The sequence below is a fragment of the Aquirufa nivalisilvae genome, from assembly GCF_004307455.1.
GTDB lineage: Bacteria > Bacteroidota > Bacteroidia > Cytophagales > Spirosomataceae > Aquirufa > Aquirufa nivalisilvae.
In genome coordinates, this window is sequence record NZ_SEWX01000008.1 from 403,701 (window position 1) to 491,679 (window position 87,979).

An 87,979-nucleotide genomic window follows, 5' to 3' on the forward strand; every position below is an offset into this window, starting at 1 on the left:
TTATAAATGCTAAAAACTTCATTGATACGGGCTAACTCCGCTTTTTGACGATCCAATTCCCGATCTGCAGCTACTACATCTTTTTCAGAGGATAATTTACTTTTATATAAATCGCGAGCTACTTGAAGGTTTTTTTCTGCCACAGCTACATCGCCTAATGCATCCAAGCGATCTCTTTCATATCCGGCTACTTCCCCACTTCGAATAACCGCCAAGACTTGACCTTTCTTTACATAATCTCCTAATTCGGCATTAATCTTAATGACGTTCCCTCCTACGATGGAATAGATCTGGGCGAGTTTATTATTATCTGCCTGAATTTTACCAAACAAACGAATCTCATTTTTAACCTCTTGTAAATCAGCTGAATAAAATTCACAACGGGCCATCATGGTATCACTTAAACGAAATGCCACTGCTTTATCCGATTCTGTATTTTCCTTGTTACAAGAAAGCATCAGAAATGTGGCTGCAAAAGCCATCAATACTACATTTTTCATATCTAGAATAGTTCTTTACCTGTACTTAATTTTATTTGTTCTGCAGAAGTTGCCAATTGAATTTTTATCCTGGAAATCTCCGAAAGGGCATTATTATAGGATTCAAAAAAGTCCACAAATTCAATCAAACTAACATTGCCCTTTTGGAAGTTCTCCGTCATACCTTTTAAGGTTACCTCAAAATCTTCGTCATACAATTTATTGTTTTTCAAAAATTCAGAAACCGTTTGTTTGTATTGCAAATAAGTACTTTGAACCTCTGCAATAACTTGGCTCTTAAGACCATCTACAAACAATTGCTTCACTTTAATCTGAGTCTCTGCGGATTTGATATTTCCTTGATTCCTATTCCAAAACATCAAAGGAATAGCAACACCTACATTCACTTGACGTAGAAAAGCTCCACCTCGTTGATCATAAGAAGAAAACAACGTGATATCAGGTTTAGCCAATTTCTTTTGAAGGGAAAAATACTGTTCAGCAAAAACGGCATCCTTCTTTCCCAACAATAAATCAGGTCTATTCTCCAATGCTTGATCAATTAATAATTGAACATCAAAAGGTTGAATGAAACTTTGAATTTCTGCGTCAGAAACTTTAGGAACTACCATACTTTTGGTTTGCAACAATGTCTGCACTTTAGATAGTTGCTGAAAATAATCTCCAAAAATGGCTGCTCTCTCATTGCTCAGATTTAAATAAACCCCCTTTAAGCGAACCACATCTTTTAATGGGATATTCCCTTTATGTGCCTGAATTTCATAGGTGCTAAGAATATTGTCCACCATGGCCATTTGTTTGGTGTACTTCCCAATCAGAATTTGTTGTTGATTCAATAAATAAAGCCCTGTATGAAGTTCAAATTTTAATTGACGAATCAAATCCTGAAAAGCTAACTCTGCCATTTCCACATTGGTCTTCGCTAAATCTATTTGGGCTTTTCTTTTACCGCCCAACAAAATCAGTTGCTCCAACTGAACACTTTGCTGACCCGTATTTCCTAAATGGAAAATTTTACTATTCTCTGGATCAATGGCATTCATGTCCACAGTCAAAACTGGATTAGGATACAAAGAAGCTTGTAGCACTTGAGCCTTTTGAACATCGATGTTCAATGAGGTGGCCAACAATTGATAATTCGTACTTAAAAAGACCTTATCTGCCTGAGCTATCGTGATCGATAAAGTATCGGATTGTGCCTTACTGCCAAAAGCCAGCAAAAGCATCAAAAAAAGGCTGCAAATTTTAAAGTAGGACATAGCTAATCTTTTATGTCCACAAAACTGGGAAGATTAGACTTAAAATGAACTTAAAATAGAATTTAATTTATTATCGCACTATAAATCAACAACTTACCATTATGATTTACTAGGAAAATGAAGGGTAAAAACATTACGAATATTCGAATCCACTTGATAATCTATTTTACCTCCGTGTAGCTGAACAATTTTATTCACCAAAACGAGGCCTAATCCAAAACCCCTTTTACCTTGACTATTGGATCCTCTAAAAAAGTGCTGAAACAAGTAAGGTACTTCAGAGGCTGAGATGGAAGGTCCCTCATTGGAGAAAAATATTTTTAATTCTCCATACTGAAATTGAAACATAATTTCGGCCCTTTTCGTGGTAGAATAATGAATACAATTCAACAATAAATTTTGAACGGCCATTTGAATTAGTCGGATGTTGCCATCAATCACTAATTTATCCTCTTGTTCTATATTGGGATGAATTTTTATATCAAATTTGAATTTTGGGTACAATTTTTTGGCTTCAGAACAAGCATCAAAAACGATTTCGTCTAAACGAATCCGTTGAAAACTCAAATTAGCATGAGTTTCTACTTTGGCTATTTCAAGTAAGGCATTAATCATATCCCCTAATAACAGGGTGTCTTCCTTCTGATTTTGAATGCCTTTTACCAATTGAATAGGATCCTTTTCCTTTTCTAAATTCTCCAAATTACTTACTAATATGGCAATCGGCGTTTTCAATTCATGGGAAATATGATGTACGGCATGCTTTTGAAAGGCAAATGAATTCTGTAAACGAGTCATCAATTCATTAAATCGCTGTGCCAACAAATAGATTTCGTCTTTATTTTCAGGAATAGGTAAGAAACTGTGAGGGGTTTCCATATTAATAACTTTCAATGCCGATGCCATTTGTATAATAGGCTGGGTAATCTGCTTAGAAAGAATAAACGAGCTTAATAAGATGAGTGCTGAAATCAAAACAAAAAATACCCAAAGGATATTTTTCAAAAAGTCTAGCTTGGAATGCCCAAACTTATCATAGGCTTTAGATATGCCATAAAATTGTTTCCCTCGAATCCGAAATGTCACCGCAACGACATCTAAATCCCCTTCTTCTGTTTCAATGATTGAACGATCTTGGTTCAATTCTTTTAACAGTTCTGTTGAAAACTCTATTTTCGTATCATCAATACTGGAATAAATCAATTTTTTTTGAGAATCAAATAACAAGGTCTTTTCTCTAAATAATTTATTGACCGTCAACTCCCCCATGGATTGGATGATATCTTGATCCAGTTCTCTCACTTCCGCCAATATCCCCATGGTGGAGAAAATATGATCCTTTATTCTTTGTTGAAAATCTTCCTTTCGATAATTTTTAAATACAGTAAACAACAACAAAAATGTCACACCTACCACCGAGATAGACAAGACAGAAAAGTAAATCAATATACGTTGTCTAATGCTCATGAGAACTTAGGTAATAACCAAAACCTACTTTGGTCCTGATTAAGTTAGAGGCAAATGGTTTATCTATTTTTTTCCGAAGAAAGTTAATATACACCTCAATCGTATTGTTATTTTCATCTAAAGATCCTCCCCAAATATCCCGATTCAACTCTCTCTTAGTAACTAATTTACCTTTGGCATTGGCCAATTTAAGTAATAAATTAAATTCTCTTGGAGTTAAACTAATCGGAGTCTTTCCTCTACTGACCGATTGAGTACTTAAATCAATCAATAAATCTTCCATACGTAGTATATTCTCTGCTTCAGGGACTGGTTGGTTTTTTGAGCGCTTTAATAATGCTTTCACTCGTGCCATGACCTCCCGCATAAAAAAGGGTTTAGTCAAATAATCATCCGCTCCAACCTCAAATCCATGCATTTTATCATCCAAATCGTCAAATGCTGTTAGCATTAAAATGGGCGTATGTGTATTGTATTGCCTAAATTCTTTACATAAAGTCAAACCATCTTTGTAAGGCAAATTGATATCCAATACAATAATGTCATATTTCTTTTCTTCCATCATTTTTTGAGCAGCCAATCCTTCTCTAGCAATTTCTACTAGAAAGCCTTCCTGAAAAAAATAATCATGAATATTCTGACATATCCTAGGGTCATCTTCTACCAACAATATTCTAACTTGACTCTTCATAGGCAATGCATTGAAAATAACATGCAAATCTAATTTCCTAATTCTTCTTCATATAATCAGCAATTTGCTGTTCATGGCTCAAAGTGCTTTGCGATAAAGCTTGAGCAATTTGTTCTTGCTCTTTTTTTGATCTATTCTGACTTATTTTCTTCTTGGCTTGAATTTCAGAAATTACAACTTCAAATGCTACAATTCCTTGTATCATGTTCGATTTATATGCCTCAGATAGCCCATCCCACTGGGTTTTATACTCCTTTTCGAAAAATTCAATACTTTCTTCCAGAATACCTTGAGCTTCCTCTTGGGTTTGAACGAATCTGGCCTTTCCATAAAGATGCACGGATATATAATTCCAAGTAGGCACATTTTGCTCTTTTTCATAATGCCTTGGAGAAATATAGGCATGGGGTTCTTGAAAAATAAATAAGTTTTCTTGATCTACAATTTGCTTCCATTGTTCATTGGCTTTGGCAAAATGGGCTCTCAAAATAATTTTATTATCCACCAACTGGGAAACAAAAGGCAATTGCGTCGCCACAGGTTTACCATGAACCAAGGTGATGATGGTTCCAAAACTATATTTCTGAATGAATTGGATAATTTCAGCTAAATCTGTCAATTGGTTGATGGCGGGAATGTACATTGCTCAGCGGATTTATGTGAACAAATGTATTGAATTCATTCGGAGCCTGATTATCCAAAAACAAAAAAAAGACAAATCTAAGATAGATTTGTCTTTGGAGCAGAGGGGAAGGGATTCGAACCCTCGATAAGCTTGAGACCTATACACACTTTCCAGGCGTGCTCCTTCAACCACTCGGACACCCCTCTGTTTGGGAGGGCAAAACTAATCAATTCTTTTGAAGAATGGAAACTGCCATTCACATCCTTTTACTTTTATTAGAATTTCAAGCTAATTCCTCATTAGTCCATACCTTGATTACCTAAAAATGGCCTATACAAATATAAGTTGTGGAAAATCCTTTACATCTACAATTTGAATTGCATTGAAATAATCGTTCTATTTCAAAGATTACTGGGTAAAAGTTTTTTACATTCGAATGAAAAATCCTTGGTCGAATAGCGTTGAATTTGTAATTTTGCTTAAAATCTATATATTATATAGAGTATATAAGATTAAAAATACGCCATTATGCAAAGCTTCCGCTCAGAAATAGAAAATCCTATAGTAGAAAAAGACATCATTGATCTTGCCAATAAAATTGCTCAATTCAGAGCAGGTGAGATACATGAAGAGAAATTCCGTAGCCTTCGATTGGCTCGTGGTGTTTATGGCCAGAGACAACAAGGCGTACAAATGGTTCGCATTAAACTTCCTTATGGAAAAATTAAGTTCAACCAATGGCGCCGAATTGCAGCTATTTCAGATGAATACTCGACAGGAAATTTGCATTTAACGACGCGTCAAGATATTCAAATTCACTTCGTTTCTTTGGATCGTACGCCTGAGTTATGGGCTAAATTAGAACAAGACGATATTACATTACGTGAAGCTTGTGGAAATACTGTTAGAAATATCACAGCCTCTCCTACTTCTGGGATTGATCCTTTGGAATTATTTGATGTAAGTGCCCATGCAGATACCGCTTTCCGATATTTATTGAGAAATCCGATTTGCCAAGAAATGGGAAGAAAAGTAAAAATATCATTTTCTAATACAGACGAAGATACATCCCTTGCTTATTTACATGATATGGGCTTTATTCCCAAAATTCAACAAGGTATTAAAGGGTTTAAAGTAGTGGTAGGTGGAGGCTTGGGTGCACAACCCATGTTAGCTTACACGGCCTATGAGTTCTTAGCTGAGAATAAAATTATTCCATTTATGGAAGCTGTTTTACGTGTTTTTGACCGTCATGGAGAAAGAAACTCCCGTCATAAAGCTCGTATGAAGTTCTTAATTCAGAAAATTGGATTTGAGGCGTTTATGGATTTGGTCAATGCTGAAACCAAAGCTTTAAAAAATCAGGTGGTAGAAATTCCTAGCGATGGTGCTTGGGAGGTTTCTATACCTACTAAACTATCCAACATCATTTCGGATGGTTCTGAAGCATACCAAACTTGGTTAAGTTCAAATACTTTTGAGCAAAAACAAGTAGGTTATTTTGGGGTATATGTACGTATTTTGAACGGAAATATTTCCAGTGATACCTCTAGAAGTATCATGCAGGCTTTAGAAGGATATATTGGAGATGATGTTCGTATCACCATTAACCAAGGTTTGTTGTTCAAATTTGTCCCACAACAAAATTTAGCCTATGTATATCAAGTCTTAAAAGACCATGATTTAGCTTCACCTGGCGCCAATTCTGTGGCGAATATCACGGCTTGCCCAGGTACAGATACTTGTAATTTGGCTATTTCTGATTCCACCAATATTACATCGAAATTAGAAGAGGTCATTTCACAAGATTTTCCTGAGTTAATTCATGACAGCCAAATGAAAATCAAAATTTCGGGATGTATGAATGCCTGTGGACAACACAGCATGGCCAGCATAGGCTTTCATGGATCATCTTTGAAAGCTCCAGATAAGCGAGTTCTTCCGGCACTACAAGTTCTTTTAGGAGGAGCCACACTTGGAAATGGGGAAGGAAAAATTGCAGACAAAGTGATTAAGGTTCCATCTAAAAGAGGTCCTGAAGTTTTGCGAGTAGTTTTAAATAACTATGAAGAAAATGCTTTAGAAGGAGAATATTTCCACCAGTACTATGACCGTCAAGGAGAAAAATATTTTTATACTCTATTGAAGCCGATTGCTGATTTACAAACATTGGTGGATGATGATTTTATTGACTGGGGAGCCGCGGAGTCCTTTCATACGGAAATTGGAGTGGGTGAATGTGCCAGTGTCATCATCGATTTAGTAGCTACATTGCTATTCGAATCCGAAGAAAAATATGATTGGTGCAAAGGTGCCTTAGAAGATAAACGCTGGGCAGATGCTATCTATCACGCTTACAGCGTATTCGTTTCTGCTGCTAAAGCTTTATTATTAGATAAGAGTGTACAAGTATCTACTCAGAATGCCGTGATTACGAAATTCGATGAGCAATATTTACAAACCGGTGATTTTGATTTACAAGCCGAAAGCTTTTCTGCTTTAGTTCTTCAAATCAATCAACATGAGCCTAGCGAAGCTTTCGCAAAAGCTTATGCTCAGCAAGCATTGAGTTTCTTAGAAACCGCTAGTTTATTCCGCCAATCTATTGCCAGTAATTAAGATGATCCAACAATTAAGTCGATTTAAATCATTAGAACCTCAACCGAAACTTAGTGTGGTTGGTGCTGGGCCTGGTGATCCTGAATTGATCACTTTAAAAGCCATCAAGGCTTTGCAAAGTGCTCAAGTCGTTTTATTTGATGCCTTGGTGGATGTCAGCTTACTTGGTCATTGCTCTGATCATTGCGAAAAAATATTTGTTGGGAAAAAGGCGGGGGAAAGCCATTCACAACATGCGATCAATGAGCTCATTGTAAAGAAAGCCTATGAATTAGGTCATGTCGTTCGACTAAAAGGAGGAGATCCTTTTGTCTTTGGAAGAGGTCAAGAAGAAATTGAATATGCCAAACAATTTGGTCTATTGACTGCCTATATCCCTGGTATCAGTTCGTCATATGCTGCAGCAGGTGCAGCGGATATCCCATTGACTATCAGAGGAGTAAACGAAAGCTTTTGGGTCATGACGGGCACAAAATCAGATGGCTCTTTAAGTAGTGATTTACAACTTGGATTACAATCTACTGCCACGATCATTATCTTGATGGGAATGCATCGATTAGCCGAGATCTCTAAAATTTGTCAGGATGCAGGAAAAGCCAATTTATCTGCAGCTATTATTCAGAATGGGACAATGTCCCAACAAAAAGTGGGCTTAGGTATCGCAGGTGAACTTGAAAATTTGGCTAAAATTGAAGACCTTCGCAATCCCGCAGTTATTATCATAGGCGAAGTAGTTCGTCATGCTAAAAAGGACGTTTGGGAAAAAATATCTCACTTAATTAATAAAAATGAGCAATAGAATTTCAATATCAAGTGGCTCTCCATTTGAAGATGTATTTGGATACTGCCGTGCAGTAAAAACAGGAAATTTACTGGAAATCTCAGGAACAGTAGCCCTTATTGATGGCGATAAAGTAAAAGAGGATGATTTATATGCTCAAACTTACAACATCATTGAGCGCATTGCCTTGGTGTTAGAAGAAGCTGGATCTTCCATCAATGATGTCGTTAGAACACGAATTTTCACGACTGACATTTCCAAAAACTTAGATATTGCTAAAGCCCATGCTCACTTCTTTGGAGCAGTTAAGCCAACCACTGGTATCTATGAAATTTCAGCATTGATAGCTCCTCAGTACAAAGTGGAGATAGAATTCACAGCTTGGGTTAAGGAATAGCTTATCAGTTTCTTGATACAATAATTCAAAAATTGGTCCGTTAGACAAACGCTGTCAAGGTTTGGAACCTTGCCAGCGTTGTAAAAAACAACTTTACATCAAGTGGCTTTCGGCCTCTTTTTTCAACAATTCTTTATCAATAGGAACTACACCTAGCGACTCACAAACTAAGCCTCCGCCTAAATTGGCTAATGAAGCAATATGGCGTGCAGGTAAACCCAATGCCAGCGCACAAGCTGCAATGGAAATTACGGTATCTCCTGCCCCTGAAACATCCGCTATCTGCCTAACATGTGCAGGAATTCGAACCTGCTCTTTCCCCAAATCCATCAATACTCCTTTTTCTGATAAGGTCACAAATACTCCATCAAAACCTTGGTTTTCTTTAAATTGATGAACTGTCTCCAATAATTTTTGGCCTTCAAGATCTTCGGGAAACAATCCTAATCCATCTCGCAATTCATGCAAATTAGGTTTAAATAAAGTGGCTCCACGGTAACTAAAAAAGTTGCGCTTTTTAGGATCAACTACAGTCGGAATCCCATGTTTTCTAGCCAAAGTGATTACTTCTTGAATCAATTGCTCATTTAAAACACCTTTATCGTAATCTTCAAAAATGATAACATCTACTTCCTTTATGCAGGCTTTCACCTTTTCCAAAAGGGCCGCTGAACTTGCATGCTGAATCAACTTATCTGTTTCAGAATCAACTCGCAACAACTGTTGAGAACCCGCAATTATCCTTTCTTTAATAGAAGTTATTCTTCCTTTTTCCTCCACAATTCCGCTCAAGGAAATCCCTTCTTTCTCCAATAAACTCTTAAGTTGCAACCCAGCCTCATCATCCCCAACCACAGAAACAACCCATGGTTTAGCGCCTAAACTAGCTATATTCATGACTACATTACCTGCACCTCCTAATCTAGCTTCTTTCTTAATAACTTGAACTACAGGCACTGGAGCTTCTGGAGAAATGCGACTCACCTTTCCCCAAGTGTAAGCATCGATCATTAAATCACCAATGACCAACACCTGCAATTGATCAAAACCTTTGAAAATATCGTTTACTGTTTTCATAACTAACCCCCAATACTCGTCATAGACTCGTTTATAATTCCTTTTCTATTTTTTTCTGCCTCAAAACCATCTTTGGGTCTATTCCCAAATAAAGTAATGAAAGTTTGTCTAATTTCTTCATCGCTAACACCTTGTCGAATAAATGATTTCAAATCAAATACACCATCATCATATAAACAAGTCTTAACTTCCCCCAAAGCTGTCAATCGAATTCGATTACAGGTTCCACAAAAAGTCCGACTAAAAGCCGCAATCACACCAACATCTCCTTTGAATCCAGGAATTTGATATCTCATGGCAGTCTCTCCATAGCTAAGATCCATGGGCTGCATATTCCCAAAATGTGCTTTCAAATGATCTAGAATTTTAATAAAATCCCAGTTTAAATTAGCGGCACCATTACCTGAACCATTAAAAGGCATTTCTTCAATGAAACGAACAGAAATAGGATATTGCTCCGTTAATTGTGCCAAAGCTAAAATATCTTGCTCATTCTTCCCATCCATTACTACCGCATTGATTTTAACTTTAAAATCTGCCTCTATCAAGCCTAACATGGCCGAATAAACCACATCAAAATCATTTCGTCTTGTAATTTGATAAAAACGTTGTTTGTCTAATGAATCAAGACTCAAGTTGATCGACCTAACTCCCAATTGAATTAATTTAGGAATCTGTTTTTCTAACAAGACTCCGTTACTCGTCAAACAAATTTCTAATCCTTCCAAGCGACTTAACTCCTCAAGGAATTCCATGATGCCGTTGCGTAACAAGGGCTCCCCACCTGTGATTCTAACTTTTTTTAATCCTAATACATGCAATTGCTGCACTATTCGTAACATTTCCTCCCAGGTCAACAATTGTTTCTCTGGCAAATAATGTATTCCCTCTTCAGGCATACAATAAAAACATCTCAAATTACATCGATCCGTGACAGCTAATCGCAGATATGTCATTTCTCTACCATGATTATCATAGAGAATGGGACGAGAAGAAGGTAAGCTTTGAGAAATATCCAATATATTTGTATTATATACAAAGGTACAAAATCGCCCCCAAACGAATGCCAAACTATCGAATTCTACTTTTTGGTTTAACAAGAGATTTGCTTCAAAATAAGGAAATTGTGTTGCGTTCCGAGAAAATATTAACAGCAGCTCAGCTTTTGCAAGAACTAAAAACGAGCTATCCACCTTTGGCCAAGCTTCCCTCCCTACGAATTGCAGCGGAACATCATTTTCCAGAAGCTGATTTTATCTTGAATGAAGGCATGGAAATTGCCCTAATTCCACCAGTCAGTGGCGGTTAAACAACAAAGAACTGTATATTTGTACATTAAACTCGTGTAACCCGATGGGCTTAACCCCCTTATTTATTGGCCTCCTCCTTTTCCCCTGGATTTCGGCTATGCTCATCGCACTTTGCTTTAAAATTCCCAAGAACTTATTAGCTACTTTTTCTAGCTTTTTATCTTGCATCCAATTAATCGGATTAGCTTATTTTATTTACCAAGTAAATGGTCATGAAATTGCTATTCATAACCCATGGTTTACTCTGGGAGATTCCGAATTTAGAGCTAGCTTCATTGCCACATCTTCTGCTCAAATGGTAGCTTTACTCGTGGCTATTGTAGCTTTTTTTGTTCAAGTTTTCTCAAGTTCATATCTTCAAGATGAGCCTCATTTAGCTAAATACTACCTGTATTTAAACCTCTTTGCGGCAGCCATGTATGCCCTACTATTTGCCGATCAAATTTGGATTTTCTACGCTTCTTGGGAAATGGTGGGAGCCTGTTCCTATCTTTTAATCAGTTTTTGGTATCAAAAAAAAGTTGCCATCCAAGCTGCCAAAAAAGCCTTTCTATTAAATCGTTTAGGCGATATTGGACTACTAATTGGCTTAATTGGCTTGTCCATCCATTTTAACGCCATGGAGTTTTCTGCCATGCACATAGGATCTGTTGGGCCAGCACCCATTGCCATTGGCATTGCATTACTAGCAGGTGCCATAGGGAAATCTGCTCAATTTCCACTCATGTCTTGGCTACCAGATGCCATGGAAGGACCAACTCCTGCATCTGCCCTAATCCATGCAGCTACCATGGTAGCCGCTGGTGTCTACCTTGGCATTAAAATACACCCCATTACTGGCGAAGACACTCATTTATTCATGGCAGCTATTGGTGCCATTTCGCTGCTTTGCGGGGCTGTATTTGCCTTATTTCAACAAGATATCAAAAAAGCATTAGCCTATTCAACCATATCCCAATTAGGTCTTATGTGGATGGGAATGGGTTCTGACGCCTCATTATTACATTTAGTGGTACATGGTATTTTCAAAGCAGGTCTATTCCTTTCGGCTGGCTCTGTCATTCATTATTTACACCATCAAAAAGCTAGTCATCACCTAGATCCTCAAAGCTTACATCAGATGGGGGGACTTAGAAAGCAGCTACCTTGGACTGCACTCGGCTATGGTATTTTTGCAGCAGGCTTAATGGGTTTACCATTGACTAATGGCTTTTTTAGCAAAGAAAACCTAGCAGGCTTACTTTGGGAAAATGCACAAAACAGCCCATTTTACCCTATTTATTGGACCTTACTTGCTTGTTTAGGTATAGGTATGTTATTAAGTAATTGGTATATCAGTCGACAGTTCTACTTAATTTTCATGGGGAAAAACCGAAAAAATTTAACCTTAGAAAAACCATCGTGGAATTTACCTCAGTATGTCCCCGTGCTTATTTTAGCACTTTTCAGCTTATTTTTCTGGACGAGTACCCAAGTATTACATATCCATCCTTCATTGCTTTTAAATAAATTTCAACTAAAAACCTGGGAAGTTCCTACAATCTGGCTTCTCATAACAGCATTCAGTTGGGTACTAGGTTTAGGTTTAACTTGGATAAGCCGCCAGTGGATCCCTCAAGATAATTACCGTTTTTGGCCTTCATTTTGGCCAGCCATTTTTCAATTGACAAATGGTAAAGCACGTTGGGTACATATTATTGATAATGTATTCCTAGATCGATTCTTAATTTGGTTAGCCCAATTACAGGTAGTAACTGGACATATATTAGCCTGGTTAGATCAATTTATCGTTGATGGCATTCTAGTTGGATTTAGTACAAAAATCAGTCAAATTTCTGGTCACTTCTTAAGTAGATGGCAGTCAGGAAAAGTTCAGCAGTATTGGATATTGGTATTTTTAACATTTGGTCTATTTTTACTTTACGTTTGGTTGTAAATAGTCCTTTTAAAATGAAATAATGGGTTTACCGCTACTATCATTTATTATTCTTTTACCATTAATAGGCTCCATAGTGGCTGCACTTGTGAAATGGGAAAATGGAATTAAACATTGGGCTACAGGGATTTCTGTCATTCAATTATTAGCTCTTGCATATGCAGGAACAGCATTTGACCCATCGTCAACTTCTTTTCAATGGAAAGAAGAACTTCAATGGATTCAATTACCTCTAGGTTCATTAGGAGAGTTTGTCATCAAATATTCCTTAGGTCTTGATGGTTTAAGCTTTTTATTAATTGCATTAACGGGCTTTATATCCTTTTTGGCCGTCATCAATTCGCATACAATTCAAGAGAAAAAAGGTGCCTATTATTCTTTGGTACTATTATTAAATGCCGCCTTAATGGGTTGCTTTTTGTCCCGTGATTTATTCCTTTTTTACGTTTTCTTTGAATTCATGCTCTTACCCATGTATTTCCTTATTGGTATTTGGGGAGGGCCTCGCAAAAACTATGCTTCCATTAAATTCTTCCTATATACATTAATAGGCTCACTTTTTATACTCATTGTGATGTTAGGAATCAGCTTGGCCTATATTGATCCCTATGAAACAGCTAAACATATTGGCTTGATTCAAGAGGGTCAAAGTTTTGATTTAGCTGCTTTAAAAAATATTCAAACGGCAATAGCTAACAAGGAAATTGCCAACTTTGATTTGGTCCATAGCTTTGATATGCAGGCTTTAAGCGATGTAAATAATTGCCAAACCAACAGTATTTTACATCCAAATTCAGGATGGTTACTGAATGGCCTTAGTGCGAGAATGTGGGGGTTTTGGCTTTTATTTATTGGGTTTGCGATCAAACTACCCATGGTCCCTTTACACACTTGGCTACCCGATGCCCACGTAGAAGCTCCCACCCCAATTTCTGTCCTTCTGGCTGGGGTACTCTTGAAAATTGGGGCATACGGTTGGTTAAGAACAGCTATTCCTTTCTTTCCAAAAGAAGCCTTGGAGTCGGCCAATATCATGGCGGCTTTGGGAGCGATTTCCATCATTTACGGAGCATACAATGCCCTTGCTATGAGTGATTTGAAAAAACTAGTAGCCTACTCCTCTGTTTCACATATGGGTTTTGTCCTACTAGGAATTGCTTCCTTTCATGCTGAGGGTTGGCAAGGAGCTATTTACCAATTAGTTTCTCACGGAATTCTTTCTGCTTTATTGTTTTTAGTGGTGGGAGTTTTATATGAAAGAACTCACGATCGACAAATCGATCACTACTCCGGCATTGCTAGCTTGATGCCACGATTTACCTTAATTTCAGGTATCGCCATTTTTGCATCATTAGGGTTACCTGGATTTTCAGGATTTATTGGAGAATTTTTTAGTCTTTTGGGTGCATTCACTAGTCCATATATCCACCCAGCATGGGCGGTATTGGGTGCATTTGGTATTTTATTAGGAGCTGGTTATTTCCTTTGGACCTTCCAAAAAATCTATTTAGGTAAAACTTATCTATTCGATTCCCAGTGGAAATTGCCTGATTTAAATCGCCTAGAAATATTTAGTTTGTTCTGTCTTGGTATATTAAGCATCATTTTCGGTATATTTCCACAATTAATCTTGGATTGGTCCAAATACTTTGTGTCCAACTTCTTGACAACCCTACATTAATATCAGGCTTATGAACCCTAGATTTTTGCCCTTAATTTCACAATTAGAAATGGAGGAAATGATTGCCGTGAAACAAAAATTGCATGACTTAAGTGATAGTCAACAAGAGCAATTTTTAGGTATTTACCTAGCTAGAAGAAGAGATACATTATTAATTCTATTGTGTACGCTCATGGGTTTTGTAGGATTTGCAGGTATTCAGCGATTTGTCACTAATCGAATTGGATTAGGACTTCTCTATTTTTTTACTGGAGGATTTCTGTTGATTGGTACGATTATCGATTTAGTCAAATACAAAAAAATTGCCTTGAAATATAATTTAAAAGTATTGGAAGAAACCGGTATGTTAATTGGAACTTGGCAAGGTTAATACTATTTAATTAAGAAAAACCATTACGATGAAAACTACATTTACAAGAAGAGATGTCATAAAAAGCTCCGCAGGATTGGCGGGGCTAGGTTTCTTAGGTAATTCCATGGAACACCGATTTAAGGAAGCAGACACCCAAGCAGGAATTGATTTAAAAGGCAAAGTCAACCACTCAGCTTGCCGCTGGTGCTATCAGGCTATTCCTTTTGAGGAATTAGTTATAAATGCCAAAAAAATTGGTTTGCAATCCATTGAGCTAACTGGGCCAGAAGAGTGGGATATTTTGAAAAAACACGACATGACCGCTGCCATTGGCTGGGGTAAATATCCAGAAGGAATGGGCTTGACTAATTTTTTCAATAAGATAAAAAACCACGATCAATTGGTGGCTTTTTATGAAGATTTAATTCCAAGAGCCGCTAAAGTGGGCGTTAAAAACTTAATTACTTTTTCTGGTAATAGAGATGGAATGAGTGATGAACAAGGCTTATTAAATTGTAAAAAGGGGCTACAACGCATCATGAAAACGGCTGAAAGACATGATGTAACTATTTCCATGGAATTATTAAACTCCAAAGTAAATCACAAAGATTACCAATGTGACCATACGGAGTGGGGAGCAGTTTTGTGTGAAATGGTAGGTTCTGATAAATTCAAATTACTTTACGATATCTACCATATGCAAATCATGGAAGGAGATGTAATTGCCACGATTAAAAAGCATAACCAATATATTTCTCATTACCATACAGGTGGAGTACCTGGTAGAAATGAAATTGATGAAAGTCAAGAGTTAAATTATTCCGCTATCATCAAAGCTATTTATGATACAGGTTATAAAGGTTTTATCGGACAGGAATTCATACCAGCTCGTGCTGATAAAATGGCTTCTTTAGAGCAAGCTGTTAAGATCTGCGACATCTAATTACCAGAACCCTGATATTTACGCAAGCTGTTGACATACAATAGCTTGCGTATTTTTTTTACCAAGTAATTCATTATTCCCATTTCAAAGCCCCACTCGGCTATTTAGGTTCAGCATTTATTTTCTGATTTGAACTCACATTCTTTGAGTTCAAAATGAAAAAGCTCCTAATTCATTTACTAATATTGATCATAAGTAGGGAAACCCTTGGCCAGTGCCCTACTATTCTGACTCAGCCCATTTCTCAATCAGATTGTGATGGAAACAGCATCAGAATGATCGTGAAAGCTGATGGTAGTACATTTCAATGGGAAAAGAAACGACCCAATGACAGTCAATTCAGCGCTGTTTCAGGAGCTACCAATGCCCAGTATCAAATTTATCCTAGTGGAGGAACACTCCATCCCTCTGGCACTTTATATCGAGTTAAGGTTAGCAAAAACTCCTGTCAAGTATATTCCCAAGAGGCAAGTATTACCTTACATAGTATTACTTCCATTGTCAACCCAAGCATTTGTGAAAGAGGAATCGGAACTTTAACACCACAGATCCCTAGTTCTTCTTTAGCACAAGTACAGAATTACCAATGGACGCGTTCTGTGAATGGAGGGCCGTTTGAAGATATGGTGGATGATGCTAATTTCAGCGGTACTAAAAACAAAGAATTGGTTATTTCTAATGCAATGATGACCTTGAATAGTCAAAAAATTAAAGTGCGAATTAATTTTTCCATTAGTCCCAATAATGATAATGAAGGTTCTTTGACCAATGAAAATCAGTCTAGCACTTGTCCAAGAACATCCACTGAAGTTAGTTTACAAATTAAAAATGCCCCTGTTCCTACTCATGCTTCCAATCTTTATAAAGGATGTGTAGACAGCCCAATATCAATCAACTCAACAGGTTGTTCTCCATACAGTACCTATTGGTACAATGAACAAGAACAAAAAATTGGAGAAGGAGCCCGAATGAACATCAGTTTACCTGATGCTTCACCACATTTGTTCAAAGCTACTTGTTTTAAAAATGGATGCGAAAGTCTTCCTTCCTTAGGTACTTATGCACAAGGATTCCCTGTCCCCGAGGCTCCTAGCAACAGCGGTACGCCAACACAGGTTTGTAGCGGTGCCATCATTACCTTCAAAGCCTCTGGAGGAAGTAATAATTTGTGGTATCTCAATGCTACTGATAAAAATACAGTTAGTACTGCCACATCCATTCAGGTATCACAAACAACCAATACTGGGCAAGATAATCTTGAAATTACCCGATGGGTATCTCAAAAAATAAATGAATGTGAAAGTCCTAAAACAGCCCTCCGAGTTACTGTAGCTCCTTCTCTTTTGGCAGATGCTGGTGAAAATAAACAACTTAAAGGAGATGATTTGTATGATGCTAATTTATTTACCACTGCCATTAGAGGGGTTCCTCCCTATAGTTTCACATGGTCAACGAGTAATAATACACCCATTAGTGCAAATCAAGTGAGTAACCCAATCATAGGCCCCTTTCGTTCTTCTGCATATATCAAAGTTCAAGTCAAAGATCAATTGAATTGTATAGCCAAAGACTCGGTATTTATTCAATGGGAAAACCAAGTCATCAACATCCCTCAAGATAGCATCATTGTACCTGAAATCCCCCGTGATAGCACGGTTGTAACCATCCCTGATATTGGCCAAGAGGATGACGACATCAGTATACCTATTGATGAAGAGGAGCCATCTGTCAACCCTAGTCCACCTTGGCATGAAATTACATATACGATGGAAGCATTATGTCAACAAGACGCCTATAAAATACAAGTTCAAGGCTGCCCAGGAAATGTCATGTATTTTAATCAGTATGGTCCAGAGCAATTGAGATCCCAAGGTGCTGAATGGATAGTAGATGCTAGCTATGAATTATTCGTCCAAATTCGATGCTCTGATTCTAACAGCAATACGATTAACCTAAGGATTCCTGTATTGAAAAAACCAAAGATTCCGATTATTAAAAATTTTGAACAAGATGTATGTCAAGGTCAAATTGCCCAAATTGAAATAGATCATGTATTCAAAGATCAATTTATAGGTTGGGAAAAAGATGGCCATTTTTTCTCTGAGGCATTTATTTTACATCAAGAATTAGAGGCTGGACAATATCAAGCGATTATTCAACAAGGTACCTGTTTCTATCGAAGTGAGGTATTAGAGCTTATAATTCGGACACCTCCACCAGCGGCAACAATTATTGCCTCAAAAACTTCTCTTTGCTTGAAAGACACTAGCCTTATAGCTACAACACAATTCTATCCATACGTCAAATGGAAAAATGGTGAAACAGCCCTTAATGTCAAGTTCCTGGCACAACAAGTTGGCGTATTTGAATTCCAAGTTCAAGTAAGTCAAGACAATCAATGCTGGTCAGATTGGTCAAATTCCTATTCTATTCAAGTACATGAAAATCCTATTCCACCAAGTATAACAGCTTCGCCAGCCTTGGGATTTTGTCAAGGGGATTCCATTCTTCTAAAAGCACCCAGTGAATACATCAGCTATCTATGGAATACAAGAATTACGACTCCAAATAATAACGTGAAAAGCCCAGGATGGTATTGGCTCAAAGTGCAAAATCAATTTGGCTGCTGGTCTGTTTCGAGTGATTCAGTTCAAACTTATCATTATCCTGAGGAACCAATTCCCATTATTGAGGCTATTCCTTCCAAACAATTTTGTACAGGTGAAAGCATTGAATTACAAGCTAGTCATGCCCATGCCTATTTATGGAAAAATGACTCGACTGAAGAACGAATTAAAATTACTGACTCCGGGACTTATTGGCTAAAGACTCGCAATTTATATGGATGCTGGTCAAAGAGAAGCGAAGAAGTTAGCATTTATCGACGAGAAAATCCCTTACTGCCTGCCATTAAAAAATCTGGAGTATATTTTCTAGAGGCGATTAGTTTAGATCAGCCAGATCAATATGAATGGAAAAAAGATCATCAACGATTGAATGATCAAGAAGCCTTAATAAAGGCCAAGGAAGTTGGGATATACGAAGTTCGATCTTTAAAACAATATGACTTGTATCCATTGAAAAGCTTGATTTGCTATTCTCCCTATCAGAAAATAAGCATGTCGATACCTGAAAACATGCAAGGAATGTCCATTTTTCCCAATCCTAATAAAAATGGCATGTTACAACTAGAGCTTTTAGATGACATTCCACTAGCAGAAGCAAAAATATTTGACTTCTTAGGCAATGAAATTATTCAATACAATTTACCTAGTAGTACACAACCCATCAAATTACAATTACCTCAAATCCCTGCGGGAACATATATTTTAAAGATCATTGCTCCTAATTATAGTAAAGAGAAAATGATCATTATTAGCCCATAAAAATCCAAGTCAAACTTGAAGTACAGAAATTAAACTATCACTAAACACACATGGCCCCGATGGGGCCATGTGTAAACTACATTTCCATGTGAGAATTACTCATATATTCCTTTAGCTACTTTCTCACTTAACGATTTCGGCATTAACCACGCCAAGGTCGCTCCTAATTTATTTATAAATCCAGTAATGACTTCTGGTTTATGAGCAAACATACCTTCCACAGCTAATCTAGCAACCTCTTTAGGAGTCATCACTACTTTTTCAGCAGCCTTTCTTGCCTTATCTTGCAAATTAGCACGGTCATTGAAATTAGTTGAGGTGGCCCCAGGACTAATCACGGTTACTTGAATTCCTTTTGGTTTCCATTCGTGATATAAACCACGAGAAAAATTCAACACAAACACTTTACTTGCGGCATATAAACTCATCAAAGGAATTGCCTGGTAAGCAGTGGAACTTGCTATATTTAATACGTAAGCCTGCCCCTTACCTTGCAGTAGCGGGAAAAAACGATAACAAGCTTCTGTCAATGCATGCATGTTTACTTGCATCATTTGTTGGTTTTCCTCCCAAGAATATGACTCAAATGCCCCTACCAATCCATATCCAGCATTATTCACCAAAATTCTCACATCCACCTGTTTTTCCACAACCCATTCATATAACTGAGTTACTGCCCCTAACTGGGATAGATCTAGTGGTAAATAATCAACTTCTAATGCAAAGTGCGATTTGATTTCATCGCTTACTTGATGTAATTCTTGGGCATTGCGTGCTACTAGAAGCAAATTATATCCCCTGGCTGCTAATTCCAAAGCTATTTCCTTTCCTATTCCTTTACTAGCACCTGTAACGATAGCGTATGACATGATGGTATCTAAATTGAGTGATCGATTTAAAAATAAAAAGCTGCATGAAGCAGCTTTTTATTCAATTTATTTCTTTGGAGCCGCAGCTGGTGCAGCTGGAGCAGGATTGAAGTAAGCTTTGATATCTGGATCATCTGGCTTAATCTCCTGAGCTTTAGTAAATAATTCTTTTACTTTGGCTTCATCCTTGGTAACCGATAAATGATATCCACCTAAGAATTTAAGTGCCTCAAATAATTGGTTTTTATCTTCTTTATATTGAGTGCTTTTTTCTGCTTTTTGCTGTTCCACAGAAGCCAAGAACTTCTCATAATAAGGAGCTCCTAACCATTTTGTTCCTGTATAATCAATGAAGTTATTAGCACGAGCACGGTTAATGTAGAATGGAGGCCATTTGTCATTAATCTCAATCGCCTTAGCAAACATAGAATCAGCTCTCATAGCCATGGCAGGACGACCTAAGGTGTCAGCACGATCCATGTAAGCAGAAGTTAAATAATAGTCCATCGCAACTTTGAAATAATCACCAGAGCCTACTGTTTGGCTTTTCTTCTTTTTCCATTCAATACTACCTAAACCTGCTTTAGCTGCATCAGCATATCTTTTTTGCTTGTAACGAACATCATGAATGATGGAATACACATTGTTATTCGTATCTAAAGGAGCAGCTCTTTCTAAATAGATTAAAGCGACAGAGTCTTTACCCAAACCTTGATACCCTTTTCCAAAGTACAAATCGTCCATGAAATAAGGCTTAACACCTTTTTTCACCATACCGTCTAGGTTTTCAATACCTTGTTGGAAATTACCCATTTCCACATTGGCATATCCACGCATACGATAGATATCATTATCTTTAACACCTTTCTTATCTGCCTCATCTGTGAACTTCATTGCTCCTTCATAGTCTTTAGACAAGAACAATAATTTGGCAGTTTCTAAAGTAACTTCAGGAGTAGCTTCTGCTTTCTCTAAATACTTTCTAAAATAACGTGCTGCATTTTTGTATTGGTTACCTACGATTAGGTATTCACCGTAACGACGGTGAGCTGGTGCATAGTTTGAATCTAAGTCAATAGCTTCTTTGTAACGAGCTTGTGTTTCTTTGTAGTTCTTTCCACGTAAATACACAATACCAATTTTAACTTTAGCTTTTACATTCTTAGGATCTTGCAATAAGGCCTGCTCATAAGCAGTTACAGCATTACCACCATCATTCTTGATTAAGTAAGCATCACCTTTAACAATGTACTGAGCCGCATTGGGAACCTTCTTTGTTTTTTCTTGAATCAAATCAATCAAACGAATGGCTTCTCCCGGATCATTATTGTTAGCATTGAAGCTTTCTTCTTTTCCTAAAACATAAAACATCTCATAAGCCTCAGCAATACGGTGCAAAACGTCAGGATTTTTTTCTTTTGTCTCTTTAATAATGCGATCGAATTCAGCTTTTGCTGCTGACACATTATTTTGTCCTACTAAAATAGACGCTAAACCAACTTGATTCAAGTAGTTCTTAGGATCAGCTGCTTTACCTTTTTCGAAAGCGGCTTTCGCATTATCCCAATCACGAAGATTCAAGTAATAATAGCCAAGGAAATAGTAATTCTCTCCAGTAGGAGCTGATGCTACTAAAGATTCAAACACTTGTTTGGCTCTACTTGGCTGATGACGATCTAAAAAATGCAAACCATCTTGGATTGTTTGCCCGAAGGCCACATTGGATACTAATAATCCCAAACCCAGTATCCACGATTTCATTTTCTTCATTGTTAATTTAAATTAATTGCGATTCTTAATAATTCTCAGGCCTTAAATTGAAATAATTCAATAAAATATCGTAAAAGTTTACTTTTTTACGAACTACAAAATTAATTATAATTCTTCAATATTTTATTAGACAATGTCAATTAAATATGCTCTATTGGCTAATTTGATACTGTCTAATCGTGATAGGGCGGGTCAGAGGAATTAATCCAGCCTTCAATACTATCAACTGTCCCATATCGCCACACACATAATTAACGAATCCAGTGCCTAATCCCATGTGTGATTCTTTTAAAATTATCTTAACATCCCTACGTAATGGATATTTTTTCAACGCCAAATTATAACCGAATGGTTGATAAAAATCGCCAGCAGTGCTACTACTTTTCTCACTGACAGACATGACATGAACAGAACGAATAAAACCTAAAGATGTTGGATTATCTCCATCACTAATCCAATTGGAGCCGATGATTCCGAGGGCATTGGGATGAGATTTTACATATTCAATTACAGCCTTATTAGAACCTGCAGCGAATATGGGAAGAGGTTTATTGGTATCGAGTCCAAATTTATCGACCAAAAACTTAATATTGCTGGAATTAGCTTTATCAACAACTAAGGCTACCTCACCACGAGCGCCCTTTGCCCCTAAAGATTCCCAGGTTATTTTCTCTCCGGTTAACAATGATTTTAAAGCAGGAAGCGATATTAATGTATCCACATTTTGAGGATGTACCAAAAGAGCTAGACCATCTGCCGCGAAATTATAACTGCGGTAGGTTACTTTTTCTCGTGTAAAAATTTCTTTTTCTTTTTCTGTCAAATCTCTCGTAACTACAACAGCACGAACTTTCTCATTCAACAAATCTGCGACAGCTTCATTTTCTGCATGGAAATCAAAATTGATTTTAGCAAAGTGGTAATTATTTTCAAAGGCGGTTTTTTCAGCTATTAACAAAGGCTGAAAAGATTCATCAACAGCTACTGAGATTTCTCCTTGCGCTGGACCATCAGAAAATTTACTTTCCTTGGATTTATTACAAGAAAATATACTGGCTATAACTAACAAGCTAAGCCCTAGTGATTTAATCTTCATAATTGCCATAATCTGGATCTTTTGTTTCACTAACATATAAAAAAGCACGCCAAATACGAAATATGCCATACAACATAAACAATATTCCCAACCAAAAAGTGGTGGGCATGTCCAGTAAAACCCCTAATTGGAATTCTGACCAGAATCCAATGTAATAGCCTAAAAAGAAATAAGCTAAAGCGGCGAAAAAGCGAAAAAAAACATTAATCCAAACTGCTGCTGGGCGTGCCATAGTCAAAACAGAAAAATTGTTAAACAATCAGACCTGCCAAATAAGAAATTTAGCAGGTCTGAAAAATGAATGGGAAATCGATTATTCGGAAAGTACGAAAGTAATCGGCTGAGTGAATCGAGAACGTACCGCACGACCTGACTGCTTTCCAGGAGTCCATCTAGGTACCAACTTAATTACACGTTCAGCTTCTTCATCGCAACCGAATCCTACAGATTTCAAAATTTTAACATCTTGTATAGAACCGTCTGTATTAACAACAAACTGAACATATACTTTACCACCTACGTTTGCACGTTGAGCAGCTGATGGGTATTTTAAATTTTTCTGCAAGAAACGTCCGAAAGCTGCAGGTCCACCAGGGAATTCTGCTTGTTGCTCTACCGCTGTGAAGATTTCCTCTTCAGCAGGTTTTGGTGGCTCAACTGGCTCTTCTTTTCCTTTAGCATCTGGATCCACTGGAGGTTCGTAATTCTCCGTTTCACCTTTAACTGTTTCACTAGCTGTATTACCACGTACCTCTTCTGGCGGTGGTTCAGGCTTAGTCACCTCTTCATCATGTTTGATTTCAGGAGGTAAGAATTTAGTTGTCGTCACCTTAGGAATTTCTTTCGGTGGTGGCGGCGGTGGTGGCGGTGGCAACTCTACCTTCTTCTGTGGAGGAGGAGTGTCCAATTTCATTACTTCGGCTGTCACCTCTGTTTTCTCAGTATTAGAGGCAGTTAACTGTTTCCAGAACGCTGCCAATAACAATGCACCAACAAAAAGTGCTGAGCCTAGTAATACAGACCGCTTGATGACCTTAGGATACGTTGTCCTTAAAAGAAAAGCACCATACTCTCGGTTCTTATCTTTAAAGATAATGTCATCTAATGTAGCATCTTGGCTTATTACTTGTGACATAGTTTATGTTATTTAAAAATTAATTTAAAAGGCTTTTGACCAAATTACTTTCCTGAACGTTTGATTAAGGCTTCAGTATCTGGATCAATTTCTAATAAGGCATAACGCTTGTTATTAGTAATTGCACATTCATCCAACATATCTACCATATTACGGTATTTTGCTTTTTTTGTTGGCTTAATTACCAGAGTAAAGTTGCTACCAACTTTAGCCTTTAAATCCGCGATTACTTTGCGAATTCCCGTGTCAGAATAATCGGTCACCTCTAACTTGGTGCCTGCTTCAGTTGGGATACCTTGGTAATAATACACCTTATTCTCATCTGGACACACAGTAAGTGTTTCAGACAATTTTACGGGTGATGTTTCCTTAGTATCCGTTTTATCAGGCATGTTTAATTGCATGGTAACGGGCTTTGCTAACGTAGTCGTTAACATAAAGAAAGTGATAAGAAGAAAGCCTAAGTCCACCATTGGTGTCATGTCAATTTTGGTTGACATTTTTTTACTTCGCTTCTTCCCGCCTTTCTTACCCCCACCGGAGCTATCTATTTCTGCCATTTCTTTTTCGAATTAGAATGTAAATTATTTTGGTTTATTCTCAGGAGCAGTAATCAACTGGAAGATATTAATGTTCTGAGCTTGTAATGTACCGATAATATCAGCAAATACTTTATAGCTAGAATTTTGATCTCCTTTGATCGCAACCTTCAACTCAGGATTTGATAATTTCGCGTATCCAACCCAGTAAGACAGCTCATTATTTGCTGAATCAATAGGTATACCCTTAATAAATCCTTTATCCTTAGCTTCAGAAGGTTTCATATTCAACACCTGACGCATCGCACCAGCTGGGTATCCGACGATTTCTGAACTCATGTAGTTCTTCTTCATTTCGCCTGTCAAAGCAACTCCATAGCGATTAGCCATGCGCTCTAACATAAATTCCCTAGCCATTTGATCATCAGTTGCCAAATAAACCCCTCCCTCATTGGAAACACTGATGGTTAACATACCATCTTTCGTATTCAGAGCTTTCTCTGAAATAGATGATGGTGGTGTAATCGTAACTGCCTCTTCTGGACGGAACTTCGCGGTTAACATGAAGAACGTAAGCAGAAGAAAAGCCACGTCACACATCGCTGTCATATCGAGTGAAACACTTTGTCGTTTGGCTTTAACTTTTGGCATAACAATTTTTATTTTGAACGGTGAAAAAAATGATAAATCGGAACAAAAAATTCACTCCGAATTGGTTCAAATATTAATTGTGATGCGTAGCATAGTTTTGGTTAACGCTCAAACCGATCTCATCAATGCTATAAGTTAACTCATCAATTTTAGATGTGAAAACGTTGTAAGCGATGATACAGATAGCTGAAGTACCAATACCTAATGCTGTATTTACAAGAGCCTCAGAGATACCATTTGCCAAAGCAGATGCATCTGTAGATCCTCCTGAGTTACCTAATGCAGAGAACGCCTTGATCATACCAACTACCGTTCCTAATAGACCCAATAAAGTTGATACAGACGCTAAAGTTGCAATGATAGTTAAGTTTTTCTCCAACATTGGTAATTCCAATGAAGTAGCTTCTTCCACTTCTTTGCTTAATGCAGCTAATTTTTGTTCTTTATCTAAAGAACCATCAGAAATCAATTGCTTATACTTTTTAACAGCAGAAAGAGTTACATTTCCTACTGAACCTTTTTGCTTTTCGCAAGCCTTCAAAGCGCCTTCAACATCATCTTTGTCTAAAGCAGCTTGGATACCACGAACGAATGCATTAACATCACCAGTTCCTTTTGCTTTACCAATTGTAACTAAACGCTCAATTGAGAATGTTAAAGCTGTCAAGAAACAAGTCATTAACACGGGCACAATCACACCACCTTTGTACACGATACCAAAGTAATCGCCTGGAATTGGGTGTCCTTCATTGGTTCCACCTTCGAAGTGAGAGCCATCACCCATAATGAATTGGAAAATCAATAATGCAATGACAAATAGGATGACAAGAATTAAACCTGCAGGAATTCCGCCAGATTTTTTTTGGGGTGCAGCTGGCTTAGCAGCTGGCTTTGGTTGTTGTGTACTCATTAGTTTGGTAATTTGGGGTTAAAGAATTATTTAAAAATAAAACTCGCGAAAATACAACGTAGCAGTTTTCATAGATTTCTAAGCGTCCGCTGTTTTTTTCAGTAAAGGCAAAAGTAATGCAATTCTTAATTAATTTTTACACGGGTTTATCTAAAAAGTTCTCATTTTTTTCATATCACTTAGGGGCCTATTGTACTATCCTGATATTTTAAACTAAATATGTCGCTTTATTGGGTACTTTTTCGAGAATTAAAAAATTAAAAAAAAATGAAAAAAAATTAATTTAAACCGTTAAATCGGCAAAAGTCCCCTGTAAAAATTCTAACTTTAAACACCAAAACAACCTTTTATCACATGGATTCTCCCTTTTATCCAAAACGCATCAAACCCTCCACTCGCAAAGAATCTAGCCATTCTTTAAAGGAGGTGATTGAGTCCATGCTCAAGATTTATCAAATACAAGGGAAATACGAAGAAACATTTGTGAGTGCTCATTGGGAAGAAATCATGGGAAAACCCATTGCCGCTCGAACCCAAAAAGTGTATGTCCACCAACAAAAACTATTTGTACAAATCAATTCTGCTCCCCTCAAAAAAGAGCTCATGATGGCCAAACAAAAGATGATTGACCTCATCAATAAACATGCTAAATCTGATTTAATTAAGGATGTTGTATTCCTTTAGGTTCTTGCTTGATTAAATCCCAAGCAATTGATAGCCAAACTAGCAATAAGGGTAAAATCATCAATCCCAATGGATTAATCCATTCATTTCTAAGCCATTTAGGAAATAAATCGGTTGGAGAAAAACTAGAAATCAATAAAGTAATCACTAACAATGCCCACCGGGCTCTCGTTTTCTCCCCTAATACAAACCAAATCCCTACACCAGGAAAGGCCATGATCAAGGTTGGTGACTCCGTTCCCGTACTTGCCAACATCAAATAAATGCTTACAAAAGCCAACATGCGAAGCTGAAACGACAAATCTTTCCATTTACCTTTTTGGAAAAAGACATACACATTCAATAACATAGATGGTATTAAAAACCATAAATTAGATAAAGTGCCATCGCCAGTCAATCGACGAAACATTCCCATCACGCATACATCTGTACGTAAGTTTTGAATATCTACATTTAATTCGTTTTTGTGCGACAATACCTCTCTCCATCCCAAATAAGTCGATATTCCATAATCCCAACCTCCTAATAGCATTGGAATAATTAAAATAAGCACCATCCAAAAAATCAAATAGCCCGCTAAGCGCAGTGGTTTTTTAGAAAAAAAGAAAAAGGCTAGTCCAACAATTCCATAAAGTTTAATGAAAATACCCAATACAATCCAAAGTGCCGCCCAAGCATCTTGCCCCCGATGAATGCAGATATAGCTCCATAATATCAAGGCAATACATAATGGATGAAATTGAGTGTTCAATAGTGCCGTCATGGTCGAATTCAACATAATCCATGAAATGGCAACTCGCTTCGTTTGATCCAATGGCAAATTCCAAACCGCTAAAAAAAGGACCAAGGCATTTACCACATTCCAAACAGTCACACTGATGCCTGTTGGCAACCAAGCAAATGGGGCCATCAAAATAGCAAAAATGGGCCCGTACAAGTATAAATCGAAATATTCCTTTGGGTATTCAAAGTACAAAGGCATTCTATGTAAGAAGTGACCGTAACTCGACTTGAATATGACAAAATTATTGATGTGCGAATTAAGCTCCCCTAGGTTATATTGTTTAATCCCTGTAAAAAGACCCGCCAACAACCAAAGGCCCAATAAAAACTCATAGCGAGCATAAAATGCAGGTTTATTTTCCATTTTCTAATTGCTTGACAAAATTTTCCATCGTCATAAACTCCCCCATTCCCTCTTCTTGAAAATACCTAATCAAGGATTTTAATTTTGATACTAACTCTCCTTTTGAGCCGCGACTCACATGTGCTGGCAATGGATATTTCGATAAATCTGCAAATTCCCATGGGTGAAAGTACAAATTAAGAAAGCCATGCTTTTTTAAGGTGTCTTTACAAAATTGCTTAAAAATGACCAGTGGGAAGTTTTTGAAAGCCAACCAAAACAAAGGTATTCTGAAATTTGGGGTAACTGATGCAGGTATATTCCAAAGTCCTTTTTCAAAAAAAGGCAGCTTTGATGCTTTCAAATGATTATATCGACCCGGAATCCAAGTTGGATTCAATGAAGAATGATACGTGTAGCCTGCTTGCAAGATATCCGCCTCCTCGACATGCTGCATTCTTGCCATTCTAAAACCCACTACTTTTCTGCCACTGAGTTCTTCCAATAATAATCGGGAAGACAACAAATCTGTTTTGGGGTCAAACTTACTATGGTAAAATCCATGAGATGCCAATTCATGCTTTGAATCAAGATCTTTTATCCATGCAACGTTATGTTGGGCATAAACTCCAGTACAGAATATGGTACAAGGAACTTGCGCTTCCGAAATAACCTTCATGAATTGCTCCAAGCCCTTTCTTGATTGATCTAACTGCTCTTCCAAATCTATGTTATATCCATATTCCAAAGGGATATCACATTCTTCAACATCAATTGTCAAAATAATGGCTGGAGCTGATTTCATTTTGAAAAGAATCCTCGGATTAAAATAGAAGCAAAATTGAATAATTCTGTCAAAATAGTTCTAGGCTTCATGGTTGAAAAATGTATCCCCTCTCGTACCTGAACATAAATCCATTCCATCTGAATATCCTTTTGTTTGGAAACTAATACCAAAAACTCCATATCAAAAAGAAATGCAGAGATTGTCGTTTTCAAAAAAAGCGCTTTGCCTTTGGCATTAAATCCTTTCAACCCTGATTGGGTATCCTTTACTTTTAAACCGGGGAAAAATAAATAATTCATCAATTTGAGCGAAAGAGAAAAGATCTTCCGTCGAAATGGTAATTGATCGTAATATTGTTCATCTCGAACTCCCACCACTACATCCGCATTTCCCACGGCCAATCTTTGGTACATTTCCCATGCATTTTCCATCTTGTAAGGATAATCTGCATCCGTGTAAATAACCAAATCACCTTGGCTCTGGCGGATTGCATGTCTCAATGCTCCCCCCTTTCCTAAATTTTGACTTAATGGAATAAAAGTAAAATGTGGAATTGATTGCTGTAATTGATCAATATCCTCCGAATGAACCCCATGTTTGCTCCCATCATCCACAACATACACATGAACTACTACATCCGTTGGTATCCGAGACATGAATAAGGTATAATGGCGAATCAAATCCTCCGCCCAACCCGGATGTGGGTTGTAACATGGATGAACCAAGTCTAGACTTTTATTTGTCTTTGGAGTAGTCAAACAGGGATAATTTTTTGCAATAATACGAAAATTAAGCCTTGGGTTAAAGGGAAAAATAATTCATATTTGTCTACCATTCTATTAAACATGAAAACTCCTCCTCTATTACGTCCGGGTGACGAAGTGATTTTGCTATCTCCAGCATCCCATCCAAAGAGTGATCAATGGAGGCAAGGCGTGGAAGTATTGGAATCCTGGGGTTTGAAGGTTCGTCTTGCTCCACATGCCTTATCGCATTATTTTGGTTTTGGAGGAAGTGATGAAGAACGGCTAAGTGATTTTCAATTGGCCTTGGATGATCCTGCAATCAAAGCCATATTCCCCATTCGAGGTGGGTATGGATCCAGTCGAATTTTGGATCAATTAAACTTTGAAACATTCATCAAACAGCCAAAATGGATTATTGGATTTTCTGACATTACGGCCATTTTAAATCATGTGGCGAACTTAGGAATTGCTAGTATACATGGGCCAATGCCACATAATTTCTGCCAGGTAGGTGGCGATGAAGCATTGGAAATGCTAAGAAACTTGCTTTTTGAAGGTAAAACCCACATTGAGATTGAAGCTGACTCAGATAATCGATTAGGTAAAGCCGAATCAATCTTGGTAGGAGGAAATTTGTCGCTGATTGTGCATCTGATTGGGAGTAAGAGTCTACCAGATTTTAGGGGTAAGATTTTACTATTGGAAGATGTGGGTGAAAACTTATACCATATTGATCGAATGGTTTTACAACTAAAAAGAGCAGGAATACTGGACCAATTAGCAGGTTTAATTGTGGGTGGATTTAGTGACTGTAAAGAAGCAGGCCTTAGTGTGGGTAAAAATGTGAATCAAATTATGCTAGAACATACATTTGGAAGTCAATATCCAATTGCCTTTGAATTTCCATCAGGACATATTGCACAAAATTTCCCCTTGGTTTTTGGTAAAAATATCAAGCTATTGGTAAATGCTGACAAAGTCCAACTAACTGATTAAGTCCTATTGCCATTCCTGCTAATTTGCCTAACAAAAAACAATGTTAGCCAAAACGTATGGATGTGCCGTATTTGGGGTGTCTGCCAACCTCATCACCATTGAAACCCATGTTGGGCAAGGTAGTAAATGCTATTTAGTTGGACTTCCTGACTCCACCATTAAAGAATCTATTCAACGAGTTGAATCAGCTTTAAAGAATACTGGATTTTTTTTCCCAAGGAGAAAGGTCATCATTAATCTAGCACCTGCTGATATCAGGAAAGAAGGCTCAGCCTATGATTTACCTATCGCTCTATCTATATTAGAAGCATCAGAACAGGTTGAATTAAAAGGGCTTGACGAATATGTCATTATGGGGGAATTGGCCCTAGATGGAACGATTCGCCCTATCAAAGGGGCTTTACCTATTGCCTTAGAAGCTAAAAATAGAGGAATCACAAAGCTAATTTTACCAGAAGAAAATGCCATAGAAGCAGCTATGGTAGAAGGGATAGAGGTATTTGGATTAAGTCATCTTCGAGAAACCATTCAGTTTATTCGCAATAAAATAACCATAGCCCCTACTTATGTGGATGTACACGCTTTATTCGGTGAATCCCATGACTCATTTGATGTAGATTTTTCACAAGTACAAGGTCAGGAAGCTGTCAAAAGAGCTTTTGAAATTGCGGCAGCTGGTGGTCATAACTTGATAATGATTGGTCCTCCAGGTGCTGGAAAAACCATGTTGGCTAAACGATTACCAACCATACTTCCCCCATTTTCCTTACCAGAGGCTCTGGAAGTAACTAAGATTCATTCTGTGGCTGGAAAATTAATGGGAAAGCATGCTTTATTGACGCATCGCCCCTTTAGAAGTCCACATCATACTATTTCCAATGCTGCCTTGGTTGGCGGAGGTTCGTTTCCTCAACCAGGAGAGATTTCCCTTGCCCATCATGGCGTTCTATTTCTAGATGAGCTACCTGAATTCAATCGAAATGCTTTGGAAGTTATGCGTCAACCCCTAGAAGATCGAAATGTATTTATTTCCCGAGCTAAATGGTCATTAGAATTTCCCGCTAATTTTATGTTGGTAGCTAGCATGAACCCTTGTCCTTGTGGCTACTACAATCATCCTAATAAAGACTGTGTTTGTGGTCCCGGACAAGTACAGCGCTATTTAAATCGAATTTCAGGTCCTTTACTGGATCGAATCGACATGCATATAGAAATTGTGCCTGTTCAATTTGAAGAAATGAGTACTGGGCGAGCAGCAGAATCAAGTGAATTTGTCCGCAATAGAGTCATGGAAGCTCGGCGAATTCAGCAAAATCGATTCATCCCATTCCCCAAAATCCATTCCAACGCCATGATGTCGAGTCAGCAAGTCAATGAATTTTGCCATCTTGACCAAGCATCCCAGCAATTACTTTCCGTTGCAATGGACAAATTACAATTATCTGCGAGGGCTTTTGATAAAATTCGAAAAGTGGCGCGCACCATTGCTGATTTAGCAAAATCATCTCATATTCAATCGGAACATATCGCAGAAGCGATTACCTACCGAAATTTAGATAGAGAAAATTGGGCAGGATGATGTATTTTTGAGAAAAAATATCTTCTATGCGTCTATCCTTTTTGATACTTTTCAGTTTTCTGAGCTTTCTACAACCGTCTAAGGCACAAAAAATTGACCAAAATAAATCTTTCAGACCCTTCATAGCCCTGGATGAAATATTTAAAAAAGCTGAAAAGGAAAATAAACCGATCTTTTTTGAGGCATTTTTACCCACTTGTTCTCATTGCATCGCATATGATAAAACCTTGAGCCTTCCAGCCATTAAAACTTACCTTGATAAAAATTATCATGCGTATCAGTTGGACCTAAGCAAGCGTGAAAACAATGCATTTTTACGTTCTCGTAAAATCTTTATCCCATCCACTCCTTCGTTTATTGTATTTTCCCCAAAGGGAAAAGTTTGGAATATTGAACCAGTAGGTGAAGCTACTAACTCAGTAGCGGGTATCATTAAATTATTGGATGCAGCCAAAAACCCGCAGCAAAACCAAGCCCAATTATTAGAACGATATAGTGCAGGTGAAAGGAATAAAGAAAATATGATTTCTGCCGCTTATTTCACTCGTTTAAGTTTGGATACATTGAAAAATGTGGCTTTAGTCAATGACCTAGTTCAATTGATTAAACCCGAAGAATTTGAAGGAGAAACTAGTTTTTTGCTTATTCAAAAAGTCATGATGGATGACAACAATGCGCTATTCCAACATTTCATCACACATATCAAAAACTACGAAAGCAAGTTTGATAGTTTGGAAGTTAAGCAAACAGCCGAAAATACGATTATGACTAGTTTGTATAGTGGCCGAGCAAGAACCTATAGCCCTGAACGACTTCAGCGACTGAAAGACGGATTACAGGCCATTGGTTTAAAACCTCAACAAATTGCTGCCCGATTTATCTACTTAGAAGTCTTAATTGATTTGGATAAAAAATTAGTTGACCAAGCGGTAACTAGGGTCAAAAATTATTATGGAGGAAAAGCGATTCCTGAAAAAGAAAAGGAGTTTTGGTGTAAACTTTTGAAAAAGTCAGGAAGTAATGAGTGCTTACTTCCCTAAATAGGAATTTCACTAAAAACCTATTCGTGCTAATTGGTATTTTGATCAAAAAAAAGTAAATTTCTGAATCGTAAGCCTTCATCCTATTTAAACTAATCCATGAAGAGAAGTATATTATCCATCTTGATCTTTGTTTTCTTAATCACTTCTTCGGGTTTCGGTCCATCCATTGGAGGTGAAGAAAGTTTAGAGTCAGCATTTAAGCGAATCAAAGATGAAGTAGATCAAAATTCATTGGCTTATTCTTCCTTAGGTACTGCCTGTCAAACCTTAGGTCATCGCCTTACAGGTAGTGAAAAAGGTAAAAAAGCAGAAGAATTCGCTTTTAACCTTTTTAAAAAATATGGATTCCGTGATACAAAGTTTCAAGGTTTTCAGGTAGAGGCTTGGGCTAGAGATACGGTAACCCTTTCGATTGCACCTCCTAAATCAGATGATTTCAGAGAAGTCCCTGTAGTTTCTTTAGCTATGACACCCGTAGAAGCCAATATTACGGGCACAATGGTGGATATGGGAAATGGACTCGATGTGGATTTTGAGGCAAAAAAAGAGCAAATCAAAGGTAAAGTAGCCGTGATGAATATAGGTTTGGTTGACCCTAAACCAGGTCAAAAAAACTTGCACCGCTCGGAAAAAACAGCTTTAGCCATTCAATATGGAGCCATTGGCGTCATCTTTGTTAACACAGTGAAAGGGCAAGTATTATTAACTGGTACTGCTTCTGTCACTGGAAATTTAATTTCAATTCCTGCTGTTTGTATCAGTTGGGAGAGTGGTGTTGAAATCCGCAAATGGTTGTTGGAACAGCCTGGATTGTTGAGTTTAATCGAAATGCATAATGTGAGTAAACCTATCAAAGCTCGCAATGTGGTGGCTACTTTGAAAGGGGATAACAAAAAATACCGTAAAGAGAAAATCATTATTGGTGGTCATTTAGATTCTTGGGATTTATCCACTGGTGCTATCGACAATGGCATTGGTTCGTTTTCGGTCATAGATATCGCTAGAACATTTAAAGCATTGGGACTTAAAAATAAAAGGACCATTGAATTTGTCGCATTCATGGGCGAGGAAGAAGGTTTACTTGGCTCTAAAGCTTATATTGAAAGAGCCAAAAAGACGGGAGAAATTGATGAAATCGTATACATGATTAATCTGGATATGACCAACAATGTATCTGGTTTCAATGCAGGAGGTAGAGACGAGTTAGTCGCATTGTTAAAAGAAATTGGCAATAAAATTAAGTCGATTGACCCTGCTTTTGGAAATGAGATTAGCAATAGTGCAGGATTACATTCCGATCATCAATCATTTTTATTGGAAGGGATTCCAGCTAGTGCACCCATCGGTCGCTTAGAAAAGCGGGTATTAGATTGTTATCATGCCAATTGTGACTCTTTTGATTTGGTCAACAAAAAAGAATTAGAAAATACGGTAAAATACACAGCGATGCTGTTATATGGTGTGGCGAATGCCAACTCGATTCCAGCAAAAAAACTAGATTTTTATTCGACTCGAGATTTCTTCATTAAACAAAATTTGAGAAGAGATTTAGAGTTAGGTAATGAATGGCGCTGGGGTAAAGATTAAACAGCGCATTCGATTAGATTTTATTAAATTAGATTATTCCCTAAAAGCATATTTATATTATGAATAACCAGAACCCTTCCTTTTTCGATCATAAAATGGAAATTGTTCCTGAATCATCCTTCAAATCCATCATCAAAGTTATTGGTATAGGTGGTGGTGGCTCCAATGCGGTTCGCCACATGGATAACATGAAGATCAAAGGAGCGGATTTGATTATTTGCAATACAGATTCTCAAGCTTTGGCATCGAATCCTGTTAAGACCAAAATCAAATTAGGAGAGCAAGGGCTTGGTGCTGGAACGGATCCAGAAGTTGGAAAATTAGCTGCATTAGATAGTATTGATAAAATTAATGCGGTGTTGACAAATGGCACAGAAATGCTTTTCATTACTGCAGGTATGGGGGGAGGAACAGGTACAGGTGCTGCCCCAGTTGTGGCTGAAATTGCGAGAAAAAGAGGTTTACTAACAGTAGCCGTAGTTACTGCTCCTTATGCATGGGAAGGTCGTGAAAAAATCCAATATGCTTTAACGGGTATTCAAGAATTAAAAACATATTGTGATACCGTACTAGTCGTAATGAACGATAAGTTGGCGCAAATTTACGAGAAACTAGCAGTGAAGGATGCCTTCGCTAAAGCGGACGATGTGTTAGCCAAAGCAGTAAAAAGTGTGGTTGACGTCATTGCAAAACCTGGAGATATCAATACGGACTTCATGGACGTAAAAAAGGTATTGAAAAATGCGGGTCAAGCCATGATGAGCTCTGCACTAGGTAAAGGAGAAGATCGTGCTTTTCAAGCTATTGCAGAAGCCCTTGAATCCCCACTTTTAAACTCCCAAGAAATTAAAGGAGCCAAACGTATTTTAGTTACAGTTTCTACAAGTTCAGAACATGCTTTAGTCATGAGCGAACAAAATATCATCATTGAGTACCTAAATGGCCGTATCAATGATCAAGCTGACATGGTGAAATTTGGTTTCTCTACAGATGATGAATTGGGAGAGGATTTATATTTAACTGTGATTGCTGCAGGCTTTGAGCATGAGCAAAACGCACTTGACGATTTCTTGTTTAGTGACACGAAACATTATAGTACGGCCAATAAACCAGCCTCATTAATCTCAGGTGCAACCGTAGAATTTGATGAGTTTGGAACCACCAGCTCGGCTCCTACGGAAAGTGAAGAAGTTCGATTCCAAAAAATGGTAGATCACTACAAAAAAGGTGGACCAGATGAAAGCGACTTTGCCATTCCTACTTATCAAAGAAATCAAATCCCATTGTATGATTTAAGTCGAATCCCTCAAGATGAGTGGATTGAAACTCCATTATACGAAGATTAACAATTTCTGATTTTCTGAACAGCCTCGCGAATAATTTCTTGACTCGAATAAGCAACTTCGAATTCTGAGATTTCGGCAACACCACCCATGGAAATACCAGGTCTTCGATAAATCATGTCAGACTCTCTCGTTGTTCTTGCGCTAAGATGAACTGCATCCACGCCTGCATCCACGAGTTGAAGACAATTTTGCGGATTTACTCCACTACCTGCCATGATTTGAATTCGACCTTGTGCTGCTTCGACCATCGTTGATATTGCCTCAATTCCTTCCATGGCTTTATTCTTTTGACCTGATGTCAAAATTCGATCAAAGCCTAGATCAATTAAAGCTTCCATCACTTCCAATGGTTCCCTAGAAACATCGATAGCACGGTGGCAAGTAAGTTCAGCGGATTCCCCAACAATGTATTTAACCTCTTTTAGAAAATTAATATCTAAGTCACCCTGTGGAGTTAAGGCTCCAATGACCATCCCATGAACACCCATGGAAAGAAACTGATTAATCTCGGCTAACATCGTTTTCTTCTCAAAAGCATCATAGCAGAAGTCGCCTCCTCGAGCTCTTACCATGACATGAATTCCTAAAGAAGTCTGAGATAATGTTTCAAAAACTAGACCTGCAGATGGACTTGTACCTCCTTCCCAAGGAGAGGCACATAATTCGACACGATCTGCACCAGCTTGGTCTGCTGCGATACTGGAAAATAAGGAATAACTACAAACTTCAACCGAGATAGTACGGGATTTTAACATAAAAAACAGGGCTCTATAAGCGTTAAAACGGGTTTATTTTTATTTATTCAAAATTTAAAAAATAAATCTTTCATAAATATTTTTTTATTTTACTTTTGCAGTCCGATAAATCTTTGATTCTTAAGAATCTAAAAGAGAAAAGGACAAAAATTTGAATCTTTAAGAATTAAAATTAAACATATGTACTGGACACTAGAACTTGCCTCCTATTTAGAAGATGCACCATGGCCTGCTTCAAAAGATGAATTAATTGACTACGCAATTCGTACAGGATCTCCATTAGAAGTAGTAGAGAACTTGCAAGAATTAGAGGATGATGGACAACCTTTTGAAAGCATTGAAGAAATTTGGCCTGATTACCCAACCAAAGATGATTTCTTCTTCAATGAAGACGAATATTAATGAAAGGAGGCAAAAGCCTCTTTTTTTATGTCCATGATCAATTGCCCTTTTGCCTGATCTCGCAAGCTAATCCCCCAACGGCGATATAGAATATCTTCCCAACATTCTGCCATTTCATAATTCTTCAAATAATTCAGTTCCCCTTGCAAATAAGGTAATGAGCTATGGATTAACTCCAATCCTCCCTTTTCTCGTTCACAATGTTCCAATACATTCAGTGCCGTAAAACCATATATTTCACGCAAATGATTAGCACTTAATTCACTAATATGTAGGGCTTTGATTCGTTGACTCCAAAGTGTCTCATCCATTTTATTTCCTCCAAAAAGCACATAATCTTTGGTACGACAACTTTGCTTGTGGCGGTGCAAAACCTCTTCCTCTACGACATTCATAGTATCCTCCGCCATAACCCGGTAAGTAGTCCATTTACCTCCCATGATGCTCACCAACTTACTACGTTGGTCAACTTCCACTTCATGGTCACGCACTAATGACTTAGTATCAGATTGCATAGCATCAGAAAGACCTACTTGAAGTAAAGGTCTTTGTCCCACAAAACCTGAACTTACATCTTGCTTACTCGCTTTTATTAATGCAAAACGATTAAAATAGTCTAATAAATAATCTTCCTCCTCCGCTCGGATAGCCGGATCCTCTTTCAACTCATCAGGTTCATCTGTAGTTCCAACAAGTACATAATCTCTCCAGGGAATGATGAATACTACCCGACCGTCGTCTGTTTTTGGAATCAATAAAGCCGTTTCCCCCGACCAAAAAGTTTTAGGCAAAACAATATGCGCGCCACGAGAAACCTTCATTCTAGGTTTCAATTTGAGATTGGCCAATTGGCGGATATGATCAGTAAAAGGCCCCGTGGCATTCACTACCACTTTACAACTTACTTCATGCTCCTCTCCCGATATTAAATCCTTGAAATGTATCTTTTTGATTTTAAGACTTTTAGGACTTAATCCAAAGTGGCTTAATTCACAGTAATTTAAAATGGCAGCCCCCTCCTTTTCTGCCGACTGCAAAATAGCTAAAGCATAACGTGCGTCATTGAGCTGACCATCATAATAAAGAATACCACCAGACATCCCTTTCACTTGAAGATTGGGTACTAGTCGCTCCATTTGTTGGTTGCCTAAACCTTGGCTGTTTTTCAAATTGGTCACTCCAGAAATACGATCATATAGCCACATGCCTATGCCATAATATACTCGGTCCCACCAAGAATAACAGGGTGTCAATAAAGCGAGAGGATGAGCTAAGTGCGGAGCATTTTGCAACATCACTTTACGTTCATGTAAAGCTTTGTACACCATTTTAAACTGTTGCCAATCAACGTTCCTGACGGCTTGCTCTAAATAACGAACACCACCATGTACTAATTTGGTGGATTTAGAGGAGGTTTGTCCAGCAAAATCTCCTTTTTCAATCAATAAAACTTTATAACCACGCAAAACCGCATCCAAGGCCACACCAGCTCCTGTTGCTCCACCACCTATGATACAAATATCATATTCAGATTCATTTGCTTTAATTTTTTGAAATTGATCAATCCGGGAAAATGCCATGAACTAAATTTATGCTTGTAAAATCCGCAATCCGACGAATTTACTAAAGAATCAGGAAAATAAAACCGAAAAGATTCCATTAATATTGATATAAATGAAAGAGATTTTATAATTTTGCAAACCTTTGATGAGTCTGTACTCATTTAATGAAAGGTCAATACAATTAGACTCCTGAAATAAGGACGTAATATGGCAAAGAAAGAAACTAAAGAAACGATTGAAATTATTGAAAGCCCAGAGGCGCTACAACAAGAATTAACTAAAGTCACTGGATTTTTTGAAAAAAATAAAACCTCCGTATTTGGATTAGGAGCCATCATCGTGGCCTTAGTGGTAGGAACTTTGGGTTATAAGTGGTACACACAAACTCAAGATGAAGAGGGTGAGAAGAAATTATTCAAAGCTGTTTACGCATTTGAAGCTGATTCTTTATCAAAAGCCACCAAAGAATTGAACAAAGTTTCAGACGAATTTGGAGGAAACACTCAAAATTTAGCTGATCTATATCAAGGTATCGCCTTATTAAAACAAGGTAAATTTGATCAATCGATTGAAAAATTGAAAAACTTCAGCAGTGGTGATTTATTAGTACAAGCTAGAGCATATTCCTTAATTGGAGATGCTTATGTAGAAAAGAAATCATATAGTGAAGCGATTGATTACTACAAAAAAGCCGCTGATTATAAGCCTAACAAATTCTTTACTCCTACTTACCTTTTGAAATTAGCTACAGCATATGAAGCGAACAAACAAGGAAAAGAGGCATTAGCTGCTTACACTGATATCACAGAAAAATTTCCTGAGTCGGCAGAAGCTGTACCTGCTAAGAAATATAAAGCTCAATTAGAAAGCTCTATCTCTGAATAATTAGATAAATTTTTATATCAGGAAGGGATAAGAGCAACAGCTTTTATCCCTTATTGTTTTAATCCATTCAAGATGTCATCCCAACATAAAAATTTAAGCGATTTTTCGACGGAAAGCCTTCCTGCTATTCAGGATAAGCAATTTGCCGTAGTAGTTTCGGAGTGGAACACAGAAGTGACAGAAGCCTTGTATCAAGGCTGTGTAGAAACCTTATTGGCCCACGGTGCCCAAGCTGAATACATTCACCGAGTACAAGTTCCGGGAAGTTTTGAATTAAGCTTAGGTGCTCAAAAATTGGCACAAAAACCGGAAATTGATGCCGTCATTTGTTTAGGTTGTGTGATTCAAGGAGAAACCCGTCATTTTGATTTTATCTGTGACGCAGTGGCCAAAGGAATTACAGATGTAAGTTTAAAATACGACAAGCCTGTCATTTTTGGAGTATTAACTCCGAATAGTCAGGAACAAGCGATGGATCGTGCGGGAGGAAAACATGGAAACAAGGGCGATGAAGCGGCCATAACGGCTATCAAAATGCTAGCAATATAAACCCATAATTTAACCCATATGCAAGTTTGGAAATTTGGAGGTACCTCCGTTGGAAAACCAGAAAGAATGAAGTCGATCCGTCAATTGATTACGGAAGATGGAAAAACCAAAATCGTGGTATTATCAGCACTTTCAGGAAGTACCAATTCCTTGTTATCTATTTCAGAATCACTCTTAGCTGGCCTAATTGCTGAAGCTCAAACAAAAGCTCAAGCATTGCGCGATCACTATGATGTTTTTTTATCCGAATTATACCAAACAGAACAAGGTTTAGCTAAAGGTAAATCCATTGTTAATAAGGAATTTGCTTTTATTGATGAATTGATTGCAACGAGCCCATATGGCACGAAGCAAGAAAAGGAAATGGTCGCTCTAGGTGAGTTATTATCGACCCAAATATTTGAAGCTTATCTACAAGAAGAGGGAGTTAATTCTTTATTACTTCCAGCTTTGGATTTCATGGTAATAGATGAAGATAATGAACCCATCTTAAAGAAAATTGAAGAGAATCTAGGAGCCATTTTGGCTAAGGAACCAGGTAAGCAAATTTATATTACCCAAGGTTTTATATGCCGTAATCCGCAAGGAGAGGTAGATAACTTGAAACGTGGTGGTTCAGACTATACGGCTTCATTAATTGGAGGTGCTATTGCTGCTGAGGAAGTTCAAATCTGGACAGATATTGACGGTATGCACAACAATGACCCACGTATCGTGAAGAATACCTTCCCTATTCGAGAATTATCTTTTGCCGAAGCGGCAGAATTGGCATATTTTGGTGCAAAAATTTTACATCCAAGTACCATCACTCCTGCTAAATTGAAAGGTGTCCCGGTACGTTTGAAAAACACCATGGAGCCAAGTGCTTATGGTACTTTGATCTCTGAGAAATCAACCGATGTGGAAATTAAGGCCATCGCTGCCAAAGATAATATTACAGCCATTTACATCCATTCAACTCGTATGTTGAATGCTTACGGTTTCTTAAAACGCGTATTTGAGGTATTTGAGAAATATAAAACTCCGGTGGATATGATCACCACGTCAGAAGTTTCTGTTTCGGTTACCATAGACCAAACCATGCATTTAGATTCCATCATGAGCGAATTGAGGGAATTTGCAGAGTTGGAAGATCCAGATAAAGACCAAGTGATTATATGTATCGTTGGTAATTTCTGGGCAGATAAAGAAGGAATAGCTATCAAAGTATTGAATGCCATGAAAAACATTCCGATTCGCATGATTTCTTATGGTGCATCTGAGCACAATATCTCCCTTTTGGTGGATGCCAAACATAAAAATGAGTCATTAAATGCCTTAAACGAAGGTTTATTCTTCTAAATTTGATCATATGCTAACGCTTGCTTTTATCCGTGCGAATACCGAAGTAACCATTCAAGGTTTACAGAAAAAACGTTTTTTTGAAGCTGAAAAGGTAGTCGAGCAATTGATTTCCTTGGACGATAAGCGTAAAACATTGTTGCAGCAAGCTGAGCAAGTTTTAGAGAAATCCAATGCCGCAGCAAAGGAAATTGGGGCTCTTATGAAAAATGGCCAAGCTGATTTAGCTGAATCGAAAAAAGCGGAAACAGCAGTTTTAAAAGCTAGTATTAAAGAGTTGGGAGATGCTGCTAAAAATGCAGAACAAGAAGTATATGAATTATTAGTTACCCTTCCTAACTTACCCCATAGCTCGGTTCCTGAAGGCAAAACTGCCGAAGACAATGAAGTGGTTTTAAGCTGGGGCTCTATTCCCGATTTAGGTGATGCAGCTCAGCCTCACTGGGACTTGATTAAGAAATATGACATCATCGACTTTGATTTAGGAAACAAAATCACAGGGGCGGGTTTTCCTGTTTATAAAGGTAAAGGGGCTCGTTTACAGCGTGCGTTGATTAATTTCTTCTTAGATGAAGCTATTAAAGCAGGTTATTATGAGATTCAGCCTCCCATTTTAATCAATGAAGATTCAGGTTTTGGTACAGGTCAATTGCCTGATAAAGAGGGGCAAATGTATGTCACCAAAGAAGAAGGTCTTTATTTAATTCCAACGGCTGAGGTACCTATTACCAATTTGTACCGTGATGTCATTGTCAACGAAAAAGAATTGCCCATCAAAAACGTAGGTCATACTCCTTGTTTCCGTCGTGAAGCGGGTTCTTGGGGTGCCCATGTGCGTGGCTTGAATCGCTTGCACCAATTTGATAAAATTGAGATTGTTCAGATTCATAAATCTGAAACTTCTTATCAAGCATTAGAGGAAATGTCACAGCATGTTCAAGGACTTTTACAAAAGATGGAATTACCATACCGTGTATTACGTCTTTGTGGTGGCGACATGGGTTTTGCTTCGGCTTTGACTTATGACATGGAAGTTTGGTCAGCTGCACAAGGCCGTTGGTTGGAAGTAAGTTCGGTATCCAACTTTGAAACATTTCAGGCAAATCGCTTGAAATTACGTACCAAGGTGGACGGGAAATCCATCCTTTGCCATACCTTAAATGGATCAGCTTTAGCACTTCCACGTATCGTAGCGGCTATTTTAGAAAATAATCAGGGCCCAGATGGAATCAAGATCCCTCAGGTGCTCGTGCCATATTGTGGCTTTGAATACATTAACTAAGCCCTTCAACACTTAATCGAAAACCTTCGCCGTGCAGATTCATTAGCTGCACGCGGGGGTCTTCTTTCAGCATTTTCCGCAGTTTGGTCATATATACATCCATGCTTCGTGCATTAAAATAGGTATCATCTCCCCAAATCAATTTTAAAGCATAACTCCTACTTACAGGTCTACCCAAATTTTCACATAGAAGTTTCATTAAGTCATTTTCTTTAGGCGTGAATTTTTGTTCTGTTTGCCCCAAAATCAATTTCATTTTTTGAGGTACATATACAAAATCCCCCAAGTTAACCTCATCTGCTAAGCTTGGTACTGATTTGCCCGAATGCGTTCTTCTCAATACAGCTTCAATCCGTGCGACTAATACATCCATCGAAAATGGCTTGGTCAAATAATCATCTGCCCCTACTTTAAAACCTTGTAAGGTATCCTCTTCCATGGATTTGGCGGTCAAGAAAATAATGGGAACATCTAAGTGTGTCGCACGTATATCCTTGGCTAAGGAAAAGCCATCCTTCTTAGGCATCATGACATCCAATAGGCAAATATCAAATGAATCCTTGACAAACATATCCAAGGCTTCATCACCATTTTGAGCCCACTGGACTTCGTATCCTTTCTTTTTTAAAAATTCAGACAACAATAATCCCAAATTCGGATCATCTTCGGCTAATAAAATAGATGGATGACTATTTTCCATTTGTGTTGATATTAAACTGTTGGGTGAAAAGGTAAATTAATCTCAAACGTACTTCCGATTTGTGGTAAGCTAGAAACTTGAACGGTACCACCATGTGCTTCAACAATTTTTTTCACATAGCTCAATCCTAAGCCAAAGCCTTTCACATTATGTACATTTCCTGTTGGAACTCGATAAAACGGCTCAAACACAGAACCGAGTACCTCCTTGGCCATGCCAATGCCTTGGTCAGAAATACGAATACTCAGTGATGTAGGACTCGCATTGGTGCTAATAGTTATTTCAGGTTTCTCTTTACTGTATTTAATCGCATTGTCGAGTAAGTTAAAAAGTACATTGGAAATATGTACTTCATCTACTTCTATTTGAGCATTGGTAGCATCTAATAATAAATTCAAATGTCCTCCTTGTGATTGAATCAAAGGCCCATTCATATCCGCTACTTGTTGAATTAAGGTGTTCAAATTAATTTCTTTCTTTTTCAACACGATATTTTCCTTTTCCATTTGGGCCGTTTGCAAGACCCGCTCCACTTGACGGCCTAGTCGAATATTTTCTTCTTTAATGATGCCAATATATCGATTGATGGAATCATTTTTTAGGCCGTTTGACTCTTCTTGAATTAATTGAGCTGCTAAGGAAATGGTTGAAATAGGCGTTTTGAATTCATGAGTCATGTTATTGATAAAATCATTTTTAACTTCTGCCAACTTCTTTTGTTTTAAGATGGTAGTTACTGCTATGTAAAAACAGCCTAACATGATTAATAATAATAGGGCTGAGCCTAAAAAACTAAAGCTCATGGCCTCCCAAACCAAAGCTTCTTGATTGGGGAAATATATTTGCAAATACTGGCCACTTGGGCGTAAGTCATTGGGGAACAAAGGCGTTAAAAATGAAGCTGATTGTGCCCTTGGCGTTTTCATTAAACCTGCTGAGGTATATACCCAGTTATCTTTTGCTGTCTCTTTGGGTCCGATCCCAAAAACATAGGGCATTGAAATACCTTTTTCTGCTAATTCTTGCTTGATTAAACTATCAATATGCTTGGTAGATACACGTTGTGTTATTGGTCTTTCTTTGAAAAGGAAATCGGCAAAGACTTCTTTCGCCATTTCTGTCTTTTTTAATACTTTTTGAAGTTCCGCCTTTTCTTCTTTAAGCTTTTCGGCGTCTATCGTGAGCGCATTGATTTTTCTTGTTTTTTGTTGATCCTCTTGATGCAACTGAGCCAAAAATTTAGGCTGCATACGGTTCAAATCACTAAGCCGCTTTGCTTCTCTTGCTCTCGCCCGATTAATTTCTTTGATTCGATTAAGCTCTTGTAAGACACGAGGTTTGACAGCACCCATCATCTCATTCAGTTGCTTTTCTTCTCGCAATCGACGATTTATTCCTTTGAGATCAGCATTAATTTGATATTCTTCTGTTACTTCTGCAATCTGGCCGTTGGGAAGCATAAATGACTTTCGAACATATAAAATATCATTAGGCATTTCATTTTGCTGGAATCTTTTTAAGGCTTGAAGCTCAGCTTGGTTAAATTTAAATTCATGGGAAATATCTTCCGTGATGAGTTCCATAGGGTCATGCTGGGTCAAAAAAGCTGGATCCTTAGATTGAGGAGGATGAGGTGGATGAGGAATTGCTTTTGAGGCTAACTTTTTTTCTAAAGCTGCAATCTCTTTTTGTTGACCTTCATATTCTCTTTGTTTTTGGGATAAGACATATAATTCTTGTCTTTCCAGCTTACGAACAACTTTCTCCATCCCATCTCGGATATCCGCTGCTAATTGTTCTTTCTTGGTTTCCAACATAAAACCAAGCCAATAAGATTGAAAGGAAATTAAGCCAATCAATGCCAAAGTCATCAAACCTATTATGAGTCGTATTTTCTTTTGGGTCATATCTTTTCAAACCAATGAATTACAAAATTAAATGATTTATTGGTCCATTTTTCGATTCAAAGGCCACTTAACATTCTTTAACAGTCAAGTATTGAATGCTTTATCTAAGTTTGTGCCATCACAAAAATTAAACTTGTATGAAAACATTCATTTTATCGGCCCTACTGGGAACGATGGGAACATTGACCTTGGCACAAGATACGCCAAAATCGGAATCTACGATTAAGATAGTTGTAGATGAAAACGGCAAACAGAGAGTCATTGAGAGGACATTTGCTAATCCAGACTTGGCAGAAACTGGAATGAAACAATTGAATGACTCATTGAATAAGGAAATTGGGAAATCTGATGGGAAAACTAAAATCATCACCATGGATATCCGTAAGCGAGGAGGAAACAGAATGCAAATAGATGCGATGGGTCCTATGCAATTTGATAAAAAAGCAATGGCTAGAGTCGAAAAACGCATGAGGAAATTCAAAAATCAGCTAGACAACAATCAAGTTCGTATTTTCCGTCACGGACCAGACGATATGGAAATTCATATGGAAGATATGCCAGGAGGAAAAAATTTCAAATTTGATTTTGATGAAAATGGCCCTGAATTCCGTGGATTAAGAAGACTTCAAGAAGAAGGATTCCCAATGGGTGGTCAAAATTTGGCTTGGGGACAAGCATCTAGTACAATCAAAGGGCTTTTTGCTAACCCAAATCATCCTTTTAATGGGAAATTAAATATTCGTTTCCATGCTCCAGAAAATGGAAATGTAGCAATTACAGTAAGAGATGTGAATGGCAAGGAAGTCGCTTCTGAAACGGTCAAAGATTTCCAAGGCCGTTATTTAGGTCAAGTTGATTTAAAGAAAGCAGCAGCGGGCGTATATTTTGTACAAGTTTCTCAGGGAAATGATGGAGCTGTCATTCGAGTTAAAATAGATTAATATTCAATCCGCTTAATAGAAAAACGCCTAGTTTCAACAACGCTGTCAAGGTTTAAAACCTTGCCAGCGTTAGGCAAATTTACATTCTTTCTAATCTCCAATCAGTTTAAAAAACTGATAAAATATAGATAAAATCAATGAATTGATTTTATCTATCGATTACCAAGAAACTACTTCTTTTTGCAAATAAAAAAGAGGACTTTTACCAACGCTGTCAAGGTTTAAAACCTTGACAGCGTTACGTAAAAAATGCAAAATTAAAACAAAGACCCCGTTTGAGACCTTGGTTCTATACCGACATGTCGATACGCTTTTTCGGTAGCCTCTCTTCCTCTGGAAGTTCTTTTTAAAAAGCCTTCTTGAATCAAAAACGGCTCATAAACTTCTTCTATTGTTTCCGCTTCTTCTCCGCAGGCCGTTGCAATGGTCGTTAGACCCACTGGCCCTCCTTTGAATTTTTCAATAATAGTTAACAAGATGCGATTATCCATTTCATCCAAACCATTCATATCCACATCCAAGGCCTCCAAAGCAAATTTGGCTATCTCCACATCAATACTTCCTGTACCTTTGATTTGAGCAAAATCCCTTGTTCTCCTCAATAAATTATTGGCTATACGAGGCGTACCTCTACTCCTTCTGGCAATTTCAAAAGCCCCCGTTTCATCGATGGGCATATTCAAAATAGTTGCGGAACGCTTCACGATGGTCGTTAATAATTTAGCATCATAATACTCCAATCTAGCATTAATACCAAATCGCGCTCTTAATGGCGAGGTAAGTAGTCCAGCTCGAGTTGTGGCCCCAATTAATGTAAATGGATTCAAACCAATCTGAATACTTCTGGCATTCGGGCCCGAATCCAACATGATATCTATTTTATAATCCTCCATGGCCGAATATAAATACTCCTCGACAATCGGATTCAAACGATGTATTTCGTCAATAAATAACACATCATAGGGCTGTAAATTGGTTAATAAACCAGCTAAATCGGAAGGTTTATCCAACACTGGTCCTGAAGAAATTTTCAAAGTGGACCCTAATTCATTCGCAATAATATGAGAAAGCGTAGTCTTACCTAAGCCTGGAGGGCCATGCAACAATACATGATCCAAAGCCTCCTCTCTGGCCTTTGCCGCACCTACAAATATCTTCAAGTTTTCAACGATCTTTCCTTGACCCGTGAAATCAAAGAAACTCAAAGGACGTAAGGCCTTATCTATTTCTTTTTCCTGCTGAGGTAATGACTCAGAATCTCCCTTCAAATAGTCTTCACGCATAAAACTTAAAAATTTACAATCGTTAATCAAAGATAAATTTAAGCCTGCAATAAATGGCCATCACAAGCAAAATTAAATTCGTAAAATATCTCTTAGACTCTAAAAAAAAGCCTATTTATTATAGATAAATTTCATATTTTTGAAGGTATTTAAACCTTATACAATGAGTTCTATTTTTATTGGAGAATTAGCGGGAACAGCCACTTTACTTTATTTAGGTAATGGTGTAGTTGCCAATGTTTTATTAAAAGGCACGAAAGGCCATCAAACAGGATTACTTGCCATTGCGGCTGCTTGGGCATTTGCTGTTACCATCGGGATATTTGTTTCTACCTATTTTGGTAGTCCTGGAGCCCATTTAAATCCCATCGTTACTATTGCAGGATGTACCAAAACGGGTGATTGGTCACTTTTTACTACCTACGTAGGCGGTCAATTACTTGGTGCTATGTTGGGACAATTATTGGTTTGGATACATTATCAACCTCATTATCAAGTAACTGAGGATCCCGGTGCCATTAAGGCTACTTTTTGTACGGATCCAGCTATCAAATCATGGCCATATAATTTCATCTCTGAAGCATTTGCCTCCGCCTTAATCATCGTAGCTTTAGGCACATTTTCTACCATCGAACATGGCCTAGGCCCCTTCTTAGTAGGTATTCTTGTATGGGCAGTTGGTTTAGCCTTAGGAGGAACTACAGGATATGCTGTTAATCCTGCTAGAGATTTAGGTCCTCGCATCATGCATTTCATTCTACCTATCCCCAACAAAGGCAAAAGCGACTGGGAATATGCTTGGATTCCCGTTTTAGGCCCTTCGGCTGGTGCTTTAATTGGTGCCTATTTATTGACATTAAACTAAAGATTCATCATGTATATCGGATCCATTGACCAAGGAACAACAAGTTCTAGATTTATCATCTTTAACAAAGGAGGTGAAATCATCTCCATGGGCCAGAAAGAACACGAGCAGATCTATCCACAAGCAGGTTGGGTAGAACACAATGCGGAAGAAATCTGGCAAAATGTCCAAGAGGTAATTGGTCTAGCTCTTGGAAAAGCGGGTTTATCTGCCCGAGATATTGCAGCGGTTGGAATTACAAATCAACGAGAAACTACCGTTGTTTGGAATAAAAAAACTGGGAAACCATATCACAATGCCCTCGTTTGGCAAGACACCCGCGTTGGCTCAGAATTAGCTGAACTAGCCCAAGATGGAGGTATGGACCGTTTCAGAGCTAAAACAGGATTACCATTAGCTACCTATTTCAGCGGATTAAAACTACGCTGGTTACTCAATCATGTTCCTGGTTTAAGGGAGGATGCCCTGAATGGCGAAGCGCTATTTGGCACAATGGATACCTATATTTCTTGGCAATTAACTGGGGGAACCGAAGGAGGAATCCACATCACTGATGTCACCAATGCCAGTAGAACACAATTAATGGACTTAGCCACTTGCGCTTGGGATGATGAAATATTACAAGTTTTAAGTATCCCAAAAGCCATGCTTCCTGAGATTAAAGCTAGCTCACAAGTCTATGGAAACTCAAAAGGTGTCTTAGAAGGTGTTCCTTTGGCAGGAATCTTAGGCGATCAACAAGCCGCTCTAGTTGGTCAAACCTGTTTTGACCCAGGTCAAGGAAAAAATACCTATGGAACAGGATGTTTTCTGCTAATGAATACAGGGAAACAAGCCATTCCTTCCCAATTTGGTTTATTAACTACTGTAGCCTATCAATTGGGAAATGAACCTGTACATTATGCCCTGGAGGGTTCCGTGGCAATTGCTGGCTCTCTCGTACAATGGTTACGTGATAATTTAGGCCTCATTCAAAACAGCCCTGACATAGAAAATTTAGCTAAAGAAGTAGAAGATAATGGAGGCTGTTATTTCGTGCCTGCTTTCTCTGGATTATACGCCCCATATTGGAAACAGGATGCTCGTGGAGTATTAGTCGGTCTAACCAGCTATGTCAATAAAAGCCACATTGCCCGTGCAGCTTTGGAAGCCACCGCATTTCAAACTTGGGAAGTTTTAGAAGCTATGGAAAAAGACGCCGGTATCTCCATTTCATCTTTACGAGTAGATGGGGGTATGGTAGTCAATGAATTATTGATGCAATTTCAGTCAGATATATTGGGACAAGAGGTCATTTGTCCAAAAATCATCGAAACAACTGCGCTAGGCGCTGCCTATGCCGCAGGTTTGGCAGTAGGATATTGGGAAAACTTAGAAGATCTGAAGAAAAATTGGGCTATCCAACACCGTTGGAATTCCCAAATGGATGACAGCAAACGTTCCCATATGAAAAAACAATGGAAGAAAGCTGTCTCGAAAAGCTTTAACTGGGAGGATTAACCTCGCTTTACTTTAGGGGCATCAGCACGGGTAGTACCGTAAGCTGGACAATTGGTATTTTGTGAACATGCAGCACAAACAAAAGTGGCAAGCAACACGATGGCCAATACTTTTTTCATATAATTAGTTTTAAACAGATGCTAATTTAGTTTTTGATTTAATTTCAAGCTCAATTTTCGCTTTCAAATCCTCCTCCTGTTGAATGGATACGGGTTGATTATACCCTAAAATATTCAACATCGAACTACTATTTTGCTCCTCAGAAAACAAGCGAGTTGTCACGGTTCCATCCTCTAAACGATCAATGATCACGTGTTTAGGGGCAGGAATCAAACAATGTTGAATACCTCCATAACCACCTAATGACTCCTGATAGGCTCCCGTATGAAAGAATCCAACGTACTGTCTTTCAGTTGCTTCCTCAAAAATAGGCAAATATAAGTCAGAACTATGCGCTTCCGTATTATAAAAATCCATGGAATCGCAAGTTAGTCCTCCCAAATTCACCTTTTGATAGGGCGAGCCCCAATTATTCACAGGTAACATGATGTACTTTTGGTTCATTCCCCATGAATCCGGTAATTGAGTGATGAATGACCCATCAATCATATACCAAAGCTCCTTATCGTTTTGTAATTTTTGATCAATAATCTCATACAAAACAGCTCCACTCTCACCTACTGAATAAGAACCAAATTCAGTAAAAATATTAGGAACAGGAACGTTATTTTTATTACAAATCCAAGAGATAGATTCTACAATCTCATCCACCATGGCTTGATAATCATAATTAAATTGCAACGAAGTCTGAATAGGCAAGCCTCCTCCCAAATCAATCGAATCCAATTCCGGACAGATTTTTTTGATCTCACAATATTTGTAAATAAATCGACTTAATTCCGACCAATAATAAGCACTATCCTTAATTCCTGTATTGATGAAGAAATGCAACATCTTCAAATTAAAACGAGGATTAGGCTTGATTTTCTCCAAATACAAGGAATTTACATCAGAATATCGAACACCTAAACGAGAGGTATAAAAAGCAAAATCTGGTTCCTCATCCGTAGCAATACGAATGGCTAAGTTCACTTTATCGGCAGTTACTGACTTTTCATAAAAATCAATTTCCTTCAAATTATCCAAAATAGGAATACAATTGAAGCCTTCATTGATAAACTCAGATATATATTGTGTATACAATGGCTGCTTATAACCATTGCACAAAATATAGGTCGACTTAGAAATTTTCCCACGTTCATACATATCCCGAATGATCGGTATATCAAAAGCACTACTAGTTTCTAAATGCACATGCTGCTTAATTACTTCATCCAACACAAAAGAAAAATGGGAGGATTTAGTACAATAACAATAGGTGTAATTCCCCTTGTAATTGTATTTCTTAATGGCATTTCTAAACAATAATTTGGCATTATCGATATGCTCCCCAATCTTGGGTAAATAGGATAATTTTAATGGTGTACCATACTGTTTAATAATCTCCATCAAAGGCACATTATTAAACAATAACTCATTGTTCTCATTGATATTAAATTCCCGGGTAGGAAATTCAATGGTTTGATCAATTAGATCGATGTAATTTTTCATGGATACTTACCAAATTAAAAAACGAGTACTCTCGAATTGTGGAAAAACGTGCAAAACTGCAATAAAAGTATGTACTTTGCAAACTATTCTATACAATGTTACATGCCAAAAATTCATTTTATCGCTATAGGTGGTGCGGCGATGCATAATTTAGCCTTAGCTCTTCAGCTTCAAGGATATCATATTTCAGGTTCTGATGATGAAATCTATGAACCTTCAAAAAGCTTACTAGCTAAACACGGTATTTTACCCGATAGTTTTGGATGGTTTCCAGAAAAAATCACGAGCGATTTAGATTGTGTCATTGTAGGTATGCATGCGCGTGCCGATAACCCTGAATTAATAAAGGCACAAGAATTGGGCATTCGTATAGAATCTTATCCTTCTTTCTTATACGAACATAGTAAAAATAAACAGCGTATTGTCATTGCTGGTAGTCATGGTAAAACCAGTATCACTTCCATGGTGCTTCATGTGCTGAAGACTCTCAACAAAAAATTTGATTACTTGGTTGGCGCTAAAATTGAAGGTTTCGACTTAATGGCATCTTTATCCGATGCACCTATCATTGTTATTGAAGGGGATGAATATTTGGCTTCGCCTATTGACAAAAGAGCCAAATTTTTATTGTACCAAGCACATATCGCCTTGATTTCAGGAATTGCATGGGACCACATTAATGTATATCCAACTTTTGAATCATACACGGCTTCATTTGAAGAATTGATTAAGTCCATGCCAAAAGCGGGTAGTTTATTTTACGACCAAACGGATAAAATTCTGAATCAATTAACAGACTCTTGCCCGGATCATACAGAAAAAACGGGTTATGAAGCGCATCCCTCTTTCATTAAAAATGGACAAACCATTTTAAAGGGATTAGATGGCAAAGAATATGAGATCCAGATTTTTGGTGAACATAGTTTGAAAAACCTAAACGGGGCGCGTTTGCTATGCGAACAAGTAGGAGTTTCTTCCAGCGATTTTTATCAAGCCATTCAATCATTCAAAGGAGCTGCCAAACGATTAGAATTAGTAGGAAAGTCTGACTCATGTCTATTCTACAAAGATTTTGCCCATGCTCCTTCGAAAGTTAAAGCAACAACCTTAGCTGTTAAGAGTCAATATCCACAAAGAACTCTCGTTGCTTGCCTTGAATTACACACCTTTAGTAGTCTAAATCCTGCTTTTTTACCGCATTATGCCAAAACGTTGGATGCAGCCGATTTTGCTGTCATTTATTTAAGTGAGCATGCGCGTGAAATTAAACGAATGGACCGTATAGAAGATAATCAGGTGCAGCAATATTTTGAGCATCCGAACTTAATCATTCTGAGAAATCCAGCTGATTTGTCGGCTTATCTACTGCAAAAATCGTGGTCCAATAGTAACCTGTTGATGATGTCTTCAGGTACATTTGATGGGCTAGATTTTATAGATATAGCCCATCAAATGGGATTAAGCGTTGAGTAATTGATCTAACTCTGCTTTAAAACCTGTCAATAGAATTTCCTTCATACTGATTTTACGCTTTTGCGTATTGATCTTACTCTGTATGGGTTTTTCTTCCATTTGACGATCCTGTTCAGCCTGCGCTATAAAGCTTTCCAATTCACTGCGCTCTTTTTTAGTCATGTAATCCATTTGATTAATCATGATTTTCAATTGCTCAATTCTTGGCTTATCATTTAAGGCTGGGTGACGATATGAAATAACTCGTAACAAGTAATTCATTTCAAAAATCTTATCGCAAATGGTTCTGAAACGTTCCGCCAAACTACGATCCAAAGATTTCATTTGAGCAGTAATTTCTTTCCATTTAACTAAATAGGCCTTCGCTTTATCCGCAATTGCTGGCATGTTAATCTGGTCGGTCAACTTAGACTCTAATTCTTGGGTCATCGCCACTAACTCCTGCATGCGAGGGTCAATGCGCGGTTTAACTTCAATACCTTTAATTCGGTTGTATTTTTCAAAAAACATATCGTTTGCCTTTTTGAAATTCTTCCAAAGCATCGATTGTTTTTTAGGAGGTAAACCTAATACCGTTTTCCACTCCTTTTGTAATTCTTTAACCTTACCTACCGAATCATCAATATCGGGTGCTTTTCTCAATTGATGCACTCCATCAATAAATCCTTGAAGTTTGGCTATTTTCTCATCTATAATTCGATTCTTTTCTTCAAAATACACCCTTCTACGTAAGAAAAATGCCTCTAGAATAGCTTGAAAAGTATCTGTTAATTCATCTTGAAATTGTCGATCTACGGGACCCGTTTTAACCCATTTGGATTTAATTTCGACCAATTGCTCTGTAGCTAATAATACATCATCTCCATGAGCAGCATTTTTAGCATCTTCAATTAAGGCGCGCTTAATTTCTAAATTCTTAACCTGATTTTGTTGAATCAAAGAGCGCAAATACTCTTCAATTTTTTCCAATTCATCAAACAAAGGCTTAAAATCCCCCAGTCCATCAAACTCCGCCAAATAGGCTTTCATTTGAACAACTTTGGTCAAAAATGAACCTTTATTTTGAACTTCCTTTACTTCATGAGAAAGGTCAGCCACTTTTTTCTTGGCTAATTCAAATCGGTTGACAAAATACTGCAGTGCTTCTTGTTCGGTATTACGAACAAACCCTATTTCACGCTCGGGAAAATTGAGAAATGCTTTGATATAAACTTTGCCGTCACGACAAAATCCGTATTCATTGGAGGTGGTTGCTTCCATCTTTTGATCTGAGAGAGCTTCAGGCAAATGCCCTGGCTCAAAAATTAGGTGTGGTTTAAATAATCTTAATTACAAAGCCCTAAATTATTTAAATTTTAATAAATCTCTAAACATTTTGAATTAATAATCTTTTTAAAAATATAGGTAAACCAAAAATAATCAAGAAACTGTTTCCAGCTTTTTCCGATATTTGTAGCTTATTAAAATTCCAAACCCCGCATGAGCAACGAAACTATCATATTTTCGATGGAAAGGGTCTCCAAGACCATCCCTCCTCAGAAAACCATTTTAAAAAATATTTACCTGTCTTTCTTTTACGGAGCCAAAATTGGAGTCCTAGGTCTCAATGGTTCAGGTAAGTCTACCTTGCTTCGCATTATCGCTGGTATCGACAAATCCTATACCGGTGAAGTCGTTTTTTCACCAGGCTATTCCGTTGGTTTATTAGAACAAGAACCCCAATTAGACCCCAATAAAACGGTATTAGATGTAGTAGAAGAAGGGGTGATCGAAATCAAAAACCTACTAAAAGAGTTTGATGAAATCAATGAAGCCTTTGGTGAACCAGATGCTGACTTTGACAAATTGCTTTCTCGCCAAGGCGAAGTGCAAGAAAAATTAGATCATTTCAATGCTTGGGAGCTAGATAACCGCTTGGAAAAAGCTATGGATGCCTTGCGTTGTCCTCCATCGGATGCCCTAATTAGTACGTTATCTGGAGGAGAAAAAAGACGTGTGGCCTTATGCCGACTGTTACTACAAGAACCGGATGTATTATTACTAGATGAGCCAACCAACCACTTGGATGCTGAATCTGTTTGGTGGTTAGAAGAGCATTTACGTCAATACAAAGGAACGGTCATTGCCGTAACCCACGATCGTTATTTCTTGGATAATGTGGCTGGTTGGATTTTGGAACTTGACCGTGGTGAAGGTATCCCTTGGAAAGGTAATTACTCATCTTGGTTAGAACAAAAACAAAACCGTTTGGCGCAAGAGGAAAAAACAGAGTCTCGTCGTCAGAAGACTTTACAACGTGAATTGGAATGGGTGAGAATGGCTCCTAAGGCGCGTCAAGCTAAATCGAAAGCACGTATCGGCGCTTATGAAAAGCTCCTTTCCGAAGAAAACAAACAGAAAGAAGATAAATTAGAAATCTATATCCCAGCAGGTCCACGCTTAGGAAATAAGGTCATTGAAGTACAAGGTGTTTCCAAAACATATGGCGACAAACTCTTATTTGAAAACTTAAGCTTTTCTTTGCCACCAGCAGGAATCGTGGGTATTATTGGGCCCAATGGTGCTGGTAAAACCACTTTATTTAAATTAATAACGGGACAAGTTCAACCCGATTCTGGAAGCTTTGAAGTGGGTGAAACCGTGCAATTAGCTTATGTAGATCAGGAACATCATCAATTAAAAGCTGAAAAATCCGTATTTGAGACCATTTCTGATGGAAATGATTGGGTCATGTTAGGCGGTAAACAAAGTAATGCCCGTGCCTATGTGAGCAAATTTAATTTCAACGGAGCTGATCAGGAGAAAAAAATTGGGAACCTATCTGGAGGAGAACGTAACCGTGTCCATCTATCCATGATGTTAAAAGAAGGTGCTAACGTATTACTTCTGGATGAGCCTACCAACGATTTGGATGTGAATACACTTCGTGCTCTAGAAGAAGGTTTAGAGAATTTCGCAGGATGTGCTGTCGTTATTTCCCACGATAGATGGTTCCTTGATCGTATTGCAACGCATATTTTAGCTTTTGAAGGTGACTCGCAGGTAACTTGGTTTGAAGGCAATTATTCAGAATATGAAGAAGCTAGAAAAAAACGCTTGGGTAATGACATCATTCCTAAACGTATCCGTTACAAGAAATTAAGCTAATGAAAAGCATTATCACCATTGCTTTGCTTGTATTATCCAATGTCTTTATGACCTTGGCTTGGTATGGGCATTTACAATGGAAAGAAAGTTCCTGGCTGAAGCATGCTGGCATTTGGACCATCATACTTTTCAGCTGGGGGCTCGCTTTTTTTGAATATGTCATGCAAGTGCCCGCCAACCGGCTCGGATTTAAAGAAAATGGAGGGCCATTCTCCTTTTTTGAATTAAAAACCATTCAAGAAGCCATTTCCCTAATAGTCTTCACCCTTTTTCTTATTTTCGTGGTGAAGTCTGAAAAACTAGCTTGGAATCATTTCTTAGGATTTGGCCTAATACTTCTGGCAGTTTATGTTATTTTTAAAAAATGGTAAGCTCCGAAGGGATAATAAAATATTGATACGATGGATTCTAGAGAAAAAATAAATGCCCTTTTAAATGAAATGAGTCAGGTAGTGGTGGGCCAAGAAAGGTTGATTAATCGACTTTTAGTAGGCTTATTTACTGGCGGACACGTGCTATTAGAAGGCGTACCTGGACTAGCAAAAACATTGACAATCAATACATTAGCTAAAATACTTGATCTCAATTTTCACCGTATACAGTTTACTCCGGATTTATTACCTGCCGACTTGGTAGGAACCATGATTTACAATCCCTTAAAAAATGAGTTTGAAGTAAAAAAGGGACCCATTTTTGCTCAAATCATCTTAGCTGATGAGATAAACCGTGCCCCTGCTAAAGTACAATCTGCTTTATTGGAGGCCATGGCAGAAAAGCAAGTAACCATTGGTGATACAACCTATCCATTAGACAAGCCCTTTTTGGTACTGGCTACTCAAAACCCTGTGGAACAAGAAGGTACATTCCCTCTACCAGAAGCGCAAGTAGATCGCTTTATGCTAAAAGTATTCCTGAATTATCTTGATAAAGAACAGGAATTGGAGGTGATGAGAAAAATGTCGAATATGGATTTCCAATATGAGGTAAAGACCATTATGAATTTGGAAGATATTCAGAAAATCAGAAAGGAAATCAACCAAATTACCATCAGTGAAACCTTAGAAAAATACATTATTGAACTCATTTTTGCTACTCGAAATCCAGCCGAGTACGGGTTAGTTCAAGAAGCCAATTACATTCAATTTGGCGCTTCTCCACGTGCCAGTATACACCTCAATTTAGCTGCTAAAGTTATGGCCTACTTAGAAGGCCGTGATTACGTTTTGCCAGAAGACATAAAAGAAATGGCTCCAGACGTCTTAAATCACCGCATCATCCTAAATTATGTGGCAGAAGCAGATGGTATTAGTACCCTTCAGATCATCCAATCTATTTTAAGTAGTGTTGCGATTAATCGCTAAGTAAACGGGTAAATTTCTTTGTCGGTATTCTTTTAAAGACAATGAAACCCCTGTTTATGAAATCTCGCATACTATTCCTTTTTTTAAGTCTTGCACTTTTTAGTTTCCAAGCCTCAGAACCTTTGCGGGTTTTTCTCATTGGGGATTCCACGATGGCCGACAAAGTCTCTGCCGACTATCCCGAAACGGGCTGGGGAATGCCGTTTGCACATTTATTCAATGAGGCCGTTGAGGTTCAAAATCATGCTTACAATGGTCGAAGCACCAAAAGCTTCCGTCGTGAAGGAAGATGGGCTAAAGTATTTCAACAAATCAAAAAAGGAGATTATGTATTCATCCAATTTGGCCATAATGACGCCAAAATTTCAGATACTAGTCGATACGCTCCAGCACAAACCGATTACCGTGAAAACCTAAATCGCTACATAAAAGAAACCCGTTCCAAAGGCGGGATTCCCGTATTATTAACCTCAATACAAAGAAGGAAATTTGACTCAACAGGTATATTTGTGGACCAACATGGCGAATATCCGCAAGTAGTTAGGGAAGTAGCTAAGCAGGAAAAAGTGCTATTGATCGACTTAGAAAAAATCAGTCGGGCACAGATTGAAAAACTGGGTCCTGAGCTCTCCAAAAAAATATACTTACACTACCCCGCAGGAATCTTCAAAAAGTTCATGAAAGGAGTTACAGATGACACTCACTTTTCTGTTTACGGCGCATCTTGGATGGCGCAGGCTGTAGCCTCTGCCATTTTCGACTCCAACGAAGCACTGAGAAGCTTCCTTAAAAAATCTACTTTCAGTCAAAAGTACCAATATGAATTACCTCTGGTAGCAGGAACTGCATTTAAAAAAGACACCTTTTCGATCGTTTCCTATGGGGCCACATCTTCCCCCACCTTCTTAAATACTAGTGCAATCCAACAGGCCATTGATCTCTGTTCTGCCCAAGGAGGAGGTGTGGTCAGCATTCCTGCTGGATTTTGGCTAAGTGGACCAATAAGTTTAAAATCGAATGTCAATTTACAACTTGAAGCAGGGGCATTATTGCAATTTAGTCATCACAGTAAAGACTATCCATTAGTTAGCACATTTTGGGAGGGTGTAGAAGCCATCCGAGCGCAATCCCCCATTTCGGCCTATAAGGCCATTAATATAGCCATCAGTGGAACAGGTATCATTGATGGAGCTGGTGAAGCCTGGCGACCAGTCAAAAAAGGTAAATTAACATCTGGGGAATGGTCCACTTTAGTGAAATCTGGTGGCATATTAAATGAATCAAAGGATACTTGGTACCCAACGGCTGGTGCATTAAAAGCTGCCAATTTAGACCGCCCAGGAGTAGTTGCCGCTGGTTGGAATATTAATAATGCCCAAGAAATCAAGGAGTTTTTAAGGCCTAATATGATTAGCTTGATTGAATGCGAGCAGATTTTATTGGAGGGTGTAACTTTCCAAAATTCACCCGCATGGAACATTCACCCATTACTATGCAAACACCTGACAGTGAACCAAATAAAAGTAAAAAACCCATGGTTTGCACAAAATGGCGATGGCATAGACATTGAATCTTGCGAATATGTCTTGGTTAAAAATAGCAGTTTTGATGTAGGAGATGATGGGATTTGTCTCAAATCCGGAAAAGATGAGGAAGGTCGAAAAAGAGCTAGACCAAGTGCTCATATCTGGATTGATCAGTGCCAAGTCTTTCATGGACATGGCGGTGTAGTAGTTGGAAGCGAAATGTCGGGGGGAGTACATGATTTATTTGTTTCCAATTGCCAGTTTTTAGGTACAGATGTAGGCCTTCGCTTTAAAACAGCTAGAGGCCGTGGTGGTATCGTAGAAAATGTATTCATTAGCGATATTCTCATGAAAAATATAGCCGGAGAAGCTATTCTTTTTGACATGTATTACCAAGGTAAAGATCCATTGAGCACCTTTGGTAACGGAGAAGAAAAACCCGTAATCGCAACCATGCCAGTCAATGAGGGGACACCTCAATTTAGATCTATTTGGGTGGAGAAGGTAAGAGTCAAAGGTGCAGCTACAGGTTTACTCATTCGGGGTTTACCTGAAATGCCCATTAAGCAAATCAAATTGCAAGATATTCAAATTGAGTGTGAGCAAGCCTATCGAGCAATCGAAGCGGAGGACATTGATTTAGAACAAGTTATATTCACGAAAACCAAGGAGATAAAAAGTGAACTTTATCATGTGAAGCATTGGAAATTTACGGGTAAAGAGCTAACATTAGGACTATAAAACCCTAATTATGCCATTTCCATCCATTTTTGAATCTGAAACAAGTCACCAATTATTTACCCGAATCGACGCCTTGCATCCAGATTCATCTGCCCTTTGGGGAAAAATGAACGTAGCTCAAATGCTTGCACATCTTTGTGTTCCTTATGAGCAAATCAAGGGAGAAAATACGCAACCAGTACCTTGGCATTTGAAACTGATTTTGAAATTGTTTGTTAAGAAGTCTTTGACCAATGAAGTTCCGTATCAAAAGAACTTACCCACAGCTCCATCTTTTCTCAAAGTCAATCCGCATGATTTTGAGAAAGAGAAGACCCGCTTAAAAAACTACATTCAGGATATAGAAAAAATGGGGGCAGAAAATCTTTGTCAGCGTCCTTCCCTTAGTTTAGGGATTCTCAATGAAGCTGAGTGGAATAATATGTTGTACAAGCACCTCGATCACCATTTAAAACAGTTTGGGGTTTAATTAAAAGGCCCTAACTGCTAACACGCGCATATTCAGGCGCTTGAAATAGTTTGTTTGCATACCTGTATTCAGATTATGCGTCACGGCATGTTCTTGATCTATTTCTGTAGAGGTCCAATACCAGGCTGATTTGAATACATTATTGGACTTCATTTTTTTGAGATTAAGCTTTTGATGGATTAATTCAAACTCCTCTTGCGTGGGTAATCTCCAATCATCGAAGCCATTTAAACTAAGATTTTCACATGCTATCAGTGCATTGGGGTAGTCAAACTGTCCAATATCTTTGGTGGTTGCAATTAGACCATGATTATCTTTTTCAAAAATCACATATCCTCCCAATTTTTCTTGAGGAGCCTTGACATTAGCCCTTTGACCCAAAGAAAAAAAGGCTCCACTAAAAACGAACAATAAGATGATAAAAAATTTCACTAGCATAAATTGATTATTCCATTTCAAAGTTCTGAAATAATTCCTACAATCATTTCATCTGTATTCGAATTTGGATGTAATTATTGAATATAATTCTCCGACAAAATAATCTTGACTATGCTAAATTTAGGCCCATTGGTCTATTCATCTTGCAATTAAGGCCAAAAAGCTGTATTTTGAAGTAATTTTACTTTGAACTTAACAAAAACCAAAATAACCATTGCTAAGATTTATCCTACTCTCTGAAATTTAGGTTAGGAATTGATGGTAATTAGATGAATTTTCTAAATACCTTGTTATCTATGGTCATGTCATCAAGCCTAGAAAATTGAAATTTTCGCTAGGATATGATAGAAGTGAAAATTTCAAAGAAAATATGTGATAGATGCCGTCGTTTTATTAGATAAAGCGCAATAACAAGCTCCTAGCATTTATTTGTTAGCCAGATTAATTATGTCAGCAAATTTAGAAGAACTTACTACTTTAGATGAAATCGTATTTCAACATAGAAATCAAGCATATGGCGCATTTCAATTAAGAAACAGTTATCCTTCTACACTAAATAAATCAGCTCTAAAAGGGTCAGCTATATTTACTATCGCTATTGTTTTGATGTTTTGTGTGCACCTTTGGTTAGATGCCCGTTCCGTAAAAACAGATGCGAGTAAAGAAGTAACAGCCGAAGTCATGCGTTTGGCCCCTCCTCCCCCTGTGAAAAAACGAGATGAATTAGCACCTCCCCCTCCTAAAGAGATTCCCAAAGTTACCACAACCAAGTTTTTACCCCCAGAAATCAGGCCAGATGATGATCCTGAACCTGTAGTTAGGCCGCCTGAACAGGACAAAATCAAGGGAAATCCCGGTAGAGTGGATGCCATTGGTGATGTTAACGAAGGACAAGCTGACGGTCCAGAAATAGAAGCTGAGCCACCCGTCATTGCTTTTCCATTAAACAATGGTATATGGGAATGGCCAAGTGGCAAAAGCCTTCAAAGTCTAATTCCAAGTGGTTCAACGGCATGCTCTATTGACTTTAAAGTCAAAATTAAAGCTGATGGAACAGTAAAAGAAATTCAAGCCAACAGCGATTGTGAAAGTAATGTGGAGGGAATACTAACTAATTATTTTAAAAACCATCGTTTTGTTCTGCAAAACACCAAAAAAGTGGGTTCTGGAATAGCAGTCACTTCAAAAAAAGATTACATTTTGAATTAATGCGCAATACTCAATTGAAAATTGACATGATGACGGCAAATAAAACAGCCTTTTTTTACACACCTATTTACCTATTTTTCTTCATCATTGGAGTGGGAATCTTGATGCCCCATCAAGTTATGTCACAAGACTCCAACATCAACAAAAGTCCAGCCGAACAATTTAGAGTAGCTAAAGATTATTACAACGCAGCCAACTATGCGGCAGCAAGAATGGAATTTTCCCTATTCTTAGAAAAAAATGCAAAAGACTTTGATCGTAATTCCAATGAAATAGTTGACGCTGAGTTTTTTATCGTTTTATGTGACTTTTACATCAATACTACTCGAGCCAAAGTAGCTGTAGAACGATTCATTGCCAATCATCCCTCTAGTTTAAAAACATCTATCCTTGTTAAAGAAATTGGAAGCTTTCTCTATAAAGCGGGTGAGTACCAAGATGCTATTCAATACATCGAACAGCGAGTTTCCATTTTAGATCCAGAAATTCGTTTTCAGTTAGCCATTTGCTACTTACAAGTTGGCCTAAATACCAAAGCTCTTAGCTTGTTTGAGTTATTAAGCAACGACGATAATGAATCGGTGGCCTATGCGGCCTCATACTATTCAGGCCTATTAAAACTGAACTTAAAGCAATATTCTGCTGCCATTTTTGATCTAAAAAAAGCAGATGAAGCACCATTTCAATTAGCCCAAGTACCTCTTTCTGATTCTGTCTGGGTGAGAATCAAACGACAAATACCCACCATGATTACTCAGGCTTATTACCAAATGGGGCCTGATAAGTATGCTGATTTAATTGCCTATGCTGAGCCCATTATCCTGAATGACAAGCGAGCAGTGGAGAAATCTGATATAGCACGACTTTTGGGAGATATCTACTTTAATCAAGGGAAATTCAGCAAATCGGCTGAAATTTATGCCCAATACTTATTGATCAATGAAAGCAAAAGGGCTGTGTTCCAAAGTGATACGGAAGGCATTCCGCTTAAACAAGCATTCTCCTTGTTTAAATCTGGACAATATCAGGAAAGTGAAATCTTATTGAGTAAACTAATAAATAAAGAAACCCTAAGCGATTCATTAAGTCAATTAGTACATTACCAAATTGGTATGTCTCAATTTCATCTCAAAAATTATGACGCGGCAGGTACTTCTCTAGAAAAAGCCATCCTAATTAATTGGGATAAATCTTTGTCTGAAGATGCCTATTTCAACCAACTTGTTGCATTAGAAAACCGAGGTTCATTTGATATATTATTGTCTAAAACAAAAGACTTCTTGCGTCAATATCCGCGTAGTAAACACCTTACTCAACTGAACAACATCATTGTTCACGCCATCAGTGAAAGTAGCATTCAATCCACAGGCATTCACCAAGTCAAAGAATTTTTCACGTACAATTATCTAGCAACGGAAGAATTCAAAAAAGCCTATCAAGAAAGAGCCTATGCTCTAGCCATAGAACTTTTTGATCGGCCCGATAATCTGGTTCATGTAGATCAAATACTGGGTTTAATTGAAGAAATAAAAGCATATCCTATCAATCCCCAATTAGTCTTTTTAGCCAAGGTGTTACAAGGAGAGACTTATGGCTTTTTAGCCAAGGCATACCAACAAAAGAAAAAAGGTGCCTTAAATAAAGAGGAAGAAAAAGTTCATCGGTATTATTTGAATCAAATCATTCAAATCTATACTTCGATACATCAAATCTCCATTCCGAGAAATCCAGGAAGAGAATTAGCAATTGATAGTTCGGCTTTAAAATTTCAAATAAAATCAGCCCTTTTGAATACGTTGATTGACCTAAACCAACAGAGACCTGTTCAGTTGGCTTTGTCCACCTATTTATTTCACTCGCCACTGGCTGATGCGGCAACACGCAAAAAGGTCATTGAAGTTTGGAAATACAATTCTACCAAGGAAGCCACTGAATACCAAGAAAACAACATTCTAGCTCAAACTATCGGTCTATTAGATACGGCCTACAACAAAGGTGGTGCCCAAGAAAAAGAAAATTATTTGTGGGATAAAATTAAGATTCTGGAGAAGCTCCGTCGCTATGATGATGTCAGCGATTTATATGGAAAATTCTTGAAAGAATTCCCCAATTCTCCGAACAGAGAAATTGCTACGTTGAACCAATGGATCAGTTTATATCAAAAAGGAGGGCGAGAAAATTTAGTTCAAGCCATTCAAGGTTTCACCGATATTTTGAAAAAGAATCCTAAAACGGCTGTTAATTATAAAAGAGCATTGGATTTTAGATCTCAGACTTATGAGAAACTTTCCATTCTTTCTCAAGGTGACGATCAAATGTCCTTTGGAAGGTTAGCCATCCAAGATAAAGAAGAACAACTAGGTAGTAGCCAAGGTGATACGATTCGAGTAAGTGTGGTCAATAAACTTAAAAACCTATACAAGAGGTTGAATTTAGAGGTAGAATGGGTGAAAAAACATTACCAAGAATATGGTAGCGAAGAGAAGTTTTGGGAAGATTGTATGGAACTATATCAAAGTAAGCGTTGGGATGTAGCCCGTATTACCTTGTTAGAATTCCAGAAAATTTATCCCAATTCAAGCAATAATAATGTCCTATTAAAAAATTTAGCGGCAAGTTCGGATAGCTTACATGATTACCCCAAGGCGATTGAATTTTATCAGCAAATTGTTAACAAAAAAGATAAATTCAAATCTGCCGAAGTTATCAGTGCAGCCAGAAGAACGGCGGAATTAGCACTAGAAAATAACCAAATGGATGTAGCTATCAGCTCCTATCAATTTATCAAATCATACACTAAAGTCAGTCGTTATCAAAAGTTGGCCAATGAGAATTTAGTCAATATCTATCTACAATCGAAGCAATTGGATTCGTTGTATAACTTAACCTCAACTTGGGATGATTTATATGAAGTGGATGAGAAAAATGAATTCTATCAAAAATATCTCCAGATTTCTGAAGAAGCCCAACAAACTGAGTTAGTAAAAAAATGGTTGCAAAAAATCAGCATCAATAACCACTTGAGTCCAGTGGTTCAACAGATTGTTATTGGAGCTGAGGCAGAATTAAAATACGCCCAACTCTTATTCCAAGAAAAGAAACACATCGAATTAGACGAGTTATTAGATAAAACCTTGATTCGCAAAATTGTTCCCACGAACATTCGAACTAAAAAAACCTATTTCAGAGGATTGTTATTGTATGCTGACAATTTAATGGCCCTTGATCAAAAAGATAAAGCCATGGGATATTATACTGCTTTAGCTCAAAATATGGCCAAAGAGAATGATGTGAGAAATTTAGCCAAAAGTCGATTAAAATAGAGAGAACACTGCATGAGAAATTCATACTTACTATATCTTCTTCTTTCCATTGGCTTTATTTTTAAAGCCGAATTGGCTATGTCATTTGTCCCCCAGACAGCAGACACCATTCGCATTAATCGGGAAGTTAATTTAGGCGAATTAAAACTTTCACAAGAGAAGATCAAATTACCCACTTTTCAAGATAAAAAAAGTAACCAAAAGCCTGTTGAAGTTCCGTTGAATTGGAGTAGCCAAGAGGAGCATCCCTTGAAATGGTCAAAAATCAATCCAAGAGATGGTGAGGTTTTTGGTCTAGATTCATTGAACAATAACATCATTCGAGTTGGTGCAGGAAGCTTTGGCTATACTTACTTAAATTTAAACTTGAATAAAGCTGATCAACGTTTAGGTTTTTATTTATCCCATGATGCTTATGCGGAAGGTCCAGTAGCAGATATCTTCTCTCAGAAAAAACTGAATAATATCAAAGTTTGGAGCCGCTCCAGAGCCGATAGTAAATTAGAATTAGAAACACATGTAGCTTATTCTCAATTGGGCACAAACTACTACGGGTTTGAACCAGGACAAAAAATTCCCAGCTTCCGAGATCAACGTTTAGTGTATGACACTTACAATTTTTTTGGAAAATTTGGTACCAATATCCCTCGATCAACTTTTGATTTTAACGCCAGTATTGATGTTTCAAGAATCAGTAATTTAAGTGGCATCAGTGAATTAACAAGTAATGGCTCTTTCTATTCCAAGATTAAATTGAAGTCTAACTCTTTCATCAATTTAAGTGGTGAAATGATCCTTTCAGAATATAAAACGCCTGCGATGACCTTGACTAGGAGCTTTTCTAGACTTAGGCCCTTTTATACATTCTCCAACTATTTTGTGACAGTATCGGCAGGTGCCCATTTCTTACAAGAAACAAGTGATGGTCCAGAACCTGCAAAAACCAGCTTTTTCCCTCAATTTTTGATCGACTTTTCTAGCCTAGACTATATTCATTTCTTTGCAGGATTAGGCGGAGATGTCCAATTCAACACTTATGCGAATTTTGTGAAACAAAACCCTTGGGTTGCACCTAACATCTTGTTGAAAAACTCCTCGCAAGTTGGGAATCTATATGCTGGAATTAAAGGAACCAACCGAACGGATAAAGATAAAGCTGGCGACATTGATTTCGAATTAAAAATAGCCTATTCAGAATATACCGATTTACCCATAATCACCAATTCAACCATTGATCCAACTCAATTTGTCCTAAGTTATGTAGGGGGATTAAAAAAGGTTCAGGTAACTACATTTTCAGGGAATTTTGACTTACAAGTCAGTAGATCCATTAAAAGTGCCGTTCGATTTAATTATGACAGCTATGAATCTTTGGGAGATTTAGAAAAAGCATTCCATAGGCCTGCTTGGAAAGTGAATTGGAACGGTACCATTCTATTGGGCAATAAACTCTCTGTCATTCCTACCATTGAATACATCAATGGTTTATATGCTTGGAGTCCCACCGAATTAAAGGTGAAAGCCATGGACGAGATTTTTGATTTAAATTGCCATATCAATTTTAACTTTAATGAAAAAGTTGCTTTGGGGGTAAATTTGAATAATTTATTAAATAGAAATTTCCAACGGTACCTGAATTACCCTAGCCTAGGTTATAATTTCGGAGGAGTACTTACTTATTCTTTCTAAACTAAACTCATTCCAGCTTTTTAAATTAATTTTGTGCTATGAGTCAAATCGAGGAACTAAAGAAAAAAATCCCTACCCACATCACGGTATTGGGAGGTGGAAGTTGGGCAACTGCTCTAGTCAAAATATTGTCTGAAAATCAAGTCAAAATCAAGTGGTGGATTCGAAGAAAATCGGATGTTGACTTTATCAGAAAATACAACCATAATCCTAGTTATTTAACCGATGTGGCCATTAATCCACGTAAAGTAAAGACATACCACAAAATGTCAGATGCGTTACATGGGGTAGAATACATCATTTTAGCGGTTCCAGCAGCTTTTATTCCTAGTACCTTAAAAGACCTGAATAAAAAGCATTTTGAAGGCAAAAAAGTAGTCTCCGCCATCAAAGGCATGATTCCGGATGAAAACATGTTGGTTACCGATTGGATTGAACGAGAATTCAATCTACCCCTGGGTCAAACTTGTGTTATTGCCGGACCTTGTCATGCGGAAGAAGTTGCTTTAGAGAAACAGTCTTACCTAACCATTGCATCACCCAACTTGGCATTGGCACAGTCTTTTTCAAACCTTTTGAATAGTCGTTTCTTACAATCTCACGCCATTGAAGATTTATATGGGGTGGAGTATTGCGCCGTAATCAAAAACATCATTGCCATGGCCTGTGGTATCACCCGTGGCTTAGGTTTTGGGGACAACTTCCAAGCTGTACTAGTAAGTAATGCCATGCAAGAAATTAAACTTTTCTTGGATGCTGTTTATCCAGAAACCAACCGTGACCTAAATAGCTCAGGGTACTTAGGTGACTTATTGGTAACTGCCTATTCTCAGTTTTCAAGAAATAGAACTTTTGGAAATATGATTGGTCGGGGTTACTCCGTTAAATCAGCTCAGATTGAGATGAATATGATTGCAGAAGGATATTATGCTGTGAGAAGTATTTACCATATTTCTAGACAACATAAAATCCAACTACCTATTATCGAAGCGGTATATGCGATTGTTTATGAGAAAGCCAATCCTCAGTTGGAAATGAACAAACTGAAGGGCTTCCTTAAGTAATTACAAAAAAGAACGAATCAATTCTGCTGTTTTTGCCAATGATTCCTGACTAACCTGCAATTTTGCTTGAGTAAAATTTAAGTCGTTGGCGGTATTCATAGGCACTAAATGCACATGAGCATGAGGTACCTCTAGACCAATCACAGCTACACCTATACGTTTGCAAGGAATAGCTTTTCTGATAGCTGGCGCAACAGATTGAGCAAATTTCATCAGGTTTCCCAATGTTTCAGGCTCTATATCAAATATGTAATCTATCTCTTGCTTGGGAACCACCAACACATGGCCTTCCACTAAAGGCATCACATCCAAGAAAGCAAGAAATTGCTCATTCTCAGCAATTTTGTGACAAGGGATTTCACCTGAAATTATTTTGCTAAATATTGTGCTCATATTAATCTACGCGTCTCAAATTACATCTAGAAATAGGCTTGATAATCAGGGGTACTTTCTCCAATTTTACCGCATCACTATCTAAACCAAACCACTTATCTTCTGAATTCATGAACTGTTTTAAGAAGAAATAAAACTTCATGACCAGTCGATCCATCAGAGGTAATTCATTATCAAATGATAAGAATTTCTCTAAGACAACAAATCGAAAATCCCCAATTACATTTTGCTCATTCAAGGACTTATACCGAGATGTAATATCTACCTCACCACGGGCAACCATTTCTTCCACGACTTTTCTAAAGTACAAGTTGATTCTTTGCTCCACCCGGAAACCTAATTTAAAATTCACTTTGATAATATCATCTGGCTCTATCACGGTCACCTTATAATCCATAGTATAGGGCTCATCCAAGGTATCTACATGGACAAACCAATAAATATCTGCCCGCTTAGGTCTACGTTGGAAGATGGAATAAATAATCTTAGATTCAATATCAGAAACACGTCCAGCATTCGACATAAATACCAAGTGTGTCGCATACTTAGGGATGGTTTCATCACGACTAAGCTCTTTTAAAGGCTCCACATAATCAGCCAGTTTTTCGTATTCCGTCAAGTCTTTCTTAATGCGTGTAGCTCTAAACCATACATACATAACCAATAAAATGACGCCTGCAATAAACAAGGAAACATAACCCCCATGTGAGAATTTCTGCAAATTAGCCACTAAAAACGCCCCTTCTAAGGAAATGTATACGACTAAAAATAAGAGTATCCACCACATGTCAATCTTCTTAATGTGCAAGTAATAAGCCATCAATGATGTTGTCATTAACATAGTCAGCGTAATGGCCAAACCATAGGCTGCTTCCATGTTGGAAGATTCTTTGAACCAAAGCACAACACCCACACAACCTAACCATAAAAAGATATTGATGGAAGGAACATACAACTGACCTTTTTGATCAGATGGATAGATCAAACGCACCTTTGGCCAAAAGTTCAAACGAATAGCCTCAGAAATTAAAGTGAATGATCCTGAAATCAAGGCCTGACTTGCAATCACAGCAGCAGCTGTTGCAATACAAATACCCGTAAATAAGAATTCTCTTGGTAATAATTCGAAAATAGGTTTTCTGCCGTCAAGCAACATCCCTTGATGATGCAATAACCATGCACCTTGACCAAAGTATTGAAGTAATAAGGCTATTTTAACAAAAATCCAGCTGATACGTATATTATCTCGACCGCAATGTCCTAAGTCGGAATACAATGCCTCCGCTCCTGTGGTACATAAAAATACAGCACCCAAAGTCCAAAAACCAGCCGTGCCAGCTTGATGGGATGTTAATAGTGCCCAGGCATAATGTGGAGATACAGCTCTCAATATACTCCAGTCATGTTCTATCCATAACAAACCCGTGATGGCTAACATACTAAACCAAAGTAACATGATAGGACCAAATAACTTCCCAACGACCTTGGTTCCTAATATTTGAAAGATAAAAAGTCCAGTCAGAATAACTAAAACAATAGGGACAGTATCCGTAACATATGGTAGACCTTCTTTCGTTTTCAGCATTTTTAATCCTTCTACGGCAGAAGAAACAGAAATGGGTGGTGTTATAATACCATCAGCTAATAAGGTTGCCCCACCAATGATGGCAGGTAAGGTTAACCATTTGGCATGTCGACGAACCAATGCGAAAAGAGCAAAAATCCCCCCTTCACCTTTATTATCGGCACGAAGTATTAAAACAACATATTTGAGGGTGGTTTGAAGGGTTAATGTCCAAAAAATACAAGACAATCCTCCCAATATCATCAGTTCATTAATCGGATCATTTCCAATGATGGCCTGCATAACATACAAAGGAGATGTCCCAATATCTCCGTAGATGATACCCATGGCAACGAGCAGTCCAGCTGCAGTAGCCGTGTTTTTGTGTTTGTGTTCCATTATAATGTGTGGGAGCGTAAAATTATTACCAAGCGAATCTGTTTATCGAAAGAATGCAAAAATTGCAAAAAATTGTACTATTATTGGTTAATTTCTTGAAATATTTCAAGAAACGGCAGCAAATATACCTTCAATTTTGATATAAAAAACAGCTATTTTCTATTTTCTTAAAATTGATGTAAAAAATTGATTTACAGCTCCTAATTCCCACATTTTCAGAACAAATAATTTTAACTTATTGAAACCTAAGAGAAAATAAAGCTCCAATTAACTTCTTTGACCATTTGAAATATACGCGAAAAAAAAGGGAAGCTTTTTGCTTCCCTCATTTATGACTATTTCAATGTCTGGTCAAATAATCCCATGGTTCTTGTCCAAGCCAGTTTTGCCACTTCGGCATTGTAGCGTGCTGGTGAAGAATCATTGTTAAAGGCATGTTGCGCTCCTTCATATACGAAAATTTGATAATCCTTCTTATTGGCCTTTAAAGCCTCCTCAAATGCAGGAATCCCGGCATTGATCCGCTCATCTAAACCAGCATATTGAAGCATCAATTTCGCTTTGATTTTAGGCACATCAGCTACTTCCGCTTGTCTTCCATAATAAGCCACAGCAGCAGTTAACTCAGGATCCATCACTGCCATGGAATTAACCATGCCTCCACCCCAACAGAATCCAACTACTCCAGTTTTCTTATTACTGTTTTTCAATCCACGTAAATAATCTAAGCCACTTTTTATGTTTTCCAAGTTTTGAACGGCGTCCAATTTGGCAAACAAGGCACGACCTTCATCTTCATTGACAGGCGTACCCCCAAAAGGAGAAAGCGCGTCAATTCCTAAAGCAATGTAACCTGCTTTGGCAATTCGACGTGTTACGTCCTTGATGTGTGGAGTCAATCCTCTGTTTTCATGAATGACCAATACAGCACCCAATTTTCCTTTGGATAATTTAGGCTGTACTAAATAACCTTTCATGGTACAATTTTTGGAAGGATAAGAAACATCCTCCATCAATAAATCAGCATCTTGAACCGATACTTGATTAGCCATGGCATAATTACCTTCTAACAAGGGCAAAATTGCTAAGGCTGCGGCTGTCCCTCCAGTTAATTTGCTCAACTTAGCTAAAAACACTTCTCTTTTTAATGGTTTGTGGGTGTACTCATCAAACAGATTAATAATTTTCTGATCCATCTTTTTTTTATTTAAGCATGTGAGTGAATGTATTTATAGAGCTCTGTTTTAAAGTGCATAGTAATATCCAAATATAATATTCATTTCATCTTCGGAAGTTAAGCCAAAGCGGATAATGCGATTCGTATTGTTATCATAGGTGACCACTGATGTTAATCCTTCTCCAGCCTTTAACTCAATCACTTTGGAGAAATTAATAACAGTCGGGTGCGCCCAATCTGTACTTTCATAGATAACTTCACCGTTTCTGGCACCTCCTTTAATTTTAATCTGAAATAATTTACCCCATTGATGGGTATGAGAGGTTAATGAAACGATGGCCACAGCCTTATCAAAAATAAAGTCCTTTGAAATGACCGTTTTTTGGTTGGCTGGTATCGTCAAATTTGTATTATTGAAATCAATCATTTGGACCACCTTTTTCACCTGGTCGGCTTTAACAGTGTATAGATTGACATAATTTTCGCCAAATATTACTTCATTCGTTTTATTAAAATAATGTGGGTTCAAATCAATGGAACTGTTGGCAGGAAGCAATAATGCTGTTCCTTCTGGAAAAGAATAATCCGAGTTAGGGTCAGTTCCCCCTCCTAAGAATATGTGATTTTGCATTTGCAAAAAGGTAAAAACATTGATGCTATTATCACTGTTTCGTAAATCCCTCACTTCATTCAAATTGGGTAAGGTTTGTTTATTTTCAAAATCATATAAAACCATGTGGTGGCTATTGGGCCTTGATTTCAATTTAATACGAGATACATATATTGGTGTTGAATTATTTAGAGGCTTCCTTACAAAAAGCTCTCGCTCAAAATTTGGGGCAACAGAAAACTTATCCACTTTCAATTGTAATCCTTCTTTTCCTTCAGCCGAAGGTTCATTTAAAGGGCTAAAATCCGAACTAACAGCATAGCTAGGAGTAGTATCATCTAATAATTTAGCATCAGCCACTTCTCCTTTTTCTGGAGCTCCAGCTTCAATCCAGTTCTGGATAAATTTCAACTGCCCGACCGAAAGCGGTTTGCCTCCTAAAGGCATAGGAACACCATAATCTATACTGGAATGATGAGCCACATCCCAATTTAATTTGTGATATAATAAACTTTGAGTGGATTGAAATTTAGTCACTCGTAAAATTTTATTGATAACAGCATTTGGATTTTTAGCGGCTACACCTACTAGTTGGGAATAAGCTGTAGACTTCGCCAGCACCAAGCCATGCTGAGCAAAAGACGCGTCAGTTGTAGCTAGATGACATCCGGAGGTGGCACAGGAGGGCGTGAAAATTTTGTCTTGAATTAAATCAAATGAAGAAGTAACAGAACTAACAGGTTTCATGGAATTATCAGGTTCCACTGCTTGCTTGGTGCAAGCAGAAAAAAGCAAGTTTAAAGCAACAATTACCCAAAAACTGTTTTTCATCGTAAGGTGTAAATATCGTATACTTCGCCTGGCAATATGCGTAATACTCTTGCCAAAACCAATAGAACTAATTTTCGAGAAGCTAGCCAAATAGGTAAAGATTGCTTCTCTGCAAACAAAGCTAATGTAATCTGTTGATTTTCATGCAAATACTCCATTAACCATTTTTCAGATGGTCCAAAATTAAATTGTATCCCCTCTTCATGTTCCCTTCTCAATATTTGTTTCATTTCTTTACTCGCCTGAACGGTTCTGTCCTTGATTCGCACATAACATTTAGGTTGAGGTTCGTCAGCTAATTGAACTAAATGCGGCTTATCGATACTTGGAAATATATGATATACCAAAATAGCCCTTTGAGAATCTATTTCTACTCGATAATTGGTGTAGGAAAAAACTGGAAAACAATACTTCTCAATGGCCCGGTCCAACAAAAATTGTTCTTCATCTACAAACTTTACTCCCTGAACTAGCCCCTCATCACTGACGCCAACTAGAAGTATACCTCCATCGGTATTAGCAAAGGCCACCATTTCTTTGATAATTTTCTCTGGGAACTTGACCTTCATTTTGAACTCCAAACGCTGGCCTTCACCTTGCTTAACTAAGGTTTTTATAGCCTTCAAGTCCAAAAATGGAGATTTGTCCTCCTCCATTCCCTCATTCCACCAGATCTCTGAGCCTTGATGCATCCTACTATGTTTATCGTTATGAATTTACAAAAGATTTATTTCCTTCATGTGAAGTCTTGTAAATCTTTTTAAAATCAAGTATAGTAATTCAATAGACATTATGTATTTTTGTGAAAATTTTAAGAGTATGGATATTTCAACCATTGAAAAAACCTTATTAAATCTTTCCCTAGAAGAACGATTGCAGGTATTAACTCAATTATTCCCTCAGGAGAAAATTGTATTTTCGACTTCTTTTGGTCAAGAAGATCAGGCAATTTTATATGCCATAGCTAGCCAATCTCATCCCATTCAAATATTCACTTTAGATACTGGCCGTCAGTTTCAAGAATCCTATGAATTAATGGATTTGACAACTAGAAAGTATCAAATTACCATTGACACATTTTTCCCAAAAACGGAATCGGTAGAGAAACTAGTGAAAGAAAAGGGATTCAATTCATTTTACAGTTCGGTAGAAAACAGAAAAGAATGCTGTTTCATTCGAAAAATGGAGCCTTTATCCCGAGCTTTGCAAGGTGCAAAAGTTTGGATTACTGGCTTACGAGCCGAACAATCTGAAAATAGAGCGAATATACCCATTGTGGAATGGGATGAACAAAGACAATTATTCAAAATAAATCCATTGATTGATTGGACATTTGATGAATTAAATCAATATTTAGTAGACCATAAAATACCGCAAAACCCCTTGCACAAAAAAGGTTTTATCTCCATTGGTTGCGCACCTTGTACACGTGCCATTGCTGAAGGAGAGCATCCAAGAGCAGGCAGGTGGTGGTGGGAAAACTCCCAAAAGGAATGTGGATTACACGCCTAATTTATTATCCATTTTATGACAAATTCAACCATTAAAGACAAAATAGGACAGTTTCCAAGAAAATTGGAAGATGAATCTATTTATATCATGCGTGAAGTTGCCGCCCAATTTGAGCGTCCAGCTTTACTGTTTTCTGGAGGTAAAGATTCGATTACCTTAGTAAGATTAGCTCAAAAAGCATTTTTTCCTGGGAAAATCCCTTTCCCATTGGTACACATTGATACAGGACATAACTTCCCTGAAACCATTGAGTTTAGAGATTGGTTAGCCAAAGAAACTGGGGCAGAACTCATCGTTCGTTATGTACAAGACTCCATTGACCAAGGAAAAGCTAAAGAAGAAACGGGTAAATATGCCTCTCGCAACATACTTCAAACCGTAACTTTATTAGACACCATCGAAGAATTCAAATTTGATGCTTGTATTGGTGGAGCGAGAAGAGATGAAGAAAAAGCCCGAGCAAAAGAACGTATTTTCTCTGTCCGTGATGATTTTGGGCAATGGGATGCCAAAAGACAAAGACCCGAGTTATTTGATATGCTAAATGGCCGTATAGCTGTTGGTGAAAATGTACGTGTTTTTCCTATTTCCAATTGGACTGAATTAGATGTTTGGAATTACATTAAGGAAGAAAAAATGGAAATCCCAAGCATTTATTTTTCTCACCAGCGCCAAGTTATTGAACGCGATGGTATGCTTTGGGCCGATTCAGAATACTTGAATAAAGAAGCTGATGAAATCCCATTTGAAGCTACCGTTCGCTTTAGAACGGTTGGAGATATGACTTGTACTGCGGCTGTTGAATCAGATGCCGTGGAAATTGACATCATCATTGAAGAAATTTTATCTGCTGAAATCTCAGAACGTGGTGCTCGTATCGACGATAAACGCTCCGAAGCCGCCATGGAAAAAAGAAAGCAACAAGGATATTTTTAACAGGAGAGAGAAAGGAATATGGATATTTTACGCATAGCTACTGCAGGTTCTGTAGACGACGGAAAAAGTACATTGATTGGTCGATTATTATATGAAACCAATTCAATTACCAAAGATAAAATTGAAGCATTAGAAAGTGCTTCTAAAAGAAAAGGTCTAGACTTTTTGGACCTTTCACTTCTAACTGATGGATTAATTGCGGAGAGAGAGCAAGGCATCACCATTGATGTGGCGCACATTTATTTCTCCACTCCTACACGTAAATACATTATTGCAGATACCCCTGGTCACGTGGAATATACCCGTAACATGGTTACTGGTGCTTCTAATGCCAAAGTCTCCTTGATTTTGGTGGATGCTCGCCAAGGTGTCGTAGAACAAACTGCCAGACATCTATCCATTGCGGCATTACTCCGCATTCCCAAAGTCATCATTTGTGTGAATAAAATGGATTTGGTTCAATACGATGAAGCCAAGTTTGAAGCCATCAAAGATAGTTTAAGTTCTTTGGTCGCTCAAACCACATTTGAAGGTCAAGAAATAAGCTTTTTACCAATTTCTTCTTTATTTGGACAAAACATCACCCAAGCGGCTGATAAAATGCCTTGGTATCAAGGTAATACCTTATTAGGCGAATTAGAAGCATTTGAATTTGCTGAAAGTTTAGCTCATGCACCCGCACGTTTTCCTGTTCAATGGGTTATTCGCCCTAAAACAGAAGAGTACCACGACTACCGTGGCTATGCTGGAAAAATTAGTTCTGGTACATTTCAAGTTGGGGATGTCATCAAAGCTTTACCCACTGGCCAAGAAAGCACCATAGCTTCTATTGAAAAATTTGGGGAGCAATTAGAGCGTGCTGTAGCTGGAGATTCTGTTGTGATAACGCTAACTACCGACGTGGACATTTCACGTGGAAATTCATTGGTATTGGCTTCTGATACTCAAGCTCCTCAATTAAAAGATTTTGCTGCCCACATTTGCTGGTTAGATCATCAAGCTTTAAGTCCTGGAAAAACGTACCTTTTACAGCATGGTGTCAACTTAACCAAAGCTAAAATTTCACAAATTACCGAGAGGTTGGATGTGGTAGCTCAAACGTCAAGTCAAGACGTAGACTCTCTAAAACTCAATGAAATTGGAGGAATACAATTGCGTACAGCGCAACCCATCATGGCTGATGTTTATGCAGAAAATCCATCGAATGGAGCATTTATCTTAATTGATGAGTTTTCTAACTCAACAGTAGGTGTAGGTTTCGTCAAATAAACCTATTCATATTTTTTGGGGGCGTACAAGAAACCGAAAGCTTCTGCGCCCTCTTTTTCATGCACTTCATGGTGTACATAATGTGCTTTAATCAAGCGCTTTAAATAGGTATTTTTTGTCTTAAACTTGACCTTGATTCTTCGATGTACGATGATATCATGAAAGATAAAATAACATAGGCCATAGCTCGCAATCCCTAAACCAATCCACAATAAGGGCCGATAAGCCTCGATTTCAGCACCTATGATGATGGTTAGGGTGGATAGGACCCCAAATACCACCGAAAACAAATCATTTTTTTCTAATGCATTTTTATGGTGGACATGGTGCGACTCATGCCAATTCCACATTACTCCATGCATGATGTATTTATGAGTAAACCAGGCTATACCTTCCATGAGTAAAAAAGTACCCAGCCACATTAATATTTCCATGATTTCCTTTTTCAATTTCAACCGAAATTACATCGAATTGTTTTAAAATTCCACCTTCCTCTTTGAGCTAAATCAATTATCTTTGTAGGCTATAATGAAACCGTTCTAAGAATACGGTAAGAACCTTCCTTTATGATTGACAAAAATTACGCCCCGCAAGAGATTGAGCAAAAATGGTATGCCTTTTGGTTGGAAAATAAGCTTTTTGCTTCTAAACCTGATCCAAATAAAGAAGCATATACCATCGTCATCCCTCCTCCCAATGTAACGGGAGTATTGCATATGGGGCATATGTTAAATAATACCATCCAAGATGTATTAATTAGAAAAGCTCGGATGGAAGGAAAAGAGGCTTGCTGGGTGCCAGGAACAGATCATGCATCCATTGCCACAGAAGCCAAAGTGGTAGCGATGTTGAAAGAAAAAGGCATCGAAAAAAAGGATATTAGTCGGGAAGAATTTCTGAAATATGCTTTTGAATGGAAGGATAAATATGGCGGAATTATCTTAGATCAATTAAAAAAATTAGGCGCTTCCTGTGATTGGGATCGTACTCGCTTCACCATGGAGCCTTCATTATATGAGGCAGTAATTGATACCTTTGTTCGTTTGTACAACAAAGGGTTAATTTACCGAGGTGTTAGAATGGTCAATTGGGATCCTCAAGGTAAAACAGCCTTGTCTGACGAAGAAGTAATTTACAAAGATGTTCAAGCCAAATTATACCATATCCAATATCCATTGGTAGATGGTTCAGGACATGTAACCATAGCGACTACTCGCCCAGAAACCATCATGGCCGATGCTGCTATTTGCGTCAATCCAACAGATGAGCGTTACCTTTCTTTGCATGGAAAAAAGGTTTTTATTCCTCTAATCAATCGTGAAATCAGCATTATTCCTGACGAATATGTAAGTACCGACTTTGGAACTGGATGCTTAAAAGTTACTCCTGCCCATGATTTAAATGACTATGAACTAGGCATTAAACATAAATTACCTGTTATTGATATCATTGACGACAATGGTGCATTAAATGAAAAGGCGGTTTTATTTGTAGGTGTAGACCGTTTTGAAGCCCGAAAGCGAATTGTCAAACAATTAACGGAAGAAGGATATTTAATTCAAACCGAAGAATATAAATCCACCATTGGTACTTCTGAACGTACAGGAGCCGTTATTGAACCTAAGCTTTCATTGCAATGGTTCTTAAAAATGGAAGAAATGGCAAAACCTGCTTTGAAAAATGTCATGAATGACAACATCCAATTACATCCTGCCAAATTCAAAAATACCTATCGTTCTTGGATGGAAAATGTACATGATTGGTGTATTTCGCGTCAATTGTGGTGGGGGCAACAAATTCCCGCTTTTTACCTGCAAGATGGAACGCTAATTGTGGCAAAAGACAAGAAAGAAGCGTTGCGCATTGCTCGAGATAAATACCAGTTATTTGCTTTGGTAGAAGATGACTTAACGCAAGATCCAGATGTATTGGATACTTGGTTCTCTTCTTGGTTATGGCCTATCTCTGTTTTTGATGGTATTGAAAACCCAAATAATGAAGAAATTAATTACTATTACCCTACCAATGATTTAGTTACGGGACCCGATATTCTATTCTTTTGGGTTGCTCGGATGATCATGGCTGGGTATGAGTGGAGAGGTGAATTACCTTTCAGAAATGTGTATTTGACGGGTATTGTCCGCGACAAGCAAGGCAGAAAAATGTCTAAGTCCTTAGGCAATTCTCCTGATCCATTGGAATTAATTGAGAAATTTGGAGCGGATGGAGTTCGTTCGGGTTTATTGTTCTCAGCACCTGCAGGAAACGATTTATTATTTGATGATAAATTATGCGAACAAGGTAGAAACTTCTCCAATAAAATCTGGAATGCGTTCCGATTATTAAAGGGCTTGGAGGTTCAGGAAGGCCAATCTTTGCCAGAACATGTGTTGGCTACAGAATGGTTTGAATCTAAATTATCTCAAACGATCCTAGATGTACAGGATCATTTCCAAAAATTCCGAATTTCAGATGCCTTATTGAGTATTTATAATTTGGTTTGGGATGATTATTGTGCCAAATATTTGGAGATCATCAAACCTCCATACCAAAGCCCCATTGCATCAGAAACCTTAGCTACGGCCCTGGGTTTATTTGATCAATTAATGCGTTTATTGCATCCATATATGCCATTTATTACAGAAGAAATTTGGCAGAACATGGAAGAAAGAAAAGCAGGCATTAGTATTTGTAAAGCTGAATTTCCAAAAGCAAAACCCGTACAAGCTTCCATCATTGCCCAATTCGATTCCTTGTTTGAGATTGTAACTAAAATCCGTGAGATTAGAAATACCAAACAAATTTCTCCTAAAGTTGCTTTGAGTCTATGTATCAAATCGGAGCAGCCACAAGCCTATACTTCTCTTGAAGCTATTCTCATTAAATTGGCGAATTTAGATTCGGTCACTTTCATTCAAGAATCAATTTCAGAAGCACAAACTTTTGTGGTGAAGTCTGATCAGTTTTTTGTTCCTTTAGCGAATGATGAAGATCCAGCCGTTTTAAAAGAAGAATCTGAAAAAGAATTAGTTTATTTAGAAGGTTTTAAAAAATCGGTAGAGGCAAAATTAGCCAACGAAAAATTCGTTCAAAATGCGAAAGCTGATTTAGTAGAAAGAGAAAGACAAAAGCTTTCGGATGCTGAAAATAAAATCAAATCGTTGAAAGAATTAATAGCCCGTTTAAGCTAAATGAAAATCACTAAGCGCTACGTAGGATTTTTTTGGTTGATGATTGCACCTATGATCTTGGGGTCTTGTGGAAGTACAGAAGACAAAAAGGAAATCAAGGAAAAAGTTTCAACCATTCAATTGGATATACAGCGTTTAGATCAGGCTATTGCGAACAGTAAGAATGAACAACAAATCGATAGCATACTTCTCAAACACCCTGAAGTCTTACATGCATATTTTTCTGTTGGGGCAAATAGATCGAAAGAATTAGCTAAAAACTTATTTGCGCTCTTCCAAAATCCAGCTTTACGTAAGTTTTACGAACAAAGTCAACAAGATGTATTTTTTGGAGGCCAGGTATTAGAAAAGGAATTACAAACTGCCTTCCAAGAAATAAAAAATGAATTTCCTCAAGCTAAAATCCCAAAAATCAGAACCGTATTTACAGGTTTTGGGGCCATTGGGAATTTTAAAACGGAACATCTAGTAGTGAGTGATAGCCTAATTATCATTGGCTTGGATTATTTCATGGGGAAAAAAGGAATGTACCTGCCTCAAAATGTGTACGATTATCAATTAAGGAGACTAGAACCCAGAGCACTTGTGGGGCAAATTCTATTATTATATTCAGGCTATTTCAACAAGCATATGGCAGAAAATGCTACCATGCTGAGTGATATGATTTGGTATGGAAAAAGCTATGCATTTGCCAAGAAAATGGCTCCAGCCTTAGCGGATAGTTTATTGTTTGGATATACACAGAAGGAATTAACTGAATCAGATATGTTTCAGCAGGAAATTTGGGAACATTTTATTGACCAGTCATTGTTGTACAAACAAGATGAATTCACCAAAGCCAAATACTTAGGAGAAAGACCCAAAACAGTAGAGATTGGTCCCGCATGTCCGGGATCTATTGGACGGTGGTTAGGTTGGAAAATCATTGACGCGTATCAGACAAATCACCCACAAGAACGATTGGCAGAAGTAATGGCAAAGCCAGATGCTAATCAACTATTCCAGGCCTCAGGATATAGAGGTAAAGCGAAAGAATAAGCATATGGCTAAGAGACACGAGAAATTTGGAGAAGGTGCAGATCCTAAAGATGCCAGAAAAGTTAATAAAGAAGGAATTCGCAAAGCGTTACGCATTTACAAATTCATTTTACCGTATAAATGGACATTCATAGCAGGAATGTTCTTTTTGTTTTTTTCCAATTTAACTACATTAAGTTTTCCATTATTGATTGGTGAAATGACTAAAGTGATGGAAGGGAAATCTCAATTCACCATCAACCAAGTAACCATTTTCTTCTTTTCGATCTTAGTTATTCAGGCTGTATTATCCTTTTTTAGGATTTACACCTTTGCACAAGTTTCGGAAAAAGCAATGAAAGATGTTCGCCAACATCTTTACACGAAAATTATTACGCTTCCCATATTCCAATTTGAAAAACGGCGTGTCGGAGAAATGATGAGTCGAATTACCTCAGATATTACCCAACTACAAGATGTGCTTTCAATCACATTAGCTGAATTTTTTAGACAAATATTCACACTAATTGGAGGAATCGCTTTGATTACCTACATATCGTGGAAACTAACATTATTTATGTTGGCCACGTTTCCTGTATTGGTTATTGCGGCCTTAGTCTTTGGAAGATACATTCGCAAAGTATCTAAAAAATCTCAAGATGAGCTGGCATCTACCAATATCATTGTAGAGGAAACCTTTCAATCTATTCAAGCAGTCAAGTCATTTACCAATGAAAAATGGGAAGTTAATCGCTATACTCAATCTTTAAATTTAGTTGTCGAACAAGCCTTAAAAGCAGCTACTTTCCGCGGAGGATTTGTCAGCTTTATCATCTTTGCCCTCTTTGGAGGCATTGTTGGAGTTGTTTGGTACGGAGCACAATTAGTTTCATCTGGTGATTTGATCTTAGCAGAATTATTAACCTTTATCTTTTATACAGCCTTCATTGGTGGATCTGTAGGAGGACTTGGTGATATCTATGCCCAATTACAAAAAACGATTGGGGCATCTGAGAGAATCTTAGAAATATTGGACGACCATTCAGAAATCAATATTGAAAAAGAATCCACAGAAGAAATTCCATTTGGAAGAATTGAAGTAAGAGATTTACATTTTACGTATCCAGGAAGGCCAAATGTGCCTATTTTAAAAGGGATAAATTTCAATATTGAGCCAGGCGAGAAGGTTGCCATTGTGGGTAGCTCAGGAACAGGGAAATCAACCTTGGCTCAATTGTTCATGCGCTTTTACGAACCCAATTCTGGTAAAATATGCTTAGGAGAACAAGATATCCAGGCATTCAATGTAAGTGATTGGAGGAAATTAGTAGCCTTAGTGCCACAAGAAGTATTGTTGTTTGGAGGAAGCATCCGAGAAAACATTGCCTATGGAAAGCCTGATGCTACTATAGAAGAAATAGAAAAAGCGGCTGAACAAGCCTTTGCCAAACAATTCATTGAATCCTTTCCTGAAAAGTGGGACACTTTAGTAGGAGAAAGAGGGGTAAAATTGTCAGGGGGACAAAGACAGCGAATTGCTATCGCTAGAGCCATATTGAAAAACCCCAAATTTCTATTGTTAGATGAAGCCACCAGTGCATTAGATTCGGAGTCAGAAAAATGGGTTCAATCTGCATTGGAAGAATTAATGAAAAACCGTACTAGTTTAATCATTGCTCACCGTTTATCGACCATTCGCTCTGCTGACAAAATCATAGTTATGCAAGAAGGTCAAATTGTGGAAACAGGAAATCATGAGGAATTGATGACCATAAAGGATGGAATTTATCAAAAAATGGTCAAATTGCAGTCTGATCATATCTAACAAGATGGAGCATAAAGTACTTAGTTTATCCGATTTTGACCTTCGACCAACTCCTTGTAGAATTGAAGTATTGGGTTTATTGCAATCTCATGAATATGCTTTAAGTCAGGGTGATATCGAACAAGAATTAAGTAATCAATTTGATCGAGTAACTGTTTACCGAACACTTAAATCATTCTTAAGTCAAGGTCTTATCCATAAGGTTCTTGATGACATTGGAGGTATTAAATACGCACTTTGTAAGGAACTGTGTCACCAAGGTGGACATGCACATCAACATGACCATGTTCATTTCAAATGTGACCAATGTGGTCAAACTACTTGCCTGGAATTAGTTCATATTCCTAGCATCAATTTACCAGCGAATTTTACTAAAAAAGAAAGCAATTTGTTAATTCAGGGGATTTGTAATCTTTGTAATCAACCTTAAATAGAAACTTTCCTTCGAAGTAATTCGAGGCAATTAGGATTGATTTTATAACGCTTTTGTCGCCTGTCCTCATCTGAGTTCTCCCGAATGATGCTATTCTTTTCCCCTGTCAATAAAGTAAGCGTTTGATTCACTTGATTGATGATAGCACTTCGGCGATAACGTTGAGTATCAAAAGCTAAATTTTCTAAATCTAAAATGTGATTTACCTCTTCGATGGCCAATCCACCTTGATTTTGATTGTCAATAATAGATTTTAATAAGCGCAAAGAAGTTGGATCTATGTCTAATTTCACTTCCTGCATGAGGGTTAAATTCACAGCTTTTTTAGTACGAATTGGTTTAATACTTTTCATGACAAAAATGAGTACCACTACTAATAGAACTAAAATTAAGCCATAAAACCAATCCGTTTTATACCATGGTAAATCTGTCAACAAACCAATAAAAGTTGCATTTTTAGCTAAATCATCGAAATTAATGAGCAAAACACTATCAGAAGAATTAGGATTAGGATTTTGTAATACGGTTAAAAGCCATGGACCATTTTTGAAAATACTAGAATTTAAAGGTTGAGATGCACCCAGTGCTATTCGTGCATATCTAAGTTCTAGATCATTATATTCAAAGATTTCAAGAGTCCGTGGATTAACAAAATAATACTTATGTATTCCATTTTTATTACTAGAAGGTTCAAAAACAAAATACTTACCGGTGTAGAATAAATGATGCCTATTCTCATAGGTGTATTCCTCTAAAATTTGTTTGAAAATAGGATGAGTAATTTCTCCTATTTTTTCCCATGTTTTAGTAAAAAAAGAAAATTGATAAATGGATTGATCCAAAGTTAATCTACCATAATCTTGACTAACATCCGTACTATAATTAGAGAAGGATACAAGCATATCTCTCTCAGGAAGATATGAAACAAAGCCATGGTACATTCCTTCTGGTGCTTGACCTTTTGAATTAGTCGCTTCCCATTCCTTTGTTTTTTTATCAAAATAAATCAAGTGATTATTAGATCTCCAAAAACCATATCCACCGATTGAAAATACAACGTCACCACGAAAGAATCGATAAGCTGAACAATTATCACCGCGGTAATAAGTATCATCCTTTCTCTCCAATTGAAAACTTGTTAGATCAACAACATACATTTGGTTCGTACATTCTTGAAATATGTGGATTCGATTGGTATTTTTCTTTTGTAAGACAGTGAATTCTGCTGTCTTCATAAAATCGGGACGATAAGTAGAATCCGTTGTTAAGCGATGATAAAATACCCAATTTGAATTAGAATCTAATCGGGCTATTTCTTTCTTGGCTAAATCAATGCGATAGGGCTTGTGATCTGTATTATTAAGAAAATAGGCAAATTGATTAGCCCAAATGTAGCTAGGGAAAATAAAAAGCAACAATAAGAGGCAATAATGCTTCATGTTGTAAATGTATTAAATAAATAAAATATGACTCTAATTGAATGGATTAAATGGTAAGGTATTTAAAAATATAGACCAGAGGAAAGGGAATGGTAAATGGTGAATTATAAATTGTAAATGATAAATTATAAATGGAATAATTCTACATTCTTCATTCTACATTTCCCTTATAACTAAACCCTAATCCTTATTCAAAAGGTTAATCCTACGAAAGATGAGAACGCAGCATGAGCGAAGCAACAGAAAGAAAATTATAAATTGTGAATGATAAATTATAAATGGAAGAGTTCCATTCTACATTCTTCATTCTTCATTCCCCTAATAACAAAAAAAAGCCCACTAGAGACTAGCGGGCTTGATAATAATAACTTGGAGCTTACTTACTTTCCCGGGTTTGATCCCAGTATCATCAGCGGTGCGGGGCTTAACTTCTCTGTTCGAGATGGGAAGAGGTGAACACCCGTCCTATCGGCTCCATAAATCTTGCAAGGTCTTAGCCTTTTTCCATATTGTGAGATAAAATAAACAGTCGTTGCATTTTTTTTATAAAAGTAAGCTTTCGGGTAATTAGTACTACTCGACTTTGACATTACTGCCTTTACATCTGTAGCCTATCGACCGTGTCGTCTACACGGACCCTTCATGGAATACTCATCTTCAGGTCAGTTTCGCACTTAGATGCTTTCAGCGCTTATCTGGTCCCGACGTGGCTACTCAGCTATGCCCTTGGCAGAACAACTGATATACCAGCGGTCAGTCCAACTCGGTCCTCTCGTACTAAAGTCAGAACCTGTCAATATTCCTACGCCCACAACAGATAGGGACCGAACTGTCTCACGACGTTCTGAACCCAGCTCGCGTGCCACTTTAATCGGCGAACAGCCGAACCCTTGGGACCTTCTCCAGCCCCAGGATGTGACGAGCCGACATCGAGGTGCCAAACCTCCCCGTCGATGTGAGCTCTTGGGGGAGATCAGCCTGTTATCCCCAGAGTACCTTTTATCCTTTGAGCGATGGCTGTTCCATACTAAACCACCGGATCACTATATCCTACTTTCGTACCTGATCGACTTGTCGGTCTCACAGTCAAGCTCCCTTTTGCTATTGCACTCTACGCACGGTTACCAAGCGTGCTGAGGGAACCTTTGAAAGCCTCCGTTACTCTTTTGGAGGCGACCACCCCAGTCAAACTACCCACCAAGCAATGTCTCCCATCTAGGGATTAGAATTCCAGTACAAGAAGGGTGGTATTTCAACGTTGGCTCCCCGATGCCTAGCGACACCGGCTCACAGCCTCCCACCTATCCTACACATCCAGTACCAAAACTCAATGCTAAGCTATAGTAAAGGTTCATGGGGTCTTTCCGTCCCGTTGCGGGTAAACGGCATCTTCACCGTTACTACAATTTCACCGAGCTCACGGCTGAGACAGTGCCCAGATCGTTACACCATTCGTGCAGGTCGGAACTTACCCGACAAGGAATTTCGCTACCTTAGGACCGTTATAGTTACGGCCGCCGTTTACTGGGGCTTCAGTTCAATGCTTCGCCTTGCAGCTAACATCCCCCCTTAACCTTCCAGCACCGGGCAGGTGTCAGGCCTTATACGTCATCTTTCGATTTTGCAAAGCCATGTGTTTTTGTTAAACAGTCGCCTGGGCCATTTCTCTGCGGCCTCGATTACTCGAGGCTCCCTTTATCCCGAAGTTACAGGGTTAATTTGCCGAGTTCCTTAGCCGTGATTCACTCGAGCGCCTTAGAATATTCTTCTCGACCACCTGTGTCGGTTTACGGTACGGGTTACTTATTAGTTATACACGCCTAGACTTTTCTTGGAAGATCACTCGCTACACTCGTTTTGGCATTGCTGCCGCCTCTCAAAGACACTATTCCGTCAGTATCTGGTAACCCATTCTCTCCGTCATCTATTTGCCCAATAAGTAAGTACAGGAATATTAACCTGTTGTGCATTAGGTTGTCGCTCTCGCTAGACCCTTAGCCCCCGACTAACCCTCAGTTGATTAGCATAGCTGAGGAAACCTTAGTCTTTCGGCGTGAGGGTTTCTCGCCCTCATTATCGTTACTCATGCCTACATTTGCTTTTCTGATCGCTCCAGCCAAGCTTGTCGCTCAACCTTCGCCGCAATCAGAATGCTCCCCTACCAGTATATAAATATAATCCAAAGCTTCGGTACTTTACTTGATGCCCGTTTATTATCGATGCCCGCCTCGCTCGACCAGTGAGCTGTTACGCACTCTTTAAATGAATAGCTGCTTCCAAGCTAACATCCTGGCTGTCACTGCAATCAGACTTCCTTAGTTCAACTTAGTAAAGATTTTGGGACCTTAGCTGTTGGTCTGGGTTCTTTCCCTCTCGGATTGGGACCTTAGCACCCCAACCCTCACTCCCGGGTATATTTTAAGCCATTCAGAGTTCGTCAGGATTTGGTAGGATTTGACTCCCCCTAGTCCTATCGGTAGCTTTACCTGCTTAAAACTTGACCCCGAGGCTGTTCCTAAAAACATTTCGGGGAGTACGAGCTATTTCTCAGTTTGATTGGCCTTTCACCCCTACCCACAAGTCATCCAAATACTTTTCAACGTAAACTGGTTCGGTCCTCCACTCCGTTTTACCGGAGCTTCAACCTGCTCATGGGTAGATCACAAAGTTTCGCGTCTACTCCCACTGACTAAGCGCCCTATTCAGACTCGCTTTCGCTCCGGCTGCTCACATCTATGTGATTAACCTCGCCAGTGAAAGTAACTCGTAGGCTCATTATGCAAAAGGCACGCCGTCACCCCACGAAAGGGCTCCGACCGCTTGTAAGCGTATGGTTTCAGGGTCTTTTCACCCCCTTACTCAGGGTACTTTTCACCTTTCCTTCACAGTACTCGTTCACTATCGGTCTCTTGGTAGTATTTAGCCTTACCGGATGGTGCCGGCAGATTCAAAGGGGATTTCTCCAGTCCCCCCCTACTCAGGATACTCCTACAATGAAATAAACTTACCAATACAGGGCTCTCACCTTCTACGGCCCGCCTTCCCAGACAGTTCTCGTTCATTTATATCATCGATATCGAAGTCCTACAACCCCAGTCTTGCCGCAACAACACTGGTTTGGGCTAATCCGCGTTCGCTCGCCACTACTTACGGAATCACTTTTGTTTTCTCTTCCTCTGCTTACTTAGATGTTTCAGTTCAGCAGGTTTGCCTTCTATTATATAGAATACTAGATCTTCAATCTAGTGGGTTGCCCCATTCGGAAATCTTCGGATTAATGGTCTTGTGCACCTCCCCGAAGCTTATCGCAGCTTAACACGTCCTTCTTCGCCTCCAAGAGCCTAGGCATCCCCCATACGCCCTTATTTCACTTACTCTCTAATATCTTCATGCCCGAAGGCAATCGCTATCTATTTTTGCTCTTACTCTTTACTTTATTCTCACAATATGTCAAAGAACCTTGTGTAAAAAC

General features: G+C 38.0%; 74 protein-coding genes, 1 tRNA gene and 2 rRNA genes (1 of these 77 running past the window's edge). 40 read left to right on the top strand and 37 right to left on the bottom strand.

The features are described 5' to 3' along the window. The 6 genes from EWU22_RS12700 to EWU22_RS12725 form a co-directional block, all read right to left on the bottom strand. On the bottom strand, positions 1-500 hold the start of the coding sequence (locus EWU22_RS12700) for an efflux RND transporter periplasmic adaptor subunit (protein WP_109323985.1). It extends 583 nt beyond the left edge of the window; the window shows 500 of its 1,083 coding nt (coding positions 1-500); it begins with the start codon at positions 498-500; the stop codon falls past the left edge of the window. 2 nt (positions 501-502) lie between these two features. Next, positions 503-1,759, bottom strand: coding sequence for a TolC family protein (locus EWU22_RS12705; RefSeq protein WP_130925843.1), 1,257 nt, complete (start codon positions 1,757-1,759; stop codon positions 503-505). Positions 1,760-1,858: 99 nt separating this feature from the next. Then, entirely contained in the window at positions 1,859-3,226 is a 1,368-nt protein-coding gene (locus EWU22_RS12710) for a sensor histidine kinase (protein WP_130925844.1), read from the bottom strand. Further along, positions 3,216-3,917 carry a response regulator transcription factor gene (locus tag EWU22_RS12715; RefSeq protein WP_109323996.1) on the bottom strand — a complete coding sequence of 234 codons (702 nt, stop codon included), beginning with the start codon at positions 3,915-3,917 and terminating at the stop codon, positions 3,216-3,218. Before EWU22_RS12715 ends, EWU22_RS12710 begins: the two co-directional genes overlap by 11 nt. Before the next feature lie 37 nt (positions 3,918-3,954). Continuing rightward, positions 3,955-4,560 carry an FMN-binding negative transcriptional regulator gene (locus tag EWU22_RS12720; RefSeq protein WP_130925845.1) on the bottom strand — a complete coding sequence of 202 codons (606 nt, stop codon included), beginning with the start codon at positions 4,558-4,560 and terminating at the stop codon, positions 3,955-3,957. 100 nt (positions 4,561-4,660) lie between these two features. Then, positions 4,661-4,748, bottom strand: a tRNA-Ser gene (locus EWU22_RS12725). A gap of 322 nt (positions 4,749-5,070) precedes the next feature. Between EWU22_RS12725 and EWU22_RS12730 the strand changes: the two genes are divergently transcribed. The 3 genes from EWU22_RS12730 to EWU22_RS12740 are packed head-to-tail and all read left to right on the top strand — an operon-like array spanning position 5,071 to position 8,339. After that, positions 5,071-7,161 (top strand): nitrite reductase, encoded by a 2,091-nt coding sequence (locus EWU22_RS12730; RefSeq protein WP_130925846.1) that lies wholly within the window; start codon positions 5,071-5,073, stop codon positions 7,159-7,161. Between the two features lies 1 nt (position 7,162). Continuing rightward, the gene (gene cobA / locus EWU22_RS12735; RefSeq protein WP_109323999.1) at positions 7,163-7,960 is read left to right on the top strand and encodes a uroporphyrinogen-III C-methyltransferase; all 798 of its coding nucleotides are present in this window, start codon (positions 7,163-7,165) and stop codon (positions 7,958-7,960) included. Then, positions 7,950-8,339: a RidA family protein gene (locus tag EWU22_RS12740; protein ID WP_109324000.1), complete on the top strand. Its 390-nt coding sequence runs from the start codon at positions 7,950-7,952 to the stop codon at positions 8,337-8,339. The genes cobA and EWU22_RS12740 overlap by 11 nt, the downstream gene beginning before the upstream one ends. Before the next feature lie 93 nt (positions 8,340-8,432). Here EWU22_RS12740 and EWU22_RS12745 read toward each other — a convergent pair whose 3' ends face one another. After that, positions 8,433-9,416, bottom strand: coding sequence for a bifunctional heptose 7-phosphate kinase/heptose 1-phosphate adenyltransferase (locus EWU22_RS12745; protein ID WP_130925847.1), 984 nt, complete (start codon positions 9,414-9,416; stop codon positions 8,433-8,435). A gap of 2 nt (positions 9,417-9,418) precedes the next feature. Continuing rightward, entirely contained in the window at positions 9,419-10,399 is a 981-nt protein-coding gene (gene moaA / locus EWU22_RS12750; protein ID WP_109325417.1) for a GTP 3',8-cyclase MoaA, read from the bottom strand. 80 nt (positions 10,400-10,479) lie between these two features. Here moaA and EWU22_RS12755 point away from each other — a divergent pair, with 80 nt between their 5' ends. From EWU22_RS12755 to EWU22_RS12780, 6 genes are all read left to right on the top strand, one after another. Continuing rightward, positions 10,480-10,725 carry a MoaD/ThiS family protein gene (locus EWU22_RS12755; RefSeq protein ID WP_161566863.1) on the top strand — a complete coding sequence of 82 codons (246 nt, stop codon included), beginning with the start codon at positions 10,480-10,482 and terminating at the stop codon, positions 10,723-10,725. A gap of 44 nt (positions 10,726-10,769) precedes the next feature. Then, complete coding sequence (locus EWU22_RS12760) at positions 10,770-12,662, top strand: NADH-quinone oxidoreductase subunit 5 family protein (protein WP_130925849.1); 1,893 nt, start codon at positions 10,770-10,772, stop codon at positions 12,660-12,662. A 22-nt stretch (positions 12,663-12,684) separates the two neighbouring features. Further along, positions 12,685-14,343, top strand: coding sequence for a complex I subunit 4 family protein (locus EWU22_RS12765; RefSeq protein ID WP_130925850.1), 1,659 nt, complete (start codon positions 12,685-12,687; stop codon positions 14,341-14,343). A gap of 10 nt (positions 14,344-14,353) precedes the next feature. Further along, on the top strand, positions 14,354-14,713 hold the full coding sequence (locus tag EWU22_RS12770; RefSeq protein ID WP_130925851.1) for an NINE protein: 360 nt from the start codon (positions 14,354-14,356) through the stop codon (positions 14,711-14,713). A 28-nt stretch (positions 14,714-14,741) separates the two neighbouring features. Next, the gene (locus tag EWU22_RS12775; protein ID WP_130925852.1) at positions 14,742-15,638 is read left to right on the top strand and encodes a hydroxypyruvate isomerase family protein; all 897 of its coding nucleotides are present in this window, start codon (positions 14,742-14,744) and stop codon (positions 15,636-15,638) included. 275 nt (positions 15,639-15,913) lie between these two features. Beyond that, positions 15,914-19,024, top strand: a complete 3,111-nt coding sequence (locus tag EWU22_RS12780) for a T9SS type A sorting domain-containing protein (RefSeq protein ID WP_161566864.1) — start codon at positions 15,914-15,916, stop codon at positions 19,022-19,024. Between the two features lie 95 nt (positions 19,025-19,119). Here EWU22_RS12780 and EWU22_RS12785 read toward each other — a convergent pair whose 3' ends face one another. From EWU22_RS12785 to EWU22_RS12815, 8 genes are all read right to left on the bottom strand, one after another. Next, complete coding sequence (locus EWU22_RS12785; RefSeq protein WP_109324012.1) at positions 19,120-19,893, bottom strand: SDR family NAD(P)-dependent oxidoreductase; 774 nt, start codon at positions 19,891-19,893, stop codon at positions 19,120-19,122. A gap of 66 nt (positions 19,894-19,959) precedes the next feature. Beyond that, positions 19,960-21,663 (bottom strand): tetratricopeptide repeat protein, encoded by a 1,704-nt coding sequence (locus tag EWU22_RS12790; protein WP_109324013.1) that lies wholly within the window; start codon positions 21,661-21,663, stop codon positions 19,960-19,962. A gap of 151 nt (positions 21,664-21,814) precedes the next feature. Beyond that, positions 21,815-22,795, bottom strand: coding sequence for a PstS family phosphate ABC transporter substrate-binding protein (locus tag EWU22_RS12795; protein ID WP_231962902.1), 981 nt, complete (start codon positions 22,793-22,795; stop codon positions 21,815-21,817). Next, positions 22,749-22,991: a hypothetical protein gene (locus EWU22_RS13325; protein WP_161566867.1), complete on the bottom strand. Its 243-nt coding sequence runs from the start codon at positions 22,989-22,991 to the stop codon at positions 22,749-22,751. Before EWU22_RS13325 ends, EWU22_RS12795 begins: the two co-directional genes overlap by 47 nt. An 81-nt stretch (positions 22,992-23,072) precedes the next feature. After that, complete coding sequence (locus EWU22_RS12800) at positions 23,073-23,738, bottom strand: energy transducer TonB (protein ID WP_317127134.1); 666 nt, start codon at positions 23,736-23,738, stop codon at positions 23,073-23,075. Positions 23,739-23,938: 200 nt separating this feature from the next. Then, positions 23,939-24,394, bottom strand: coding sequence for an ExbD/TolR family protein (locus EWU22_RS12805; protein ID WP_317046215.1), 456 nt, complete (start codon positions 24,392-24,394; stop codon positions 23,939-23,941). A gap of 84 nt (positions 24,395-24,478) precedes the next feature. Then, positions 24,479-25,084 carry an ExbD/TolR family protein gene (locus tag EWU22_RS12810; RefSeq protein WP_130925855.1) on the bottom strand — a complete coding sequence of 202 codons (606 nt, stop codon included), beginning with the start codon at positions 25,082-25,084 and terminating at the stop codon, positions 24,479-24,481. 73 nt (positions 25,085-25,157) lie between these two features. After that, entirely contained in the window at positions 25,158-25,994 is an 837-nt protein-coding gene (locus EWU22_RS12815; protein ID WP_130925856.1) for a MotA/TolQ/ExbB proton channel family protein, read from the bottom strand. Positions 25,995-26,348: 354 nt separating this feature from the next. Between EWU22_RS12815 and EWU22_RS12820 the strand changes: the two genes are divergently transcribed. Beyond that, a complete protein-coding gene (locus EWU22_RS12820; protein WP_109324021.1) occupies positions 26,349-26,678 on the top strand; it encodes a DUF721 domain-containing protein in 330 nt (109 codons plus the stop codon). On the opposite strand, the gene EWU22_RS12825 is transcribed toward EWU22_RS12820, so the two are convergent. Genes EWU22_RS12825 through EWU22_RS12835 form a run of 3 tightly spaced genes read right to left on the bottom strand, consistent with a single transcriptional unit; the run spans position 26,656 to position 29,349 of the window. Next, positions 26,656-27,825, bottom strand: a complete 1,170-nt coding sequence (locus EWU22_RS12825) for a glycosyltransferase family 87 protein (protein ID WP_130925857.1) — start codon at positions 27,823-27,825, stop codon at positions 26,656-26,658. The two genes, EWU22_RS12820 and EWU22_RS12825, sit on opposite strands and share 23 nt — an antisense overlap. Next, on the bottom strand, positions 27,815-28,609 hold the full coding sequence (locus tag EWU22_RS12830; RefSeq protein ID WP_130925858.1) for a polysaccharide deacetylase family protein: 795 nt from the start codon (positions 28,607-28,609) through the stop codon (positions 27,815-27,817). The genes EWU22_RS12825 and EWU22_RS12830 overlap by 11 nt, the downstream gene beginning before the upstream one ends. After that, entirely contained in the window at positions 28,606-29,349 is a 744-nt protein-coding gene (locus EWU22_RS12835) for a glycosyltransferase family 2 protein (protein ID WP_161566868.1), read from the bottom strand. Before EWU22_RS12835 ends, EWU22_RS12830 begins: the two co-directional genes overlap by 4 nt. An 87-nt stretch (positions 29,350-29,436) precedes the next feature. Between EWU22_RS12835 and EWU22_RS12840 the strand changes: the two genes are divergently transcribed. From EWU22_RS12840 to ftsZ, 5 genes are all read left to right on the top strand, one after another. Next, entirely contained in the window at positions 29,437-30,333 is an 897-nt protein-coding gene (locus EWU22_RS12840) for a S66 peptidase family protein (protein WP_130925860.1), read from the top strand. A 40-nt stretch (positions 30,334-30,373) separates the two neighbouring features. Further along, on the top strand, positions 30,374-31,912 hold the full coding sequence (locus tag EWU22_RS12845; protein ID WP_130925861.1) for a YifB family Mg chelatase-like AAA ATPase: 1,539 nt from the start codon (positions 30,374-30,376) through the stop codon (positions 31,910-31,912). A gap of 26 nt (positions 31,913-31,938) precedes the next feature. Next, positions 31,939-32,952, top strand: a complete 1,014-nt coding sequence (locus EWU22_RS12850; protein WP_130925862.1) for a thioredoxin domain-containing protein — start codon at positions 31,939-31,941, stop codon at positions 32,950-32,952. Between the two features lie 99 nt (positions 32,953-33,051). Then, the gene (locus EWU22_RS12855) at positions 33,052-34,542 is read left to right on the top strand and encodes a M20/M25/M40 family metallo-hydrolase (protein ID WP_130925863.1); all 1,491 of its coding nucleotides are present in this window, start codon (positions 33,052-33,054) and stop codon (positions 34,540-34,542) included. Between the two features lie 59 nt (positions 34,543-34,601). Further along, positions 34,602-35,888 (top strand): cell division protein FtsZ, encoded by a 1,287-nt coding sequence (gene ftsZ, locus EWU22_RS12860; protein WP_109324049.1) that lies wholly within the window; start codon positions 34,602-34,604, stop codon positions 35,886-35,888. Here the strand turns inward: ftsZ and EWU22_RS12865 are convergent. Continuing rightward, positions 35,885-36,643 carry a copper homeostasis protein CutC gene (locus EWU22_RS12865; protein WP_130925864.1) on the bottom strand — a complete coding sequence of 253 codons (759 nt, stop codon included), beginning with the start codon at positions 36,641-36,643 and terminating at the stop codon, positions 35,885-35,887. The two genes, ftsZ and EWU22_RS12865, sit on opposite strands and share 4 nt — an antisense overlap. A gap of 180 nt (positions 36,644-36,823) precedes the next feature. Between EWU22_RS12865 and EWU22_RS12870 the strand changes: the two genes are divergently transcribed. Further along, positions 36,824-37,045, top strand: a complete 222-nt coding sequence (locus EWU22_RS12870) for a DUF2795 domain-containing protein (protein WP_109324052.1) — start codon at positions 36,824-36,826, stop codon at positions 37,043-37,045. Here EWU22_RS12870 and EWU22_RS12875 read toward each other — a convergent pair. Then, a complete protein-coding gene (locus EWU22_RS12875; protein ID WP_130925865.1) occupies positions 37,042-38,625 on the bottom strand; it encodes a glycerol-3-phosphate dehydrogenase/oxidase in 1,584 nt (527 codons plus the stop codon). The two genes, EWU22_RS12870 and EWU22_RS12875, sit on opposite strands and share 4 nt — an antisense overlap. Before the next feature lie 189 nt (positions 38,626-38,814). Between EWU22_RS12875 and EWU22_RS12880 the strand changes: the two genes are divergently transcribed. The 4 genes from EWU22_RS12880 (at position 38,815) to serS (ending at position 42,664) form a co-directional block, all read left to right on the top strand. Further along, positions 38,815-39,492 carry a tetratricopeptide repeat protein gene (locus tag EWU22_RS12880; protein WP_130925866.1) on the top strand — a complete coding sequence of 226 codons (678 nt, stop codon included), beginning with the start codon at positions 38,815-38,817 and terminating at the stop codon, positions 39,490-39,492. A 72-nt stretch (positions 39,493-39,564) separates the two neighbouring features. Continuing rightward, positions 39,565-40,041 (top strand): 6,7-dimethyl-8-ribityllumazine synthase, encoded by a 477-nt coding sequence (ribH, locus tag EWU22_RS12885; protein WP_130925867.1) that lies wholly within the window; start codon positions 39,565-39,567, stop codon positions 40,039-40,041. 18 nt (positions 40,042-40,059) lie between these two features. Further along, complete coding sequence (locus EWU22_RS12890; RefSeq protein ID WP_130925868.1) at positions 40,060-41,382, top strand: aspartate kinase; 1,323 nt, start codon at positions 40,060-40,062, stop codon at positions 41,380-41,382. Positions 41,383-41,392: 10 nt separating this feature from the next. Next, positions 41,393-42,664 (top strand): serine--tRNA ligase, encoded by a 1,272-nt coding sequence (gene serS, locus EWU22_RS12895; protein ID WP_109324061.1) that lies wholly within the window; start codon positions 41,393-41,395, stop codon positions 42,662-42,664. Here the strand turns inward: serS and EWU22_RS12900 are convergent. Together EWU22_RS12900 and EWU22_RS12905 are read right to left on the bottom strand one after the other, a co-directional pair. Then, a complete protein-coding gene (locus tag EWU22_RS12900; RefSeq protein WP_109324072.1) occupies positions 42,657-43,364 on the bottom strand; it encodes a response regulator transcription factor in 708 nt (235 codons plus the stop codon). The two genes, serS and EWU22_RS12900, sit on opposite strands and share 8 nt — an antisense overlap. Before the next feature lie 11 nt (positions 43,365-43,375). Further along, on the bottom strand, positions 43,376-45,271 hold the full coding sequence (locus EWU22_RS12905) for a sensor histidine kinase (RefSeq protein WP_130925869.1): 1,896 nt from the start codon (positions 45,269-45,271) through the stop codon (positions 43,376-43,378). Between the two features lie 137 nt (positions 45,272-45,408). On the opposite strand from EWU22_RS12905, the gene EWU22_RS12910 reads away from it, so the two are divergent. Next, positions 45,409-46,212 (top strand): T9SS type A sorting domain-containing protein, encoded by an 804-nt coding sequence (locus tag EWU22_RS12910; protein ID WP_130925870.1) that lies wholly within the window; start codon positions 45,409-45,411, stop codon positions 46,210-46,212. A gap of 257 nt (positions 46,213-46,469) precedes the next feature. Here EWU22_RS12910 and ruvB read toward each other — a convergent pair whose 3' ends face one another. Beyond that, positions 46,470-47,495, bottom strand: a complete 1,026-nt coding sequence (gene ruvB, locus EWU22_RS12915; protein ID WP_109324075.1) for a Holliday junction branch migration DNA helicase RuvB — start codon at positions 47,493-47,495, stop codon at positions 46,470-46,472. Positions 47,496-47,658: 163 nt separating this feature from the next. Between ruvB and EWU22_RS12920 the strand changes: the two genes are divergently transcribed. Both EWU22_RS12920 and glpK read left to right on the top strand, forming a co-directional pair. After that, a complete protein-coding gene (locus EWU22_RS12920; RefSeq protein WP_130925871.1) occupies positions 47,659-48,360 on the top strand; it encodes an MIP/aquaporin family protein in 702 nt (233 codons plus the stop codon). A 9-nt stretch (positions 48,361-48,369) separates the two neighbouring features. Further along, positions 48,370-49,860 (top strand): glycerol kinase GlpK, encoded by a 1,491-nt coding sequence (glpK, locus tag EWU22_RS12925; protein WP_130925872.1) that lies wholly within the window; start codon positions 48,370-48,372, stop codon positions 49,858-49,860. Here glpK and EWU22_RS13570 read toward each other — a convergent pair. Both EWU22_RS13570 and EWU22_RS12930 read right to left on the bottom strand, forming a co-directional pair. Continuing rightward, entirely contained in the window at positions 49,857-49,979 is a 123-nt protein-coding gene (locus tag EWU22_RS13570) for a hypothetical protein (protein WP_262495125.1), read from the bottom strand. The two genes, glpK and EWU22_RS13570, sit on opposite strands and share 4 nt — an antisense overlap. A gap of 10 nt (positions 49,980-49,989) precedes the next feature. After that, positions 49,990-51,471, bottom strand: a complete 1,482-nt coding sequence (locus tag EWU22_RS12930; protein WP_109324080.1) for a type III PLP-dependent enzyme domain-containing protein — start codon at positions 51,469-51,471, stop codon at positions 49,990-49,992. A gap of 102 nt (positions 51,472-51,573) precedes the next feature. On the opposite strand from EWU22_RS12930, the gene EWU22_RS12935 reads away from it, so the two are divergent. Then, a complete protein-coding gene (locus EWU22_RS12935) occupies positions 51,574-52,944 on the top strand; it encodes a UDP-N-acetylmuramate--L-alanine ligase (RefSeq protein WP_130925873.1) in 1,371 nt (456 codons plus the stop codon). Here EWU22_RS12935 and EWU22_RS12940 read toward each other — a convergent pair. Further along, entirely contained in the window at positions 52,930-54,204 is a 1,275-nt protein-coding gene (locus EWU22_RS12940; RefSeq protein ID WP_109324083.1) for a DUF349 domain-containing protein, read from the bottom strand. The two genes, EWU22_RS12935 and EWU22_RS12940, sit on opposite strands and share 15 nt — an antisense overlap. A gap of 219 nt (positions 54,205-54,423) precedes the next feature. On the opposite strand from EWU22_RS12940, the gene ettA reads away from it, so the two are divergent. From ettA to EWU22_RS12965, 5 genes are read left to right on the top strand one after another with little or no spacing between them, the layout of a single operon-like run. Beyond that, a complete protein-coding gene (ettA, locus tag EWU22_RS12945; RefSeq protein ID WP_109324084.1) occupies positions 54,424-56,091 on the top strand; it encodes an energy-dependent translational throttle protein EttA in 1,668 nt (555 codons plus the stop codon). Next, positions 56,091-56,462: a DMT family protein gene (locus EWU22_RS12950; RefSeq protein ID WP_109324088.1), complete on the top strand. Its 372-nt coding sequence runs from the start codon at positions 56,091-56,093 to the stop codon at positions 56,460-56,462. Before ettA ends, EWU22_RS12950 begins: the two co-directional genes overlap by 1 nt. 30 nt (positions 56,463-56,492) lie before the next feature. Next, entirely contained in the window at positions 56,493-57,452 is a 960-nt protein-coding gene (locus tag EWU22_RS12955) for an AAA family ATPase (RefSeq protein WP_109324091.1), read from the top strand. A gap of 56 nt (positions 57,453-57,508) precedes the next feature. Continuing rightward, entirely contained in the window at positions 57,509-59,719 is a 2,211-nt protein-coding gene (locus EWU22_RS12960) for a glycosyl hydrolase family 28 protein (protein ID WP_161566869.1), read from the top strand. Between the two features lie 10 nt (positions 59,720-59,729). Further along, positions 59,730-60,188, top strand: coding sequence for a DUF1569 domain-containing protein (locus tag EWU22_RS12965; RefSeq protein WP_130925875.1), 459 nt, complete (start codon positions 59,730-59,732; stop codon positions 60,186-60,188). On the opposite strand, the gene EWU22_RS12970 is transcribed toward EWU22_RS12965, so the two are convergent. Beyond that, positions 60,189-60,626, bottom strand: a complete 438-nt coding sequence (locus tag EWU22_RS12970) for an Lcl domain-containing protein (RefSeq protein ID WP_130925876.1) — start codon at positions 60,624-60,626, stop codon at positions 60,189-60,191. It abuts the gene before it with no gap. Between the two features lie 447 nt (positions 60,627-61,073). Here EWU22_RS12970 and EWU22_RS12975 point away from each other — a divergent pair, with 447 nt between their 5' ends. The 4 genes from EWU22_RS12975 to EWU22_RS12990 all read left to right on the top strand — a co-directional run bounded on the left by EWU22_RS12975 (position 61,074) and on the right by EWU22_RS12990 (position 67,911). Beyond that, positions 61,074-61,835: a hypothetical protein gene (locus EWU22_RS12975; RefSeq protein WP_130925877.1), complete on the top strand. Its 762-nt coding sequence runs from the start codon at positions 61,074-61,076 to the stop codon at positions 61,833-61,835. After that, positions 61,835-65,158 carry a tetratricopeptide repeat protein gene (locus EWU22_RS12980; RefSeq protein WP_130925878.1) on the top strand — a complete coding sequence of 1,108 codons (3,324 nt, stop codon included), beginning with the start codon at positions 61,835-61,837 and terminating at the stop codon, positions 65,156-65,158. Before EWU22_RS12975 ends, EWU22_RS12980 begins: the two co-directional genes overlap by 1 nt. Positions 65,159-65,236: 78 nt before the next feature. After that, positions 65,237-66,847: a hypothetical protein gene (locus EWU22_RS12985; RefSeq protein ID WP_130925879.1), complete on the top strand. Its 1,611-nt coding sequence runs from the start codon at positions 65,237-65,239 to the stop codon at positions 66,845-66,847. A gap of 38 nt (positions 66,848-66,885) precedes the next feature. Further along, positions 66,886-67,911, top strand: coding sequence for an NAD(P)H-dependent glycerol-3-phosphate dehydrogenase (locus tag EWU22_RS12990; RefSeq protein ID WP_109324099.1), 1,026 nt, complete (start codon positions 66,886-66,888; stop codon positions 67,909-67,911). On the opposite strand, the gene EWU22_RS12995 is transcribed toward EWU22_RS12990, so the two are convergent. The 5 genes from EWU22_RS12995 to EWU22_RS13015 all read right to left on the bottom strand — a co-directional run bounded on the left by EWU22_RS12995 (position 67,912) and on the right by EWU22_RS13015 (position 73,577). Continuing rightward, positions 67,912-68,304 carry an HIT family protein gene (locus tag EWU22_RS12995; protein WP_109324100.1) on the bottom strand — a complete coding sequence of 131 codons (393 nt, stop codon included), beginning with the start codon at positions 68,302-68,304 and terminating at the stop codon, positions 67,912-67,914. A 1-nt stretch (position 68,305) separates the two neighbouring features. Beyond that, positions 68,306-70,267 (bottom strand): KUP/HAK/KT family potassium transporter, encoded by a 1,962-nt coding sequence (locus EWU22_RS13000; RefSeq protein ID WP_231962903.1) that lies wholly within the window; start codon positions 70,265-70,267, stop codon positions 68,306-68,308. 335 nt (positions 70,268-70,602) lie between these two features. Beyond that, positions 70,603-71,463: a dienelactone hydrolase family protein gene (locus EWU22_RS13005; RefSeq protein ID WP_130925881.1), complete on the bottom strand. Its 861-nt coding sequence runs from the start codon at positions 71,461-71,463 to the stop codon at positions 70,603-70,605. A gap of 48 nt (positions 71,464-71,511) precedes the next feature. Beyond that, positions 71,512-72,885: a monooxygenase gene (locus EWU22_RS13010; protein WP_130925882.1), complete on the bottom strand. Its 1,374-nt coding sequence runs from the start codon at positions 72,883-72,885 to the stop codon at positions 71,512-71,514. Continuing rightward, positions 72,882-73,577 (bottom strand): AlbA family DNA-binding domain-containing protein, encoded by a 696-nt coding sequence (locus EWU22_RS13015; RefSeq protein WP_226998220.1) that lies wholly within the window; start codon positions 73,575-73,577, stop codon positions 72,882-72,884. Before EWU22_RS13015 ends, EWU22_RS13010 begins: the two co-directional genes overlap by 4 nt. A 127-nt stretch (positions 73,578-73,704) precedes the next feature. Between EWU22_RS13015 and EWU22_RS13020 the strand changes: the two genes are divergently transcribed. From EWU22_RS13020 to EWU22_RS13030, 3 genes are read left to right on the top strand one after another with little or no spacing between them, the layout of a single operon-like run. Further along, a complete protein-coding gene (locus EWU22_RS13020; RefSeq protein ID WP_130925883.1) occupies positions 73,705-74,397 on the top strand; it encodes a phosphoadenylyl-sulfate reductase in 693 nt (230 codons plus the stop codon). A gap of 15 nt (positions 74,398-74,412) precedes the next feature. After that, positions 74,413-75,333, top strand: coding sequence for a sulfate adenylyltransferase subunit CysD (cysD, locus tag EWU22_RS13025; RefSeq protein ID WP_130925884.1), 921 nt, complete (start codon positions 74,413-74,415; stop codon positions 75,331-75,333). An 18-nt stretch (positions 75,334-75,351) separates the two neighbouring features. Next, positions 75,352-76,602 (top strand): sulfate adenylyltransferase subunit 1, encoded by a 1,251-nt coding sequence (locus EWU22_RS13030; protein WP_130925885.1) that lies wholly within the window; start codon positions 75,352-75,354, stop codon positions 76,600-76,602. A 2-nt stretch (positions 76,603-76,604) separates the two neighbouring features. Here EWU22_RS13030 and EWU22_RS13035 read toward each other — a convergent pair whose 3' ends face one another. Further along, positions 76,605-77,036, bottom strand: coding sequence for a sterol desaturase family protein (locus EWU22_RS13035; RefSeq protein ID WP_231962904.1), 432 nt, complete (start codon positions 77,034-77,036; stop codon positions 76,605-76,607). 132 nt (positions 77,037-77,168) lie between these two features. Here EWU22_RS13035 and EWU22_RS13040 point away from each other — a divergent pair, with 132 nt between their 5' ends. The 4 genes from EWU22_RS13040 to EWU22_RS13055 are packed head-to-tail and all read left to right on the top strand — an operon-like array spanning position 77,169 to position 83,065. Further along, the gene (locus EWU22_RS13040; protein ID WP_130925886.1) at positions 77,169-79,793 is read left to right on the top strand and encodes a valine--tRNA ligase; all 2,625 of its coding nucleotides are present in this window, start codon (positions 77,169-77,171) and stop codon (positions 79,791-79,793) included. Beyond that, the gene (locus EWU22_RS13045) at positions 79,794-80,831 is read left to right on the top strand and encodes a gliding motility protein GldB-related protein (protein ID WP_130925887.1); all 1,038 of its coding nucleotides are present in this window, start codon (positions 79,794-79,796) and stop codon (positions 80,829-80,831) included. Between the two features lie 4 nt (positions 80,832-80,835). Then, positions 80,836-82,635 (top strand): ABC transporter ATP-binding protein, encoded by a 1,800-nt coding sequence (locus tag EWU22_RS13050; protein WP_130925888.1) that lies wholly within the window; start codon positions 80,836-80,838, stop codon positions 82,633-82,635. 4 nt (positions 82,636-82,639) lie between these two features. After that, entirely contained in the window at positions 82,640-83,065 is a 426-nt protein-coding gene (locus EWU22_RS13055; RefSeq protein ID WP_130925889.1) for a Fur family transcriptional regulator, read from the top strand. On the opposite strand, the gene EWU22_RS13060 is transcribed toward EWU22_RS13055, so the two are convergent. From EWU22_RS13060 to EWU22_RS13070, 3 genes are all read right to left on the bottom strand, one after another. Next, positions 83,062-84,507: a Kelch repeat-containing protein gene (locus EWU22_RS13060; protein WP_130925890.1), complete on the bottom strand. Its 1,446-nt coding sequence runs from the start codon at positions 84,505-84,507 to the stop codon at positions 83,062-83,064. The genes EWU22_RS13055 and EWU22_RS13060 overlap by 4 nt on opposite strands. A 367-nt stretch (positions 84,508-84,874) precedes the next feature. Continuing rightward, positions 84,875-84,986 (bottom strand): 5S ribosomal RNA (gene rrf, locus EWU22_RS13065). Positions 84,987-85,054: 68 nt separating this feature from the next. After that, a 23S ribosomal RNA gene (locus tag EWU22_RS13070) occupies positions 85,055-87,884 on the bottom strand. Between the last annotated feature and the right edge of the window lie 95 nt (positions 87,885-87,979).

Coding starts and splice junctions, on each gene's coding strand:
- EWU22_RS12900 (WP_109324072.1), bottom strand. CDS start 43,364: ATGGAAAATAGTCATCCATCTATTTTATTAGCCGAAGATGATCCGAAT.
- EWU22_RS12745 (WP_130925847.1), bottom strand. CDS start 9,416: ATGAAAACAGTAAACGATATTTTCAAAGGTTTTGATCAATTGCAGGTG.
- EWU22_RS12770 (WP_130925851.1), top strand. CDS start 14,354: ATGAACCCTAGATTTTTGCCCTTAATTTCACAATTAGAAATGGAGGAA.
- EWU22_RS12790 (WP_109324013.1), bottom strand. CDS start 21,663: ATGAAGAAAATGAAATCGTGGATACTGGGTTTGGGATTATTAGTATCC.
- EWU22_RS12840 (WP_130925860.1), top strand. CDS start 29,437: ATGAAAACTCCTCCTCTATTACGTCCGGGTGACGAAGTGATTTTGCTA.
- serS (WP_109324061.1), top strand. CDS start 41,393: ATGCTAACGCTTGCTTTTATCCGTGCGAATACCGAAGTAACCATTCAA.
- EWU22_RS12810 (WP_130925855.1), bottom strand. CDS start 25,084: ATGCCAAAAGTTAAAGCCAAACGACAAAGTGTTTCACTCGATATGACA.
- EWU22_RS12920 (WP_130925871.1), top strand. CDS start 47,659: ATGAGTTCTATTTTTATTGGAGAATTAGCGGGAACAGCCACTTTACTT.
- EWU22_RS12710 (WP_130925844.1), bottom strand. CDS start 3,226: ATGAGCATTAGACAACGTATATTGATTTACTTTTCTGTCTTGTCTATC.
- EWU22_RS12720 (WP_130925845.1), bottom strand. CDS start 4,560: ATGTACATTCCCGCCATCAACCAATTGACAGATTTAGCTGAAATTATC.
- EWU22_RS13060 (WP_130925890.1), bottom strand. CDS start 84,507: ATGAAGCATTATTGCCTCTTATTGTTGCTTTTTATTTTCCCTAGCTAC.
- EWU22_RS12890 (WP_130925868.1), top strand. CDS start 40,060: ATGCAAGTTTGGAAATTTGGAGGTACCTCCGTTGGAAAACCAGAAAGA.
- EWU22_RS12910 (WP_130925870.1), top strand. CDS start 45,409: ATGAAAACATTCATTTTATCGGCCCTACTGGGAACGATGGGAACATTG.
- EWU22_RS12985 (WP_130925879.1), top strand. CDS start 65,237: ATGTCATTTGTCCCCCAGACAGCAGACACCATTCGCATTAATCGGGAA.
- EWU22_RS13040 (WP_130925886.1), top strand. CDS start 77,169: ATGATTGACAAAAATTACGCCCCGCAAGAGATTGAGCAAAAATGGTAT.
- EWU22_RS12940 (WP_109324083.1), bottom strand. CDS start 54,204: ATGGAAGCAACCACCTCCAATGAATACGGATTTTGTCGTGACGGCAAA.
- EWU22_RS12760 (WP_130925849.1), top strand. CDS start 10,770: ATGGGCTTAACCCCCTTATTTATTGGCCTCCTCCTTTTCCCCTGGATT.
- EWU22_RS12795 (WP_231962902.1), bottom strand. CDS start 22,795: ATGTTAGTGAAACAAAAGATCCAGATTATGGCAATTATGAAGATTAAA.
- EWU22_RS12730 (WP_130925846.1), top strand. CDS start 5,071: ATGCAAAGCTTCCGCTCAGAAATAGAAAATCCTATAGTAGAAAAAGAC.
- EWU22_RS12955 (WP_109324091.1), top strand. CDS start 56,493: ATGGATTCTAGAGAAAAAATAAATGCCCTTTTAAATGAAATGAGTCAG.
- EWU22_RS12935 (WP_130925873.1), top strand. CDS start 51,574: ATGCCAAAAATTCATTTTATCGCTATAGGTGGTGCGGCGATGCATAAT.
- EWU22_RS13030 (WP_130925885.1), top strand. CDS start 75,352: ATGGATATTTTACGCATAGCTACTGCAGGTTCTGTAGACGACGGAAAA.
- EWU22_RS12975 (WP_130925877.1), top strand. CDS start 61,074: ATGTCAGCAAATTTAGAAGAACTTACTACTTTAGATGAAATCGTATTT.
- EWU22_RS12850 (WP_130925862.1), top strand. CDS start 31,939: ATGCGTCTATCCTTTTTGATACTTTTCAGTTTTCTGAGCTTTCTACAA.
- EWU22_RS12785 (WP_109324012.1), bottom strand. CDS start 19,893: ATGTCATACGCTATCGTTACAGGTGCTAGTAAAGGAATAGGAAAGGAA.
- EWU22_RS12715 (WP_109323996.1), bottom strand. CDS start 3,917: ATGAAGAGTCAAGTTAGAATATTGTTGGTAGAAGATGACCCTAGGATA.
- EWU22_RS12905 (WP_130925869.1), bottom strand. CDS start 45,271: ATGACCCAAAAGAAAATACGACTCATAATAGGTTTGATGACTTTGGCA.
- EWU22_RS13045 (WP_130925887.1), top strand. CDS start 79,794: ATGAAAATCACTAAGCGCTACGTAGGATTTTTTTGGTTGATGATTGCA.
- EWU22_RS12950 (WP_109324088.1), top strand. CDS start 56,091: ATGAAAAGCATTATCACCATTGCTTTGCTTGTATTATCCAATGTCTTT.
- EWU22_RS12830 (WP_130925858.1), bottom strand. CDS start 28,609: ATGAAATCAGCTCCAGCCATTATTTTGACAATTGATGTTGAAGAATGT.
- EWU22_RS12780 (WP_161566864.1), top strand. CDS start 15,914: ATGATCGTGAAAGCTGATGGTAGTACATTTCAATGGGAAAAGAAACGA.
- EWU22_RS12870 (WP_109324052.1), top strand. CDS start 36,824: ATGTACTGGACACTAGAACTTGCCTCCTATTTAGAAGATGCACCATGG.
- EWU22_RS13050 (WP_130925888.1), top strand. CDS start 80,836: ATGGCTAAGAGACACGAGAAATTTGGAGAAGGTGCAGATCCTAAAGAT.
- glpK (WP_130925872.1), top strand. CDS start 48,370: ATGTATATCGGATCCATTGACCAAGGAACAACAAGTTCTAGATTTATC.
- EWU22_RS12805 (WP_317046215.1), bottom strand. CDS start 24,394: ATGTCAACCAAAATTGACATGACACCAATGGTGGACTTAGGCTTTCTT.
- EWU22_RS13015 (WP_226998220.1), bottom strand. CDS start 73,577: ATGCATCAAGGCTCAGAGATCTGGTGGAATGAGGGAATGGAGGAGGAC.
- EWU22_RS12765 (WP_130925850.1), top strand. CDS start 12,685: ATGGGTTTACCGCTACTATCATTTATTATTCTTTTACCATTAATAGGC.
- cobA (WP_109323999.1), top strand. CDS start 7,163: ATGATCCAACAATTAAGTCGATTTAAATCATTAGAACCTCAACCGAAA.
- EWU22_RS12865 (WP_130925864.1), bottom strand. CDS start 36,643: ATGTTAAAATCCCGTACTATCTCGGTTGAAGTTTGTAGTTATTCCTTA.
- EWU22_RS13325 (WP_161566867.1), bottom strand. CDS start 22,991: ATGGCACGCCCAGCAGCAGTTTGGATTAATGTTTTTTTTCGCTTTTTC.
- EWU22_RS12980 (WP_130925878.1), top strand. CDS start 61,835: ATGCGCAATACTCAATTGAAAATTGACATGATGACGGCAAATAAAACA.
- EWU22_RS13055 (WP_130925889.1), top strand. CDS start 82,640: ATGGAGCATAAAGTACTTAGTTTATCCGATTTTGACCTTCGACCAACT.
- EWU22_RS12755 (WP_161566863.1), top strand. CDS start 10,480: ATGCCAAACTATCGAATTCTACTTTTTGGTTTAACAAGAGATTTGCTT.
- cysD (WP_130925884.1), top strand. CDS start 74,413: ATGACAAATTCAACCATTAAAGACAAAATAGGACAGTTTCCAAGAAAA.
- EWU22_RS12970 (WP_130925876.1), bottom strand. CDS start 60,626: ATGCTAGTGAAATTTTTTATCATCTTATTGTTCGTTTTTAGTGGAGCC.
- EWU22_RS12705 (WP_130925843.1), bottom strand. CDS start 1,759: ATGTCCTACTTTAAAATTTGCAGCCTTTTTTTGATGCTTTTGCTGGCT.
- EWU22_RS13570 (WP_262495125.1), bottom strand. CDS start 49,979: ATGAAAAAAGTATTGGCCATCGTGTTGCTTGCCACTTTTGTTTGTGCT.
- ribH (WP_130925867.1), top strand. CDS start 39,565: ATGTCATCCCAACATAAAAATTTAAGCGATTTTTCGACGGAAAGCCTT.
- EWU22_RS12990 (WP_109324099.1), top strand. CDS start 66,886: ATGAGTCAAATCGAGGAACTAAAGAAAAAAATCCCTACCCACATCACG.
- EWU22_RS12845 (WP_130925861.1), top strand. CDS start 30,374: ATGTTAGCCAAAACGTATGGATGTGCCGTATTTGGGGTGTCTGCCAAC.
- ruvB (WP_109324075.1), bottom strand. CDS start 47,495: ATGCGTGAAGACTATTTGAAGGGAGATTCTGAGTCATTACCTCAGCAG.
- EWU22_RS13010 (WP_130925882.1), bottom strand. CDS start 72,885: ATGAAAAACAGTTTTTGGGTAATTGTTGCTTTAAACTTGCTTTTTTCT.
- EWU22_RS13005 (WP_130925881.1), bottom strand. CDS start 71,463: ATGGATCAGAAAATTATTAATCTGTTTGATGAGTACACCCACAAACCA.
- EWU22_RS13020 (WP_130925883.1), top strand. CDS start 73,705: ATGGATATTTCAACCATTGAAAAAACCTTATTAAATCTTTCCCTAGAA.
- EWU22_RS12995 (WP_109324100.1), bottom strand. CDS start 68,304: ATGAGCACAATATTTAGCAAAATAATTTCAGGTGAAATCCCTTGTCAC.
- EWU22_RS12880 (WP_130925866.1), top strand. CDS start 38,815: ATGGCAAAGAAAGAAACTAAAGAAACGATTGAAATTATTGAAAGCCCA.
- EWU22_RS12775 (WP_130925852.1), top strand. CDS start 14,742: ATGAAAACTACATTTACAAGAAGAGATGTCATAAAAAGCTCCGCAGGA.
- EWU22_RS12875 (WP_130925865.1), bottom strand. CDS start 38,625: ATGGCATTTTCCCGGATTGATCAATTTCAAAAAATTAAAGCAAATGAA.
- ettA (WP_109324084.1), top strand. CDS start 54,424: ATGAGCAACGAAACTATCATATTTTCGATGGAAAGGGTCTCCAAGACC.
- EWU22_RS13000 (WP_231962903.1), bottom strand. CDS start 70,267: ATGGAACACAAACACAAAAACACGGCTACTGCAGCTGGACTGCTCGTT.
- EWU22_RS12960 (WP_161566869.1), top strand. CDS start 57,509: ATGAAATCTCGCATACTATTCCTTTTTTTAAGTCTTGCACTTTTTAGT.
- ftsZ (WP_109324049.1), top strand. CDS start 34,602: ATGAATAACCAGAACCCTTCCTTTTTCGATCATAAAATGGAAATTGTT.
- EWU22_RS13035 (WP_231962904.1), bottom strand. CDS start 77,036: ATGGAAATATTAATGTGGCTGGGTACTTTTTTACTCATGGAAGGTATA.
- EWU22_RS12740 (WP_109324000.1), top strand. CDS start 7,950: ATGAGCAATAGAATTTCAATATCAAGTGGCTCTCCATTTGAAGATGTA.
- EWU22_RS12815 (WP_130925856.1), bottom strand. CDS start 25,994: ATGAGTACACAACAACCAAAGCCAGCTGCTAAGCCAGCTGCACCCCAA.
- EWU22_RS12820 (WP_109324021.1), top strand. CDS start 26,349: ATGGATTCTCCCTTTTATCCAAAACGCATCAAACCCTCCACTCGCAAA.
- EWU22_RS12965 (WP_130925875.1), top strand. CDS start 59,730: ATGCCATTTCCATCCATTTTTGAATCTGAAACAAGTCACCAATTATTT.
- EWU22_RS12825 (WP_130925857.1), bottom strand. CDS start 27,825: ATGGAAAATAAACCTGCATTTTATGCTCGCTATGAGTTTTTATTGGGC.
- EWU22_RS12855 (WP_130925863.1), top strand. CDS start 33,052: ATGAAGAGAAGTATATTATCCATCTTGATCTTTGTTTTCTTAATCACT.
- EWU22_RS12930 (WP_109324080.1), bottom strand. CDS start 51,471: ATGAAAAATTACATCGATCTAATTGATCAAACCATTGAATTTCCTACC.